The organism is Roseibium suaedae (genome assembly GCF_900142725.1).
Lineage (GTDB): Bacteria > Pseudomonadota > Alphaproteobacteria > Rhizobiales > Stappiaceae > Roseibium > Roseibium suaedae.
Genome location: NZ_FRBW01000002.1, coordinates 1,193,451 through 1,307,859, shown reverse-complemented (window position 1 = coordinate 1,307,859; position 114,409 = coordinate 1,193,451). Strand labels below are relative to the sequence as shown.

The 114,409-nt window shown below is 60.2% G+C and carries 103 protein-coding genes, 1 tRNA gene and 1 riboswitch (2 of these 105 only partly in view); of the genes, 56 read left to right on the top strand and 48 right to left on the bottom strand.

Features of this window, described 5'->3' with window-relative positions; all coding sequences use genetic code 11:
* The 20 genes from ruvC to serA all read left to right on the top strand — a co-directional run.
* A protein-coding gene (ruvC, locus tag BUA94_RS12960; RefSeq protein ID WP_073013586.1) for a crossover junction endodeoxyribonuclease RuvC crosses the window boundary here: on the top strand, positions 1-416 show its 3' portion. The gene continues 100 nt to the left of window position 1, outside the view; only the last 416 of its 516 coding nucleotides appear in the window; its start codon lies beyond the left edge, outside the window; its stop codon occupies positions 414-416.
* Positions 413-1,030, top strand: coding sequence for a Holliday junction branch migration protein RuvA (gene ruvA, locus BUA94_RS12955; protein WP_073013585.1), 618 nt, complete (start codon positions 413-415; stop codon positions 1,028-1,030). The genes ruvC and ruvA overlap by 4 nt, the downstream gene beginning before the upstream one ends.
* On the top strand, positions 1,027-1,272 hold the full coding sequence (locus BUA94_RS12950; RefSeq protein WP_084081984.1) for an endonuclease: 246 nt from the start codon (positions 1,027-1,029) through the stop codon (positions 1,270-1,272). Before ruvA ends, BUA94_RS12950 begins: the two co-directional genes overlap by 4 nt.
* The gene (gene ruvB / locus BUA94_RS12945; RefSeq protein ID WP_073013584.1) at positions 1,262-2,302 is read left to right on the top strand and encodes a Holliday junction branch migration DNA helicase RuvB; all 1,041 of its coding nucleotides are present in this window, start codon (positions 1,262-1,264) and stop codon (positions 2,300-2,302) included. The genes BUA94_RS12950 and ruvB overlap by 11 nt, the downstream gene beginning before the upstream one ends.
* A 96-nt stretch (positions 2,303-2,398) precedes the next feature.
* Complete coding sequence (locus tag BUA94_RS12940) at positions 2,399-4,513, top strand: methyl-accepting chemotaxis protein (protein ID WP_073013583.1); 2,115 nt, start codon at positions 2,399-2,401, stop codon at positions 4,511-4,513.
* 135 nt (positions 4,514-4,648) lie between these two features.
* Positions 4,649-4,810: a DUF3096 domain-containing protein gene (locus BUA94_RS12935; protein ID WP_073013582.1), complete on the top strand. Its 162-nt coding sequence runs from the start codon at positions 4,649-4,651 to the stop codon at positions 4,808-4,810.
* 115 nt (positions 4,811-4,925) lie between these two features.
* Positions 4,926-5,378, top strand: coding sequence for a tol-pal system-associated acyl-CoA thioesterase (gene ybgC / locus BUA94_RS12930; protein ID WP_073013581.1), 453 nt, complete (start codon positions 4,926-4,928; stop codon positions 5,376-5,378).
* A gap of 274 nt (positions 5,379-5,652) precedes the next feature.
* Positions 5,653-6,360, top strand: coding sequence for a protein TolQ (gene tolQ, locus BUA94_RS12925; RefSeq protein ID WP_073013580.1), 708 nt, complete (start codon positions 5,653-5,655; stop codon positions 6,358-6,360).
* A gap of 3 nt (positions 6,361-6,363) precedes the next feature.
* A complete protein-coding gene (tolR, locus tag BUA94_RS12920; protein WP_073013579.1) occupies positions 6,364-6,813 on the top strand; it encodes a protein TolR in 450 nt (149 codons plus the stop codon).
* 6 nt (positions 6,814-6,819) lie between these two features.
* Positions 6,820-7,800, top strand: a complete 981-nt coding sequence (locus BUA94_RS12915) for a cell envelope biogenesis protein TolA (RefSeq protein WP_073013578.1) — start codon at positions 6,820-6,822, stop codon at positions 7,798-7,800.
* A gap of 80 nt (positions 7,801-7,880) precedes the next feature.
* A complete protein-coding gene (gene tolB, locus BUA94_RS12910; RefSeq protein WP_073013577.1) occupies positions 7,881-9,185 on the top strand; it encodes a Tol-Pal system beta propeller repeat protein TolB in 1,305 nt (434 codons plus the stop codon).
* 188 nt (positions 9,186-9,373) lie between these two features.
* Positions 9,374-9,868, top strand: a complete 495-nt coding sequence (pal, locus tag BUA94_RS12905) for a peptidoglycan-associated lipoprotein Pal (protein WP_073013576.1) — start codon at positions 9,374-9,376, stop codon at positions 9,866-9,868.
* A 313-nt stretch (positions 9,869-10,181) separates the two neighbouring features.
* Positions 10,182-11,132 (top strand): tol-pal system protein YbgF, encoded by a 951-nt coding sequence (ybgF, locus tag BUA94_RS12900; protein ID WP_073013575.1) that lies wholly within the window; start codon positions 10,182-10,184, stop codon positions 11,130-11,132.
* A 9-nt stretch (positions 11,133-11,141) separates the two neighbouring features.
* Positions 11,142-12,449 carry a tRNA lysidine(34) synthetase TilS gene (gene tilS / locus BUA94_RS12895; RefSeq protein ID WP_073013574.1) on the top strand — a complete coding sequence of 436 codons (1,308 nt, stop codon included), beginning with the start codon at positions 11,142-11,144 and terminating at the stop codon, positions 12,447-12,449.
* Positions 12,450-12,653: 204 nt separating this feature from the next.
* Complete coding sequence (ftsH, locus tag BUA94_RS12890; protein WP_073013573.1) at positions 12,654-14,573, top strand: ATP-dependent zinc metalloprotease FtsH; 1,920 nt, start codon at positions 12,654-12,656, stop codon at positions 14,571-14,573.
* Positions 14,574-14,733: 160 nt separating this feature from the next.
* A complete protein-coding gene (glmM, locus tag BUA94_RS12885; RefSeq protein WP_073013572.1) occupies positions 14,734-16,077 on the top strand; it encodes a phosphoglucosamine mutase in 1,344 nt (447 codons plus the stop codon).
* Positions 16,078-16,304: 227 nt separating this feature from the next.
* On the top strand, positions 16,305-17,123 hold the full coding sequence (locus tag BUA94_RS12880; protein WP_073013571.1) for an outer membrane protein: 819 nt from the start codon (positions 16,305-16,307) through the stop codon (positions 17,121-17,123).
* A 170-nt stretch (positions 17,124-17,293) separates the two neighbouring features.
* Complete coding sequence (locus BUA94_RS12875; protein WP_073013570.1) at positions 17,294-18,472, top strand: phosphoserine transaminase; 1,179 nt, start codon at positions 17,294-17,296, stop codon at positions 18,470-18,472.
* Between the two features lie 3 nt (positions 18,473-18,475).
* Complete coding sequence (locus BUA94_RS12870) at positions 18,476-18,955, top strand: hypothetical protein (RefSeq protein ID WP_073013569.1); 480 nt, start codon at positions 18,476-18,478, stop codon at positions 18,953-18,955.
* Between the two features lie 15 nt (positions 18,956-18,970).
* Positions 18,971-20,557 carry a phosphoglycerate dehydrogenase gene (serA, locus tag BUA94_RS12865; RefSeq protein ID WP_073013568.1) on the top strand — a complete coding sequence of 529 codons (1,587 nt, stop codon included), beginning with the start codon at positions 18,971-18,973 and terminating at the stop codon, positions 20,555-20,557.
* 27 nt (positions 20,558-20,584) lie between these two features.
* Here the strand turns inward: serA and BUA94_RS12860 are convergent, their stop codons facing one another.
* A complete protein-coding gene (locus BUA94_RS12860) occupies positions 20,585-21,487 on the bottom strand; it encodes a DMT family transporter (RefSeq protein ID WP_073013567.1) in 903 nt (300 codons plus the stop codon).
* A 357-nt stretch (positions 21,488-21,844) separates the two neighbouring features.
* Here BUA94_RS12860 and BUA94_RS12855 point away from each other — a divergent pair, with 357 nt between their 5' ends.
* The 4 genes from BUA94_RS12855 (at position 21,845) to BUA94_RS12840 (ending at position 27,164) form a co-directional block, all read left to right on the top strand.
* Positions 21,845-23,134, top strand: coding sequence for an adenylosuccinate synthase (locus BUA94_RS12855; RefSeq protein WP_073013566.1), 1,290 nt, complete (start codon positions 21,845-21,847; stop codon positions 23,132-23,134).
* A 259-nt stretch (positions 23,135-23,393) separates the two neighbouring features.
* Positions 23,394-25,112 (top strand): hypothetical protein, encoded by a 1,719-nt coding sequence (locus BUA94_RS12850; protein ID WP_073013565.1) that lies wholly within the window; start codon positions 23,394-23,396, stop codon positions 25,110-25,112.
* Between the two features lie 65 nt (positions 25,113-25,177).
* Positions 25,178-25,284, top strand: a riboswitch (TPP riboswitch).
* Positions 25,285-25,432: 148 nt separating this feature from the next.
* Entirely contained in the window at positions 25,433-26,188 is a 756-nt protein-coding gene (locus BUA94_RS12845) for an ABC transporter permease (protein ID WP_073013564.1), read from the top strand.
* Positions 26,189-26,225: 37 nt separating this feature from the next.
* A complete protein-coding gene (locus BUA94_RS12840) occupies positions 26,226-27,164 on the top strand; it encodes an ABC transporter substrate-binding protein (RefSeq protein ID WP_073013881.1) in 939 nt (312 codons plus the stop codon).
* Here BUA94_RS12840 and BUA94_RS12835 read toward each other — a convergent pair.
* The 3 genes from BUA94_RS12835 to BUA94_RS12825 form a co-directional block, all read right to left on the bottom strand.
* Positions 27,161-29,458 (bottom strand): CHASE2 domain-containing protein, encoded by a 2,298-nt coding sequence (locus BUA94_RS12835; protein WP_073013563.1) that lies wholly within the window; start codon positions 29,456-29,458, stop codon positions 27,161-27,163. The genes BUA94_RS12840 and BUA94_RS12835 overlap by 4 nt on opposite strands.
* A gap of 163 nt (positions 29,459-29,621) precedes the next feature.
* On the bottom strand, positions 29,622-30,506 hold the full coding sequence (gene rpoH, locus BUA94_RS12830) for an RNA polymerase sigma factor RpoH (protein WP_073013562.1): 885 nt from the start codon (positions 30,504-30,506) through the stop codon (positions 29,622-29,624).
* Between the two features lie 184 nt (positions 30,507-30,690).
* Complete coding sequence (locus tag BUA94_RS12825; RefSeq protein ID WP_073013561.1) at positions 30,691-31,716, bottom strand: RluA family pseudouridine synthase; 1,026 nt, start codon at positions 31,714-31,716, stop codon at positions 30,691-30,693.
* On the opposite strand from BUA94_RS12825, the gene BUA94_RS12820 reads away from it, so the two are divergent.
* Both BUA94_RS12820 and BUA94_RS12815 read left to right on the top strand, forming a co-directional pair.
* Positions 31,715-32,068: a hypothetical protein gene (locus BUA94_RS12820; RefSeq protein ID WP_073013560.1), complete on the top strand. Its 354-nt coding sequence runs from the start codon at positions 31,715-31,717 to the stop codon at positions 32,066-32,068. The genes BUA94_RS12825 and BUA94_RS12820 overlap by 2 nt on opposite strands.
* Positions 32,069-32,181: 113 nt before the next feature.
* Positions 32,182-32,256: transfer RNA gene (locus BUA94_RS12815), tRNA-Glu, on the top strand.
* Between the two features lie 70 nt (positions 32,257-32,326).
* Here the strand turns inward: BUA94_RS12815 and BUA94_RS12810 are convergent.
* The 3 genes from BUA94_RS12810 to BUA94_RS12800 form a co-directional block, all read right to left on the bottom strand.
* Positions 32,327-33,124 carry a DeoR/GlpR family DNA-binding transcription regulator gene (locus tag BUA94_RS12810; RefSeq protein ID WP_073013559.1) on the bottom strand — a complete coding sequence of 266 codons (798 nt, stop codon included), beginning with the start codon at positions 33,122-33,124 and terminating at the stop codon, positions 32,327-32,329.
* 71 nt (positions 33,125-33,195) lie between these two features.
* Complete coding sequence (locus BUA94_RS12805; RefSeq protein WP_139251107.1) at positions 33,196-34,398, bottom strand: coiled-coil domain-containing protein; 1,203 nt, start codon at positions 34,396-34,398, stop codon at positions 33,196-33,198.
* 150 nt (positions 34,399-34,548) lie between these two features.
* A complete protein-coding gene (locus BUA94_RS12800; RefSeq protein WP_235860551.1) occupies positions 34,549-35,133 on the bottom strand; it encodes a DUF1134 domain-containing protein in 585 nt (194 codons plus the stop codon).
* Positions 35,134-35,332: 199 nt separating this feature from the next.
* Between BUA94_RS12800 and BUA94_RS12795 the strand changes: the two genes are divergently transcribed.
* The 8 genes from BUA94_RS12795 (at position 35,333) to BUA94_RS12760 (ending at position 43,605) form a co-directional block, all read left to right on the top strand.
* Entirely contained in the window at positions 35,333-35,758 is a 426-nt protein-coding gene (locus BUA94_RS12795) for a YHS domain-containing (seleno)protein (RefSeq protein ID WP_208980061.1), read from the top strand.
* Positions 35,759-35,877: 119 nt separating this feature from the next.
* Positions 35,878-36,522 (top strand): histidine phosphotransferase ChpT, encoded by a 645-nt coding sequence (chpT, locus tag BUA94_RS12790; RefSeq protein WP_073013556.1) that lies wholly within the window; start codon positions 35,878-35,880, stop codon positions 36,520-36,522.
* 147 nt (positions 36,523-36,669) lie between these two features.
* The gene (locus BUA94_RS12785; RefSeq protein WP_073013555.1) at positions 36,670-39,450 is read left to right on the top strand and encodes a hybrid sensor histidine kinase/response regulator; all 2,781 of its coding nucleotides are present in this window, start codon (positions 36,670-36,672) and stop codon (positions 39,448-39,450) included.
* On the top strand, positions 39,447-39,926 hold the full coding sequence (locus BUA94_RS12780; RefSeq protein ID WP_073013554.1) for a chemotaxis protein CheW: 480 nt from the start codon (positions 39,447-39,449) through the stop codon (positions 39,924-39,926). The genes BUA94_RS12785 and BUA94_RS12780 overlap by 4 nt, the downstream gene beginning before the upstream one ends.
* 33 nt (positions 39,927-39,959) lie before the next feature.
* Positions 39,960-40,325: a response regulator gene (locus BUA94_RS12775; protein ID WP_073013553.1), complete on the top strand. Its 366-nt coding sequence runs from the start codon at positions 39,960-39,962 to the stop codon at positions 40,323-40,325.
* Positions 40,326-40,346: 21 nt separating this feature from the next.
* Positions 40,347-41,552 carry a protein-glutamate methylesterase/protein-glutamine glutaminase gene (locus BUA94_RS12770; RefSeq protein WP_073013552.1) on the top strand — a complete coding sequence of 402 codons (1,206 nt, stop codon included), beginning with the start codon at positions 40,347-40,349 and terminating at the stop codon, positions 41,550-41,552.
* Positions 41,549-42,418, top strand: a complete 870-nt coding sequence (locus BUA94_RS12765) for a CheR family methyltransferase (RefSeq protein ID WP_073013551.1) — start codon at positions 41,549-41,551, stop codon at positions 42,416-42,418. Before BUA94_RS12770 ends, BUA94_RS12765 begins: the two co-directional genes overlap by 4 nt.
* 200 nt (positions 42,419-42,618) lie before the next feature.
* A complete protein-coding gene (locus BUA94_RS12760; protein WP_073013879.1) occupies positions 42,619-43,605 on the top strand; it encodes an MBL fold metallo-hydrolase in 987 nt (328 codons plus the stop codon).
* 14 nt (positions 43,606-43,619) lie between these two features.
* On the opposite strand, the gene BUA94_RS12755 is transcribed toward BUA94_RS12760, so the two are convergent.
* Together BUA94_RS12755 and BUA94_RS12750 are read right to left on the bottom strand one after the other, a co-directional pair.
* Entirely contained in the window at positions 43,620-44,651 is a 1,032-nt protein-coding gene (locus BUA94_RS12755; RefSeq protein WP_073013550.1) for a 4-hydroxyproline epimerase, read from the bottom strand.
* 24 nt (positions 44,652-44,675) lie between these two features.
* A complete protein-coding gene (locus BUA94_RS12750; RefSeq protein WP_073013549.1) occupies positions 44,676-45,917 on the bottom strand; it encodes an NAD(P)/FAD-dependent oxidoreductase in 1,242 nt (413 codons plus the stop codon).
* 215 nt (positions 45,918-46,132) lie between these two features.
* Here BUA94_RS12750 and BUA94_RS12745 point away from each other — a divergent pair, with 215 nt between their 5' ends.
* Complete coding sequence (locus tag BUA94_RS12745; RefSeq protein WP_073013548.1) at positions 46,133-46,786, top strand: GntR family transcriptional regulator; 654 nt, start codon at positions 46,133-46,135, stop codon at positions 46,784-46,786.
* Between the two features lie 16 nt (positions 46,787-46,802).
* Here BUA94_RS12745 and arsB read toward each other — a convergent pair whose 3' ends face one another.
* On the bottom strand, positions 46,803-47,843 hold the full coding sequence (gene arsB / locus BUA94_RS12740; RefSeq protein WP_073013547.1) for an ACR3 family arsenite efflux transporter: 1,041 nt from the start codon (positions 47,841-47,843) through the stop codon (positions 46,803-46,805).
* 42 nt (positions 47,844-47,885) lie between these two features.
* The gene (locus BUA94_RS12735) at positions 47,886-48,236 is read right to left on the bottom strand and encodes an ArsR/SmtB family transcription factor (RefSeq protein WP_073013546.1); all 351 of its coding nucleotides are present in this window, start codon (positions 48,234-48,236) and stop codon (positions 47,886-47,888) included.
* A gap of 64 nt (positions 48,237-48,300) precedes the next feature.
* Here BUA94_RS12735 and BUA94_RS12730 point away from each other — a divergent pair, with 64 nt between their 5' ends.
* From BUA94_RS12730 to BUA94_RS12720, 3 genes are read left to right on the top strand one after another with little or no spacing between them, the layout of a single operon-like run.
* Positions 48,301-48,936, top strand: coding sequence for a TetR/AcrR family transcriptional regulator (locus BUA94_RS12730; RefSeq protein ID WP_208980060.1), 636 nt, complete (start codon positions 48,301-48,303; stop codon positions 48,934-48,936).
* 18 nt (positions 48,937-48,954) lie between these two features.
* On the top strand, positions 48,955-49,305 hold the full coding sequence (locus tag BUA94_RS12725) for a DUF3817 domain-containing protein (protein ID WP_073013544.1): 351 nt from the start codon (positions 48,955-48,957) through the stop codon (positions 49,303-49,305).
* Positions 49,302-49,733, top strand: a complete 432-nt coding sequence (locus tag BUA94_RS12720) for a CopD family protein (protein ID WP_073013543.1) — start codon at positions 49,302-49,304, stop codon at positions 49,731-49,733. Before BUA94_RS12725 ends, BUA94_RS12720 begins: the two co-directional genes overlap by 4 nt.
* Before the next feature lie 66 nt (positions 49,734-49,799).
* On the opposite strand, the gene BUA94_RS12715 is transcribed toward BUA94_RS12720, so the two are convergent.
* From BUA94_RS12715 to BUA94_RS12675, 9 genes are all read right to left on the bottom strand, one after another.
* Positions 49,800-50,630: an ABC transporter ATP-binding protein gene (locus BUA94_RS12715; protein WP_073013542.1), complete on the bottom strand. Its 831-nt coding sequence runs from the start codon at positions 50,628-50,630 to the stop codon at positions 49,800-49,802.
* Positions 50,630-51,466 (bottom strand): ABC transporter ATP-binding protein, encoded by an 837-nt coding sequence (locus BUA94_RS12710; RefSeq protein WP_073013541.1) that lies wholly within the window; start codon positions 51,464-51,466, stop codon positions 50,630-50,632. Before BUA94_RS12710 ends, BUA94_RS12715 begins: the two co-directional genes overlap by 1 nt.
* 4 nt (positions 51,467-51,470) lie before the next feature.
* The gene (locus BUA94_RS12705) at positions 51,471-52,397 is read right to left on the bottom strand and encodes an ABC transporter permease subunit (protein WP_084081980.1); all 927 of its coding nucleotides are present in this window, start codon (positions 52,395-52,397) and stop codon (positions 51,471-51,473) included.
* Positions 52,398-52,407: 10 nt separating this feature from the next.
* A complete protein-coding gene (locus BUA94_RS12700; protein WP_073013878.1) occupies positions 52,408-53,415 on the bottom strand; it encodes an ABC transporter permease subunit in 1,008 nt (335 codons plus the stop codon).
* Between the two features lie 97 nt (positions 53,416-53,512).
* Complete coding sequence (locus BUA94_RS12695; RefSeq protein ID WP_139251106.1) at positions 53,513-55,117, bottom strand: ABC transporter substrate-binding protein; 1,605 nt, start codon at positions 55,115-55,117, stop codon at positions 53,513-53,515.
* 307 nt (positions 55,118-55,424) lie between these two features.
* The gene (gene glpK, locus BUA94_RS12690; RefSeq protein ID WP_073013539.1) at positions 55,425-56,912 is read right to left on the bottom strand and encodes a glycerol kinase GlpK; all 1,488 of its coding nucleotides are present in this window, start codon (positions 56,910-56,912) and stop codon (positions 55,425-55,427) included.
* A gap of 64 nt (positions 56,913-56,976) precedes the next feature.
* On the bottom strand, positions 56,977-58,500 hold the full coding sequence (gene glpD, locus BUA94_RS12685; RefSeq protein WP_073013538.1) for a glycerol-3-phosphate dehydrogenase: 1,524 nt from the start codon (positions 58,498-58,500) through the stop codon (positions 56,977-56,979).
* 138 nt (positions 58,501-58,638) lie between these two features.
* Positions 58,639-61,032, bottom strand: coding sequence for a mechanosensitive ion channel domain-containing protein (locus tag BUA94_RS12680; protein ID WP_073013537.1), 2,394 nt, complete (start codon positions 61,030-61,032; stop codon positions 58,639-58,641).
* A 141-nt stretch (positions 61,033-61,173) separates the two neighbouring features.
* Complete coding sequence (locus BUA94_RS12675) at positions 61,174-62,736, bottom strand: aldehyde dehydrogenase (NADP(+)) (protein ID WP_073013536.1); 1,563 nt, start codon at positions 62,734-62,736, stop codon at positions 61,174-61,176.
* Positions 62,737-62,938: 202 nt separating this feature from the next.
* On the opposite strand from BUA94_RS12675, the gene BUA94_RS12670 reads away from it, so the two are divergent.
* Complete coding sequence (locus BUA94_RS12670; protein WP_073013535.1) at positions 62,939-64,051, top strand: DUF2336 domain-containing protein; 1,113 nt, start codon at positions 62,939-62,941, stop codon at positions 64,049-64,051.
* A gap of 34 nt (positions 64,052-64,085) precedes the next feature.
* On the opposite strand, the gene BUA94_RS12665 is transcribed toward BUA94_RS12670, so the two are convergent.
* From BUA94_RS12665 to fliI, 4 genes are all read right to left on the bottom strand, one after another.
* Positions 64,086-64,526: a paraquat-inducible protein A gene (locus BUA94_RS12665; RefSeq protein ID WP_073013534.1), complete on the bottom strand. Its 441-nt coding sequence runs from the start codon at positions 64,524-64,526 to the stop codon at positions 64,086-64,088.
* 90 nt (positions 64,527-64,616) lie between these two features.
* Positions 64,617-65,057, bottom strand: a complete 441-nt coding sequence (locus BUA94_RS12660) for a DsrE family protein (RefSeq protein WP_073013533.1) — start codon at positions 65,055-65,057, stop codon at positions 64,617-64,619.
* Between the two features lie 202 nt (positions 65,058-65,259).
* Positions 65,260-65,667: a flagellar export protein FliJ gene (gene fliJ / locus BUA94_RS12655; RefSeq protein WP_073013532.1), complete on the bottom strand. Its 408-nt coding sequence runs from the start codon at positions 65,665-65,667 to the stop codon at positions 65,260-65,262.
* 28 nt (positions 65,668-65,695) lie between these two features.
* Positions 65,696-67,021 (bottom strand): flagellar protein export ATPase FliI, encoded by a 1,326-nt coding sequence (gene fliI / locus BUA94_RS12650; protein WP_073013531.1) that lies wholly within the window; start codon positions 67,019-67,021, stop codon positions 65,696-65,698.
* Between the two features lie 373 nt (positions 67,022-67,394).
* On the opposite strand from fliI, the gene ctrA reads away from it, so the two are divergent.
* A complete protein-coding gene (gene ctrA, locus BUA94_RS12645) occupies positions 67,395-68,087 on the top strand; it encodes a response regulator transcription factor CtrA (protein WP_073013530.1) in 693 nt (230 codons plus the stop codon).
* 86 nt (positions 68,088-68,173) lie between these two features.
* Positions 68,174-68,599: an EamA family transporter gene (locus BUA94_RS12640; protein WP_073013529.1), complete on the top strand. Its 426-nt coding sequence runs from the start codon at positions 68,174-68,176 to the stop codon at positions 68,597-68,599.
* An 8-nt stretch (positions 68,600-68,607) separates the two neighbouring features.
* Here the strand turns inward: BUA94_RS12640 and BUA94_RS12635 are convergent, their stop codons facing one another.
* Positions 68,608-70,698, bottom strand: a complete 2,091-nt coding sequence (locus tag BUA94_RS12635; protein ID WP_175558035.1) for an EAL domain-containing protein — start codon at positions 70,696-70,698, stop codon at positions 68,608-68,610.
* Positions 70,699-70,932: 234 nt separating this feature from the next.
* Between BUA94_RS12635 and BUA94_RS12630 the strand changes: the two genes are divergently transcribed.
* Both BUA94_RS12630 and BUA94_RS12625 read left to right on the top strand, forming a co-directional pair.
* Positions 70,933-72,054: an ATP-dependent DNA helicase gene (locus tag BUA94_RS12630; protein ID WP_073013875.1), complete on the top strand. Its 1,122-nt coding sequence runs from the start codon at positions 70,933-70,935 to the stop codon at positions 72,052-72,054.
* 47 nt (positions 72,055-72,101) lie between these two features.
* Positions 72,102-72,464: a VOC family protein gene (locus BUA94_RS12625; protein ID WP_073013528.1), complete on the top strand. Its 363-nt coding sequence runs from the start codon at positions 72,102-72,104 to the stop codon at positions 72,462-72,464.
* A 12-nt stretch (positions 72,465-72,476) separates the two neighbouring features.
* On the opposite strand, the gene BUA94_RS12620 is transcribed toward BUA94_RS12625, so the two are convergent.
* Positions 72,477-73,265, bottom strand: coding sequence for a class I SAM-dependent methyltransferase (locus tag BUA94_RS12620; RefSeq protein WP_073013874.1), 789 nt, complete (start codon positions 73,263-73,265; stop codon positions 72,477-72,479).
* 216 nt (positions 73,266-73,481) lie between these two features.
* Here BUA94_RS12620 and BUA94_RS12615 point away from each other — a divergent pair, with 216 nt between their 5' ends.
* Both BUA94_RS12615 and gndA read left to right on the top strand, forming a co-directional pair.
* Positions 73,482-75,932, top strand: coding sequence for a Tex family protein (locus tag BUA94_RS12615; protein WP_073013527.1), 2,451 nt, complete (start codon positions 73,482-73,484; stop codon positions 75,930-75,932).
* Positions 75,933-76,117: 185 nt separating this feature from the next.
* Positions 76,118-77,542 (top strand): NADP-dependent phosphogluconate dehydrogenase, encoded by a 1,425-nt coding sequence (gene gndA / locus BUA94_RS12610; RefSeq protein ID WP_073013524.1) that lies wholly within the window; start codon positions 76,118-76,120, stop codon positions 77,540-77,542.
* Positions 77,543-77,655: 113 nt separating this feature from the next.
* Here gndA and BUA94_RS12605 read toward each other — a convergent pair whose 3' ends face one another.
* Together BUA94_RS12605 and BUA94_RS12600 are read right to left on the bottom strand one after the other, a co-directional pair.
* The gene (locus BUA94_RS12605) at positions 77,656-78,603 is read right to left on the bottom strand and encodes a 2-hydroxyacid dehydrogenase (protein ID WP_073013522.1); all 948 of its coding nucleotides are present in this window, start codon (positions 78,601-78,603) and stop codon (positions 77,656-77,658) included.
* Positions 78,600-79,013: a VOC family protein gene (locus BUA94_RS12600; RefSeq protein WP_073013519.1), complete on the bottom strand. Its 414-nt coding sequence runs from the start codon at positions 79,011-79,013 to the stop codon at positions 78,600-78,602. The genes BUA94_RS12605 and BUA94_RS12600 overlap by 4 nt, the downstream gene beginning before the upstream one ends.
* Before the next feature lie 568 nt (positions 79,014-79,581).
* Here BUA94_RS12600 and BUA94_RS12595 point away from each other — a divergent pair.
* The 5 genes from BUA94_RS12595 to fumC all read left to right on the top strand — a co-directional run bounded on the left by BUA94_RS12595 (position 79,582) and on the right by fumC (position 85,164).
* Positions 79,582-80,577 (top strand): ABC transporter substrate-binding protein, encoded by a 996-nt coding sequence (locus BUA94_RS12595; RefSeq protein WP_139251105.1) that lies wholly within the window; start codon positions 79,582-79,584, stop codon positions 80,575-80,577.
* Between the two features lie 87 nt (positions 80,578-80,664).
* Complete coding sequence (locus tag BUA94_RS12590; RefSeq protein WP_073013517.1) at positions 80,665-81,549, top strand: ABC transporter permease; 885 nt, start codon at positions 80,665-80,667, stop codon at positions 81,547-81,549.
* The gene (locus BUA94_RS12585) at positions 81,542-82,609 is read left to right on the top strand and encodes a quaternary amine ABC transporter ATP-binding protein (protein WP_073013516.1); all 1,068 of its coding nucleotides are present in this window, start codon (positions 81,542-81,544) and stop codon (positions 82,607-82,609) included. The genes BUA94_RS12590 and BUA94_RS12585 overlap by 8 nt, the downstream gene beginning before the upstream one ends.
* Positions 82,610-83,005: 396 nt before the next feature.
* Positions 83,006-83,677, top strand: a complete 672-nt coding sequence (locus BUA94_RS12580) for a GntR family transcriptional regulator (RefSeq protein ID WP_073013515.1) — start codon at positions 83,006-83,008, stop codon at positions 83,675-83,677.
* 104 nt (positions 83,678-83,781) lie between these two features.
* Positions 83,782-85,164, top strand: coding sequence for a class II fumarate hydratase (gene fumC / locus BUA94_RS12575; protein ID WP_073013514.1), 1,383 nt, complete (start codon positions 83,782-83,784; stop codon positions 85,162-85,164).
* Between the two features lie 47 nt (positions 85,165-85,211).
* Here fumC and fhuF read toward each other — a convergent pair whose 3' ends face one another.
* The 10 genes from fhuF to uxaC all read right to left on the bottom strand — a co-directional run bounded on the left by fhuF (position 85,212) and on the right by uxaC (position 95,496).
* Positions 85,212-85,997, bottom strand: a complete 786-nt coding sequence (gene fhuF / locus BUA94_RS12570) for a siderophore-iron reductase FhuF (RefSeq protein WP_073013513.1) — start codon at positions 85,995-85,997, stop codon at positions 85,212-85,214.
* A gap of 185 nt (positions 85,998-86,182) precedes the next feature.
* Positions 86,183-87,712, bottom strand: coding sequence for a UxaA family hydrolase (locus BUA94_RS12565; protein ID WP_073013512.1), 1,530 nt, complete (start codon positions 87,710-87,712; stop codon positions 86,183-86,185).
* Between the two features lie 157 nt (positions 87,713-87,869).
* Positions 87,870-89,315 carry a mannitol dehydrogenase family protein gene (locus BUA94_RS12560; RefSeq protein WP_235860550.1) on the bottom strand — a complete coding sequence of 482 codons (1,446 nt, stop codon included), beginning with the start codon at positions 89,313-89,315 and terminating at the stop codon, positions 87,870-87,872.
* Complete coding sequence (kduD, locus tag BUA94_RS12555; protein WP_073013511.1) at positions 89,305-90,033, bottom strand: 2-dehydro-3-deoxy-D-gluconate 5-dehydrogenase KduD; 729 nt, start codon at positions 90,031-90,033, stop codon at positions 89,305-89,307. Before kduD ends, BUA94_RS12560 begins: the two co-directional genes overlap by 11 nt.
* A complete protein-coding gene (kduI, locus tag BUA94_RS12550; RefSeq protein ID WP_073013510.1) occupies positions 90,030-90,854 on the bottom strand; it encodes a 5-dehydro-4-deoxy-D-glucuronate isomerase in 825 nt (274 codons plus the stop codon). The genes kduD and kduI overlap by 4 nt, the downstream gene beginning before the upstream one ends.
* A gap of 37 nt (positions 90,855-90,891) precedes the next feature.
* Positions 90,892-91,209 carry a cupin domain-containing protein gene (locus BUA94_RS12545; RefSeq protein WP_073013509.1) on the bottom strand — a complete coding sequence of 106 codons (318 nt, stop codon included), beginning with the start codon at positions 91,207-91,209 and terminating at the stop codon, positions 90,892-90,894.
* Positions 91,210-91,219: 10 nt separating this feature from the next.
* On the bottom strand, positions 91,220-92,500 hold the full coding sequence (locus tag BUA94_RS12540; RefSeq protein WP_073013507.1) for a TRAP transporter large permease: 1,281 nt from the start codon (positions 92,498-92,500) through the stop codon (positions 91,220-91,222).
* A 1-nt stretch (position 92,501) separates the two neighbouring features.
* Positions 92,502-93,008: a TRAP transporter small permease gene (locus BUA94_RS12535; RefSeq protein ID WP_139251132.1), complete on the bottom strand. Its 507-nt coding sequence runs from the start codon at positions 93,006-93,008 to the stop codon at positions 92,502-92,504.
* 70 nt (positions 93,009-93,078) lie between these two features.
* Positions 93,079-94,059: a TRAP transporter substrate-binding protein gene (locus BUA94_RS12530; RefSeq protein WP_073013502.1), complete on the bottom strand. Its 981-nt coding sequence runs from the start codon at positions 94,057-94,059 to the stop codon at positions 93,079-93,081.
* Positions 94,060-94,086: 27 nt separating this feature from the next.
* Positions 94,087-95,496: a glucuronate isomerase gene (uxaC, locus tag BUA94_RS12525; RefSeq protein ID WP_073013500.1), complete on the bottom strand. Its 1,410-nt coding sequence runs from the start codon at positions 95,494-95,496 to the stop codon at positions 94,087-94,089.
* Between the two features lie 212 nt (positions 95,497-95,708).
* On the opposite strand from uxaC, the gene BUA94_RS12520 reads away from it, so the two are divergent.
* From BUA94_RS12520 to BUA94_RS12500, 5 genes are all read left to right on the top strand, one after another.
* Complete coding sequence (locus BUA94_RS12520; protein ID WP_235860548.1) at positions 95,709-96,470, top strand: GntR family transcriptional regulator; 762 nt, start codon at positions 95,709-95,711, stop codon at positions 96,468-96,470.
* The gene (locus tag BUA94_RS12515) at positions 96,463-97,374 is read left to right on the top strand and encodes a sugar kinase (protein ID WP_073013498.1); all 912 of its coding nucleotides are present in this window, start codon (positions 96,463-96,465) and stop codon (positions 97,372-97,374) included. The genes BUA94_RS12520 and BUA94_RS12515 overlap by 8 nt, the downstream gene beginning before the upstream one ends.
* Positions 97,375-97,482: 108 nt before the next feature.
* Positions 97,483-98,493 (top strand): NAD-dependent epimerase/dehydratase family protein, encoded by a 1,011-nt coding sequence (locus tag BUA94_RS12510; RefSeq protein WP_073013496.1) that lies wholly within the window; start codon positions 97,483-97,485, stop codon positions 98,491-98,493.
* Between the two features lie 130 nt (positions 98,494-98,623).
* Positions 98,624-99,802 carry an acetylornithine deacetylase gene (gene argE / locus BUA94_RS12505; RefSeq protein WP_073013493.1) on the top strand — a complete coding sequence of 393 codons (1,179 nt, stop codon included), beginning with the start codon at positions 98,624-98,626 and terminating at the stop codon, positions 99,800-99,802.
* Positions 99,803-99,999: 197 nt separating this feature from the next.
* Entirely contained in the window at positions 100,000-101,181 is a 1,182-nt protein-coding gene (locus BUA94_RS12500; protein WP_073013491.1) for an acetyl-CoA C-acyltransferase family protein, read from the top strand.
* Positions 101,182-101,272: 91 nt separating this feature from the next.
* Here the strand turns inward: BUA94_RS12500 and BUA94_RS12495 are convergent, their stop codons facing one another.
* The 6 genes from BUA94_RS12495 to chvE form a co-directional block, all read right to left on the bottom strand.
* Positions 101,273-102,214 carry a Gfo/Idh/MocA family protein gene (locus tag BUA94_RS12495; protein ID WP_073013489.1) on the bottom strand — a complete coding sequence of 314 codons (942 nt, stop codon included), beginning with the start codon at positions 102,212-102,214 and terminating at the stop codon, positions 101,273-101,275.
* A 140-nt stretch (positions 102,215-102,354) separates the two neighbouring features.
* Positions 102,355-104,094: an L-arabinonate dehydratase gene (araD, locus tag BUA94_RS12490; protein WP_073013871.1), complete on the bottom strand. Its 1,740-nt coding sequence runs from the start codon at positions 104,092-104,094 to the stop codon at positions 102,355-102,357.
* A gap of 85 nt (positions 104,095-104,179) precedes the next feature.
* The gene (araD1, locus tag BUA94_RS12485; RefSeq protein WP_073013487.1) at positions 104,180-105,181 is read right to left on the bottom strand and encodes an AraD1 family protein; all 1,002 of its coding nucleotides are present in this window, start codon (positions 105,179-105,181) and stop codon (positions 104,180-104,182) included.
* Between the two features lie 17 nt (positions 105,182-105,198).
* The gene (mmsB, locus tag BUA94_RS12480) at positions 105,199-106,416 is read right to left on the bottom strand and encodes a multiple monosaccharide ABC transporter permease (RefSeq protein ID WP_073013485.1); all 1,218 of its coding nucleotides are present in this window, start codon (positions 106,414-106,416) and stop codon (positions 105,199-105,201) included.
* A 2-nt stretch (positions 106,417-106,418) separates the two neighbouring features.
* Complete coding sequence (mmsA, locus tag BUA94_RS12475) at positions 106,419-107,939, bottom strand: multiple monosaccharide ABC transporter ATP-binding protein (protein WP_073013483.1); 1,521 nt, start codon at positions 107,937-107,939, stop codon at positions 106,419-106,421.
* A gap of 78 nt (positions 107,940-108,017) precedes the next feature.
* Positions 108,018-109,076 (bottom strand): multiple monosaccharide ABC transporter substrate-binding protein, encoded by a 1,059-nt coding sequence (chvE, locus tag BUA94_RS12470; RefSeq protein ID WP_073013481.1) that lies wholly within the window; start codon positions 109,074-109,076, stop codon positions 108,018-108,020.
* Between the two features lie 250 nt (positions 109,077-109,326).
* Between chvE and BUA94_RS12465 the strand changes: the two genes are divergently transcribed.
* A complete protein-coding gene (locus BUA94_RS12465; protein ID WP_073013870.1) occupies positions 109,327-110,319 on the top strand; it encodes a LysR family transcriptional regulator in 993 nt (330 codons plus the stop codon).
* Positions 110,320-110,325: 6 nt separating this feature from the next.
* On the opposite strand, the gene BUA94_RS12460 is transcribed toward BUA94_RS12465, so the two are convergent.
* The 4 genes in view from BUA94_RS12460 to ytfR are tightly spaced (at most 4 nt apart) and all read right to left on the bottom strand, a layout consistent with a single transcriptional unit that may run on beyond the window.
* On the bottom strand, positions 110,326-111,051 hold the full coding sequence (locus tag BUA94_RS12460) for a FadR/GntR family transcriptional regulator (RefSeq protein ID WP_073013479.1): 726 nt from the start codon (positions 111,049-111,051) through the stop codon (positions 110,326-110,328).
* A 4-nt stretch (positions 111,052-111,055) separates the two neighbouring features.
* Positions 111,056-112,036, bottom strand: coding sequence for a galactofuranose ABC transporter, permease protein YjfF (yjfF, locus tag BUA94_RS12455; protein WP_073013477.1), 981 nt, complete (start codon positions 112,034-112,036; stop codon positions 111,056-111,058).
* Positions 112,033-113,058 (bottom strand): ABC transporter permease, encoded by a 1,026-nt coding sequence (locus BUA94_RS12450; protein WP_073013475.1) that lies wholly within the window; start codon positions 113,056-113,058, stop codon positions 112,033-112,035. The genes yjfF and BUA94_RS12450 overlap by 4 nt, the downstream gene beginning before the upstream one ends.
* On the bottom strand, positions 113,055-114,409 hold the 3' portion of the coding sequence (ytfR, locus tag BUA94_RS12445; RefSeq protein WP_408011931.1) for a galactofuranose ABC transporter, ATP-binding protein YtfR. The gene runs 202 nt beyond the window's last position; the window shows 1,355 of its 1,557 coding nt (coding positions 203-1,557); its start codon lies beyond the right edge, outside the window — the gene reads right to left on this strand; its stop codon occupies positions 113,055-113,057. The genes BUA94_RS12450 and ytfR overlap by 4 nt, the downstream gene beginning before the upstream one ends.

Below are 114,409 nucleotides of genomic sequence, written 5' to 3'. Positions count from 1 at the left end.
CGGGCACGGTGACCTCCGACAACAAGCTGGGACTTGCGGAACGGCTGGTGCAGTTGCATGACGGCCTCACCGATGTGGTCCGGCGGCAGGAGCCGATGGAGGCTGCCGTCGAGCACACATTCGTCAACAAGGATGCTGGCGCGACGCTGAAGCTGGGACAGGCGCGTGGGATCGCGCTTCTGGTTCCCGCGCTTGCCGGTCTCAGCGTTGCGGAATATGCGCCGAACCTCGTCAAGAAGACGGTTGTCGGCACGGGCCACGCCGAAAAGGAACAGATCCGCGCCATGGTGAAGATCCTCATGCCGCGGGCGACATTTGATACGGATGATGCTGCGGATGCGCTGGCGATTGCGATCTGCCATGCCCATCATCGCGGGTCGGCAACCGGGCGCATGGCCCAGGCAGGTGCAGCATGATCGGAAAGCTCAAGGGAACCATCGACAGCTATGGCGAGGATCATGTGATCCTGGATGTGCATGGCGTCGGATATCAGGTGTTCTGTCCGTCACGTGTGCTCCAGACCCTTCCCAAGGCAGGGGAGGCTGCCGTGCTCTTCATCGAGACAATGGTGCGTGAAGACATGATCCGCCTCTTCGGCTTTTCGCAGGAAGCCGAGCGCGAGTGGTTCCGTCTGCTGATGACGGTGCAGGGCGTCGGCGCAAAGGTGGCTCTGGCGGTTCTGGGCATTCTCAAGGCCAATGAAATCGCCAATGCCATCGCTCTTGGAGACAAGGCGACCATGTCCCGGGCGCCGGGTGTCGGCAAGCGCGTTGCTGACCGGATCGTGGCGGAGCTGAAGGACAAGGCGCCAAGCTATGCTTCCATTGATGCGGACACCATCTCGGTGTCCCAGACCGTGACCGAAAAGGTCGCGGCACGTCCGGTTGCCGAAGCCGTCTCCGCGCTCACCAATCTGGGCTATGGTCAGCCGCAGGCAAGCGCCGCTGTGGCGCGTGCCATGAAGACGGCCGGAGAAGAGGCGACGACGGAAACCCTCATCCGGCTGGGACTCAAGGAGCTGGCACAGTGACGGTATTCTGGTTCGTTGTTGTCGCGGTCTGCATTTTCCTGCTCGGGGTTGGCGGGATGATCGTTCTGGATCACAAGTTCTCTCAGGCGGTGCAGGGGCGCGACTACACGGTCAAGGGGCGCCGGGTGCTCAGTGACGATCCTTTTGTTCGCAAGACTTTCCGGAAATTTCATGCCATTCGCGTGGCCTATTCCTTTCTTCTAATCGCTCTACTTGTGGTGGTCGTGTCCAATGTCGGATGAAACGCGTCTTGTCTCGCCGGAAATCCGTGGTGACGAAATCGACACCACCATGCGCCCCCAGGCGCTGGACGAATTCGTTGGTCAGGCACAGGCCCGTGCGAACCTGAAAATCTTCATCGAAGCGGCCAAGGCACGCAGTGAAGCGCTGGACCACGTGCTTTTCGTAGGCCCCCCCGGCCTCGGCAAGACAACCCTTGCGCAGATCATGGCACGTGAGCTTGGCGTGAACTTCCGGGCAACTTCCGGGCCTGTGATTGCGAAGGCTGGCGATCTGGCGGCTCTTCTGACCAATCTTGAAGAGCGCGATGTTCTGTTCATCGACGAAATTCACCGGCTCAATCCGGCGGTGGAGGAAGTTCTCTATCCGGCGATGGAAGATTATCAGCTCGATCTGATCATCGGGGAGGGACCTGCTGCCCGTTCCGTAAAGATCGACCTGGCGAAGTTCACGCTTGTGGCCGCCACCACGCGTCTTGGTCTGCTGACGACGCCTTTGCGCGACCGGTTCGGCATTCCTGTCCGGCTGCAGTTCTATACGGTTCCGGAGCTGGAACACATCGTCAACCGCGGCGCGCGGATCCTCGGTGTCGGCATGGCGCCGGACGGTGCGCATGAGATCGCCAAGCGCTCGCGCGGAACCCCGCGTATTGCGGGACGGCTCCTGCGCCGTGTCCGCGATTTTGCGGTGGTGGCCGGTGTGGAGCATGTGGATCGCGCTCTGGCCGACCGTGCCCTGTCGCAGCTTGAAGTCGACGGAGCGGGGCTTGATGCTCTGGACCGGCGGTATCTGCAGCAGATTGCGGTCAATTTTGGTGGAGGACCGGTCGGCATCGAGACCATTGCCGCGGCCCTGTCTGAGCCACGCGATGCGATCGAGGAAATCGTCGAACCTTATTTAATCCAGAACGGCTTCCTGCAGCGCACGCCTCGGGGCAGAGTGTTGACACCGCAAGCTTTTTCTCATTTGGGACTTGCGGTTCCGCAGAAGATTGACGCACCGCAGCTAGGATTGTTTCAGGAACCTGAGTGAATACAGGGCTCTGCATGAATTTAATTCGCTTCCTGCCTTAATTATTTGTTTGAGAACCTAAAGGAATATGACCCCCAAAATTGCGGGGGAGACCTTATGATTCGCAAACACTTGTCAGCCAAACTCGCGCTGATGTTCCTGGCAGGCGCCGCGCTGATGTGTGCCGCCATCGTGACCGTTACCGCCATTCTGGCCGGCGGGGTGGCGAATACCCAGGCCGACCGGGCTTTGCGCAGCGCGACACAGGCAAAGGCGGAAACACTGGGTCTGGCCCTCGACCAGTTGAACCAGAGCGTGAATTTCTATGTTGGTCTTCAGGAGGCCCGCGACGGTCTGATGAAGATGACCGCAGGCTGGAAGAACCTGAAGACGGATCAGACCAACGTTCTGCGCAAAATGTTTGTTGACGAGAACCCCAATCCTCCGGGCGAGCGTCATCTGATGATGAAGTCGGAGGAGAAGAACTACTATTCCAGCAATCACGAGCTGATTCATGCCTCGTTCCACGGCCTGATCGAGCAGGGGCTGTTCTCGGGCATTGCCCTGTCCGACCCGACGGGCAACATCACCTACTCCTACAACAAGGGGGAGGAGTTTGGCCGCAACGTCACGGATCCGGTTCTGGCAAATGATCCCTATGCGGCCGCACTGAAACCGCTGATCGAGGCATCGACGACCGACAGTCTGAAGCCCGGCGACATCTTTGCGTCCGGTTTCATGACGGAGGCCGATGGCCAGGTCAGTCTGGTTCTGGCTGCTCCCGTTTTCTATCTGGACCGCTTTTTCGGTGCCGTCGGACTGTCTGTGAACATGCCGCGGTTTGCCGGGTTCCTGAATGATCTGACCGGTCTTGGCGAAAGCGAGCGGGTCATCCTGGTGGATTCGTCCGGCCGTCTTGTCGAGATGAGTGCAGATGGAAAGGCATCCCGGACCTTTGCCTTGAGCGAAATCCAGTCCGCACCGGGCATCCTTGAGTTTGACGGAACGGCTTACCGGTTTTCCCGCGCCGACAACGAGATTGAGAGCAAGCCCTACGGCCTGATCGAAGCCGTGCAGCAAAGTGAATTGTCCGCAGCAGCCAACAAGATCAGTTACGGCGCAGTTCTGGCCGGTGTTCTGTGCCTATTGCCTGTCGTGGGCCTCATCTGGTGGCTGACGGTGCGCATGTTTGCCCCGCTGAAGACCCTCACCATAGCGACCCGGCAGATTGCGGATGGCGACCTGAATGTGGCCGTGGACGCGACCGAGCGTCTGGACGAAATTGGCGACATGGCCCGGTGCATCGAAGTCTTCAAGCAGAACTCCGTCGAGCGCGAGCGGCTGGCCGAGGAACGGAAGGTTGGTCATATCGCCCGTGAGCAGCGGGAGAAGAGCATCGACAATCTGATCAGCGGCTTCCGGGCCGAAGCACAGACGGTTCTCTCTTCCGTGGAAGAAAACCTGATGCGTGTCGAGGAAATGTCGAACCTCCTGAGCGAGCGTTCGAACGCGGCGGCAAGCCGGGGAAGCAATGCGGTTGGCAATTCGGAAAGCGCTTCTGCCAATGTGCAGGCCGTGGCTTCTGCGACCGAAGAACTGAATGCGTCGATCTCCGAGATCGCCCGTCAGGTGGAGACCACCGCAGACATCGTCGGGCGCACGACGCGCAACGCGCAAGCTTCCAACGAGAAGATCGCCGGCCTTGCGGAAGCGGCCAACCGGATTGGCGACGTTGTCTCTCTGATTTCCGAGATTGCCGAGCAGACCAATCTTCTTGCGCTCAACGCGACGATCGAGGCAGCCCGCGCGGGCGAGGCCGGTCGTGGCTTCGCGGTCGTGGCGTCGGAGGTGAAGTCCTTGGCCGGGCAGACTGCGAAGGCGACCGAAGAAATCTCGACCCAGATTGCCGCGATTCAGGCGTCCACCCATGAGGCCGTGGAAGAGATCGTCCTGGTGTCCGGTTCGATGGAAGAGGTCAACAGCTATACCTCCGCAATTGCCAGCGCCGTGCAGCAGCAGGGCTCCGCCACACGGGAGATTTCGGTGAATGTGACCGAAGCTGCCCAGGGCACCTTGAGCGTGACCACGGCAGTCTCCTCGCTAAGCCAGGATGTGGTGGACAATGCGACCTCAGCGGACCACATGCGCGAGGCAACCTTCCAGATGAAGAGCCAGGCTACACAGCTGCGCCAGTCGGTGGAACGGTTCCTGAGCGAAGTATCTGCAGCCTGATCCTCTGGGCACGGAATCTGAAAGAAGAAGGCCCTGCCGCAAAACTTGCGGCGGGGCCTTTGCCTTTTTCGGGAACCGGTTTGGCCTGAGCGCGTTTTCTTCGGGACTGTTTACTGCACGCCTGAAGGTGATCTCATGGAAAGCTATCTTTATATTCAGCCGCTTATCGCGCTCATTGCCGGTATCGTGATCCTGATTGCGCCGCGCATTCTGAACTACGTCGTCGCCTTCTACCTGATCCTGGTTGGTCTGACGGGTTTGATGCCGCATCTGATGTCCGGCAATGGTGTGATGTAGCGGGAGGGCTGGATGTTGGGGGAGGGCTGCACTGGCCGTTGTCTCCCCATTGGCCCGGCGGCACGGGATCTGCTAAGGGGACTGGGTGTTTCACTCAAGACCAACTGGATGTGCCGTGACCGACTGGCCCGATCTTGCTGGCCGCTTCGAGAGCGGTGCCCATGTTCTGCCTGTGCGTGTCTATTACGAGGACACGGACTTTACCGGCGTTGTCTATCACGGGGCTTTCATCAAGTTTTTCGAGCGCGGCCGTTCGGATTATCTGCGCCTCTGTGAAGTCCATCACACCGAATTGCAGAATGCAGACCCCGCCCGCAGCCTGGCCTTTGCGGTCCGGCGGATGAGCGTGGAATTCATGCGCCCTGCAAGGATCGACGATGTGCTGGAAGTTCACACCTCGCTGGTTGAGGCAAGAGGCGCGCGGCTTGAACTGCGTCAGGAAATCCGGAGGTCCGGGGATGTTCTGATTACCGCAGATGTCCTGGTGGCTGTCATCAACGGGCAGGGGCGTCCGGCGCGTTTGCCTAAGGACATCATGTCCCGGCTGGAACATCTCGCCCGGACTTAAACACCCTGTGCGCCTCGCTTTGAGGTGTCTCGAGGCGAGCGCTGACGGTCTGCGGAAATTGTTTTGTCAGAAACGGCCGGTATTAACAGGTCCGTAACCTTAATTGATTCTTTTGATCTTCGGTTCAAAGTCTTTGCCGAAGTCCCAGTTTCGCCAAAATCGGCGGTCAGAGAGACATCGAGCCGATCAGGATCATGCTCGTGATCCGCACTGAAGAAGTGTGCCGAGCATTTAACACAGGCAATACGTACCCGGCCAAGAGGTCTTTTGTTTCATGAATGAACTCGTCACGACGACGCTGGCAGCTCCGCAGGGAGACATCTCGTTCTTCGCCCTGTTCTGGCAGGCTCACATAGTCGTCAAACTGGTCATGCTGGGTCTTCTTGCTGCATCGGTGTGGTGCTGGGCCATCATTTTCGACAAGGTTGTTTTGCTGAAGCGCACGTCGCGCCAGATGGACCGGTTCGAAAACGTATTCTGGTCCGGTCAGTCGCTCGAAGATCTCTACGGAACCTTGCAGAACCGGACCAACCATGCGCTGTCCGCTCTTTTTGTTGCGGCCATGCGGGAATGGAAGCGCAGCCATGAAGGTGCGCGTCCGGCCATCGGCAGCCTGCAGCAGCGTATCGACCGGGTCATGGACCTGACGATCCAGCGCGAGGCTGACCGCCTTGAATCCAAGCTTCTGGTGCTGGCAACCATCGGGTCTGCGGGCCCCTTCATCGGTCTGTTCGGTACGGTCTGGGGCATCATGACGGCCTTCCAGGCCATTGCGGCGTCCGAAAGCACCAATCTCGCCGTTGTGGCCCCCGGCATCGCCGAAGCCCTCTTTGCGACGGCTCTGGGCCTGGTTGCCGCAATTCCGGCGGTTATTGCCTATAACAAACTGTCCTCTGACGTCGGCAAGTCCGTATCGCGCATGGAAGGCTTCGCAGACGAGTTCTCGTCCATCCTCTCCCGTCAGATCGACGAAAGGGCCTGATCCATGGGCATGCAGCTCGGAGGCGCGGGCGGAGGCGGACGGCGCGGCCGTGGCCGTCGCCGCAACCAGCCGGTCAGCGAAATCAACGTGACGCCGATGGTCGACGTCATGCTCGTGCTGCTCATCATCTTCATGGTGGCTGCACCGCTGTTGACGGTTGGGGTTCCGATCGACCTCCCCGAAACCCAGGCCAAGGCCTTGGAAGGGGACAAGGAGCCAATCACGATTTCGGTCAACGCCGATGGCCAGATTTTCATCCAGGAAACGGAACTCCCGCTGGAAGAAGTCGTGCCGAAACTGAAGGCGATTGCCGCAAATGGCTATGAAGAGCGCATCTATGTGCGCGGCGACCAGAATGCCGACTACGGCATGATGATGAAGCTCATGGGCCGGATCAATGCCGCAGGTTTCAAGCGGCTCGGTCTTGTTACCCTCGAAGAACGGAACTCGTGACGCTCTATGCGTGCAGGTCTTATTGCATCCGTGGCCGGACACTCGGCTCTCCTTCTCTGGGGGCTTATCGCCTTTCCGGATGCGCAGACTTTTGACGTCAAGCCGGTGGATTCCCTGCCTGTCGATCTGGTTCCGATTTCGGAACTGACCAGGTTGCAGAAGGGCGAGAAGGACGCGAAGGAAATTCGCGAAATTCCCTCCACCAAGCCGGTCGAAAAGCCCAAGCAGGAAACGCCGAAGCCGGACGAGGCTCCAGGTGAGGCGAAAACGGCTCAGGCCAGTACGCCGCAGCCGGCAGCCCCGACGCCCGAGCCGGAGCCGAAAAAGCCCGAGCCCAAGAAGCCGGAGCCCAAGGAGCCGCCGGCACCTGCCGCTGCTCCGACGCCTCCCCAGGAGCCGAAGCAGGAGCCCAAGCCGGTCGCAGAAGCCCCGAAGCCTCCGAAGGAGCCGGAACCGGCCCCTGTCGAGGAGCCGAAGGAAATTCTGACTAGCGTTGCGCCGAAGACCAAGCCCAAGCCGCCCAAGCCCGTTCAGCAGACGCAGACCGCGCAGCAGCAGCCGAAGAAGGACTTCAACACCAACCAGATCGCGGCTCTCCTGAACAAGGTGGAACCGGCTGGTGGCGGATCGCAGTCGACACAGCCCGCTTCCCTCGGCAGTCCGAAGGGTGAGGAGCGTGTGCAGATGACCCAGTCTGAACTGGACGCCCTGCGCGGGATGATTGCCCGTTGCTGGAGCCCCCCGGTCGGCGCTGTTGGAGCGGAGGACCTGAAAGTCCGGCTTCAATTCAGCCTGAGCGAGAGCGGCGAAGTTCAGGGCAGCCCTGAGGTTCTGAATTCCAGCAGTGCGCCTGGTTTCCGCGCCGCCGCATCCAGTGCGGTCCGTGCGGTGTTGCGCTGCGCCCCCTATTCACTTCCGATCCAGAAATACGATGCCTGGCAGGAAGTCATCATCAACTTTGATCCGCGCGAAATGATCGGCGGGTGATTTCAGTGAGTGGACACAAGGAGCCGATGCCAATGAGCGACCTGCCGAGTGTTGCCCGTCTCAAATCCCGAGTGGCAGGGATGTTTGCCGCATGTGTGATGTCTGTCGGAGCGTTTCTTTGCGCTGCAGCGCCTGCGCATGCTCTGATCGAGATCGACATTACCCAGGGCAATGTCGAGCCGATGCCGATCGCCCTGCCGTCGTTCACGGCCGAGGGTGGGGATCCGAAACTTTCCGCGGACATGACTGCGGTTATTTCCGCTGACCTCAAGCGGTCGGGGTTGTTCCTGCCTCTGGATCCGGCGAGCTTCATCCAGACCAACATGGGTGTCAGCACCACGCCGCGGTTCGGCGACTGGCGGACCATCGGAGCCCAGGCTCTGGTATCCGGTTCGGTGGTCAAGCAGAACGATGGTCGTTTGCGTGCGGAATTCCGGCTCTGGGATGTTTTCGCATCCGAGCAGATGCTGGGACAGCAGTTCTACACCACGCCGGAAAACTGGCGGCGTCTGGCTCATATCATCGCCGATGCGATCTATGAGCGCCTGACTGGTGAAAAGGGCTATTTCGATACCCGCATCGTGTATGTCGACGAAACCGGCACGAAGGACAAGCGTGTAAAGCGCCTGGCCATCATGGATCAGGACGGCTTCAACGTCCGCTACCTGACCCGTGGCGACGACCTGGTTCTGACACCGCGGTTCTCTCCGACGACCCAGGAAGTCACCTACATGTCTTATGCAGGGGCTGAACCGAGCGTCTATCTGCTCAACATCGAGACAGGACAGCGCGAGATCGTCGGCAACTTCCCGGGCATGACCTTTGCTCCGCGCTTCTCGCCTGACGGGCAGCGCGTCGTGATGAGCCTGGAACAGGGCGGCAACGCAAACATCTTCACGATGGACCTGCGCTCCCGTAAGACCACCCGGCTCACAAGTACTGCGGCCATCGACACCAGCCCGTCCTTCTCTCCGGATGGCAGTCAGGTGGTGTTCGAATCTGACCGGGGCGGCACGCAGCAGATCTATGTGATGAATGCCGACGGGTCGAACGCCCAGCGTGTCTCCTTTGGCCCTGGCCGGTATTCCACGCCGGTCTGGTCCCCACGCGGCGACCTTATTGCCTTCACCAAGCAGCATCAGGGCCGTTTCATGATTGGTGTCATGAAGCCGGATGGTAAGGGTGAGCGCATTCTGACTGAAGGGTACCATAACGAAGGTCCGGCCTGGGCGCCGAACGGCCGCGTGCTGGTGTTCTTCCGTGATACGCCAGGTGCGAATGGCGGTCCTCAGGTCTGGACAGTTGACCTGACAGGATACAACGAGCAGCGGATTCAGACGCCAGCGTTCGCATCAGACCCGTCCTGGTCACCTCTGATCGACTAAAGCCTCTGTTGAGGCGGTCAGCGGGCCTTCTCCGGTATCGGTGAAAAGGTCCGCTGACCCGCTCAGTGTTGAGCCGGACGGAACTTATCGGTTAAGGTTCTGCTAACCATGTTTCAAAAGCAGGCATTAACCATCCTTGGTTAGAGATTGTTTTCCCTGTCGGGGCCGGTGGGGATAGGAGAATTCAGATGTTTGAAATGGGGACTTTCGCACGCAGTGCGAAGATCGGTGCAGCGCTCGGTGCGCTTCTGTTCATGGCTGCCTGTGCGCAGACCAACCCGGACGGACTGAACGGTGGTGCGGGCAACGCAGCTCCGGGTTCCGGCCAGGACTTCGTCGTCAACGTTGGTGACCGTATCTTCTTCGAAGAAGACCAGTCCACCGTCAATTCCCAGGCCAAGGCGACCCTCGACAAGCAGGCGCAGTGGCTGAGCCAGTACTCCCGTTACAGCATCACCGTTGAAGGTCATGCGGATGAGCGCGGCACGCGTCAGTACAACATCGCGCTCGGTGCGCGCCGTGCAACTGCTGCCCGTGACTATCTGGTTGCCCGTGGCGTGAACCCGTCCCGGATCAAGACCATTTCCTACGGCAAGGAGCGCCCGGTCGCTGTTTGTAACGACAACAGCTGCTGGTCCCAGAACCGCCGCGCTGTGACCGTTCTGGACAACGCGACCAACTGAGGCTGACCCATCAGCTCCGCAAATTTGAAAGGGCCGGAAATTTCCGGCCCTTTTTTCATGGTGCCGCCACCTTCTTGTTTGAAGGTGCCTTGTCCTTGAAAATTCGGTGCATTCGTCAAAATTTGGCCGAAGTCACTGCACTCTGTGGTATCGAAGCTAAGATCAGCTGCCATTCGATCAAGATCGATGGAATGTCCAAAAGCTGATCCATTTTAATGTGTTCGAGCATAGTCGCGCGTTCGAAAGAACAAGCAGGGATGCTCGCGGTGAGGGCACGATGGTCGTGTCCCCCATGTCACGTCGGAGGAAGAGCATGGCGAAACTTCGAGGATTGACGATCCTCTTTGCCGCGGTCCTGATGGCCGTCCTTTATTCGGCTCCGTCCGAAGCCCAGATTTTTGGCCGCAAGAATGATGATTCCGCTGTTCGTCTGAACGAACTGGAAGAGCGCATGCGGAACCTCACTGGCCAGATCGAGCAGCTGAGCTATCAGATGCGCGAGATCCAGGATCAGCTTCGGCGCATGCAGGAAGACAACGAATACCGGTTTGAACAACTGGAAGGCGGCGCAGGCGGCGGAAACCGTCCGGCACCGGGCAAGCGGTCGGATCTCGGCCAGCCGCAAGGCATTGACCAGAACCAGGGGCTTGCCCCTGGTCCTAAGACCCTCGGCACGCTTGGCGGCGGAGGGGATGCGGAATGGTCAGCCTCCGGTGGTTACTCCACGGACGAACAGCAGCCTGCCCCTCTGGGCAACGGGCCGATCGATCTCTCCCAGCTTGCTGGCGGTGGCGGTCTCGACGGGGTTCCGGGCATCGGTCAGGACGAAGGAACTGCAAGAGCGGGAGACCAGATTGCCGGCCTGACCAGCAGCACCGGCGATCCGCGCGAGGACTATAACCGGGCCTACAGCCAGGCCGTGAACGGCGACTATGTCTCTGCCGAAGAAGGGTTCCAGTCCTTCCTCCAGCTCTATCCGCAGGACCGTCTTGCTCCCAGCGCTCAATACTGGCTCGGCGAAAGCCTGCTTGCGCAGCGCAAGTTCCGGGAAGCTGCCGATGCGTTTCTGAAGACCTATACCGAGCATCCGGGCGGCGACAAGAGCGCTGACAGCCTGTTGAAGCTGGGTGTGTCCCTGCAGGGACTTGGCGAACGGGATGCGGCTTGCGCAACCTTCTCCGAACTGCAGACGAAATATCCGAATGCCGCGCCAGCCGTTCTGGAGCAGGCCCGCGACGAGCGCCGCCGCGCCAAGTGCTCGTGATGCCGCGCCATGACCGGGTTGCCTGACGCTGACAGTCTTGCGGCCGCAGATGCCAAGCTGGATGCGACTGCGTTCGACCAGCTCTTTTCTTTTCTGAAATCCGAAAGCTCCCTTGCTGTTGGGGTCTCCGGCGGTGCGGATTCCCTTTGCCTGCTTCATGCTCTTGCGCAGTGGCGCGATCGAGGGGAGTGGGGGGGAGTGCTTTATGGTTTGACCGTGGATCACGGTTTGCGGCCTGAAAGCGCCGCTGAGGCCGAAATGGTTGCAACGCAGTGCCGCGAGCTCGGGGTGCCGCAGGAGACCCTGTGCTGGGCCGGTCCCAAGCCCAGGTCCAACGTTCAGGCAGAAGCTCGAGGCGCCCGCTACCGTCTCTTCCGCGAAGCCATGCAGCGGCTTGATTTGAAAGCCCTGGTCCTCGCGCATCATCAGGACGATCAGTCGGAGACCTTTCTGGACCGGCTGACCCGGGGCAGCGGCGTAACGGGTCTCTCCTCGATGAAACAAATCGAGACCAACGGTCCTGAGGGGATCCGGATTCTCCGTCCGCTCCTGTCTGTGCCCAAATCCAGGCTGGTGGCAACGCTTGAAGCGGCAGGAACCACCTGGGCAGAAGATCCCTCGAATTCCAGCACCTCCTACAAACGGGTGCGATTGCGCCGGATGGCGGACCAGCTTGCCGAAGAAGGCTTGAGCGCAAACAGGATCCTGTCCACTGTGCGCAACATGCAGCGGGCGGAAACAGCCCTCGACCAATGGGTCGATGCTGTCGAGGCAGCGCAGGTTCTGGTGCATGAGGCCGGGCCTTTGAAACTGGACTTCGGAGCTTACGCGGCCCTGCCGGACGAGATTCGTCTGCGTTTGCTGGCCCGGCTTACGGTCAGAGCTTCGAGCAGGAAGGATCGTCCCCGCCTTGAAAAGCTGGAAGAAGCGGATCAGCGCCTTTGTGCGGGTGATCCAGTCCGCCTGACCCTGAACGGCTGTATCCTGGATGTGGCCGCCTCCTGCCTCACCATCTGGCGGGAAGCGGGCAGGGCACTGGCGGTGCCCTTGTTGCTGACCCCGGACGAAGAGGTCCAATGGGATGGGCGCTACCGGTGCCAAATGACCGGCAGCAAAAGTTCTGGCAATGGGGCGCTGTGGTTTGGGGCGCTGGCAGATGCGCCCGAGCCTGTTGCGCCGATGGAGTTACCGCAGCACTGGTCCAGGGCGGCCTTCAGGACCGCGCCAGCGGTTTGGAACGAAACGGAACTTTTGCATGTCCCGGGACTTTACAGTGCAAGGGAATGGACGGGTCTGTTCCGCATCCACCGCCTTTGAAGGCATGAAGCGGTGCGGGAGCAGCTCTTTGGGCACCAGGGAGGACGTTTTGCCTCGTGGTTTTTTGCAAGAGTTTAAGAAAAAAGTCAGTTCAAGCTGACCAAGGTGGCGCAACGCCTTGGCAGAGGCGGCTCAGCAACCTATCTTGAGAACCAAGAACAAACCCCTCGCATAGTTTCCGCGTCTTGCGGCCAAGGGATCGAGATGAACGCAAATTTCCGCAACCTCGCTTTATGGGTGATCATAGCCGTGCTGCTGATTGCCCTGTTCCAGCTGTTCCAGGGATCTGGACAGCGGACCACGGCATCCGAGATACCATTCTCCCAGTTTCTCAGCTCCGTTGAACGAGGCGAAGTCAAGGATGTGACGATCCAGTCACAGCAGGTCCAGGGTCACTACACCTCGGGCGGCACGTTCCAGACATATGCACCCGATGGTGCGCAGTATGTTGATGCGCTGAGCAACAAGGGCGTGACCGTCACCGCCCGTCCGCCCGCAGACAACAATTCCCTCGTCAGCCTGCTGTTCAACTGGCTGCCCATGCTCGTGATCCTGGGGATCTGGATTTTCCTGATGCGCCAGATGCAGGGCTCCGGCGGCAAGGCGATGGGCTTTGGAAAGTCCAAGGCCAAGCTTCTGACCGAAGCTCATGGCCGCGTTACCTTTGAAGACGTTGCCGGCATCGATGAAGCCAAGGAAGACCTGCAGGAAATCGTAGAGTTCCTCCGCGATCCGCAGAAGTTCCAACGCCTTGGCGGCCGGATCCCGCGCGGCGTGCTGCTTGTCGGCCCTCCGGGTACCGGTAAGACCCTGACCGCCCGTGCGGTGGCAGGCGAAGCCAATGTGCCGTTCTTCACCATCTCCGGTTCTGACTTCGTGGAAATGTTCGTCGGTGTGGGTGCATCCCGCGTCCGTGACATGTTCGAACAGGCCAAGAAGAACGCGCCTTGCATCATCTTCATCGACGAAATCGACGCTGTCGGCCGCCATCGTGGGGCCGGTCTTGGCGGCGGCAATGATGAGCGTGAGCAGACCCTGAACCAGCTTCTGGTCGAGATGGATGGTTTTGAGCCGAACGAAGGCATCATTATCATCGCCGCGACCAACCGTCCGGACGTTCTTGATCCGGCCTTGCTGCGCCCGGGCCGTTTCGACCGTCAGATCGTTGTTCCGAACCCGGATATCACGGGCCGCGAAAAGATCCTCAAGGTCCACATGCGCAAGGTGCCGCTGGCTCCGGATGTCGATGTGAAGACCCTGGCTCGTGGCACGCCCGGCTTCTCCGGTGCAGACCTGATGAACCTCGTCAACGAAGCCGCGCTCCTGGCAGCCCGCCGCTCCAAGCGCCTGGTGACCATGGCTGAATTCGAAGACGCCAAGGACAAGGTCATGATGGGGGCCGAACGCCGGACCCTGGTCATGACCGAGGAAGAGAAGAAGCTGACCGCCTATCATGAGGCTGGCCACGCTCTGGTTGCCCTGCATCAGGAAGCTTCCGACCCGATCCACAAGGCGACGATCATCCCGCGCGGCCGTGCGCTGGGCATGGTGATGCGTCTTCCGGAAAAGGATCAGGTGTCGCTGACCCGCGCCAAGTGCAAGGCTGACCTTGCCGTGGCAATGGGTGGCCGCGTCGCCGAGGAAATGATCTTCGGTTACGAGAAGGTCACGTCCGGCGCGTCGGGCGACATCCAGATGGCAACCAAGCTGGCCCGCGCCATGGCGACCCAGTTCGGCATGTCCGACAAGCTCGGTCCGCTTCTCTACGGCGAGAATCAGGAAGAGGTGTTCCTGGGTCATTCTGTTGCGAAGAATCAGCATGTCTCCGATGAGACCCAGAAGGTCGTCGACGCGGAAATCAAGTCCTTCGTCAATCAGGGCTATGAGACTGCCAAGAAGATCCTGGGTGATCACGAAGACCAGCTTCATACGATTGCCAAGGGCCTGCTCGAGTATGAGACCCTCTCCGGCGAAGAGATCAAGAACCTGCTCGACGGCAAGCCGCCGGTGAGGGACACCGGGGATGATCAGCCGATTGGCCGGTCCTCCGCTGTGCCGCCGACTGGCCTGAAGCGCGGCGGGGACGAAGCCCCGGGTGGCATGGCGCCTCAGCCCCAGGCCTGATCCTGCTTCGCAGTTCTGGAAAAGAACATGCCCGGCTCTGTGCCGGGCATTTTTTTAAGGAACGGGCGGTAACATTCGCTCACAAATTTTGAACCGCGCTCCGGGCCGATAGGGTCTAAAAGGGGGCGGAGAAAATCATGAAAAAAGGCGATTTGAACCCATGCGCAAGTTCTTCGGAACCGATGGCATCCGCGGCCAGGCAAACACCTTTCCGATGACGGCCGAAATGGCTCTCAAGGTTGGCATGGCCGCAGGCCTTGCCTTCAAGAACGGCGGTCACAAGCACCGTGTTGTTATCGGCAAGGACACGCGTCTTTCCGGCTATATGATTGAATATGCTCTGGTTGCCGGGTTTACCTCCGTCGGAATGGACGTGTTTCTCCTCGGCCCGATGCCGACACCTTCGGTCGCTATGCTGACCCGGTCCCTGCGGGCCGATCTTGGCGTGATGATTTCCGCCTCCCACAATGCCTATCAGGACAATGGCATCAAGTTCTTTGGCCCCGATGGGTTCAAGCTCAGCGATGCCATCGAAAGCGAAATCGAGCGCCTTGCCGTCAGTGACATGACCGCAAGCCTTGCCGGTCCTCGCGACCTTGGCCGCGCCAAGCGGATTGATGGCGCCCAGCAGCGCTACATCGAATTCGCCAAGCGCACCCTGCCACGAGAAATGAGCCTTGAAGGCTTGAGGGTCGTCATCGACTGCGCCAATGGCGCTGCCTACAAGGTTGCCCCGGAAGCCCTTTGGGAACTGGGCGCAGACGTCATTCCGCATGGCGTGACCCCGGACGGTTACAACATCAACAAGGACTGTGGTTCCACTTCCACCGATGCGCTGGCGCGTAAGGTCCATGAGGTGCGAGCGGACATCGGGATCGCTCTCGATGGGGACGCCGACCGGGTCATCATCGTCGATGAAAACGGTCAGGTGATCGATGGCGATCAGCTGATGGCCGTGGTCGCTCAGTCCTGGCAGGCTCATGACCGTCTGTCCCAGCCGGGGATCGTGGCGACCGTCATGTCAAATCTCGGTCTCGAGCGCTACCTTGGCGGTTTGGGCCTGTCTCTTGCCCGCACCAAGGTCGGCGACCGTTATGTGGTCGAGCATATGCGGGCTCATGGCTACAATGTCGGCGGTGAGCAGTCCGGCCATATCGTTCTGTCCGACTTCGCAACGACGGGTGATGGCCTGATTGCGGCCCTGCAGGTCATGGCCTGTGTCAAGGACCAGGGGCGTACGGTTTCGGAAGTTTGCCGCCGTTTTGATCCTGTGCCGCAGGTACTGAAGAACGTCAGATATGCCGGTGGTGCACCGCTGGAGCACAAGAGCGTTCAGGAAGCCATCAAGGATGGTGAGAACCGTCTTGGAAATTCCGGCCGCCTCGTGATCCGTGCCTCCGGTACCGAACCTTTGATCCGGGTGATGGCGGAAGGCGATGATGCGGCGCTGGTTCATCAGGTCGTGAATGACATTGTCGATGTGGTCGCAAAGTCCGCAGCCTGACTTTTTGTGTATACGTGAAACAAAAGCCCCGCCTGATCCAATCAGGTGGGGCTTTTTATTAAATTTCTCTTGCCTGACCTAACGTGCATTAACGATTTGTTTACGTAAAAAAACACGGTTAAGAAACAGGGTTAAGTCAAGCTTAAGACATTTCCGACATCCTTACCAAGATTACTCTCGAACGGCCCGCAATCTGACGCGGTCGCCTGATGTAAAAGGACGAGGACATGATCACATTTTTCAAGCGATTGTCTTTGGCAGGCGCTGCAGCACTTGTTTCCAGCGCTGCCTGGGCAGCGGACCTTCCTGCTCCGGTTATCGAATACGCCCCGGAGATTCCGGCCTCTGGTGGCTGGTATCTGCGCGGTGACATCGGTTACAAATTCTACGGTGATCCGGACGGCAGCTTTAACGACTCTGTCGTTGGCAACCTGCGTTACCAGCGCGAAAGCATGGACGATGCCTGGATGGTCGGCGTCGGCGTCGGTTACAAGTTCACCGACTATTTCCGCAGCGACATCACGCTCGACTATGAAACCCCGTCCAAGACCCGCGGCTTCGCTGTCTGCGGCACCTGTTCTGGCGGCTTCTCGCGGGAAAGCACTGATGTGGATGTCTGGACCGTCATGCTGAATGGTTATGTCGACATCGGCACCTGGAACAACATCACGCCTTACGTTGGCGCGGGTATCGGTGCAGCTTATGTCAGCACCAACAACTCGATCTCCGAAAACCCGGGTGGCGCGACCACGCGTTATGACGGACGTCACGGCGAATGGAACCTGGCCTGGGCTCTGATGGCCGGTGCTTCCTACGCCATCACGCCGAACTGGAGCCTTGATGCCGGCTATCAGTACCGCGATCTGGGCACTGCCAAGACCGTGAAGTACTACAACACCGGCTCCGGACAGACCCGTTCGACCTTCAAGGACCTGACGGCTCACGAAATCCGGCTTGGTGTACGTTACCAGTTCGACAGCTATGCCGCCGCACCGGCAGCTCCGTCCTACTATTCGGGCAATCAGCCGCTGACGAGCAACTTCTAAGACAGCCAGGATCTCCTGGATCTGAAAGGCCGGGCAATTTGCCCGGCCTTTTTTTGTTTCAAGACTGCCGCCCCTCACGAAACTATTTGACGGCGGATGGCAACAGGCATATGCCTCGCGGTGGGCCACCCCTCCCCACCGAGGGGCTGCTATCTGAGAGGGTAGAATACATGACGACTGCATATGCCAAGCCGGAACAGCGTCCGGCCAATCCCAATTTCTCTTCGGGTCCCTGCGCAAAGCGTCCCGGCTGGTCTCTTGAAGGCCTGGCCGATGCACCGCTTGGCCGCTCCCACCGCGCCAAGATCGGCAAGACCAAGCTGGAGCAGGCAATCGACCTGACTCGCGAAGTTCTTCAGGTCCCCGACGACTACCGGATCGGCATCGTTCCGGCTTCCGACACGGGCGCTGTCGAAATGGCGCTGTGGTCGCTGCTCGGCGCGCGTCCCGTCGACATGCTTGCCTGGGAAAGCTTTGGCTCTGGCTGGATCACCGATGTCGTCAAGCAGCTCAAGCTGGAGAATGTCCGCAAGTTCGAGGCCGACTACGGCCTCCTGCCGGACCTCGCCCAGATCGATTTTTCCCACGATGTGGTCTTTACCTGGAATGGCACGACCTCCGGCGTCCGGGTTCCGAACGGCGACTGGATTCCGGCCGACCGGGAAGGGCTGACCATTTGTGATGCGACGTCTGCGGCCTTCGCCCAGAACCTCGACTTTGCCAAGCTCGATGTTGTGACCTTCTCCTGGCAGAAGGCTCTTGGCGGCGAAGGGGCGCATGGCATGCTGATCCTCAGCCCGCGCGCTGTCGAGCGGCTGGAAAGCTACACGCCGTCCTGGCCGATGCCGAAGATCTTCCGCATGACCAAGGGCGGCAAGCTGATCGAAGGCATCTTCAAGGGTGAAACCATCAACACCCCGTCCATGCTCTGCGTCGAGGATTATCTTGATGCCTTGCTGTGGGCGAAGTCGCTTGGCGGACTTGAGGGCTTGATCGGCCGCGCTGACCGCAATCTTGCGGCTGTGACAGCCTGGGTCGAGCGGACCCCCTGGGTCGGGTTCCTCGCCGTCGATGAGGCAACCCGTTCCAACACCTCCATCTGCTTGCGGGTGGTGGACCCTGCAGTCACGGCCCTGCCGGATGCCGAACAGGAAGCAATTGCCAAGGCAATTGTCTCCAAGCTTGCGGCAGAAGGCGTGGCCTATGACATTGGAGCATACAGGGATGCTCCCTCCGGCCTTCGTATCTGGGCTGGTGCAACCATCGAGACCTCAGATCTCGAAGCCTTGTTCGGCTGGCTCGACTGGGCCTTTGCCGAGGCTGCCGCATCAGCGGTCAAGGCGGCCTGACAGATGCTCGCCGATCCGATGAGCGCCAAGCTCACCAGGTTCGTGCAAGAAATAGGAATACCGGTGCATCTTGCGGATTTGCCGGACCCGACGTTTCTGCCCGGAATTGATATCCGGTTCGGCGAGTTGATTGTTGACGAGAAACGCCTGCTGTATCCGGGCGATCTGCTGCATGAGGCAGGGCACGTGGCTGTCACGGACCCTGCAGAACGGCAGCTTGAGAAACTGGATCCCCAGCCTGGCGATGAGATGGCGACCCTTGCGTGGTCCTATGCAGCCGCCCGCCATCTTGGAATTCCCGTTGAGGTCGTCTTTCACCCTGATGGCTACAAGGGAGATGCCGAGGCGCTGATCGAGAATTTCTCGGCCGGCCGCTACATCGGTGTTCCCCTGCTTCAGTATTACGGCATGTGTTACGAGCCGAAGCTGGCGGCCGAAGAGGGTGTCGACCCCTTTCCCAATATGCTGCGCTGGTTGCGCTAACTTTTAGGTACGAACATGGCACCCAGAGTTCTCATTTCGGACAAGCTGTCCGACGCTGCGGTCCAGATTTTCAAGGACCGTGGTATCGACGTCGATTTTCAGCCTGATCTCGGCAAGGACAAGGACAAGCTCCTGTCCGTCATCGATCAATATGATGGCCTTGCGATCCGCTCTGCGACCAAGGTCACGGAAAAGATCATTGCAGCCGCCTCCAGGTTGAAGGTGATCGGCCGTGCCGGCATTGGCGTCGACAACGTCGACATTCCCAAGGCCACGGCCCGGGGCATCATCGTGATGAACACCCCCTTCGGCAATGCCATCACGACAGCGGAACACGCGATTGCAATGATGTTCTCGCTTGCCCGTCAGATCCCGGCAGCCGATGCGTCCACCCAGGCTGGAAAGTGGGAAAAGTCCGGGTTTATGGGCGTGGAAATCACGTCCAAGACCCTTGGTCTCATCGGTTGCGGCAACATCGGCTCGATCGTCGCTGACCGGGCCATTGGCCTGCGCATGAAGGTCGTTGCCTTCGATCCATTCCTGACGCCCGAACGGGCCTCGATCCTCGGCGTGGAAAAAGTCGAACTGGACGAACTGCTGCGCAGGGCGGATTTCATCACTCTGCACACTCCGCTGACGGACAAGACCCGCAATATCATCGATGCGGCTGCCATCGCCAAGATGAAGACGGGCTCTTATCTGATCAACTGCGCGCGCGGCGGCCTTGCGGATGAACAGGCCGTGCGTGAGGCTCTCGACAGCGGCAAGCTGGCGGGCGCCGGGTTCGACGTCTTCGTCGAGGAACCTGCCAAGCAGAACGTCCTCTTCGGTGCGAAGAATTTTGTCTCCACGCCGCATCTCGGGGCGTCTACCAGCGAAGCGCAGGAAAACGTGGCTCTGCAGGTCGCCGAGCAGATGTGTGACTACCTGTTGCACGGGGCGGTTTCCAACGCGCTCAACATGCCGTCGATCTCTGCGGAAGAGGCGCCGAAACTGACACCTTTCGTGCGGCTTGCAGAGCAGCTTGGTCTGTTCGCCGGTCAGTTGACGGAAAGCGGTATCAAGACGATCCGTCTGGAATATGCCGGAGCCGTTGCGGATCTGAACACGCGGGCGCTGACGTCCGCAGCGCTGACCGGGGTGCTGACGCCCCTTCTGCAGACGGTCAACATGGTCTCCGCACCGGTTGTGGCGCGCGAGCGCGGCATCGAGGTGGAGGAGACCCGCCGGGAACAGAAGGGGGCTTTCGAGACCTACATCCGGCTTACCGTGGTTACCGAGAACCAGGAACGCTCTGTTGCCGGTACGGTGTTCGAGGACGGCAAGCCCCGGATCATCCAGGTGAAGGGCATCAACATGGAAGCCGAACTCGGCGCCTACATGCTCTACATCACCAACGAGGATAAGCCGGGGTTCATTGGTCAACTCGGCATGGAGCTTGGCAACAGCGGCATCAACATCGCGACCTTCAACCTGGGCCGGACGGCGCCGGGCAAGGATGCCATCTGCCTGGTCGAGGTGGATGGCGAGGTGCCCCAGGAAGTTCTCGAACGGCTCGCTTCCGTTGCTCACGTCAACCAGGTCAAGAAGCTCCGCTTCTGACCCAGTGAAGATCGGAAAGGGCGGCGATCAGGCCGCTCTTTTTGCTTTCATGAAGGGAGACAAGATCCTCCCATCCAGAAGCAGCAGGCCAGCCAGGAGCAGGCCGAAGCCGCCGAACTGATAGGTTTTCAGCGCTTCTCCCAGAAGCAGGCTGCCGAAGAGAATCGCGCTTGCGGGTACCAGCAGTGTGACAAGCGAGGCGTTGGTCGCTCCGGCCTCAGCCAGCAGCCGGAAATAGAGCAGATACGCAAAGGCCGTGGCGAGAAGGCCAAGGGCGAGGACATTCATCCAGACGAAACCGGATGTTTCCAGAGGAGACCAGCCGGCACCAAAGATCATGGCCATCGGCAGCATGATCAAGGTGGAACCGCTGAGCTGACCCGTGGCGGATACAAGCGGAGGCAGGTGCTTGAAGCGCCGGGCAAAGGCTGCGGCAAGGGCATAGGAAACCGCTGCACCAAGGCAGGCGAGCTGAGCCCAGAGCGGGTCATGGCCCGGTTGCCCCAGGCTCTGGAAAAGCATCAGGAGAACGCCGCCAAAGCCGGTGAGCACCCCCGCGATCCTGTGAAAGCGCACAGGTTCCTGCCGCAGCACGACGGCCGCGACCAGGAAAGTGAAGATGGGTGTCGTGGCGTTGAGTATCGATGCCAGGCCTGCGGCAATGGCTGTCTGACCCCAGAAGATCAGCGAGAATGGGATCGCATTATTCAGAAGCCCCATGACCAGAAAGGCGCCGAGTAGGCGCGGCTCGAGCGGGAAGCGCTTTCCTGTCAGCCGCAAGACACAATGCAGGGCGATTGCGGCCAGACAGACCCGAAGGAAAACGAGAACGAGCGGCGGAATTTCAGCGACGGCCACCTTTGCAAACAGAAAGGAGCCACCCCAGATCGCGCCGAGCAGCAGAAGGGTGAGCCAGTTTCGCCAGGACATGATCGATCTCGCCTTGAAGAATGCCGGTGGAAGGGACCAATTTTCTAGCAGCCTTGCGGCCAAGTGAAACACCCGATTTGCGAGGAGGCTCCGGCCTGAAACCGGTTTCGATCTTGTTTGTCGGCGGATTGCCTAGCCGGGAAAGAACAGGCGAAGGCGGGTCCCCCTGTTGAAACTGCAGATGGGACTGGAGAATTGGCCGTTTGGGGGCAAGAAAAGCGTCTTCAAGGGGTCGCCATCAGCGGAGCAAATGTCTATAGTCCGCCGCGTTTGCCCCGGGCGGAACGTCCGGGGTTCTTCGCGTTTAGACCGGCTGTCAGATGTGCCGGTGTTGCCGTTCAGGAGGGCAGGAAATCCATGGCCAATGTGGTTGTCGTCGGATCGCAGTGGGGTGATGAAGGCAAGGGCAAGATCGTCGACTGGTTGTCCGAACAGGCCGATGTCATCGTCCGCTTCCAGGGCGGTCACAACGCTGGCCATACGCTGGTGATCGATGGCGTCAGCTACAAGCTGTCCCTGCTCCCGTCCGGTGTTGTCCGTGGCAAGCTGTCTGTGGTCGGCAACGGCGTCGTGCTTGATCCCCATGCTTTCGTGGCTGAAGTCGAGCGCCTGGCGGCTCAGGGCATTACGGTTACTCCGGAAAGCCTGCGCATTGCCGAGAACGTCACGCTGATCCTCTCCCTGCACCAGGAACTGGATGCGCTGCGCGAGAATTCGAACAGCGGTACCCGCATCGGCACCACCAAGCGCGGCATTGGCCCTGCCTATGAAGACAAGGTTGGCCGCCGCGCCATCCGTCTGATGGATCTGGCTGATCTCAATGCACTTCCGGCCAAGATCGACCGCCTGCTGACCCACCACAATGCTCTGCGCAAGGGCCTTGGCCAGGACGAGATCTCCGCACAGGCGATCTATGACGAACTGGCAAGCGTTGCCGACAAGGTCCTGCCGTATATGGATAGTGTCTGGCGGCTGCTGGATGGCGAGCGCAAGGCTGGCAAGCGCATCCTGTTCGAAGGCGCGCAGGGCGCACTGCTGGACATCGATCACGGCACCTATCCGTTCGTGACCTCGTCCAACACTGTTGCCGGTCAGGCAGCTGCCGGTTCCGGCCTCGGGCCGGGCTCGATCGACTATGTTCTCGGCATCACCAAGGCCTACACCACGCGCGTGGGCGAAGGTCCGTTCCCGACCGAACAGCAGAATGAGATCGGCGACTTCCTCGGCACCCGTGGTCATGAGTTCGGCACGGTCACTGGGCGCAAGCGCCGCTGTGGCTGGTTCGATGCTGTTCTGGTCCGCCAGACGGTCTGCACCTCCGGCATCACCGGCATCGCGCTGACCAAGCTGGACGTTCTGGACGGTCTCGACGAGATCAAAATCTGCGTTGCCTATGAGCTGGATGGTCAGCGAATCGACTATCTGCCGGCTTCCCAGGCAGCTCAGGAACGGGCTGTTCCGATCTACGAAACCCTGCCGGGCTGGAAAGAATCCACAGAAGGCGCACGCAGCTGGGCGGATCTTCCGGCTCAGGCCATCAAATACGTGCGCTATGTGGAAGAGCTGATCGGTGCGCCGGTCGCGCTGCTGTCCACCAGCCCCGAGCGTGAAGACACGATTTTGATGCAGAACCCTTTCCAGGACTGATATCCTAGGGTTTGCCTGCTTTTAAAACATGGCGCCGGCGGCTCTTTCTCTGGAAGCCGCCGGCGCTATTTTCATATCCGGACTGAAGCTTAGCCACCCATTGGCCAGACCCCTGCCGCAGGAATGGCTGAATTCAACGTTAGCCTGCCCTAAACTCAATGACATGAGTGACAACAGGGCTTCGCTCTGAATGCAACATGGTATAAGCCTTCATTGATAAGACCGGGAAACTATTGGCAAGCGGCCGACAGGCGGGACGATGGCTGACTATTACTCGATTTTGAAAAGAACGATTTCGTCGCTTCCTGAAAACAATGGCGCTGCGCGCCGAAGTGTTTACAGCCGCGCACGAAACGCCATCGTCAATCAGCTCAAGGCCTATGAACCGCCACTCTCGCCGTCCGAAATCACGGCGGAACAGCTGCGGCTTGAAGAGGCTATCCGCAAGGTTGAGGCCGAGGCCGCCCGTGAAAGTCTCGGACTGGGCCAGGCTGCCGCAAAAGCCCCTGCGCCTTCGACGGCTGCGCCGGTTCTGACCCGTCAGGAGCCGCCGGCACCGCAGCCTGCTGCGCCCCGCGTGGAAGCAGAACCCAGTCTGCAGCAGGCCGCCCCGTCGGTTCAACCTCCGGTGCAGGTACCCGTTCAGTCGCCGGTCCAATCGTCTGTCCAGGCTCCTGTGGCGCCAGCCTCTCCGCTCAAGTCGGCAGTCGATCAGGCCTCCCAGCTTGGTGAAGCCTCTCACAAGGCGGTTCAGTCGACCAAGGACGCCATGAGTGCGTCGGCTCCCTCGGTTTCCCAGCCGCGTCAGGAACCTGTCTTCGGGTCCAGCAAGCCTGAGCCGCAGCCGGAAGATGACTATGGCTACGGGGATGACGACGCCTCCGCAGATGACCTGAGCGCCTCTCCCGAGGCTGTCGTCTCTGCACCCCAGAAGAGCAAGTCTGATGGACAGCGCCGCGGCAAGCGCAAGCCTGCTTCTGGCGCACCGAGAAAGAAGTCCGGGTCCTCCGGATTCCCGATCCTGCCGCTGGCTCTTGTCGCCGTGCTTGTGCTGGTCATCGCCGGTGCGGTTGTCTTCCTGTCTTCGGGGGATGACAGTGCTCCGGAAGTGGCAGTGAACACGCCTGCGTCCGATCCGACCCCGCCGCCAGACACCCAGCCGGAGACACCGGCGACGGGCACGGCAGAGGCTCCGGCCGCAACGCCGGAAAATGGCAAGATCGAAGACCGGCTTCTGGATGACAGCGGCGAACCCGCTGCAGCCCCTGATGCCCGTTCGGTCACGACCACGCTGATCACGCCGCAGGAAACGGGTGTGTCTTCTCAGCCGTCGTCCCCGTCGACGGATGCGCCGCTTGAGACCCCTGCGATCGTCAATGAGAATTCGGGCATTGCTTCTGTGACGCCTCAGTCCGATTCAGGTGCCGTGACCGCCGGAACCCAGCGCTCTATCCTTTATGAGGAAGGCGATGAGGCAAATGGGGCAGGTACCGCGTCTCAGGGCGAGGTTACCTGGGCGCTGAATGAAGAGACGGATCTTGAAGGCAAGAAGCACAATGTGCTGTCCGCCGATATTCAGATCCCGGAGCGCAATGTCTCCGTGTCGCTGAAGATCAAGCCGAATGATGATCCGTCCCTGCCGGCAAGCCATCTGGTGGAAATCAAGTTCGACTTCCCGGAGGATTTTGCTGCAGGCGAGATCGTCAGCGTTCCCGGCCTGGTCATGAAGCCGACGGAAGAAGCCCGGGGAGATGGTCTGATCGGGGCTTCGGTGAAAGTGTCTCCCGGTTACTTCTGGATTGCACTTTCCAGCCTGAGCAGCGAGCGGGAACGCAACATGGGTCTGCTGCGCGAGCGCGGCTGGATCGATATCCCGATGCTGTTTGAAAATGGCAAGCGCGGCATCCTGACCCTTGAAAAGGGCGGCGCAGGAACAGCGGCAGTCGAACAGGCTGTCACCTCCTGGCAGGCCGGCTGATCTTTAGCCATTTCTTCTTTTTACGGAACAGGCTTGCCTTTTAACCGAAGGCAATGCATGTTCCGTCTCGGTCCGAGGGGTGTTCCGTGAACCGGAACTGAGATGGCTTTGCGCCGAACCCTTAGAACCTGATCCGGGTCATGCCGGCGAAGGGACGGAAGCCTTTAGCCATATCCCGGATCTCCAGTGTCGCATTCGGCTTGTCCGAAGACGGGAGATCCTGCTTTGCGTTATGCCTCGCGCCGTTCGTGGCGCTTTTTTGATATGTCCTTCATCGCGTGCCGCGATGGCCTTTCTCCTGTGTTCGGGGAGGGGTGTCCATGAAGGCTGTTCTTCTCTCGTCTTTCCGGCTGGTCCTCGGGCTCAGCGTGTTCCTGCTGCTTTGGGCAGGGCTCGTCCGCTTGTTCGAAATCCCGACCTTCATGTTGCCCAGCCCACTCAGTGTGGCCGAGGCCTTTGCCGCGCGCGCAGGGTTCCTGATGGAGCATGCCGCAATCACGGCCTATGAAACGCTCTTCGGTTTTGTCTTCGGTGTTGGAGCAGGAGCGCTGCTGGCAATCGCCATGTGGTTGTCGCCGGTCACCCGGCGGGCGGTGCTGCCTGTTGTGCTGGTCACCCAGGCTCTGCCGGTCTTCGCGATCGCTCCCATTCTGGTTCTGTGGCTGGGGTTTGGCCTCGCCTCCAAGATCGTGATGGCGGTTCTGGTGATCTTCTTCGCGGTCACATCCTCCTTCTATGACGGTCTGCGCCGCGCTGATGCCGGACTTGTGGACTTAGCCCGGCTCTACCGCCTGTCCCGTTTCAAGGAACTTCTCTATTTCCGCATCCCCTCGGGTTTGCCTGCCCTGGCATCCGGTATCCGGATTGCTGCCGTTTTCGCGCCCATTGGCGCCATTGTTGGCGAATGGGTGGGAGCCAAGGGCGGACTTGCCTTCATCATGCTTCAGAGCAACGCCCGCATGCAGACCGATGTCATGTTCGCTGCCCTGATCCTGCTCGCGCTTATGGTGCTGACGCTGCGTTTCGCCGTCGACCACCTGACCCGCGCTCTCGTTCCCTGGCAGCCGGAAGACTGACCTGCCAGCGCTTCATCCTGAAATCTTGGAGGAATTCATGAAAAACCTGATCAGATGCATGGCAACTGCGGCGGTTCTTGCCGCAACGCCGGTACAGGCAGCCGATAAGCTGACCGTCCTGCTCGACTGGTTCACCAACCCGGACCATGCGCCGATCATTACCGCACAGACGAAGGGCTTCTTCGCAGCTGAAGGCCTCGATGTGGAAATCATCGAGCCTGCAGATCCGGCAATGCCGCCCAAGCTGGTGGCTGCGGGGCAGGGGGATATCGCCATCTCCTATCAGCCGACGCTGCATGCGCAGATCGAGGAAAACATGCCGCTGAAAAGCATCGGCACCCTGGTCTCCACGCCGCTGAACACGCTGATCGTTCTGGAAGACGGGCCGATCAAGGAGCTGAAGGACATCAAGGGCAAGAAGATCGGCTTTTCCGTTTCCGGCTTTGAAGACGCCATGCTTGGCCAGATGCTCAAGTCTGTCGGTCTGACGATGAATGATGTGGAGCTGATCAACGTCAACTTCGCCTTGTCGCCAGCGCTGATGACCGGTCAGGTTGACGGTGTGATCGGGGGCTACCGTAACTTCGAGCTGACCCAGATCGAGATTGAGGGCAAGAAGGGAAGAGCTTTCTTCCCGGAAGAGCATGGCGTTCCGCCCTATGACGAGCTGGTCTATGTGGTGCACAAGGACAAGACCGGCGATCCCCGCTATGCGAAGTTCCTGGCGGCGGTTGAAAACGCGACCATCTACCTGACCAACCATCCAGAAGAGGCCTGGAACGCCTTTGTCGAGGCCTATCCGAACCTCAATGACGAGCTGAACCGCAAGGCCTGGGCCGACACGCTGCCGCGTTTTGCAAAGCGCCCTGCGGCTCTGGATGAAGGCCGTTATCAGCGCTTTGCGGACTTCATGCTGGAAAGCGGGCTGATCAAGAAGGCCGTTCCAGTCTCTGACTATGCAGTCGAGATCCGCTAAGTCTGCTCGATCATCGGGGTGGCGGGTTCCTGTTCTGCCGCCCCGAGAGGAAGATGCCCTTCCTCGGGCACTCCCCCTGAGGCTGCCTGGCGGTCAGCCAGATCGGCAATGGCAGCGGTGAAGACGTCATAGAAAGGGCTTTGCCGTTCGCTTGCAGCCTTCCGGCAAGCTTCAAGATGAAGAGCGGCGCCTGCTGCGTTGCCATCCCGCATGTCACTGACCATGGCCGCGTGGGACTTGGAGAGCAGACGGAAGCCTTCCGTGTGCCGGAAGCTCTCATCCCCCACCAGTGCATAAAGCCGGACCGGTTCGGACTTGCCCTTGAGCGGGATTTCCCCCGCCTCCAGATAGGCAAACTCGGGTGCTGCCCGCCGGGTTGCGTCCGAGACCAGGAGTTCCGCGCCGACTGCCTTGCAGCTCGACTCGATCCGCGAGGAAATGTTCACCGCATCGCCAATGACGGAATAGTTGAAGCGGCGGCTGGAGCCCATGTTGCCGACGCAGGCCTCACCGGTGTTGAGACCGATGCCGATGTGAACGGACTGGGTTTTTAGGCCGTGAGCCTTGAAGCCGAAGGCGTCTTGATCGTTCAGCTCATCGACCTTTTTCAGCATGTCCAGCGCCGCGCGGCAGGCGTGGCTGGCATGGGCGTTGATGGCCAGCGGTGCATTCCAGAAGGCCATGATGCTGTCGCCGATATATTTGTCGATCGTGCCTTCCTCGTGCTGGATGATGTCGGAAAGCGGTGAGAGAAGCGTGTTGAGGAAGCTGACCAGCTCGGTCGGGGTCAGCTGCTCGGAAATGGGCGTGAAGCCGCGCACATCCATGAACAGGATGGTCATGTCGCGCATTTCCCCGCCCAGAACCAGCTGTTCCGGCGCCTCCTCAAGCTGATTGACCAGATGGGGCGAGAGATATTGTCCGAAGGCCTGACGGACAAACCGCTTTTCCCGCTCGGTCATGATGTAGAGCAGGGTTGTTTCCGCAACAAAGACAAGCAACACGGCGAGGGAAGGGTAGACCGGGTCGAAGAGCAGCCCGTTTTGCAGGTAGGCCATGAGCGAGCCACCCGCCAGGCTGGCGGCGATGAGTGCGCCCATGAGCGCGGTGCCGATGCTGCCGACGGCCGGTAGAGCAAGGATCATGATGAGACCGATGGCGAGCGTTGCCAGGGCTTCTGCGCCATCTGCCCAGTCCGGCCGGGTCAGGAAATCTTCCGACAGGATCTGCTCGATCATCTGGGCGTGAACGGACACCCCTGGGACCACTTCGCCTAGCGGCGTTGTTCTTAGGTCGAGAAGCCCGGCAGCAGAGGTGCCGACAAAGACGATCTGGCCTTCGATCAAGGGGGTGATCAGGTCGCGTTTGGTTTCATCCAGCACGTCAAGGACCGAGACATAGCGGTCTTTCCGGTCGGTATCGTAGTGCACCCAGACTTCGCCCTTGGCGGTGGTCGGGACCACGAAGCTGCCGATCTTCAGTTCTGTGACGGCAGAGTTTCCCGTGGCGGCCTCTCCGCTGGCACCGGTTGACTTCACCAGAACCCCGCTTGCGCCTTGCGCGACCCGCAGGGCCTCCACCCCGAGGCTCGGATAGAGCTTCGTGCCGTCCGTGAAGATGAGAGGCGCACGGCGGACGATCCCGCCTTTTTCATCTTCAGACAGGGATATCCCGCCCGAGCCGCTGGCTGCGGTCTGGAACATGTCGAGGCTTGGCAGGGTGGAGGGGAAGGGAGTGAGGAAGCCGGCCGGGTTCTCGCCGCCGAATGCAAAGCCCGCGCGGGACATGGGCAGACGCCCGCCCGTGTGGGTCAGCACCGCAAAGGCGACGACGGAAGGCGCCTCTTCCAGCGATTGTGCAAAGACGACGTCATGGTCGGGAAGTTTGGCCAGTTCCGACTTGAAGCTGTCCAGGTCAGTCAGATTATCTGCCGTGAGATTTTGCAGAACCAGACCAGGAGATGTCCGGTCCGGCTCAGCAAAGACGATGTCATAGGCAATGACGGCGGCGCCCATCTCGTTGAGCGCGCGGGTCAGCTCGGCAAGGCGGGTGCGCGGCCAGGGCCATTGTCCGTATTGCTTCAGTGAAGCCTCGTCGATGTCGACGATCCGTACGGGGGCCGGCTGATATTCGCGCGGGAAAAGCTGCTGATAGGAATCGAAGGTCAGTTCACGGACGGCAGTCAGGAAGGGCGGGTCGGAAACGCGCACGAAAGTAGCCGCGACCAAGGTCAGGACAGCGACCCAGGCGACAAGCATCCGCTTGCCCAGCATGAATTTGAAAAGCCCCCGCATTCCGCTCCCCGCTCCGGCGCAACAATGGCCTCAGGTTAGGCGGTTCCCTTGCTGCGAACAAGCCGGGAGAAACAGGGCTGGATAGGGATGGCAGACAAGGGCCAGAGACAAAAAAGCCGGGCACATCGGCCCGGCTTTCCCAATATGTTCGTCCGTTCGCTGGTCAGGCGTGAGGGCGCTCGAATTCCTTGGCGCTGCTCTGAACGGCCTTCTGGACCTTTTCAAAGGCCCGGACTTCAATCTGGCGGACGCGTTCCCGGCTGACGCCGAATTCGTCGGACAGATCTTCCAGAGTGATCGGGTCCTCCGACAGGCGGCGAGCCTCGAAGATCCGGCGCTCGCGGTCATTCAGAACGTCCATGGCGTCGCTCAGCATGCGGCGGCGCACATCCAGCTCTTCCTGATTGGCGAGGATGGTTTCCTGGCTATCGGAATCATCCACCAGCCAGTCCTGCCATTCACCGGAATCGGCTTCCGCGCGAACCGGGGCGTTAAGGCTGGCATCGCCGCCCAGACGCCGGTTCATGGAGATCACCTCTTCCTCGCTCACGCCGAGCTTGGTGGCGATTTCCTGAACCTGATCGGGCTTCAGATCACCTTCATCCAGAGCCTGGATCTTGCCCTTGAGGCGGCGCAGGTTGAAGAACAGACGCTTCTGGTTGGCTGTCGTGCCCATCTTCACCAGCGACCAGGAGCGCAGGATATATTCCTGGATTGCGGCCTTGATCCACCACATGGCGTAGGTCGCAAGGCGGAAGCCTTTATCCGGCTCGAACCGCTTCACGGCCTGCATCAGGCCGACATTGCCTTCGGAAACGACTTCACCCAGAGGCAGGCCGTAACCGCGGTAACCCATGGCAATCTTCGCCACAAGGCGCAGATGCGAGTTCACCAGCCGTTCAGCAGCTTCTGGATCGTCGTGCTCCTTGTACCGCTTGGCGAGCATGTACTCTTCCTGCGGCTGGAGCATGGGAAACTTGCGAATCTCGTCGAGGTAGCGGCTCAGGCCACCTTCCCCGGCGGTTAACATCGGTACATTCCGGGCCATTAGATGCGCCCCCTTTCTCCCGAATTTGCGTTCCCTCTGGGACGTCCGCCGGTGGCTCTTGCCACCGGAAGCGCCGCTCTTCTAAGGCGAACGCGTGATGCCAGCGTCCGTTTCACGGCCCGCTGAGAAGCTTCAATATAAGTAGCTTTACGCCGATTACATGGCCGGGAGCGAGAAACGCATTCTAAAATTTTTGTAATGCAGACAAAAGATTAGCAAAATCAGCCGGATACGGGCTCTCAAATTTCAGGGTCTCCCCCGTGGCGGGGTGCTCGAAGGCCAGAAGTCCGGCATGAAGCGCCTGGCGGCTGAACTCCGAGATGACCGTCTTGAGCGGATCATCGAGCCGATTGACCTTGGTCTTGAAGCCTGCGCCATAGTCCTGATCGCCGATCAGCGGATGGCCGATATGGGCCATATGAACGCGGATCTGGTGCGTGCGGCCGGTTTCCAGGCGACATTCCATAAGCGAGGCGAGGGACGGTTGATCCTCGGGACCGAAACGTTCCTTTACCTGCCAGTGGGTGATGGCCTGACGGCCGCTGGTCTTCACAACGGCAATCTTCTGGCGGTTATGGAGCGAGCGCGCGAGGTTCGCGTCGATCGTGCCCTTCAGGCTGGAGGGGGCCCCCCAGACCAGTGCCGAATAGGCCCGCTCCAGCGGCCCGGTGCGTCCGTGATCGGCAAACTGGGCGCTCAGCCCCTGATGGGCCAGATCCGTCTTGGCAACAACCAGCAGACCGCTGGTGTCCTTGTCGATCCGGTGCACGATGCCCGGACGCTTGACGCCGCCGATGCCGGAAAGACTGTCGCCGCAATGGTGGATCAGGGCGTTGACCAGGGTGCCGGTCCAGTTTCCAGCGCCAGGATGGACAACGAGACCGGCCGGCTTGTCGACAACGATCAGATGCTCATCTTCATAGACGATGGTGAGAGGGATGTCCTCGCCCTGGGGCTCGGCCTCTTCCGCTTCAGGGACGCTCAAGGCGAGCAACTCGCCTTCATTGACCCGGTATTTCGGCTCCACTATCTTGGCGCCGTCCACAGTGACCTCGCCGGCGCGGATGAGGGCCTGGATCCGGTTACGGCTCAAGGTGTCCATTTGTCCCGCCAGGACTGCGTCGAGGCGCTTGCCCGTGTCCTCAGCATCAACCAGATAACTGAAGTCCGTGTCCATGTCGGCCGGGTCTTCCGGAGTGAATTCGTTCATGAGTCAACCTGAGTCCAAGGGATCGCAGCCCGAAGAACAACCATTGGATCCGGCCACCTTGCGGGTGCAGGCAAAGCTGAAGCGCCTGCTCGCGGGATCGAGCCTGATCATGTTCGCGGGATTTATCGCTGTCTTCGCAGCTATCTTCTACAAGATCAACTCTTCTGATAGCGGCGCTTCAGGTGACATTCCTTCCACGATCGCGGTCGGACCCGATGCGGTTGTCGAGGACATGGAATTGATCGGTGGCCGTCTGGTGCTGCTGGTGAAGGAAAACGGCAAGTCCGCCCTGCTGCATTTCGACCCTTCGACTGGGGTACAGCTGGGCCGGACAGATCTGGTTTCCCGTTGATCCGGCAAAGTTATTCACAGGCCGATGCGCGGGACATGAAAAAGGATCTTGCATCGGCCTGCTGCAGGCCTTAATAGCCTGCCCATCAGCTGAGGCAAACGCCTCGGACGGATGCGCCCATCGTCTAGCGGTCAGGACGTCGCCCTTTCACGGCGAAAACAGGGGTTCGATTCCCCTTGGGCGTACCACTCTCTCCCCCAAGTCAAAATTGATGATTGATCAACGGCTTCATCGCCGTTTGAGACGTTTGTCTGCGGTTCACTGATCGTCTTGCGCTTCCTCCGGCACGGACGGTGGGGCTCCCGTTTCGATCATGGTCAGGCCCGCATCGCAGCCAATCTGGCGGATCTTTTCGGACGGACAGTGATCGGTCACGAAGGTATTGACCTGCGAGATATGGCCAACCCGGACCGGGGCTGTGCGCTCGAACTTCGTGCTGTCTGCCGCCAGAATGACATGGCGGGCGTTTTCCATGATCGTCTGCGTGACCCGGACTTCCCGGTAGTCGTAATCCAGCAAGGATCCATCCGGATCGATGGCTGACGCACCTACGATGGCAAAATCGACCTTGAACTGGCGCATGAACTCGACAGCGGCCTCTCCAACGATGCCGCCATCCGCATGGCGCAGAACACCCCCGGCAATCACGACTTCATTCTGGGAATAGCCGCGCATGAGCGCCGCAACATTGATGTTGTTGGTGATCACCATCAGTCCGCGGTGTTGAAGCAGGGCCTGGGCTGCTGCCTCGGTCGTGGTTCCGATGTTGATGAAGAGGGACGCATTGTCCGGAATGAGGGCTGCAATGGCAGCGCCGATGTCGGCTTTTTCGGTGCTTGAAATGATGCGCCGAGCCTCGTAGCCGACGTTTTCGGTTCCTGAAGAGAGCAAGGCACCGCCGTGCGTGCGAGCCAGCAGCTTGCGTTCGCACAACTCGTTCAGGTCCTTGCGGATGGTTTGCGGACTGACGTCGAACCGCTTTGCCAGATCTTCGACCGTTACCCGCCCGGTCTGACGGGCAATTTCCAGAATGGCATTATGGCGGGCAATCAGCATTCGAAACTCTTGGATCGGGAAGGGCGCAAGACGCTGCCCTGATAAGTCATGTCAGAAGGGCAGGGCGTGCGTCAGGCGACGTCTTTCTTGGAAGGGTTGCCGGTTGTCTTGCCTTCGTCTTCGACCGACTGCTCCTGGGAAGTGACTTGCGCCTGAGGCGCTATGTCTTCTGAAGAATTGGCGCGGCTGGCATTGACGATCCGGCTGACGAGCGCGTGTGGAATGTCGTCATGGGTAAAAGCGGGAGCCGTTGCCGGTGCTGCCGCCAAACCTGGTGCCGAGGCAGGGCGTTTGGACTTGCCGTCCGGATCGAGAATGCGGGCGCTGATGTCGAGCAGGCTGCCACGCAGCTCCTTGAGGTCGGGAGCGGAGCGAAGATCCCTGCGCAACTGCTGAACCTGAAGCCGGGCGCGGTCGAGTGCCCGGTTTCTTTGGTTGATCAAGGCGGTCAGCCGTGCCTTTTCCCCGTCCGCCCATTCCAGATCCCGTTCCAGCCGCTGGACCGTCTCGTCGATCGGCCGGTCGGTCTGGTCCAGTTGAATGGTGAGGCGGGTCACTTCTGCCTGCGCGGTGATGAACTGGGCCTCGGCATCGACCAGATCGGCTTCGAGCTTGACCATGGCGGATTGAAGCTCCTGCGCCGATACCGGCAGAAGCACGTCTGCCGGAACATTGCCGTCGCCTTCAAGCTGGGCAAGGCGCTTGCGGGCTGTCGCCAGCTGGGATTCCAGGCTGGTGATCGTGGCAAGGGCCATGGCGTCATCGGCGGGCAGCCAGGTCTGGATCTGCAGCGGCTGGCTGTCGGTCTGGCTTTTCAGAACATCCAGTTCTGCCCGCGTGCTGCTGAGGGCCGTTTCTGTCTCTGTGAGTTGGTTGCGCAGTCGCTCCATCTCGGCGATCAGGTCCTTGCCCTTTGCGCCCGCCTGGGACTGCAGCGCCTTTTCAAGTTCGATGCGGAGGGTCGAGAGCTCCCGCTCATGGGCGGCCTTGGCCTTGACGAGGTCTGTTGTCAGACGTCCGGTTTCCAGCCGGTGGCGGACACTCTTCTCCCGCTCCCGCTCGATCGCCTGTTCAAGGCGGAGCTGTTTCAGGGCGTGATTGGCGCGGTCATAGTCGTGGCTGGCCCGGACTTCGGCATAAGTCGCCGGATTGACGGCCTCAAGGGCTTCGCGGGTCAAGCGGACGGAGCGCCGGTAAATGGCTGGCAGGATCGCGAGCCCCAGAAGAGTGGCTGCGCAGAAACCCAATGCAACATACATCGCCGCTTCAATCACGCGGGGCTCCGTTTAACTATTTGGTCCGCATTTTAACGTTCCGCCACAATCCCATTGATCACCGGCCGGGTCAAATGAACTGGGTGATTCAACGCGCTGCGGCTTTGAGGGGCGGCGGCCGGAGCGGCGTTCACTCCGGCCGCCAGTTCCTCAGAACGGGTTCCAGGTCGGCTCGCTGGTGAACTTTAGGTAGCCAAGGTTGAGGCCCAGGCGCGCGCCGACACCGGCACGCACCGGCACCACGACAATATCCTGGTTGGCCAGAACCGTCATACCGACGCCACCCACCAGATAGGCCGAGCCGTTGACGCCCATGAAGCGCTGATAGATCGCCTGGGTGCTGGGCAGATTGTAGATCAGCATCATGACCCGTGCACCATCACCACCGAAGTCCCAGCCGACGGAAGGTCCCTGCCAGAACAGTTTGTGGGTGCCGGCATTGCGGGTGTAGAGAGAGCCTTCTCCATAGCGGGCGCCGGCCACGATCGCGCCGGACCCTTCCTCACCCAGAATGTAGCCGTTAGGTTCGCCGTATTGGGCGAATGCCTTTTCGACCACGGAAGCAAGTCCACCGGAAACGGAGCCGAAGAACTCGTGGCCTGCCTTGACGATCTCATCCTGCTTGTAGGTCTGGCCGGTCTGGGCAGAGGCCGCAGCAGGTGTTAGCAGCGCAGCAGCGATCACAAGGGCAGAAAGGACGCCGCGGCGCATGCGGGTCAGGCTTTCCCAGATCATGAAGAATTTCTCCTTGGCAGCATCAAATGACTGTCCGGCCAATCCAAGTCCCGATGGTGTAGTCTACATCGGAATAACTGAATGATTCGCACTGTCTTCTGACCTTTACGAACACAAAACGATGCAAAAGTGTAGCTCAAATGGGTCAAGGATAAGGCTGAGCGGTCTGCTTGCCGCAATGTTTTGCCTGGGGCTGTTCTTGCCGGTTCACCAAGGCCGGGCGCAGGCCCGGACCGATCTGTTCATTCCCGATCCCATTACCGGATATGCGCTGGGAGGGCATGATCCGGTCGCCTATTTCATCGACCGCAAACCGCGCATGGGGCGGCGGAAGTTTGAATTCAGGTGGGGCGGGGCTGAGTGGATCTTCGTCAATGAAGGCAATCTGGCAGCTTTCAAGGCAGCGCCTGAGGTTTATGCTCCGCTGTTTGCTGCCTGTGGCGCACAGGCCCTCTCCGAAGGCTATGTGACGGCCGGAAATCCACACATCTTCGCCTTCGTGGACGGAAAGCTGGTTTTTTTCCATTCTGTGGTGAACAGATTCCTGTTTCTGGTGAATGCAAAGCCTCAAATGTCGGATGCAGAGGCCAATATGCAGAAGACAGGGTGCAAACCGGCGCTTTGAAGGTCTTCTCCGGCTTGGCATCAAAGCATCCTGTGTGTATCCCTTTGTTTATCGTTAATCGAATCATAATCGGGCCAGCTTTTCAGCCGGGCCGCAGACAAGAAGAGCTTTGAAGCGCCATGTCTCAACTCAAGGACCTTTCCTCGCTTGATCTGTCCGCGCTGGTCGCGAGCCGCGTTTGCCATGACATCATCAGCCCCGTAGGCGCGATTACCAACGGGCTGGAAGTGCTGGACGAGGAAGGCTCGGAGGACATGCGCGAATTCGCCATGGACCTCATTCGCAAGAGCGCCCGCCAAGCCTCTGCAAAGCTTCAGTTTGCCCGCCTGGCCTTTGGCGCAGCAGGCTCAGCCGGTGCCGAGATTGATCTCGGAGACGCCCAGGTCGTGGCGACCGGTTTCATGGAAAACGAGAAGTCGGATCTGGACTGGCAGGTTCCCCGGAACCTGATGCCGAAGAATTTCGTCAAGATGCTCTTGAACCTGATCCTGATTGCCAATCAGTGCATCCCGCGCGGCGGTGTCATTACCGTCACCATGGAAGGTGAGCCGGCTGATCCGGAATTCACTCTGTCAGCCAAGGGTCTCAACCCGCGCATTCCGCTGGGTATGCAGGACACTCTTTCAGGTGAAGAACCGGAGCGCGTGGACGCGCATTCCGTTCAGCCTATCTACACAGTGCTGCTTGCGCGCGAGTGTGGAATGAAATTGTCAATCGTCAAAGATGAAGACATTGTCAGAATTACTGCATTGAAGGGCGCATAAACACCTACTTCCAGGTTAGGTCGCGAAAGTCTTCTTTCGTTTCAGCGTATCTTAACTGTTTGAGCCCAGTCTCTCCCCATGGACATCCCGGTCCAGACGTCTCCTTGGAGGCGCGGTACCAGTGTAACAGTCGGGTGAGAGCAGGCCATGGACGACCTTCTCAGGGAATTTATTACCGAGACCAACGAGAGTCTCGATGTTGTTGACGTTGAGCTCGTCAAGTTCGAGCAAGAACCGAACAACGCCACGATCCTTGATAACATTTTTCGCCTTGTTCACACGATCAAGGGGACTTGCGGCTTCCTGGGGCTTCCGCGGCTTGAAGCGATCGCACATGCGGCAGAAACCCTCATGGGCAAGTTCCGTGAAGGCACCCCGGTCACGCCAAATGCAGTTTCGCTCATCCTGAGCTCGATTGACCGCATCAAGGAAATTCTGGCCGATCTTGAAGCGGCAGAGGGCGAAGAGCCCTCTGGTGACGATAGTGATCTGATCGCCGAACTGGAACGCATGTCGACCAATGCGGCGGCTGCTCCGGTTGTCGAGAAGGTTGCCGAGCCTGAGCCAGAGATGAACCTGAACATCCTGGAACAGAGCCTTGAGCGCCCACTGCGCCCGGGTGAAGTGTCTCTGGATGAGCTGGAACGCGCTTTCCGCGAGACGGAAGTCGAAGTCGAGGTTGCTGAAGTCGCTGTCGAGCCCGTAGAGGCACCGGCGCCAGCTCCTGCTCCGGAACCCGTCAAGGCAGAAGCAGCACCCAAGCCTGCGCGTCCGGCAAAGCCTGCCCGCGTTGCGGCTGATGCAGACGACGATAGCAAGGCGGATGCTTCGGAGAAGAAGTCCGGTGGCTCTTCTGTCTCCAACCAGTCGATCCGCGTGGCTGTGGATACTCTGGAACACCTGATGACCATGGTGTCCGAGCTGGTGCTGACCAGAAACCAGCTTCTGGAAATCGTCCGCCGTCATGAAGACAGCGAGTTCAAGGTTCCGCTGCAGCGCCTGTCCAACGTGACGGCAGAACTGCAGGAAGGCGTGATGGCGACGCGCATGCAGCCGATCGGCAATGCATGGCAGAAGCTGCCGCGTATCGTCCGCGACCTGAGCCAGGAACTCGAGAAGCCGATCGAACTTGAAATGATCGGTGCGGAAACCGAACTGGATCGCCAGGTTCTTGAGATGATCAAGGATCCGCTGACCCACATGGTCCGCAACTCTGCTGACCACGGCCTGGAAATGCCGTCGGCCCGCCGGGATGCCGGCAAGCCGGAAAAGGGCACGATCACTCTCGCTGCCTATCATGAAGGCGGCCACATCATCATCGAAGTTCGCGATGATGGTAAGGGTCTCGACGTCGAAAAGATCAAGGCGAAGGTTATCGAGCGCGGTATCGCGACCGAGGCCGAAGTCGACAAGATGTCCGACGCCCAGATCCACAAGTTCATCTTTGCTGCGGGCTTCTCCACGGCTGCCCAGGTGACCAGCGTGTCTGGCCGCGGTGTCGGCATGGACGTGGTGCGCAACAACATCGAGCTGATCGGTGGTACGGTTGACCTGCGCTCTGTTCCGGGCAAGGGCACCAGCTTCATCATCAAGATCCCGCTGACCCTGGCGATTGTTTCGACCCTGATCGTCGAGGCAAGCGGTGACCGCTTCGCAATCCCGCAGCTCTCCGTGGTTGAGCTGGTCCGTGTTCAGAACAACTCCGAACACCGGATCGAGCGCATCAAGGACACGCCTGTCCTGCGCCTGCGCAACAAGCTGCTTCCGTTGCTGCACCTGTCCCAGCTCCTCGGCATCTATGCCGGTGAGAATGCGGAAAAGGCCATCGACGAGGACAACGGCTTCATCGTCGTCATGCAGGTTGGCAGCCAGACCTTCGGCGTTGTCGTCGACGGGGTCTTCCACACCGAGGAAATCGTCGTCAAGCCGATGTCCACGATGCTGCGGAACCTGACCATGTTCTCGGGCAACACCATTCTGGGTGATGGCTCGGTGATCATGATCATTGATCCGAACGGTATCGCCAGCGCCATGGCAAGCCATGCTTCCAGCGCGGTTGCCGAGCAGAACGAAGAAGAGGCAGAGGACCTGCAGCGCCGGACGCAGACCAACCAGGCTGCGATCTCCATGCTGCTGTTCCGTGCCGGTGCTCCGGAACCCAAGGCGGTTCCGCTGTCCCTGGTCACCCGTCTCGAAGAGTTCGAGGTCTCCAAGATCGAACGCTCCAACGGCCGGGATCTGGTTCAGTACCGCGGTGCGCTCATGCCGCTCGTCTACGTCAACGAAGGCGATCAGCACAAGCTCGAAGGCACACAGCCGATGCTGGTCTTCTCCGACAGCGGCCGGTCCATGGGCCTGGTCGTCGACGAGATCGTCGACATTGTCGAAGAGCGCCTGAATATCGAAGTTGGCTCCGAACGTCCGGGCATCCTGGGCTCCGCGGTCATCAAGGAACGTGCGACCGAAGTCATCGACCTTGGCTACTATCTGCCGCAGGCCTTCGAAGACTGGTTCATGCGCAAGGAAATGGACATTCAGGCCCTCACCAAGAAGGTTCTGTTCGTCGATGACTCTGCCTTCTTCCGCAACATGCTGACCCCGGTCCTCAAGGCCGCCGGTTATGATGTGACCACTTGTGTCGGTCCGCAGGAAGCTCTGGATCTGCTGGAAAATGGCGTGAAGTTCCACGCGATCGTCAGCGATATCGAAATGCCGGAAATCAATGGTTTCGAGTTCTGCGAAGCAATGCGCCGCGATCCTCGGTTCCGTAACATTCCGATCCTGGCCCTGTCGGCCATGGTCACCCCGGCTTCCATCGAACGTGGCCGTCAGGCCGGGTTTGATGACTATGTCGCGAAGTTTGACCGTCCGGGCCTGATTGCTGCCCTCAAGGACGTGTTCTCTGGTGAAATGGGAGTTGCAGCATGACTGTGCTGGAGACCAATGTCGCCACTGGCGGTGACATGATCCAATATGTGACCGTTGTGATCGGAGGCCAGCTTTTTGGCCTCCCCATCTCCCAGGTTCATGACGTATTTGTCCCGGAAAGCGTGACGCGTGTCCCGCTTTCGGCTCCGGAAGTTGCCGGCGTTCTCAACCTGCGCGGCCGTATCGTGACTGCCATCGACATGCGCCGCCGCCTGCATCTGCCGCCGCGGACCGAAGGCACGATGATGGCCGTCGGGATCGAGTACAAGCATGAAAGCTACGGGCTCGTGATCGATACGGTGGGTGAGGTCCTGACCTTGCAGGCCAAGTCCGCCGAACCGAACCCGACCAACCTGGACAAGCGCTGGGCAGAAATTTCGGCAGGCGTACATCGTCTGGATGGCCGTTTGATGGTTATTCTCGATGTGGCCCGTCTTCTGGGGTCCATGTTTACTGAGCCAATGGCCGCAGCTTGATACAAGAGCCGGAATTTAGGGGAGTTTGCGAAAATGAAACAATGCCTTGTCGTGGATGACTCCAGCGTCATCCGGAAGGTTGCCCGCCGCATCCTGGAAGACATGAAGTTCGAGATCACCGAAGCCGAAGATGGCCAGCAGGCGCTTGATGCATGCCGCAAGGCCATGCCGGACGCGATCCTGCTCGACTGGAACATGCCGGTCATGGATGGTCTTGAGTTTCTGACGAGCCTTCGCAGTGAAGAAGGCGGCGAGAAGCCGATCGTTGTTTTCTGTACCACGGAAAATGATGTGGCGCATATCGCGCGTGCCATTCGTGCAGGCGCAAACGAATACATCATGAAGCCCTTCGACAGGGAAATCGTGGAAGCAAAGTTCCAGGAAGTTGGCCTGATCTAAAACAGCGTCTGGATCCCATTAATGTCGTTTGCGCAACAAAACATCACAAGCGGGGCAAACCCCGGAACAGATCCCATCAAGGTCATGGTTGTGGATGATGCTGTTGTCATCCGCGGCCTGCTGACACGCTGGCTCGACACTGATCCTGGGCTGAAGGTTGTCGGTTCCCACCGGAACGGCAAGCTTGCGGTCGATGATATTGAAAAGAGCAATCCCGATGTCGTTGTGCTCGATATCGAGATGCCTGAAATGGACGGAATGACGGCGCTCCCGCTGATGCTTGCAAAGAAGCGGGACCTTGTCGTGATCATGGCTTCCACCCTGACCCGGCGCAATGCCGAGATCAGCTTGAAGGCCCTGTCTCTTGGCGCGTCCGACTACGTTCCGAAACCTGAATCCACCTCGGAAGTGACAACCTCCGTCGATTTCCGCAGGGAGCTGATCGAGAAGGTCAAGGCGCTTGGTGCCCGAGCCCGCCGCATGCGCGGACCGGTTCGTACCATGCGTGCTGAAACAAATGCAGGACGGACTGCGTCTCAGGCACCGGTCGGCCGGCTTGCTACCACTGCGACGCCTTTGAGGGGGGCAGCCGTACCGGCCGCCGCGAAGCCTGCGTTCAAGCTGCGTCCCTATTCTGCCATCCGTCCCCGGATCCTGGCTATCGGGTCTTCGACGGGCGGGCCGCAGGCCCTGCAGCAGGTGATGAAGGATGTCGGCACGGCGATGCATGACATTCCGGTGGTGATCACTCAGCACATGCCCCCGACCTTTACGGCCATTCTGGCGGAACATGTCGGCAAGGCTGCCCTTCGTCCTTCCAAGGAAGGTGCGGATGGTGACGTTCTCCAGCCGGGCCACATCTATGTCGCTCCAGGCGGGAAGCATATGATCCTCGAGAAGGATGGCGGCGCGGTGAAGATCCGTCTGACGGACGATGCCCCTGTCAACTTCTGTAAGCCTGCTGTCGATCCGCTTTTCGACAGTGTTGCCAAGATCTATGGCTCGGCGACTCTCGGACTGATTTTGACCGGCATGGGTCATGACGGCGCAAATGGCGTCAAGACGATTGCCGCTGGCGGCGGAAGCATTGTTACCCAGGACGAGGCTTCCAGCGTTGTCTGGGGCATGCCGGGCGCTGCCGCGAACACGGGGATGTGCAGCGATGTGCTTCCCTTGTCTGAAATCGGACCGAAAGTCGTCCGTGTCCTGAAGGGGAATGCGCGATGACCCCCGCAGAATTTGAATTTCTTCAAAAATTCCTGAAGGACCGTTCCGGCCTGGTTCTGTCCAATGACAAACAGTATCTGGTCGAGAGCCGTCTTCTGCCGCTCGCAAAGGCACAGAAGCTGGATGGTCTCGGTCCGTTGATCCGCATCCTGCAGCGTGGCGGCAGCTCCAAGCTGGCCGACGATGTGGTGGAAGCCATGACGACCAACGAGTCGTTCTTCTTCCGCGACAAGACGCCGTTCGAGCATTTCAACGACACGATGCTGCCTGCTCTGCTGCAGTCGCGTGCTCGCACCAAGACCCTCAAGATCTGGTGCGCTGCTGCGTCTTCCGGCCAGGAGCCCTATTCCCTCGGCATTTGCCTGAAAGAAGCGGGCGCGAAGATGGCCGGCTGGCGGACCCGCATCCTGGGCACCGATCTGTCCATGGAAGTGCTCGAAAAAGCCAAGGCAGGTCTTTACAGCCAGTTCGAAGTCCAGCGCGGCCTGCCGATCCAGATGCTTTTGAAGTATTTCGATCAGAAGGGCGACCTGTGGCAGATCAGCCCGGAGCTTCGGGCCATGATCGAGTGGCGCAAGCTGAACCTGCTGGAGAGCTTCACGCATCTTGGCGAGTTCGACATCCTGTTCTGCCGCAACGTGCTGATCTATTTCGACCAGCCGACCAAGACCCAGGTGCTGGATCGCCTTGCAAAGATGATCCCGGAAGACGGCTATCTGGTTCTCGGCGCTGCTGAGACTGTGGTTGGTCTGAGCGATGCGTTCCGTCCGGTTCCGGGCAAGCGTGGCCTGTTCCAGCGCAAGGAAGCCGTCAAGCCCGCTCAGCCGGCTCCGCGGCTTGCTGTCGGTGGTCTTGCCCCGCGCTGATCTCGCAAGATTTACACATTCTCAAACGGCGGTCCTCGGGCCGCCGTTTTTGTTTGTGCTGTCAGAGGGTTGCCTGCTCGCGAAAATGTGAGGCCATGATCTGCATTTGGGGGCCACGGCCGCCTTTTCCCGCCGCTAATCTGCCCCAGATCAGATCCCAATCGCAGGCGTTGCGCCGCGAGGCAGAGATGGAGACAGAGATGAGCGGATTGAACCTTACGATTTCGCGCCGTTCGGCGTTGCTCGGGGCCACTGGCGCTGTGGCAGGGGCTGCCCTGCTTGGCCAGACAGGACAAGTTCTGGCAGAAGATGCCAAGGCTGCAGCGTCCGGTTCTCAGGCCCGGCTGCCGTTCGCCCGTTTCAAGATTGGTGGCTTTGAGGTCACAACGCTTCTGGACGGGACTGCGTCATCCGCCGAGCCGCAGAAGACTTTCGGTATGAATGTGCCTGCGGACGAGTTTGCGGAAGTCTCCGCTGCCAGTTTCCTTCCCGCTGATAGCTTCACCAACTTCTTCACGCCGACGCTTGTCAACACGGGTAAGGAGCTCGTCCTTTTCGACACTGGGATGGGAGAGGGCGCAAGGCCGGATCGCGGCAATCTGCGTAGCGCGCTGGAAACCGCAGGTTATACGCCGGAGCAGATCGATATTGTCGTTATCACCCATATGCATGGGGATCACATCGGCGGTCTTGCCGAAGGTGGCAATCCTGCCTTTGCCAATGCCCGCTATGTGACGGGTGCAAAGGAATATGACTTCTGGTCCAAGCTTGATCCGGCCGCCAATGGCGGGGCCAAGCTGGTGGCGAAGAACGTCACACCGCTCGCCGAGAAGACCACGTTCCTGGAGGATGGCGGCTCGGTCGTGTCCGGCATCACCGCGATGGCGGCTGCCGGCCATACGCCCGGTCATATGATCTACATGCTGGAGAGCGACGGGAAGCAGATGGTTCTGACGGCCGACACCGCGAACCACTATGTCTGGTCTCTTGCCCATCCGGATTGGGAAGTGCGTTTCGACATGGACAAGGCCGCTGCTGCCCAGACCCGCCGCAAGGTGCTCGGCATGCTCGCCAGCGACAAGATCCCCTTCGCCGGATACCACATGCCGTTTCCGGCGGTCGGTTACGTCGACACTGTGGGAGACGGCTTCCACTATGTGCCGGAGACCTATCAGCTCCGGCTCTGAGGTTTTCTGCCCGATCAGGGGCGGGGGTAGCGCTTTACCCCCGTTCCCGTCACCGAGAAGCCGGTCATATAGGGGTCGCGTTCGTCGAGAGTGATCGTGCTGGTGCCGGTCTTGACCGCCCAGCCTTCTATGGTCGGGACGATGCCGCGCCTGGTGCCGACCAGGACTTCTTCCTTGACCCCGCCGGTGAACAGGGAGCCGATCACGCTTTCGTGGACAAAGCTGTCGCCGACTTTCAGCTTGCCCTTGCCGAAGAGTTGGGCCATGCGGGCCGAGGTGCCCGTGCCGCAGGGGCTGCGGTCAATGGCCTTGTCTCCATAGAAGACAGCGTTTCGTGCGTCCGCCCCTTCGGCTGCCGCCGGTCCGGTCCATTGGATATGGGTGATCCCCTTGATGCCCGGATTGACCGGATGCACCATTTCATAGGCTTCGTTGAGGGCAATGCGCAGCTTGGGGCTGATCTGCACCAGTTGATCCACCGGCACGGAGCCGACGCCTGCGAAATTCGTCTGTGGCTCGATGATCGCATAGAAATTGCCGCCATAGGCAACGTCGAAGGTGAGGCGGCCGAACTCCGGGCAGTCGATCTCCAGCCCCTCTGCCGCCAGGAAGGAGGGCACGTTGGTAAGCTTCACCGAGGCGACGTATTCACCGTCCATGGTGTATTCGGCAAGCACGAGACCTGCTGGGGTCTCGAGGCGGGCGAGACCTGGCGTCCTGGGCTTCAGGAGACCTTCCTCGATCGCCATCGTCACGGTTCCGATTGTGCCGTGACCGCACATGGGCAGGCAGCCGGAGGTCTCGATGTAGAGAACGCCGACGTCATACTCATCGCTCGACGGCGGGTAGAGGATGGAGCCGGACATCATGTCGTGTCCACGCGGCTCGAACATCAGGCCGGTTCGGATCCAGTCATAGTTTTCCAGGAACATCTGCCGCCTCTCGAACATGGAAGCAGCCTGAATGCGCGGACCGCCGCCGGCAACAAGGCGGACCGGATTGCCGCAAGTGTGGCCATCGATGCAGAAGAATGTGTGGCGTGCCATGGAAAACTCCGCTGTGCGGCCCGGTCAGAAACGGCCGGCGCTGAAAGGCGTCAGATCGAGAGAAGGCTCTTCGTTGAAGACAAGCGCGGAAAGCGCTTCGGCAGTTGTGGCCGCCTGTGTCAGGCCATGATGGGCATGGCCGAACCCGTAGAGGATCGAGGGCGAAGCGGAAGAGCGGTCTATGACCGGCAGGCTGTCCGGCAGGGAGGGGCGGAAGCCCATCCAGCGTTTGCCCTCGCTGGCATCCAGCTTGGGGAAAATGGTTCTGGCACGGGAGATCATGGCATCCACGCGCTTCCAGTTCGGATCAAGGTCCAGACCGCCGAATTCGACCGCGCCACCGAGCCGCAATCCTGTCTCCAACTGGGAGACGGCAAAGCCATGCCCTGGCAGCATCATGAAATGCTTCAGGGAAATGCCCGGTGATGGGATCGTGATGTTATAGCCGCGTTCCGTATCGAGGGGCACCTTGTCACCAAGCTGGGCTGCAAAGGGCTTCGACCATGCGCCACAGGCAATGATGAGCTTTTCGCAGCTCTGCGTTTTGCCGTCGGTGAACGTCAGACGGGCGCCTTCCCCTTCCGCAGAAACAGTTGCAAGCGTCCTGCGGTCAAAGACAGCGCCCTTGGCCTCCAGCCATCCGGCGATGGACAGGCAGAGCTTTTTCGGATCATCCATCTGCGCCCAGCCGGGCACGAAAGCGCCGCCAACGACCGTCGGGCTGAGGTCTGGCTCCAGGTCCAGCAGTTCGCCGGAAGACAGGAGATCGATCTTGATGCCATGGGCTTTTTGTTCTGCCCAGCCGGCCTTGTTGCGCTCGAACTTTGCCACATTGTCGAAGACTTCGAGGCAGCCGTTGCGGTGGACCTGATTGTGGGTGCCGGTTAAAGCCCAGACGCGTTCCCATGCGGGCAGGGCGGAGGCGTTGAGCGCTGCGATTGCCTTGGTGCTTGCCTTGACGCGGGCCGGGCTGGACGCTGCCATGAACCGCAGCATCCAGGGCAGGATGGCAAGCGCATAGGCTGGGCGAACAGTCAGTGGCCCGAGCGGATCCATCAGCCAGCCGATCGCATCCTTCCAGATGCCGGGGGAGGCAAGCGGTGCCACATCCGTCCAGGCGATGCCGCCGGCGTTGCCCTGGCTGGCGCCTGCGGCTGGCCCCTCCTTGTCGATGATGGTGACGGAACATCCCCGTTCGAGGAGGAGGGAGGCGGTGGCCAGACCGATGATGCCGGCGCCGAGAATGGTGACATTGGGCTTGGTCATGTCGTTCAGGGCAAAACGCTTCTGCTCTGGCTGGCTGGCCGCAGGAGAGCGTTTGGTCCGTGGTCCTTCCTGAATGAGGCGATCGGAGACCGGGCGGTGATGATGAAATGCCTTTGAAAGGAAGAGTGCGATTGGTTTATCTTTTTGTCAACGACTGATATATCAAATGAAAGGCCTGCGGGTAGTTTCACCGTCACAACGTCAGGGAGTTGCATATGGCTGATGAGGAAAGTCTGGCACAGGTGGCTTATCACCGTCTGGAGGAAGACATCGTCACCCTGAAGCTGAAGCCCGGCGAGGCGATCACCGAGGCGCGGCTGACCGCCGAACTTGGCATGGGCCGGACGCCTATCCGCGAGGCAATCCAGCGGCTGAGCTGGGAGGGGCTGCTGACGATCCGCCCGAGGCTCGGCATGGTGATTGCCGAGATCAATCCGGGGGATTTCACCCGGGTGATGGAAGCGAGGCACTCTCTGGAAGTGCTTTTGTGTGGTGCCGCGGCCCGTCTGGCCAGCAAGGACGAGCGCAAGGCGCTTCAGGTCTGCGCAGGCCGGATGCGCGATGCTGCTGCGGACAGCGATGTGATTGCCTTCCTGCGTCTCGACAAGGAGTTCGACGAGATCGTTGCCCGGGCGGCCTGCAATCCCTTCGCGGCCAAGGCTGTTGGCCCGCTGCAGACCCTGAGCCGCCGCTACTGGTTCCGCTATCTGGGTGATGCGGATCTGGAGGCCTCCGCACAGGGGCATCTGGAGCTGATGCTGGCCATCGAGGCAGGCAACGAGCGCGACGCCACCAGCAAGGCGGAAGGGCTGATGCAGCATTTCCGCCGTCAGGCGGCCAGCCTGGTTGCCGAGGTGGAGTGGCTCTGACGCTTCTCTGAAAGCCTCAGGCGAACCAGTGCCGGGTGCGGTTGGCAAAGGCCACCAGAGACAGCATCACTGGCACTTCCACCAGAACGCCGACGACGGTGGCCAGCGCTGCACCGGAGTTGAGGCCAAAGAGGCTGATGGCGACCGCCACGGCCAGTTCGAAGAAGTTGGAGGTGCCGATCAGGGCTGCTGGAGCGGCAGTGTTGAACGGCACGCCCCAGACCTTTCCCCACAGATAGGCAATCGCAAAGATGCCGTAGCTCTGGATGATTAGGGGGGCTGCGATCAGCGCGATCAAGAGCGGATCGGCGATGATTGTTTCCGCCTGAAAGCCGAAGAGCAGCACGACCGTCGCCAGAAGACCCATGATCGAGAAGGGTTTGATCCGGCTGGTGAACTCGGCAATGCCTTCATGATTGCCACTCCTGTCCAGCATCCTGCGGGTGACATATCCGGCTGCAAGCGGGATCACCACATAGAGGATGACCGACAGGACCAGCGTCGCCCAGGGTACGATGATGTCCGTCACGCCCAGCAGGAGAGCCGTGATCGGGGCAAAGGCGAAGACCATGATGATGTCGTTGATCGATACCTGCACCAGGGTGTAGTTCGCGTCGCCGCGCACCAGCTGGCTCCAGACGAAGACCATGGCCGTGCAGGGGGCAACGCCGAGCAGGATCATGCCGGCGATATATTCCTTGGCGCTGGACGGGCTGACGAGGCCTGCGAACAGATGCTCGAAGAACAGGATGCCGAGTGCGGCCATGGTGAAGGGCTTGATCAGCCAGTTCACCACCAGGGTGATGCAGAGGCCTTTCGGCTTCTTGCCCACATCCTTCAGCGAGGCGAAGTCCACATTGACCATCATCGGGTAAATCATCACCCAGATGAACACGGCGACCACCAGATTGACGCTGGCATATTCCAGTCCGGCAATGGCCTGGAACGTGTCCGGCATGAGGAGACCGAGGGCAACGCCAGCGGCAATGCACAGCCCGACCCACAGGGACAGATAGCGCTCGAAAACGCCAAGAGGCGAGGGGGCCTGGGTGGTCACGTCAGTGTCTCCTGAACCGGATGGCGGATGGGCAAGTGGATGTCAGTCACAGCAGGACGAGCCAGAGCCGCCCTGAAGCATCGAGAAGAGCGGCGCACAGAGCTCGGGCTTGCCGCCGCAGCAATCATTCAGCAGATAGGTGACAAGGCTTTGAATGGCGGCCATGTCCGCGTGATAGACGATTGAGCGCCCATCCCGGCGGGCGTGCACAAGGCCGGACCGGGACAGGACGCTCAGATGGGTCGACAGGGTATTTGCTCTCACATCCAGCGCATCCGAGATGGCGCCCGCAGCCATGCCTTCTTGTCCGGCCTTCACCAGCAGGCGAAATACGTCGAGGCGGGTTTCCTGACCGAGGGCCGCGAATGCAGCAAGAGCGGTGTCTTTTTCCATAATTCGAGAATACTCGAAATATGGAATTCTGCAAGTCTGTTTTTCTTGTCACCCAATGCGATCAATGGCTCTTGAAAAATACGACCGGTCGTGCTTTTTTAGATGCATGAAAAGCAAGCAAACAAAACAGCGCTTATTGAACACTGGTCTCGATCTCTTGAGTGTGGAAGGGCTGGAGGGGCTTTCCATTGGCCGGGTTGCGGCCGAGGCAGGGCTTTCCAAGAGTGGATTGTTCGCCCATGTGCAATCGAAACAAGCGCTGGAGATCGAACTCTTTGATGCGAGTGCGGAACTCGCTTATCGAAGTTATGTTGAAGAGGCATTGAAGCAACCTGCAGGCTTTGCGCGGCTGCGGGCGCTTGTCGAGGGTTGGCTCGGCTGGAGTGGCAAGGCAGGCTTGCGGGGCGGGTGTCCCGTTGCCGCTGCACTGTTCGAGCTGGATGATCGGCCCGGTCCCGTGCGCGACCATGTTGCGATGCTTGAACGCCGATGGCGCCATCTTCTGTTGCAGCTCACTGCGGAAACGATCGAGGCTGGCGAGTTCCGGAAGGAACTGGACCCGGAGCAATTTGTCTGGGAACTGTGCGGCATCTATCTCAGCCACCATGCCTCCAGCCGTTTCATGCATGACCCTGCATCCGGCCCGCGGGCAGCGGTTGCACTTGAGGCCCTGTTTGAGCGGGCAAAATCACACAACTGACCAACCGGAGTTACCCTGATGACAGGACAGGAACTTGCGCAAGAAGCGCGGGAACCCAATGGCGAGCGCAGTCCGATCAAATGGCTTGTTGCGGCATCTCTTTTCGAAGCTGTGACATTGGCCTTGCTGGTCTGCGTTGCCGTGCCGCTGAAACATGCCGCTGGCTTTGAAATTGCCACAAAGATCATGGGGCCGGTGCATGGGCTGGCGTTTCTGATCTATCTCTGGACAGTGTTCAACACGGTCTCAGATGGAAGTTGGAAGGCTTCGGCAATTGCGCGTCTGGTTCTCAGTGCCTTTGTGCCATTTGCAGGTTTCCTGACGCCTCGTTTCATTCGCCACCAACGCGGAGCGCTGGGCAGACGATGACCTTTTATGAATTTCTACCCTGGCTGACCGGTTTGCATGTTGCTGCTGTTCTTGTCTTTGCAGGTGGTCTTGTGGGCGAGACGATCATTCTTGCAGCTTTGCCGCAGAACCAAAGCTTGAGCCAGGAACAGCAGAATCTGGCAGCCTTTGTCCATCGTTTGGATCGCCGTCTGACGGCGCCCGCTCTGCTTCTGGTCTGGATTCTCGGCATAACGCTTGCTGTCACCATGGGCTGGTTTTCTGAAACCTGGCTGCAGGTGAAGCTTGTGTTTGTCCTGATCCTCTCTGCGTTGCACGGCATGCAGTCCGGCTTGCTGAGGCGCCTTGCAAACGGCAGCGGTCAGGTCCGGGGCCAGGCGCTGCGTCTGACGATCATCCTGGCGGCTTTTGTTCTCGTCGCCATTCTGGCTGTCGTGAAGCCGTTCTGAGGGCTCAAACGAAATCAGGCGGGCCTTGCGGTCCCGCCTGATGAGTTCCTTACCGACGCTCTTCTCTCACGCCGCCTTGGCAGCCAGTCTCTTCCGGATGCTGTCCACGTCCGCCTGGGGCGTTGCGGCGAAGAGGGTGCGGGTGTAGTCGTGCTTCGGATCGTCGAAGACCTCGTCCCGCGTGCCGTATTCCACCACTTCACCGAAATACATCACCATCACCTTGTCGGCGAGGTAGCGCACGACCGACAGGTCATGGCTGATGAAGACATAGGTGAGGCCCATCTCGTCCTGAAGATCCTTGAGAAGGTTCAGGATCTGCGCCTGCACGGACAGGTCCAGTGCAGAGACCGGCTCGTCCAGAACCAGCAGCTTCGGCTTCATCATGATGGCGCGGGCAATGGCGATGCGCTGACGCTGACCGCCAGAGAACATGTGCGGATAGCGGCCGTAATGTTCCGGCTGCAGGCCCACCTTCTGGAGCATTTCCAGAGCGAGGGCCTTGCGCTCGGCGGCGCTCATGCTGGTGTTCAGCAGCAGCGGCTCTTCCAGAACGTGACCGATCTTCTGGCGCGGGTTGAGCGAGCCATAGGGGTTCTGGAACACGATCTGCACCATCTGGCGCATCTCGCGGGATATGCCGGTCTTGGCGATGTCGATCGGCATGCCGCCGATCTCGATGGAGCCGGAGGACTGGGCGTCGATCATGGAGAGCATGCGGGCAAGGGTGGACTTGCCGCAGCCGCTTTCTCCGACGATGGCGAGGGTCGAGCCGCGTTTCACGTCAAAGCTGACACCCTTCACGGCGGTCAGGGTCGAGGCCTTGCGGAACAACCCGCCCTTGATGTCATAGGTCCGGTAAAGGTCGCGGACCTTGAGGATGGAATCATCGCTCATCAGAAACCTCCTGCGCCGGCAAAGTCGCTGACTGTCGGCAGACGGTCACCCGTCGCGTTTTCCGGCAGGGCGGACAACAGGGCCTTGGTATAGTTGCTCTTCGGGGCTTCGAAGAGGGACAGCACGTCGGCTTCCTCCATCTTGCGGCCCTTGTACTGGACGATCACACGGTCGGCGGTTTCCGCGACCACGCCCATGTCATGGGTGATCATGATCAGGCCCATGCCGCTGTCCTGCTGCAGCTTCACCAGGAGATCGAGGATCTGCTTCTGGATCGTCACGTCGAGAGCCGTGGTCGGCTCGTCGGCGATGAGCAGTTTCGGGGCGCAGGCAATGGCCATGGCGATCATGACGCGCTGGCACTGGCCGCCCGACATCTGGTGCGGGAAGGCGCTGAGCCGCCGTTCCGGGTCGGGCAGACCCACAGCGCGCATCAGTTCGAGCACGCGGGCCTTGCGGTCTGCCTTGGACAGGTTGGTGTGGACCTTCAGTGCTTCGCTCAGCTGGAACCCGACCGTGAAGCACGGGTTGAGGCTGGCGATCGGCTCCTGAAAGATCATGGAGATGTCCTTGCCGATGACCTTGCGGCGCTCCTTGGCGGAGAGCTTGCGCAGGTCGCGGCCTTCGAACTCCATCTTGTCGGCGGTGATGGTCGCAGTGTCGGGCAGAAGGCCCATAGTTGCCAGCATGGCGACGGACTTGCCAGAGCCGGATTCCCCGACGATGGCGAGCACTTCGCCTGCTTCCACCGTGTAGTCGACGCCGTCCAGCGCCCGGAACGGGCCTTTGGCGGTGTCGAACTCGACCCGGAGATTGCGGATTTCAAGAAGCGGCATCGGATCAGCTCCTCTTCAGCTTCGGATCAAGCGCATCGCGCAGGCCGTCGCCGACCAGGTTGATGGCGAGAACGGTGATGAGGATGGCAAGACCCGGGAAGGTGACGACCCACCAGGCGCGCAGGATGAACTCGCGCGCTTCGGCCAGCATGGTGCCCCATTCCGGCGTCGGCGGCTGGGCACCCATGCCCAGGAAGCCGAGGGCGGCCGCATCCAGGATCGCACTCGAGAAGGAAAGGGTCGCCTGAACGATCAGCGGTGCCAGGCAGTTCGGCAGAATGGTCTTGACCATCAGGCGCAGATGGCCGGCACCGGCAACGCGGGCGGCAACCACATAGTCCCGGTTCCGTTCAGCCATGACGGCTGCACGGGTCAGGCGCACGAAATGCGGCTGGAGCACGAGCGCGATGGCGATCATGGCGTTTGTCAGGCCCGGCCCGAGAACCGCCACCAGCACAAGGGCGAGCAGCAGGGACGGGAAGGCGAGAATGATGTCCATCACGCGCATGATCAGCGTGTCGACCATGCCGCCGACATAGCCGGCAATCAGGCCAAGGGTGATGCCGCCTGCGAGGGCGATGCCAACCACGATGACGCCGATGAACAGCGAATATTGCGCGCCGAAGATCAGGCGCGAAAGGATGTCGCGGCCGACGGCGTCGGTTCCAAGCAGGAATGCTGCCTTGCCGCCTTCCTGCCAGACGGGCGGGGTCAGGAAGCTGTCGCGGTACTGCAGGCTCGGGTCATGGGGCGCAATCAGCGGAGCGCAGATCGCTACGATGACCAGGGCCAGAAAAATGGCCAGGCCGACGACGGCGCCTTTGTTCTGGGAGAAATAGTACCAGAACTCCGCCAGCATGGCCCGTGAGGCGTTGCGGCTCTCCTTGTCGAGAGCGGCAGTGTCTACGCCGTTGGGGGTGATTTCTGTCATGACTTGGGGCTCACGTATGGCGGATGCGCGGGTTAACCAGGCCGTAGAGCAGGTCCACGATCAGGTTGACGATCATGATGATGGCGGCGATCAGCAGCAATCCGCCCTGCACGACGAAGTAGTCGCGGCGGGAAATGCTGTCGACCAGCCACTTGCCGATGCCCGGCCAGGAGAAGATCGTCTCCGTGAGGATCGCACCGGCGAGCAGCACGCCGACCTGCAGGCCGATCGTGGTGATCACGGGGATCAAGGCATTGCGAAGCGCATGAAGGCCGATGACCCGGCGGGGCGGCAGACCCTTGGCACGGGCGGTGCGGACATAGTCTTCGCCAAGCACTTCAAGCATGGCCGAGCGGGTCTGGCGGGCGATCACCGCAAGCGGGATCGTTGCCAGAACGATGGACGGCAGGATCAGGTGGCTGAGCGCCGAGGTGAAGGCGCCCTTCTGTCCGGACAGTAAGCTGTCGATCAGCATGAAACCGGTGACCTGCGGGAAGAAATACATCAGCGAGATGCGGCCCGAAACCGGGGTCCATTGCAGGATGCCGGAGAAGAGGATGATCAGCAGCAGGCCCCACCAGAAGATCGGCATGGAATAGCCGACGAGAGCCGTGCCCATGATCGCCTGGTCAGACACCGATCCGCGCTTCACGGCGGCGAAGATGCCGGCCGGGATGCCAAGACACACAGCGATGATGATGGCGCAGAAGGCGAGTTCGGCAGTTGCCGGAAACAGGGTCAGGAACTCGGTCAGAACCGGCTTCTTGGATGCAAAGGACGTTCCAAGGTCGCCGTGAAGCACATTGACCAGATAGTCCATATATTGCTGCCATTGCGGCTTGTCGAAGCCCATCTTGGCCATGAGTTCGGCCTTGCGGGCGGGGTCGATCCCGCGCTCGCCGGCCAGAAGTTCCAGCGGATCGCCCGGAAGAAGGCGGATGAAGCTGAACGCCACAAGAGTGACCCCGAAGAACGTCGGGATCAGCAATCCGATGCGGCTTAGAAGAAAACGAAGCATACCGTAGCCCGGGTATGAGGAGGCAGCCATCAAGGCGCCACAGAAACAGACAGGGCGCCGGCAGTGAGACCGCCGGCGCCCGAAGGGTCAGGAAACCTTACTCGGCGATGTCAACACCGTCGAACCAGTGACCACCAAGCGGATCCATGACGTAGCCGGAGACCTTGGAGGACATCGGCATGAACACCACGGAGTGCGCGATGGTCGCCCACGGAGCTTCCTTCTTGAACACGACCTGAGCTTCTTCATAGAGCTTGGTGCGTTCAGCCTTGTCGGAGACAACCTTGGCCTTCTGGATCAGATCTTCGAAGTCCTTGTTGCACCACTGTGCACGGTTGGAACCGCCCACACCGTCGCAGCCGAGCAGAACGCCCAGGAAGTTGTCCGGATCGCCGTTGTCACCGGTCCAGCCGAGCAGGACGGCGCCGTCACGGTCTTCAGCCTTCGAACGGTTGAGGTATTCACCCCATTCGTAGGAGACGATCTCGACAGTGACGCCGATCTTCGCGAAGTCGGCCTGCATGACTTCAGCCATGCGGCGGGCGTTCGGGTTATACGGACGCTGCACCGGCATCGCCCAGATCTTCATGGAAAGATCCTTGACGCCAGCTTCTTCGAGCATCTTCTTGGCCAGATCCAGATCGAACGCATCGTCTTCGATGGCGTCGTTATAGGACCACATCGTCGGCGGGATCGGGTTCTTGGCAGCCTGGCCGGAGCCCTGGAAGACTGCGTCGAGGATCGCCTGCTTGTTGATGGCGTGGTTCAGCGCCTTGCGGACTTCCGGCTTGTCGAACGGAGCCTGCTTGGTGTTGTAGGCTAGGTAGCCGACGTTCAGGCCCTGCTGTTCCATCATGGTCAGGTTGCTGTCGGCCTTGATGTCCGCAATGTCGGCCGGAGCCGGGTACGGCATCACGTTGCACTCGCCAGCCTTCAGCTTCTGCAGACGGACTGCAGCGTCGGTGGTGATTGCGAAGATCAGGTTGTCGATCGGCTGCTTGCCACCCCAGTAGTCGGCGAAAGCCTGGTATCGGATGACAGCGTCCTTCTGGTAGCCAACGAAGGAGAACGGACCGGTGCCGACCGGCTCCTGGTTCAGCATTTCCTTCTTGCCGGCAGCGTCAAGCTGAGCTGCATATTCGGCGGAGAAGATCGACGCGAAGTCCATCGCCAGGTTGGCGATCATCGGAGCTTCCGGACGGTTCAGGACGAACTTGACCGTGTAATCGTCAACCTTGACGATTTCCTTGATCAGGCTCGGCATGGACATGCTGTCGAAATATTCCCAAGCCGCGCCCTGGGTGTATTCGTGCCACGGGTTGTCCTTCTTGAGCTGGCGCTCGAAGGAGAACAGGACGTCATCGGCGTTGAATTCGCGGGTCGGGGTAAAGAAGCCCGTTGTGTGGAACTTCACGCCCTTGCGCAGGTGGAAGGTGTACTCGAGGCCATCCTCGGACACATCCCAGCTTTCAGCGAGGCCTGGCAGCACTTCGGTGGTGCCGCGCTTGAACTCGACCAGGCGGTTGTAAACCGGCTTGGAAGATGCGTCGAAGGTCGTTCCGGACGTGTAGAGAGCCGGATCGAACCCTTCCGGCGAGCCTTCCGAGCAATAGACCAGTGTCTTGGCGGACGCACCGGTTGCTGCAATTACGGCAAGGCTGGCACCCAGAAGGGCGGCCTTCAGGGTTTTCTGAATAGTCATCAAACTTGTCTCCCCTTGATGAAGGGTCCCTGGGCGGCGTCTTGGCGAAAAGTGGCGCTTTCAAGCCCGGGACTGGGCCAAACTAAGAGGGTTTTGCCAATAAAATCAACAGCGGAAATATTTCGAAAAAAGGCTCATTTGGGAAAAATAATTACTAGGTCAGCCATACTGTCGTAATGACGTGTTTGTCCGAAGTCATTCGTCGGAAACTTTACCCTGCTTTGGGTACTGTGCAGTACGCGCCTAATGGCATGATATATCAAATATAATTTGCCCCGCCGGGTGTTTGGCGGCGGGGCGTAACTGGTCAGTTCGACCGGGTGCGGCGTACGGCGTCGCGCCATCCGGCGAGCAATTTGTCGCGCTCGCCTTGCTCCATTTCCGGGGAAAATCTGCGGTCCAGGAGCCATTTGGCGGAAAATTCCGTTTGCCCGGGCCAAGCTCCCGCACGGGAACCTGCCAGCCATGCAGCACCAAGCGCGGTGGTTTCGGAGACCTTTGGCCGGTCGACCGGCGCGCCCAGAATGTCCGCGAGGAACTGCATGGTCCAGTTCGAGGCGGACATGCCGCCATCAACCCGCAGGACGGTCTGTCCCTGAGCCGACCAGTCCGCCTGCATGGCGTCGATAAGATCCCGGGTCTGGTAGCCGACACTTTCCAGCGCAGCGCGGGCAAAGTCATCCGGGCCGGTGGCGCGGGTGAGGCCATAGATGGCAGCCCGGGCATCTGCATCCCAATGTGGCGCGCCTAGGCCCACGAAAGCCGGAACCAGATAGATCTGCTGTTCGCGGCTGGAGCGTTCTGCCATCGCTTGGGTGTCGGAAGCCGAATTGATGATGCCGAGCCCGTCTCTAAGCCATTGAACGGTGGTGCCAGCGGCGAAGATCGAGCCTTCCAGCGCATAGGTGGTCTCACCATTCAGCCGGTAGGCAATTGTCGTCAGCAGCCGGTTTTGGGAAGAAACCGGTTCCTTGCCTGTGTTGATCAGCGCAAAGCATCCGGTTCCGTAGGTCGACTTGACCATGCCCGGTTCAAAACAGGCCTGGCCCAGTGTCGCCGCCTGCTGATCGCCGGCAACGCCAAGGATAGGCAGCGGGCGGCCGAAAAGATCTGCCCGGCTCATGCCGAAGTCGTCGGCGCAATCCTTGACCTCCGGGAGCATGGACATCGGTACGCCGATCAGGTCGCAGAGCTCTTCATCCCAGCAATTGTCGTGGATGTTGTAGAGCAGGGTGCGGGAGGCGTTGGTCGCGTCGGTGACGTGTTTCCCGCCGCCGGTCAGGTGCCAGATCAGCCAGGAATCCACTGTGCCAAACGCCAGTTCTCCGCGTTCTGCCCGGGCCCGTGCGCCTTCCACATTGTCCAGGATCCAGGCAACCTTGGTGCCTGAGAAATAGGGGTCAAGGATCAGGCCGGTCTTGGAGGTGATCAGCTTTTCCTTGCCGGCAGCCCGCAGCTTTGCGCAGACATCCGCCGTGCGCCGGTCCTGCCAGACGATTGCATTATAGACAGGCTTTCCGGTCTTCTTGTCCCAGACGACAGCCGTTTCACGCTGATTGGTGATGCCGATCGCGGCAATGTCTGCCACCGGGATGTGGGCGCGTTCCAGTGCCTCGCGGCAGACGGCAGCCGTGGTTGACCAAAGGTCTTCCGGGTCATGCTCGACCCAGCCGGAGCGTGGAAAATGCTGCGGGAACTCTTTCTGCCCGACGCTGATCGGCTGAAAATCGCTGCCGAATACGATCGCCCTGCTGGACGTTGTGCCCTGATCAATGGCCAGAATGGCGCCCGCCATGCGTTCCTCCTGATATCGTTTCGGTGGCCGGTCTTTGCCGGCTCACCGGGAAATTGTTTTCTCTTTATGCCGAGGCAGCGGTGCGGGCTGCAAGATGGTCTTTCAGGAAACCATCCAGGATAGCGGCTTCTTCCTTGCTGATCCGCAGTCCCAGCTTGGACCGGCGCCACAGGATATCATCCGCTGTGCGGGCCCATTCACGCTCAATCAGCCACAGGACTTCAACCTCATAAAGATCATGGCCGAAGTGACGGCCAAGGTCTGCCGGTGAAGAAATGCCATCAAGGATCATGCGGGCATCGGTACCGTAGGCACGCACGAGACGGGTCGCATGGGCTGGGCTCAGGATGGGGTGCGTTTCCTGCAGCCGTTGCACTTCCTGATCAAAGGACAGGACGGGGAAATTGCCGCCCGGCAGCGATGCTGCGGCAGTCCAGACGCCACTCTTGAAGGGAAGGAAGCCTTCCAGCTTTTCCAGCACGTGTTCGGCAAGCTTGCGGTAAGTGGTGATCTTGCCGCCGAAAACGGACAGGAGCGCGGGAGTGCCGTCTTCGCCGCCATCCAGCTCAAGAACATAGTCGCGGGTGGCTGCCTTTGCGTCCTTTGCGCCGTCGTCATAAAGCGGCCGGACGCCGGAATAGGTGTGCACGATGTCTTCCGGCTTGACCGGTTTTTCGAGATATTCGCTGACCGACCGGCAGAGGTAGTCGATCTCGTCTTTCGAGATGGTCACCTGGCCCGGATCGCTCTGGTGATCGACATCGGTTGTGCCGATCAGGGTGAAATCGGTTTCATAGGGAATGGCGAAGATGATCCGGCCATCGCCGTTCTGGAAGATGAAACAGCGGTCATGCTCGAACAGGCGCGGCACAACGATGTGGCTGCCCTTCACGAGCCGGACATTGGACGACCGGTTGACGCCAGCAACCCCGGACAGCATGGACGCGACCCAGGGACCTGCCGCATTGACGAGAACGCTTGCGGTCACGATGCGCTGAACGCCGGTCACGACGTCTTCCAGAGTGACAGACCAATGGCCGTTTTCCCGGCGGGCGCTGATGCATTTCGTCCGGGTCAGGATTTCCGCGCCGCGATCGGCTGCGTCGCGGGCATTCAGGGCAACCAGACGGGCATCATCCACCCAGCAGTCGGAATATTCGAAGCCTCGGCGGAACAGGCTTTTCAGCCCGCTGGAGAAAGGGGGCTTGTCCAGGCGCACGGTCCTGGTTGCCGGGAGCAGCTTGCGGCCGCCAAGGTGGTCATAGAGGAACAGGCCTAGCCGCAGCAGCCATGCCGGACGCAGATCCTTGTGGTGGGGCAGGATGAAGCGCAGCGGCCAGGCGATATGCGGGGCTGCGCGCCACAGAACTTCGCGCTCCTTGAGCGCCTTACGGACGAGATTGAACTCGTAATACTCAAGATAGCGCAGGCCGCCATGAATGAGCTTGGTTGAAGCGGACGAGGTCGCGCCTGCCAGATCGCCCATTTCGGCGAGAAGAACGCTTGCCCCGCGGCCGACTGCATCGCGGGCGATCCCGGTTCCGTTGATACCGCCACCAATGACGATAAGGTCGAATTCGGGTTTCATTAAAGCTTCTCCTGGATAGCGAAAAGGCGCGTCGATGTGAGAAAGCGAAAATAAAGCGAAACTGAATGAAATTCAATCAACGAAAAAGGCCGCCGGAGAATGTCCGGCGGCCTTTATGATTTGCGGGTGGCTCAGAGCTTACCGCGGTGCGGCGTCGTCATCCGCATCAAGGGCGTCATCATTTGCCTCATTCGGTGAATCCTTCACCGGACGGTCATTCGGCTCGTCCTTTGCCGCCTTGGATTTCTGCAGCTTCTCCACCGGAGCAGGTGCTGCAGAATGGTAGGTTACCTGCGGGAACGGGATTTCGATGCCTTGCTCGTCGAATACGTTCTTGACGTGCTCGTTGTAGGCGCGGCCAATCGCCCATTGTGAGCCCGGGAGCGTCTTGATCCGGGCGCGGATGTTGACAGCGGAATCGCCGAAGCTGGTGACCCCGTGCATTTCCAGATCCGCGATGATGTCCCGTCCGGCATCTGTTTCCCGCAGCCGGACAAAGGCTTCTTCCATGGCGGCCTTCGCCTTCTTGATGTCGGTGTCGTAGGACACGCCGATCAGGGACACATGGTAGGAGAAGTCCCGCATGAAGTTGGAAACGGTGTCGACGGCGGAGAAGGGAACGATATGGGTCGTGCCTTCCACGTCGCGCAACCGCACGGAGCGCACGGTCAGCCGCTCCACAGCACCGCTGATGCCGCCGACGGTGACCACATCCCCCTCGTTGATCGCATTCTCGATCTGGATGAAGGCGCCGGTGATGATGTCCTTCACGAGGGTTTGCGCACCGAAGGAAATCGCCAGACCGACAACACCGGCACCAGCGATCAGCGGGCCGATGTCGACGCCGATTTCCGAGAGGCCCAGCAGTGAGGCCATGACGATCACCACGACCGTGAAGGCGTTACGGAACAGCTGGAACAAGGTCCGTTCGCGTGCGGTGATGATGTAGCCTGCATGGCTGCGCAGGCGCATGTCGATCCAGGACATGACGGCCAGCCAGACCAGGAACGAAATCAGGAGCACGAGCGCTGCCGAGCTGTATCGATCGAGAATATCCCGTCCTGCCTGGGATCCAAGCCACTCAAACAGACCGATGGCACCCCAGATGTCCGCGAGGATCAGCAGGGTCGAAACAAAGACCAGGAAGCGGAACACCTTGAGCAGGCGCGGCACGAAGGCGTTCAGACGGGTCTCGAGTGCCGGGAGGTTTTCCTTCAGCTTCGGCGGAAGCCGGACACCGCCGACAATCGCGCGGGTCATCGCAAAGGACAGCATGAACCCGCCCAGGATGGTCAGCATCGAAAGGCCGGTTGCCTGCACGATGATGGATACCGCGTCGAAGGGGCGGGACAGCCAGACGCCGAGAACGACCAGAACATAGAGATAGGCGATCAGGTGCCAGAGACCCGCCAGGCCCCAGAGGCTGCGCTGGGCAATCTCGCTGTTCAGCGTTTCTGCATAGCTGCGGATGCCTGTTGTCACCCTGGAATGCTGACGGTGGACGGTGATGAGAAGATAGACTGTCGCGATCAGCACCACGAGAACGCGGACCGCGTTGCCGAGGACGAAGGAAATCGTCAGGTTCGCCACCGGTACGCCCAGCATCAGGCCGTAGCCGAGCAGGGTGATGATGAATCCGATATGGCGGCTCCAGATTGCTGCGGTGTCATCGCTGAATGGCAGGATGCGCAGGGGAGCCCGGTTGGGTGCAAAGACCATGCGCAGCACGACGCGGGCAAAGCCCGTGAGGAGGAAGGCGTTCAAGGCCAGGCTCTGGAGCAGGAAGCCGGAGCTCTGGCTGTTGCCGAAGACCGCGAGCGCTGCCGCATAGCCAGCCCCCCAGCCAATGACGACCGTGAGCACATCCGCGGCCGCTGTTACCAGAAGCAGCACGACACGCTTGACCCATCCGCCATACCCGGCGCGGGAGGCGTATTTTTTCAGCGTAAACTTAAGGACCTGCTGGCCGGCGTAGAACACAAGCAGAGCCGTGACCAGCACCACGGCAATCTCGATCAAGGCACTCTGGGCGCGCTCCCAGCGGATCTGCACTTCGCCCGTCGCCAGCAGGACAATGCCGTTCAGGGATTTGCCGATCATGGTCAGCGAATTGGCCAGGTCATCCGCGACAATGCGGGTCTTGTTGCCGAGCCAGACCGCGAAAGGTTCCTTGTCTTCCTCGGGCGTGGCTTCCGCTGCAGGAGTTTCTTCTTGCGCAGCTTGCTCTGCCGCTGCAGGGGCCGGTGTGGCTGTTGACGGCTGGGTGGCTGTGCCAGTGCCTGTGCCAGTGTTGGCGCCCGTGCCCGTGCCGCCTTCCTTCTTCAGCAGCTCGATCAGGGCCGAGCGGCCATTGGGATCCTGCAGAAGCTGAATGAGCGCTTCGCGGGCCGCCTCGGGCGAGGCTTGTGTGGTCGCGGAAGCGGAGGGTTGGGCTGCAGTGCTGCTTGCGGTCTGGGCAAAGGCGGCCGGGGCCGCGGTGCACAGGAGCAAGAGCGCGAGAAGTCCCGCCTTGAGGCGGTGGTGAAAGGTCATGCGCACGGTCCGGTTATATCTTGTCGGCTTCAGGAACAGCGAGGTAGCCAGGAGCTTACCTTTATTCCTTGGCGGAAAAATATAAGGCGGACATTCGAAGTGTCGAATGCCCGCCTCAATTCTTTTCAAGTCAGAGCGGGATCAGGACCGCTTGCCGTTATCCAGGTTCGGTACGGAGCTGCCATCGCGTGCGGCTTCCGGCAGCATGTCCTGGAGGAAGTTCTGGAAGGCGACCGGGCGCAGGAAGCGCTCGATAGCCTTGGTGCCGACAGAGGTCGAGCGCACGTCCGTCGAGGCCGGGTACGGGCCGCCATGCATCATTGCGTGGCAGACTTCCACACCCGTCGGGAAGTTGTTGCGCATCAGGCGGCCGGCCTTGCGTTCGACGACCGGCAGCAGCGGCAGGACCGCTTCGAGATCCGCATCATCCATGATGAAGGTTGCGGTCAGCTGGCCTTCCAGAGCCTTGGCAACTTCCAGAACGGCATTTGCGTCCGGGCAGGCAACGATGACGGCGGACGGGCCGAACACTTCTTCATGAAGGTCCGGGTTTGCCAGCCAGGTGGCGCTGTCCACTTCGAAAACCGCAGGAGACACGTCACAGGCGCCGCCTTCGGCAACACCCTTCAGCTTCACATTGGCCTTGCCGTTCTTGATGCGGGCATCAATGGCGCTCTGATAGGCCTTGGCAATGCCGGCTGTCAGCATGGTCTGGGCCGGAACTGCACCAAGAGCCTCGCAAGCGGCGTTGGTGAAGGTGTCGAGGTCCGGACCGGCAATTGCAATCACGAGGCCCGGGTTGGTGCAGAACTGGCCAACGCCCATGGTGAGCGACTGTGCCCAGCCTGCGCCGACTTCAGCTGCGCGCGAGCCAAGAGCTGCGGGCAGAAGGAAGGTCGGGTTGACGGATCCCAGTTCGCCGTAGAACGGGATCGGCTCAGGACGGGAAACGGCCAGATCGAACAGGGCGCGGCCGCCGCGCAGAGAGCCGGTAAAGCCGATGGCCTTGATCAGCGGATGGGTGACAAGAGCGCCGCCCGAAGCCTGGCTCGCACCTTGAATGAGACCGAAGGTGCCGCTCGGCATGCCGCATTTCTCGATAGCGACGCGAATGGCTTCGGCAACAAGTTCGGCTGTGCCGGCATGGGCCGGGTGGCCCTTGACCACGACAGGGCAACCTGCGGCCAGAGCGGAGGCGGTATCGCCACCTGCGGTGGAGAAGGCCAGCGGGAAGTTGGATGCACCGAAGACGCCAACCGGGCCAATGGCCTTGAGCATCAGGCGGATGTCGGGGCGGGGCAGGGGCTGACGGTCAGGCATCGCACGGTCGATGCGGACGTCGAAGCAGGAGCCTTCCTCGATCCAGTCGGCAAACAGGCGGAGCTGGCCGGTGGTGCGGCCGCGTTCGCCGTTAAGGCGGGCTTCCGGAAGAGCCGTTTCCTTGTTCGCAGTTTCCGTCAGGGCCGCGCCGCGGGCTTCGATCTCATCCGCAATCGTGCGGAGAAATTTTGCGCGTTCAGCGGTGGAGGTTGCGCTATAGGCAGCAAAGGCGCGTTCAGCAGCTTCAGCAGCCTTTGCAACGGTTGCCTGATCGGCGTCCCATACGGATTCCTGGAGGACATCACCTGTCGCTGGGGAAACCGTTTTGAACGTGCTTCCACCCTCAACCCAAGCGCCGTCAATCAGATGTTTTCCACTCAGCATCGTATCCTATCCCGTTTGAAATTAATCAAAATCAGTGCACAGTAGACTTAAAGCTCGTGCGGTCGGGACAAAGGCTTAACCGGTTTGAGCTGTGCTCGCCACCCACTTTGCAAAAAACAGATCTGATCTGTCGGTTTGCGTCTTCAGATTTTACTCTTCACTAACTCGCGTCCTAATAGGTTTAGGCAAACGGAGTTTTACCATGTCAGTGCAGCTGCTCGGATTGGCAAGCGACAAGTCCGCGAAATCGCGGGACACGCTTCTTGTTGCCCTGACTGACATGTATGTGCAGGGAATTGAGCGCCGGACCCCTTCTGAAGCGGAAATCTTCGGCGAAGTCGCGCTGCTGCTTTACCAGGAAATTTCCGAGAAGAGCCGTGCAGCGCTGTCCACGAAGCTTGCGCCTTTCATTCAGACGCCTCTTCCTCTCGCGATGGCTTTTGCCACGGACGCCATTCGCGTTGCGACACCAGTCCTGGAAAAATATCCCGGGTTTCAGCAGGAGCATCTGGAAGACCTCGCCGGTAAACTCGACGACAGCCATCTTCAGGTGCTTTCGCGCCGCGATGATCTCGGTCAGAAGGCGTCCCAGATCCTCGCAGAACGCGGCAGCAAGGTGGTCCGCCGGATCCTTGCCGGGAACCGCGAGATTGAACTTTCCAGACTGACCCTGCGGGCTCTGGTCAAGCATGCGATCCAGGACATTGTCCTCAGGGAAGATCTTGCGCTGCGCGCTGATCTGACCCCTTCCATCTGCCAGATGCTTTTGCCCTCGGTGACGGGAGAGACGGCCGCCCATCTGAAGAAGATGATCAACGGTTCGATTACCCAGGAAGATTTGGATCAGATCGGGCGTTTGCGTCAGGTCCGGCGCAAGATCGGGGTCAATCTCGACAATCCGGACGTTGCCGGCCTTCTGCGTTTCTGCAAGCAGAATGACATTTCCGCTGATGATCTCTCTGTCCTGCTGGTTCAGGACAAGAGGCTGTCACACGCTACGGATCTGCTGGCCTTCCGCTGTGGAATTCCGCCGGTTACGGCCCGCAATGCGCTTTTCAATGGCGACCGGGACGACGTGATCGGCATGGCCCGCAAGGCGGGCATGTCTCTGGATGCCTTCTCCATGTTGGCAAAGGCCCGGTGTGATCACTTGCGCATCCCCATGTCGCAGGCCGGTGACTGGATCGCTGCCTATGTTCAGGCAACCGGCAACAACCGGCCGCAGCTTGCTCAGCGGGCGAGAGGCGAATTTGCGGCCAAGCGCAAACCAAAGCTTCGCAACGGTCAGCCGCGCACTCCGATCCGGACGCTTTGATTGCCTCAAATCGGACGGGCGTTTTGCCGGGTTCCTAGCGGGACTGGCTTTTGGCGAGGAAGGCAGTGAACGCCGTGCCGATGGTGGCTGCAGCGTAGAACCACAAGCCTGGCAGCACGCTTGCCTCTGCAAGGCCGCTGGTCTTGGCAGCGAACAGCACCAGCGCCACCAGCATCACATCAAGCATCGACCATTTGGAGACCGCCGCCAGAAGGCCAAGTGACCGGCTTTTCCCGCCGGACAGGGCGGCTACATGGGTGAGTACGATCTTGGCAGCCGGAAAGCCGATCGAGAAAGCGGCGACCAAGGCGGTCAGCAGATATTCCTGATCCTGATAGAGGCTCAGAACCATGTCGATCAGGGACGGGCGGTCTTCCAGTAACAGCAGCCTCTCGAACCGCATGAGCGGCAAGGTCAGTCCCAGCGCAAAGCTGAAGGTCGACAGGGGCAACAGGAAGGCAATCAAGAAGCGCATGGAAACCTGTCCGGAGGGGCAAAGTTTGATGCGCGGCTATAGCACTTCACTTTGTCGGGCGCAAAATGGCTCATGCAGTTACGGCACCGGTCAGGGGCGAACGTAAGAAAATCCCTGTTCCTGCAACTCCATAAGCCGCGCAACTCCGGAGGGTACGATTTGCGCCTCGCTCATCAGTGGAACGTCGTGGCCTTCCGCCTTGGACATGGACTCGTAGGTGTTGCCACAGGCGGAAAAGGTGATCGAGGGGATCTCCAGGCTCATGGCTGAAATGCGGTGGCGTACCGGGCTCTTGTCATCCCGCAGCATGATCAGTCCAGGACCGTAGGCGACAATCTCGATCTCGACAGTGTCACCCTTGGAGGCGAAATACTTCTGAACATTCTCGGCATTGCTCAAGGCCATGTTCATGACGGTCGGGTCGCTTTCATTCACATGGAGCGCCAGCTTGTGGTGCGCGCCTTCCGCATGTGCGGCACCCAACGGAAGCAGGACCAAGAGGAATAGCGAGAAAGCCAGATGGCGCAGCATGCGGGTCTCCCTGGGGCGGTGTCTTCTGTTTTCGTTTCGACATGAGGCCAATCCCCACGCGACCGCAGAAGAATGCCCGTTTTCAGGGCAATTCACCGATCATGTTTTTGTGAGTTTAAATATTTGGGTAAGCCGAAATATGCCGCAGCCCGATGACAAGGGGATGGCTCAAGGCTTTCTGGCAGGCTTGCAGAGAGCCGCGTTAACGGACGCGCGCTCTGCCTGCGATCTCGTCGAGCTGATCCTGCTCTGTGGCTTCCTGGGCGCTGCGTTCACGCTGCTGGTCACGCTCTTCCAGCTGCTCGAACTTCTTCAGCTCTTCGATCGCTTCGTTCAACTCGTCGCGTGCCCGCTCAAGCTGCTCATCCAGCTCAAGTGCCGAGTTGCGCAGGTTGTCACGGCGGGTGGCGGCTGCCTTGGCGAAAGTCGGATAGGCGAAATGGCCCACGTCCGTAATGCCGACGCGTTCCTGTTCGGATCGAATCTGATCGTCCAGTTCATCAGCCATGCGGTTGAATTCCGCAATCATGGCTTCGATCTGGCTCAATTGCCGGCGCTTGTCATCTACCTGAAATCGCTTCAGACGAATGAGGCTGTCTCGGGTCTTCATAACTCAATACTCCCCTAGCAAACGCATCCTAGCCCGGAGTCATTTCCAAAAGGTTGGCGAGTTCAGAATATCCATCTGCAAGAGACGTCGCCTCGTCCTTGCGCTGATTCAGGAAGGCTTCCATCGGCCCAAACCGGCGGATTGCCTCGTCTACCGTGGGGTCTGATCCCTTGCGATAGGCCCCAAGACGGATGAGTTCCTCCATGTCCGTATATGTGGACAAGAGCTGCTTTGCCTTGCGCAGGACGGGAAGCTGTTCTTCCGGAACACAGCGCGGCATGGTTCTCGAAACCGACTTTAGCACATTAATTGCCGGGTAGCGGCCCCGTTCTGCAATAGCACGTTCCATCACGATGTGGCCGTCCAGAATGCCGCGCACCGCATCTGCGACAGGCTCATTGTGATTGTCGCCTTCCACCAGCACAGTGAAAAGACCGGTGATCGAGCCGGTTCCAACCCGGCCAGGGCCTGCCCGTTCCAATAGTCTCGGAAGCTCCGTGAAGACCGTCGGCGTATAGCCCTTGGAGGTCGGCGGCTCGCCGATGGAGAGACCAATCTCGCGCTGGGCCATGGCAAAGCGGGTGATGGAATCCATCATGCACAGGACGTTCTGGCCCTCGTCGCGGAAATGTTCCGCGACCGTCATGGACAGATAGGCAGCCTGACGCCGCATCAGAACGCTCTCGTCGGACGTGGCAACGACAACGACGGACCGGGCAAGACCTTCTTCGCCCAGATCGTCCTCGATGAACTCCTGCACTTCGCGGCCACGTTCGCCAATCAGTCCGATGACGGAGATATCGCAATCCGTGTTGCGGGCGAGCATCGACATGAGCACCGACTTGCCGACACCCGAGCCTGCGAAAATGCCCATGCGCTGACCTTCGCAGCAGGTGACGAAGGTGTTAAGGGCCCGGACGCCCAGATCCAGCGGCCCGCCCACACGTGAGCGTTCAGATGCAGGAGGCGGATTGCTTCGCAGTTTGCGGGGAACTGCTCCGCCGGGAAGCTCTCCCTTGCCGTCGATAGGTTCGCCCAGGGCATTAATAACCCGGCCCAGCCAGGCATTGGACGGGTGGACGACGCTGTCGCGGGCGCTGATGACCGCCTTGCAGCCCATACGGACCCCTTCCAGCCCTGAAAAGGGCATACAGAGGGCGCGTTCATCGCGGAATCCGACGACTTCTGCGGGGACCTTCGGGTTATCTTCGCCGCTGTCGATCAGCAGCCTGGATCCAACGCTCATTTCATGAACGGGACCGGCAACCTCGACGAGGAGCCCCTGAACGGCGGCCACCCGGCCGTAGATTTCGGTCGCCATAAGCGAATCAATCTCGGCAAAAAGCGACTTCACGCGGAATTCCTTTCAAAAGGCTCGGCTTGGTAACCTATCGTTTACGTCTCTGCTTAATCTTAATGAACGGAACGTTGACAGGCGAGAGCGCCTTTACACAGTCCAAAGGCTTTGTGGAAATGAGTCTGGCAGGAGTCACTTACGGCGACTTCCTAAACCAAGACTTTAAGAGGCTTAGATCCCGGTTTTAATTGGGGATTCAAGCCCTTGGGTATTGTGCACAGATTTGGCTCCTTAGGGCTTGCCGCTACGAATTAGATTTTGTTAACCATTAACGACTAGCTTTCGAGTCGGGGTTAAAGGCAGTCCTTCGTAGCAGGCACCGACAGAGCCGTTGCGACTTGCCTAGGAAAGGCAACATAAGGGGATTGGCATGCGTGTATTGTTGATTGAGGATGACAGCGCGACAGCACAGAGCATTGAGCTGATGCTGAAATCCGAGAACTTCAACGTCTACACGACAGATCTTGGCGAGGAAGGTATCGACCTCGGCAAGCTGTACGATTACGACATTATCATGCTGGATTTGAACCTCCCGGACATGTCCGGCTATGAGGTTCTCCGGACGTTGCGCGTCTCCAAGGTGAAGACGCCGATCCTGATCCTCTCCGGTAACGCCGGTATCGAGGACAAGGTTCGCGGCCTGGGCTTCGGCGCAGACGATTACATGACCAAGCCGTTCCACAAGGACGAACTGGTCGCTCGTATCCACGCGATCGTCCGCCGCTCCAAGGGTCATGCACAGTCCGTGATCGTGACCGGCGACCTGCGTGTTAATCTGGATACCAAGACCGTTGAAGTGGGTGGCCAGCGCGTTCACCTGACCGGCAAGGAATACCAGATGCTCGAGCTGCTTTCCCTGCGCAAGGGAACGACGCTCACCAAGGAAATGTTCCTGAACCACCTCTACGGTGGCATGGACGAGCCGGAACTGAAGATCATCGACGTCTTCATCTGTAAGCTGCGCAAGAAGCTGGCTGCGGCGACCTCCGGCAAGAACTACATCGAAACCGTCTGGGGCCGTGGCTACGTGCTGCGCGAGCCGGACGTGGAAGTTGCAGCCTAAGCAGCTTCATTTGATCCGATCTTCTGGAAACCCCCGTCCTTGTGGCGGGGGTTTTCGTTTATGCTGATGTTTGGCTAGGAGCGATCATGCGCGATACATGGCAATTATGGGCAGTTCTGGCAGCGATCTTTGCAGCCGCGACGGCGCTTCTTGGCAAGCTCGGGGTCAATGAGATCGGCTCGAACCTGGCAACTTTCATCCGGACCATTGTGATTCTGGGTCTGACCGGAGCGATTGCCGTTGCTGCCGGTGAAATGAAGGGCGTCTCTGAACTTTCGGCCAAGGGAACGATGTTCCTGGTCTTGTCAGGTCTTGCGACCGGGGCGTCCTGGCTCTGCTATTACCGCGCGCTCAAGATGGGAACCGCCTCGCAGGTGGCTCCGGTCGACAAGCTGAGTGTCGTCTTTGTCGCCATCCTCGGCACCTTGTTTCTGGGCGAAAGTCTCAGCCTGAAGGCCTGGGCGGGCGTCGTGCTGATCGCTGGCGGTGCCTTGCTGGTCGCCCAGGGCTGAGGTTGGTATTACATGCAGCACGGGCGCCGACCATTCCCGTCTTTCTCCAGCCTCGTCAGGATCTCTTCCGGCGCGACCGGCCGGCCGAAATAGTAGCCCTGCAGTTCCTCGGCTCCGAGTTCGATCATCTGATCGGCAATTTCCCGGGTCTCGATACCTTCCGCGACAATAGCTGCCTTCATCACCTTGCACATTGCAATGATCGCCTGAATGAGACCCGCATTGGCGGGCAGGCCCATCACGAGGCTCCGGTCGATCTTGATGTAGTCGACGGCCATTTCGCTGAGTCGGGCGAAATTCGAATACCCGGTTCCGAAGTCGTCAATGGCGATGGTGACGCCCAGAGCGCGGACCTCTGTGAGGTTGTTGCGAATGATTTCCCCGCTATCAACAACCAGCGTTTCGGTCAGTTCAAGCTCCAGCTCCGAGCCGCAGCAGCCGTGCTTTTCCAGTTCTGCACGCACGAAGGCATGGAAATCGGGTTCCTGCAATTGGCGCTGGGAAACGTTCACGGAAATCCGGCTCTGGTGCCCTGCTTTCTTCATCTGTTGCAGGAACTTCAGCGCTTGCCGAAGCACCTTTGCCCCAAGTTCGACAATCAGGCCTGACTTCTCACAAAGCGGGATGAACTCGGATGGCAGGACAAGACCGCGGCGCGGGTGCTGCCAGCGGACGAGAGCTTCCAGTGTCTCGATCTTTTCCGTGCGCGCATTGATACGCGGCTGGAAATGCACGGTGAACTGGTCCTTGGAAAGGCCCTCGCGCAAACTGGTGAGGTTCTCCAATTCGCTCTCGAACTGAGCATAGAATTGAGGTTCGAAGGTGCAAAAGCGGTTCCGGCCCTCTTCCTTCGCACTGTACATGGCCAGGTCAGCGAATTGCATCAGCTTCTGCAGCTCGGAAGAATGTTCCGGCCAGCGGGCGATGCCGATGCTTGGCGTCACGGCTAGCTTTCGGCCTTCCGATCGCACGGGGATGGCAAGCTCCTTGACCAGAAGCTCTGCTTTTGCGGTGAAAGCTGCCGGATCGGTTGCAGGGCTTAGGATCAGGAACTCGTCGCCGCCCAGCCGGACCACAGCATCTTCCGCATTCAGGATCTTTTTCAACCGGCCTGCGATGCGGATCAGCATCGTATCGCCATAGGTGTGACCCAGCGTATCGTTGATGGACTTGAACTGGTCCAGGTCGATGAAGAAAAGCCCGATGATCTGGCCGTGTTTTTCCGCGCGGCTCTTCATGTCGGTGAACATCTGGGGCAGGCCGAGCCGGTTCGGCAAGCCGGTCAAGGCATCATTATAAGCTTGCCCCTTGGCACGCGCTTCCGCTGCCTTGAGTTCGCTGACGTCACTCTCGCTGACGAGGATCGAGGGGCATCCGGAAACCGGGTCGAAGCAGTTCCGGGCAGTGATCTCGTGCCATCTCTTGCCCTCGGCCGTCTGCATGCGTGCGATCAGACAAACCTCTCCAGAGGCTTCCAGAGAGATGCGCAGCTTGCTGTAATCCGACTTCCGCGCAAAGCGGTCTTTCAATTGATCCGAATTGGTATCAAAGGCCCTGCGGGAAGCTGGATTGAGATAGAGCGTGTGTCCATCCTGATCATGAAGGGAAATCATCAGCTGAGTGTGCAGCAGGGCATTCGTGCTCCTGAGAGCTTCGTGCTGGTTTTCGCTCTCCCGATGGGCTTCGCACAGCATGCCCATTCTATTGCCGCCCTCAAGTGGATATCCGGACATCCGGACCCTGATGGGGGTTGGCTTGCCATTTGGATAGAGGGTCCAGATCTCCTGGAACACGGCCTTGCGGGAGATGAAATCCGACTGATGCTGCTCCAGCCTGCGCTTCACAGCAGGCGACATGTCTTTTCCCAGTTCGCGGCCGCACAACTCTTCGCAACTGGTGGCGTCCCAGATGCTCAAGGCAGCGGAATTGGCCCAGAGAACCTGAGATTGGTCGATATCGAAAACCCAGACGCCAACTTCCAGCCGATCGGCGATGGCAGGCAGATGGCGCGCTTCGAAGCCTCTTTCAGGCTCTGCAACAGCAAAATCTGCGGCGTCGAGGTCGTCTGTCGATTGTAAGGTGGCAAGTGAAAAGGACAATGTCCGCAACCCCGGCTCAATGAATAAAGTCAATCTGATCAATAATGACTGAACGTAAGACTTTGACCTGTCTGGACTCTTAATCCGCGCGGATTTGACGAAATGTGCTGAACAAAACGTCAATGCGAACGCGGAAAATCGGTTCGTCAGGGCAAACGGACCGTGCCTTTGCCATGGTGTGCCACCGGAAATCAGGTTATGGACGGAACGCACGGAACGAAACGGGAATCATCCATGGCCTGGTCACCGGAACAGGAAAAAGCACTGAGTGAAACCTCGCGCTGGCTGAAGCGCGGTGACAAGCAGGTTTTCCGGCTGTTCGGCTTTGCCGGAACGGGCAAGACCACGCTTGCCCGGCACCTGGCAGAGGGCATTGATGGCGACGTCTGCTTTGGTGCCTTCACGGGCAAGGCTGCTCATGTTCTGCGTCAGAAGGGCTGTGAGGATGCGGGCACTATTCATTCGCTGATCTACCGCCCCCGCTCCGCCAAGGAGGAGGAAGAGGTGGAAGACGATGCGGATGACAATGGTCCGCAGTTTGCCATCAAACGCGACAGTGCGGCGGCTTCCGCCAGCCTGATCGTGATCGATGAATGCTCCATGGTGGATGAGGATCTGGGCAAGGACCTTCTGTCTTTCGGTACACCGGTGCTGGTGCTTGGTGACCCGGCCCAGCTGCCTCCGGTCAAGGGCGGCGGCTATTTCACCGAAGCCGAGCCGGATGTGATGCTGACCGAGGTACACCGTCAGGCGCAGGACAATCCGATCGTCCGTATGTCCATGACAATCCGCGAAGGCGGAACGCTGGATTACGGCACCTTTGGCGAGAGCCAGGTGATCAGCCGCCGGGACATCGACAAGGAGCGGATCCTGTCCGCCGATCAGGTTCTGGTCGGCACCAACAAGACGCGCCGTCTGTACAATGGCCGCATCCGCGAGCTGAAGGGCTTTTCAACCCCGATGCCTGCCGTCGGTGACAAGCTGGTCTGCCTGCGCAACGACAAGACCAAGGGCCTGCTGAATGGCGGGCTCTGGTCGGTCAAGCAGCTGCGCCCGCCGCGTGGCAACACGCTGCGCTTTGACGTGATCCCGGAAGATGAGGCAGGCAAGCATACGGTGAAGGTGCGGGTTCTGCCGGCCATGTTCGAGGAGGGCGCGGACGCGATCCCCTATGCCATCCGTCGCAAGGCCGACGAGTTCGACTATGGCTATGCGCTCACCGTTCACAAGTCGCAGGGTTCCCAGTGGGACGATGTGGTTCTGTTCGACGAAAGCTGGGCTTTCCGTGAGCACCGCGACCGCTGGCTCTACACGGCCGTGACACGGGCAGCCGAGCGCATTACCGTGGTGAGGTAACGAACAGTCGCAGTCCCCCTGCTGGCTGCCACGCCCGAGGGAAGGACATGCCGCTCAATCGCATCACGCTCTACACCCGCGACATTGAAGAAAGCGCCCGGTTCTATGCCGCGCATTTCGGTTTCGAGGTGTTTCGGGAAGAGGGCGACCGGATCGTGGAACTGGTGCATCCGGAAGGTGGCGCAATCCTCATGCTGCATCCCGCTGCCAAGTCCCAGAAGAAGGGACAGGCATTGGTCAAGCTCGGTTTTGATATCGAGGACGTTGCAGGGTTTTGTGCGGAGCGGGCCGAAGCCGGACTGGCTTTCGGTCCGCTGCACAAAGGGGATGGCTATGTCTTCGCCAATGCCAAGGATCCGGACGGAAATTCGATCTCCGTCACCAGCCGGTTCTTCCGATCCCGGGTTTAGGCCCTTTTCCCGCTACGCAGGTTTGCGCGCCCGGATCTGAAGGAAGATCGGCACGACCCTGGTGTCCTCGACTGTTGGAACCCGGCGGGCCGTTTCCTCATCTGCTCGTGGCTCGTTGATTTCCTCGATGTGAAAGCCTGTCCGGCAAAGAGTGTTGATCCAGGTCGACAAGGTCCTGTGGAAGCGTGGCACCTGAAAGGGTTCCAGCGTCGCCTTCATCTCCTGCGGCACCTGACCGAAGGTCCAGGTGTCGATCTCCCCATCCGTCTCGCGGAAATAATCTCCGACCATCCGGCCGTAGGAGAGGCCATCTGCTCCGCGCAGGTTCTTTGTTACGGGCGGCACGAAACATGGGTGCAGAATCGAAAACTGAAGGAAGCCGCCGGGTTTGAGGATACGGAAGGCTTCCGCGATGGCCTTTTCCGGCTGGGGAACGTCCATCAAGCTCATGAATGCGGTGGCAAAGTCATAAGTGCCGTCCGGTTCATCAAGAGCCGTCGCGTCGCCATGGCGATAGTGGATGCCGAGCGGGGTCTGGGTTTCGCTCTCCTGGGCATGGCGCAGGAAGGTTGGGGCAATGTCCACGCCATGGAGGCTTGCGCCAAGAGCCGCGAGCTTGCGGGTGTTGCTGCCTTCGCCGCAGCCGATGTCGATGCCAGTGAGGCCGCCGATGTCTGGCAGGATACGGAGGAACTCAGGCGTGTTCAGGGCATCGCGATACTGGTCATATCCGGCTCGGGCCAGACGGGTCCAGGTTTCCGCGTTCCCTTCCCAATAACGGGCGACTTCAGAGGATTTCATGGTTTCGTCCTTTTTGAAGAGAAGGACGGTGACGTCTACCACCTGAAATTGATCGTGGGAAGGTTCTGCAATGGGGTCCGGCGTGCGGGCGCATTTCCGTGGACTTCGCCAACCTGTCTCTTTATCGCCCTGTTTGGCAGCTCTATCGTCCCCGTTCTTGCCTTGCCGCCTTTGGCTGGAGGCAGGCCTTACGACACGACAAGATGGAAACGCCGCATGTCCGAGTTCTCTGACCTGACCCTTCCTGCCCCCGGCACCAAGGCTGCTGCCCTTGCCCCGGATGTTGCCCTCCGCATCGCGCGGCGGATTGCGGATGAGATCGGGTGCCAGCCAACCCAGGTGAATTCTGCGGTTCAGCTTCTCGACGAAGGCTCCACGGTTCCCTTCATCGCCCGCTACCGCAAGGAAGCGACCGGCGGGCTGGACGACACCCAGCTGCGCAAGCTCGAAGAACGGCTGATCTATCTGCGTGAGCTGGAAGACCGGCGCGTTGCCATCGTCAAGTCGATCGAGGAGCAGGGTAAGCTGACGGATGAGCTTGCCAAGAGCATCGCGCTGGCGGACACCAAGTCCGTTCTTGAAGATCTCTACCTGCCGTTCAAGAAGAAGCGCCGCACCAAGGCACAGATCGCCCGCGAAGCCGGTCTGGAACCGCTGGCTGATCTGCTGCTTTCCGATCCGTCAAAAGACCCGGAACAGGAAGCCGGCAGCTATGTTTCTGAAGAAAAGGGCGTTGCGGACACCAAGGCAGCTCTTGATGGGGCCCGCCAGATCCTGATGGAACGCTTTGCGGAAAACGCTGCTCTCGTTGGCCAGCTCCGCCGCCATGTCTCGGAGAAGGGCGTCGTTCAGTCCAAGCTGATCGATGGCCAGAGCGAGAAGGGCGCGAAGTTCGCGGACTATTTCGACTATTCCGAGCCGCTCTCCAAGATCCCGAGCCACCGCGCTCTGGCTCTGTTCCGTGGCCGCAATGAAGGGATTCTGTCCGTCGATCTGACGGTGGATGCGGATGACGTCTCGCCGGTAAAGCCGGCTGAAAAGCTGGTCGCCGACACCTACGGCATCGCTGACCAGGGCCGTCCGGGTGACAAGTGGCTGATGGATGTGGCGCGCTGGGCCTGGAAGGTGAAGCTGGCGCTGCATATTGAACTCGATCTCATGGGCGACCTTCGCGACAAGGCCGAGGAAGAGGCCATCCAGGTCTTCGCCCGCAATCTGAAGGATCTGCTGCTGGCTGCCCCTGCTGGCGCCAAGGCGACACTGGGTCTCGATCCTGGCATCCGCACAGGCGTGAAAGTTGCCGTGGTTGACGGGACGGGCAAGCTGATCGACACGGCAACGATCTATCCGTTCCAGCCGCGCAACGACATTGCTGGGTCGCGGGCAACCCTTCTGGCACTGATCGCCAAGCACAAGGTGGGGCTGATCGCCATCGGCAACGGTACCGCCAGCCGCGAAACGGACCGTCTTACAGCCGATGTTCTGGGTGACATTCCGCCGGCCAGCCGTCCGGTCAAGGTCATCGTCAATGAAGCCGGCGCATCGGTCTATTCGGCCTCTGAGCTGGCCTCCAAGGAAATGCCGGGCATCGACGTGTCCCTGCGCGGCGCGGCGTCCATTGCCCGCCGCCTGCAGGATCCGCTGGCGGAGCTGGTGAAGATCGAGCCGAAGTCTATCGGCGTCGGCCAGTACCAGCATGACGTCAACCAGACCAAGCTTGCCCGAGCGCTGGACGCGGTCGTGGAAGATGCAGTGAACGCGGTTGGCGTTGATCTCAATACGGCATCTCCGGCGCTGCTCTCGCGCATTTCCGGCCTGTCGGACAGCCTGGCCCGCGCTGTGGTTGAGCACCGGGACAGCATCGGGCGGTTCACCAGCCGCAAGCAGCTCAAGGAAGTGCCCCGTCTCGGCGCCAAGGCGTTTGAGCTTTGCGCCGGCTTCCTGCGTATCAATGATGGCGAGGAGGCGCTGGACGCTTCGTCCGTGCACCCGGAAGCCTATCCGCTGGCAAAGCGCATCGTGAAGGCCTGTGGCCGGGATGTGCGCCAGCTCATGGGTGACAGCTCGGTGCTGCGCGGACTGGACCCGAAGGAATTTACTGACGAGCGCTTCGGCCTGCCGACGGTGAAGGACATTCTGTCGGAGCTGGAAAAGCCGGGCCGAGATCCCCGTCCGGAGTTCAAGACCGCTTCCCTTGCAGATGGGGTTGAGGAAATCTCCGACCTGAAGCCGGGCATGAAGCTGGAAGGCACGGTGACCAATGTCACCAACTTCGGCGCATTCGTTGATGTCGGTGTGCACCAGGACGGTCTGGTTCACGTTTCCCAGCTGGCGGACAAGTTCGTTGATGACCCGCACAAGGTGGTCAAGGCGGGCGATATCGTGAAGGTGACGATCCTGGAAGTGGATGTGAAGCGCAAGCGCATCTCCATGACGATGAAGTCGGACGTGGACTATCAGGGCCAGCGCGAGCGGGCCGCAGATAACCGTCAGAGCGGGCATCGTGATGACCGTGGTCCGGGAGGGCGTGGACCAGGTGGCCGTGGACCTGGAGGAAAGGGGCCCGGTGGTGGTTCCGGCGGCGGCAAGCCGGGAAATGCCCCCGCTCCCGCCAACAACGCCATGGCTGCGGCACTGGCCGCCGCTATGAACCGTGGCCGGAAGTGATTTTCGCATCTTCGATCGCAATTGGAGCCCGGTGCTGGAAGGTGCCGGGCTTTTGCTTGCTTGGACGATGAAATTGTAAAAGCGAACGCTTTGGGCGTTCTGTGGAATTGCGGACTGTGAGCAAACTGGGATATTACGCTGCCAGCGAACACGCGAAATCGAACAAGAAGCGAAAGGAGCTTTCCATGTCCGCAACGACGGCGACTGCCGAGATCGGATTGATCGGCCTTGGCACCATGGGGGGAAACCTGGCGCTGAACATTGCTGAGAATGGTTTTTCCATCGCGGTCTTCAACCGCACCACGGACAAGACCGACCAGTTCATGGCAAAGGCAGGCCCGCTTGCGGAAAAGCTGGTTCCGACCAAGACCCTTGAGGATTTCATCGGCGCCATCAAGAGCCCGCGTGCCATCATCCTGATGGTCCCGGCAGGCGAGGCCGTGGATGCGCAGATCGAAGCGCTCCGTCCTCTTCTGGATCCGCAGGACCTGATTATCGACGCGGGCAACGCCAATTATCACGACACCAACCGCCGCGATGAAGAAGCTGCCGCAAAAGGTCCGCGCTTCATGGGTATCGGCGTCTCCGGTGGTGAAGAAGGCGCTCGTTTTGGACCGTCCATCATGGCGGGCGGCCCGGCTGATGCCTGGACCCAGGTTGGTCATATCCTGGAAGCGATTTCCGCCAAGCATGAAGGCACGCCTTGCGCGGCCCATCTGGGCGCTGCCGGTGCCGGTCATCTGGTGAAGACCGTTCACAACGGTATCGAATATGCCGACATGCAGATGATCGCCGAAGTCTATGGTGTGATGCGCGACGGCCTCGGCATGACCTCCGCTGAAATCGGCTCGGTATTCGAGACGTGGAACGGTGGCATTCTCCAGTCCTACCTGATCGAGATTTCCGGCAAGGTTGCCAATACGGCTGACCCGGATACCGGCAAGCCGATGCTGGACATCATCTTGGATACGGCTGGTCAGAAGGGCACCGGTCGCTGGACCGCCATCGAAGGCCTCATGCTGGGCACGCCGGCAAGCGCCATCGAAGCGGCTGTTGCCGCCCGCAACATGTCGGCCCGCATTGATGAGCGCAAAGAAGGTGAGGCCGTGTTTGGTGCGGCTCCGGTGGCGCTCGACAAGGCTGCAATCGCCACTTCCGTTCTGGAATCTGCATTGGTTGCCGGCAAGATCGTCTGCTACGCGCAGGGCTTCGGCCTGATCCTGGAAGCTGCCAAGCAGTATGGCTGGGCAATGCCGCTGCCGGAAATCGCGAAGATCTGGCGCAATGGCTGTATCATCCGCTCTGCGATGCTGAACGACATGGCCAGCGCCCTTGACGAAGACCCGGCCCGCAACCTGATGCTGGCGCCGTTCTTTGCTGACAAGCTCAAGGAAACCCATGGCGCCCTGCGTCAGGTGGTGGCGCTCGGCGCTCTGAACGGTCTGGCTGTTCCGGCCCTGTCGTCGGCGCTGTCCTATTTCGACATCATGCGCACCGGCCGCTCCACGGCCAACATGCTGCAGGGCCAGCGCGACTTCTTCGGCGCCCACGGCTTCGAGCGCACGGACAAGGATGGCAAGGGCTATCATGGCCCTTGGGCCATGGGCTGATTGGTCCAGCCTTTCTGAAGACAAAAAGCCCCGCGCAAATCTGCGCGGGGTTTTTCATTTCAGCTGTTCCCGAACAGTGCTCTGGCGCTGATCTCGCCGGAAGCTTATGCTCCTCAGTAGCCCCGGTTGCGGTCGATTGCTGCGGGAATCTCACCCGTGTTCAGGAAGGCCGTGACATTGCGCTTCACGAGTTCGGACGCGGTCTTCTTGATCGTCGGGGCGGAAATATGCGGGAGCACCGTAACGGACGGATGTGTCCAGTAGCGGTGATCCGCGGGCAGCGGTTCGGTCGCAAAGACATCGAGAACAGCATGCTTGACGTGCCCCGTGTCCAGCGCTTCGAGCAGGGCGCTGTCATCGATGACCGGGCCACGGGCAAAGTTGATCAGGCTAGCCCCCGGCTTCAGCGCGGCGAGGGCTTCCTTGCCCACAAGTCCGCGGGTCTCGCTGGTCAGGGGCATCAGCACGACGGCAATGTCCGTCGTGGTCAAGGCTTGTTTCAGGCCTGCCTCGCCCGAGAAGGTCCTGATGCCATCCAGTGTCTTCTCGCTCCGGCTCCAGCCCTGAACGGTAAAGCCGTTGTCCTTGAGGCGTTGAGCTGCGGCAGCGCCAAGATGGCCGAGGCCAAGCAGCGTCACCGTTTGGTCTTCAGGCAACTTCAGTTCATGCTCACGCCAGCGCCGCTCGGCCTGCTGGCGGGCATAGGCGGGCATGTCCCGGTGAAGATAGAGCGTCCAGGCGAGCACAGCCTCGGACATGGTCTGTGCCATCTTCGGGTCGACCAGGCGCACGATCTTGAGATCTGATGCCGGCAGTTCCGCGGCCATCCGCTCGATGCCAGCCCACAGGCTCTGAACCCACTTGAGATTCGGCAGCAGAAGCAGTTCGGCCGGGTCCGGATTGGCAACGATGGCAAGTTCGGAGGCTTGCCGGTCTTCCTTGCTGACATCCGCAAGCAGGCGGATTTCCGCGTGAGGGCCAAGCGCGCTGTTCAGCGAGGCCAGCCAGCCCTCTGCTTCGCTTCTGCTGCTGCGTGTGACGAAGGGAATGAGGCGGGTCATGCGGCGAATATTCCGGATGTATCCTTGAAGCCCTTTACCTCGATCGGATTGCCGGACGGGTCGCGGAAGAACATCGTGCTCTGTTCGCCGGGCTCTCCCTTGAAGCGGATGGACGGGGCAAGAACGAACTGGGTTCCGGCCGCCGTCAGCTTGTCTGCCAGCGTCTGCCAGTCGTCCATGCCGAGCACCACGCCCAGATGCGGCATCGGCACCATGTGATCGCCGACCTTGCCCGTGTTGGTCGTCTTGAACGGTTCGCCCAGGTGCAGGGAGATCTGGTGGCCGAAGAAATCGAAGTCGACCCAGGTCTCGGTGCTGCGGCCTTCCGGGCAGCCGAGCAGGTCTCCGTAAAAGGCGCGGGCTTCGTCAAGGTCCGTGACATGGTAGGCGAGATGGAAACAGGAGCGCATGTTTATCCGTCGCTGTGAGATTGGCGGGAAATGCCGACAGGCAGCCTTCTTTCTATCAGCCAGAACGGGTCCCGTCACGGCCTCTGAACCTGGCGGATTTACGATAAAAAGCATGAACTTGCGCTCGACTCGCCACGGTTCTCTGGCCGATTCCGATAATTTTATGTCTTGATTTGATCTTCCTGCGCCCCAAAACGCCAATAATGGCGGCAGTTTGGTTCTTTTGTTGCCAAATGGCGACAAAAGGATCTGCAAAGGTTGTCAGTGGGAAACTGAAGTGTAATTATCTCGGCGAGATAGCATCGCTAATGTGGTGTAAAATATAATCCTGATCAAGGGAAACCAATGCGCGAATTCAAGATGACTAGTGTGATCCGCTTTCATCTCGAATTGGCTCAAGGCTCCGGGCATGTGAATCTGAATTCAGTTTCTGATTCATCAGATATTTCACGTAATGATTGAAATATTTATTTTATGCCCGGTTTCGATCCAAATGGACTGAAGAATAACTGACAATTCCTCATCCTTTTATTTAATCCTCAATGTTGAACTGCAGTGGAGAAGTCTGATGAAGACAGTGTTTGCCACCCTGGCTGCGACAGCCCTTTGCCTGGGCGCATCGTCAGCCATGGCCGCCGAAGAGTGCGGTACGGTTACAGTTGCCGAAATGAACTGGGCGTCCGCGGGAGCGATGGCGCATATCGACAAGATCATCCTGGAAGAGGGATATGGCTGCAAGGTGGAGCTGGTTACCGGCGACACGATGCCGACCTTCACCTCCATGAACGAAAAGGCCGAGCCGGATATGGCGCCGGAGCTTTGGGTCAATGCCGTGCGCGAGCCGCTCGACAAGGCCGTGGCTGACGGCAGCCTGCTGATCGGTGGCGAGGTTCTGGCCGATGGCGGTGTCGAGGGCTGGTGGGTTCCGACCTATCTCGCCAAGGAACACAATATCAAGACCGTCGAAGAGGCGCTGTCCCATCCGGAACTGTTCCCGGGTGCGGAAGACGAGAGCAAGGGCGCCTTGTTCAATTGTCCGTCGGGCTGGGCTTGCCAGATCATCACCGCCAACATGGCCCGCGCGCGGGACGTGGAGGAAAAGGGATTTGAAGTTGTCGATACCGGGTCTGCCGCAGGTCTCGATGGCTCCATTGCCCGCGCCTTCGAGCGCAAGGAAGGCTGGCTGGGTTACTACTGGGCCCCGACCGCCATTCTGGGCAAATACGAGATGACCAAGCTGGACCGGGAAGCGGAATACGAAAAGACCGCCTGGGACACGTGTATCGTCGTTGCCAATTGCCCGGACCCCAAGCCCGCCGACTGGCCGCGTTCTGACGTCTTCACTGTCGTGACCAAGTCCTTTGCCGACAAGGCGGGGATTGCAATGGACTACGTCAAGGTCCGCTCCTGGCACAATGAAACGGCCAACAAGGTTCTGGCCTGGATGACCGACAACCAGGCCACCAATGAAGATGGCGCCTACTACTTCCTGGAAAACTTCGAGGATGTCTGGACCAAGTGGGTGACGCCCGAGGTTGCCGAGAAGGTCAAGGCGGCACTTTGAACGTGACACAGTATGACTTTGTAATGGGCGGGTCCGCGATCGACGCGGGCCCGCTTGGTGGTTCCACAGCCAAGGCGGGAGCACATCATGGACTGGGTTGACTTTCCCTCTATGGGGCGCCGCGATCTCCGGGACCTGCGTCTCACGATCGACGGTGGCTTCAAGGAATTTACGAGAGCCTATGGCGAGACGCTGGAGAACCTGTTTTCTCCTCTGAAGGCCTTTCTGATCGGCCTTGAAAACCTTCTGATTTCCTCTCCCTGGCCGCTGGTGCTGCTTGGCCTTGTGGCGATCGTGTTCGCACTGAGCCGGAGCATCAAGATCACGGTCGGATCGGCCATTGCCCTGCTGCTGATCGGCTATTTCGGCATGTGGGAAGACACGATGCGGACCATTGCCATGGTGGCCGTGTGTACGTTGACGGCGATTGTCGTCGGCATTCCGATCGGCATCCTCATGTCCCGGTCAGACCGGGTGCAGTCCTTCATCAATCCCATTCTTGATCTCATGCAGACGATGCCGAGCTTCGTCTACCTGATCCCGGTGGTGATGATCTTCGGCCTTGGCAAGGTGCCAGGGGTGATTGCCGTGGTCATCTATGCCATCCCACCGATGATCCGGCTGACCAACCTCGGCATCCGCCTCGTGAACAAGGATGTTCTGGAGGCCGCGGATGCCTTCGGGTCTTCCGCGTGGCAGAAGCTGGTCAATGTTCAGCTGCCGCTGGCTCTGCCCACCATCATGGCCGGTATCAACCAGTGCATCATGATGTCGCTTGCCATGGTCGTCGTTGCCTCGATGATTGGCGTCAAGGGTCTCGGCCAGCCTGTGCTTCAGGCCATCAACAACCAGTATTTCACCATGGGCGTGATGAACGGCCTCGCGATTGTTGCGATCGCCATCATCTTTGACCGGGCCACCCAGGCCTATGGCAAGCGCCTGCAGAAACACTCGGAGACTGTCCATGGCTGATGCTGATGCATTTGAATATGAAGGCACCCGTGCCGACGCCATCGGCATCGACATCCGGGGTCTCTACAAGATCTTCGGGCCGGACGGAGCCAAGCTGGTCGACAAGGTCAAGGAGGGCATGTCCAAGAGCGAACTGAACGAGAAGTACAATCACGTTCTGGGTCTCAAGGACATCAACATCTCCATGCCGGCGGGAAAGATCCAGGTGGTCATGGGGTTGTCGGGCTCCGGCAAGTCAACCTTGATCCGGCATATCAACCGCTTGATCGAGCCGACCACCGGCGAGGTGCTCTATGGCGATGTGGATGTCTGTAAGATGTCCATGCGGGAGCTGCGGGAATTCCGGCGGCATAAGACCGCCATGGTGTTCCAGAAGTTCGCGCTTCTGCCCCATCGCACGGTGCTGAAGAACACGGTCTATGGTCTGGAAATCCAGGGCGTTGCCGAAAAGGAAGCCGAGCAGCGGGCGGCCAAGTGGATCACCCGGGTCGGGCTTGAGGGCTATGAGGATTACTATCCGAACCAGCTTTCCGGCGGCATGCAGCAGCGTGTGGGCCTCGCCAGGGCTCTGGCGAATGATTCCGACATCCTGCTCATGGATGAAGCCTTCTCCGCGCTGGATCCTCTGATCCGTATGGACATGCAGAGTGTGCTGCTGGATCTCCAGCAGGAACTGCACAAGACCATCGTGTTCATCACCCATGATCTGGACGAGGCCCTGCGCCTTGGGGACCGGATCGCCATCTTGCGCGATGGCGAGGTCATCCAGCAGGGCACGGGTCAGGAAATCGTGCTGCGTCCTCAGGACGAGTATATTTCCTCCTTCGTCAAGGAAGTGAACCGGGGACGGGTGATCGTCGTCGACACGGTCATGGACCGGTCCCGCAGACTTTCGGAGGGTCTGACCGTGCCGCGTGGCATTCGCCTTGAGCAGGCGGCAAAGCATTTTGCCGATACCGGTCAGAGTGAAGTCAATGTGGTCGACAAGAAGGGAATGCCGGTTGGCGTCCTGACCGTACAGGACACGATCTCAGCGATGGTGACCCCGGCTGAGCACTGATGACATGCAGGGCACTTCAATCTGAAGGCTCTGAATTGCGAAAAGGGACGGCGTTTGTCTTTAAGGCTTTCGCCGTCCTTTTTTGTTTCTCGCAGAAGCAGTCCTGAAGCTGGTTTTCTGTATTTAGATAAAGTTTTAAGTTATTTGTTTTAATGGTCCGCAGTTTCTGGCTGATCTGTATTTTTTCATATCTTTGAATGTATGCATCATTTTCCACATAGTCCCGACTATTAGCGGGATAAGTAAAATTGAAACTATATTCTTAACACTCGCTAACCAATTTCCCGGCAGAACAGTTGGGTGAAGGCAATATTTTGCATCGGAATAACTGACAGGTGTTTCGACGCCTGCCGCCGTTTCCGTGTGACAGTTATTTACCCAAGGTTTGCGCGTCTTATGGACTCCAGAAACAAGATCACCCGCGTCGACAGTGCCTATGATCGTCTCAAGGAAGAGATCCTGAGCAGTCAGCTGCCTCCGGGTTTCCAGGCGCCGGAACCGGACATTGCGGACCGGCTGGGAATGAGCCGGACGCCTGTTCGTGAAGCCCTGATCCGCCTTGAAGCGGATGGACTGGTCGAGCTGATCCCGCGAAGGGGCGCTCGCATTCTCGGTCTGTCGCCCCGCGATTTTGCCGATATCTATGAGCTGCTGCTTCTGCTGGAGCCAGCTGCTGTCGGCCGTCTGGCAAGCCGCCCGATGGACCCGGCCCATATTGAGAGACTGGAAGCCATTCTCGACGACATGGAAGAGGCTGCTGCCACGGGCGATCTGGAAGCCTGGGTGGACGCGGATGATCTGTTTCACCTGACGCTTGCCCGGATTTCGGGAAACTCCCGTCTCGCGGGCTATCTTGAAAGCCTCATCAACCAGGTTCGCCGGGGCCGCCTTGTTCTCTTGCGTCTCATGAAAGTGCCGGACGACAGCGTCGAGGCCCACCGGGAGCTTTTGTCAGCCATCCTTTCCAGGAATGTTGAGGCCGCCAGTGAAGCTGCCCGCTACCATCGACAAGCCGCTCACAAGACTCTCGCTTCGATTTTTGAAGACTTCCGGTTGCCGCAGATCTGAACAAGGCCGGGTCCGGAGCTGGCTCCCTGCAAATCGGGCTGAACTTCAGATTGTCTGGCTGTCTTCTCTCCCTACATTAGAATGTGGCGAAGAAGGAGGCCTCCATGCGCACCGAAGTTGACGGGATTGGACCGATTGAAGTCTCGAAGGATCGCTATTGGGGAGCGCAGACCCAGCGATCCTTGAAATATTTCGCGATCGGTACGGACCTGATGCCCCTCGAGGTCATCCATGTCTATGGAACCTTGAAGAAAGCGGCTGCCCTGACCAACAGGGATCTGGGGCTGCTGGATGCAAAGCTTTGCGACTTGATCTGCGCTGCGGCCGATGAAGTGTCTGCCGGCAAGCTGGACGATCATTTTCCGCTCAAGGTCTGGATGACCGGCAGCGGCACCCAGACCAACATGAACGTGAATGAGGTCATTTCCAACCGGGCCATCGAGATGGCGGGAGGGGTGCTGGGCAGCAAGTCGCCGGTTCACCCGAATGACCACGTCAACATGTCCCAGTCGACCAATGACAGCTTCCCGTCCGCCATGCATATGGCGGCTGCTATCCAGGTCTCGCGGAGTGTCCTTCCGGCGATCAAGCATCTGCGCAACGGCCTGGATGCCAAGGCCCGGGAATGGGATGACATCATCAAGATCGGCCGGACCCACATGCAGGATGCTACGCCGCTGACTTTGGGACAGGAGTTTTCCGGCTTCGTGCACATGCTGGATCAGGACATGGAGCGGATCTCCTATTCCTTGAAGGATGTCTATGAGCTGGCCCTGGGCGGTACGGCGGTCGGCACTGGCATCAACGCCCATCCGGAGTTTGCAACGAAAGCTGCCGCGTATATCGCGCAGATGACGGCCCTGCCGTTCCGGACCGCAGAGAACAAGTTCTCAGCGCAGGGCGCCCATGCCGCGCTGGTGGCTCTCTCCGGCGTGCTGAAAACGCTGGCAGGCTCCCTGTTCAAGATTGCCAATGACATCCGCTTCCTAGCCTGTGGCCCTCGCAGCGGCATCGCGGAACTGTCACTGCCAGCCAATGAGCCAGGCTCCTCCATCATGCCCGGCAAGATCAATCCCACCCAGTGTGAGGCGCTGACCATGGTCGCCCTTCAGGTGATGGGCAATGATGTGACGATCGGCATGGCGAGCAGCGCCGGACATCTGGAAATGAACGCCTATAAGCCGGTGATCATCAATGCCCTGCTACAGTCGGGCCGGATCCTGGCAGACTCCAGCCGCAGCTTTGCAGATCATCTGGTGAAGGACATGACGGCCGACCGCAAGCGCATTGGAGAGCTGCTGGAACGGTCCCTGATGCTGGTCACGGCTCTCAGCCCTGTGATTGGATACGACAAGGCCAGCGAAGTCGCGCATAAGGCCCATGAAGATGGCACGACCCTGCGGGAGGCGGCTTTGGCGCTTGGCTATGTCAGCCCCGCCGAATTTGACGAGATTGTTGATCCGGCCAAGATGATCGGCAGGACCTGAGAAGGTCCTGGAAGTCTGGCGGGGGGGGCTCCGCCAGATCACTCCTGTCAGTCCGTGCGGCCTGCGCCCGGAACGACGGGCCGTTCGGTTTTGCCGGATGCGGGCATGAGCGAGCAATCAGGGCAACGGTCGACGCCTTCGAGCAGATAGCGCAAGCAGCAGACGCGGCGCGTTCTCGTCAGTTCCGATCCGGAAGGACGGTAGGGGCCGAAGAGCGGGTTCCGTCCGCCGTCCGGGCGTGTAGGCGCTTGCGTTACTGCCTTGAAGGCCGGGGCCTTGCCATCCAGCAGCACGTCGCAAGTATAGTCGATGGCGACCGCCGCATTCATCCAGAACACCTTGGCCGAGGCGCCGGAACGGGCAGCAAGGGAAAACACCAGTGGCGCAAGGTGATTGTCGACCAGCTCATGCATCAGATCGAAGGGGCTGTCGTCCGGTTCCGATGCGGTCGCCGATGGCTGGATAAGCTTGAAGCTGAAAGGCTGTCCCTTGCCATCGTGGCGGAAGGTGAGCCGTCCCGGATTGGCGGGAATACGGGTTCCGGCCGCGTGGCTGAGCATGAGCAGCGGCGGGATCATGAAGCCGAAATACCATTGGGACCAGAAGGACGCGATAGCCCTGCGGTCGCTCGTCGGGAGTTTGCCCGCGCGGTAGGTTTCCAGAATGTCGGTCAGACCCTTCGGGTCCAGCATCCGGATACAGCTGATGTCGCCCTGAATGGCAGGAGCAGCCTCGAACCGGCTCGCCAGATGCGCGGCCGGGCCGTGGAACAGCGATCCGGCGAAATCGGTGAGATCCACCAATTCGCCCGGGCGATGTTCGGGAGCGGCCATATAAGTTGCGTCCTGCGGTTCAGCCTTGCGCCAGTGACACCCGGCAGAAGGACCGGTCCAGCGCGATTGCGCGGACCTTATCCAACCTATCGGCGAAAAAGGCAAGAAATGTCGAGTGCTTTCCTCATGAATTCTTGAGGGGAAAGCACTCTGCTTGTGTCAAACAGGCGCGGCTGAACGCCAGGTTACATGACCGCGCCCACTTGCCAGGGCACGAATTCGTTGTCGCCCAGTCCCAGCGCTTCGGATTTGCTCTGTTTGCCGGAGGCGATCTCAAGGATCATGTCCAGGATTTCTGCCCCTTTCTCGGCAATGGAGATCTTGCCGGAAAGAATGTCACCGCAGTTCAGGTCCATGTCTTCGGGCATGGAATTGAACAGGGCTTCATTGGTTGCCAGCTTGATGGTGGGAGCGGGCTTGGAGCCGAAGGCCGAACCGCGGCCGGTGGTGAAGACAACGATTTGTGCACCGCCTGCAATCTGTCCGGTGGCTGAAACCGGATCATAGCCGGGCGTGTCCATGAAAACGAAGCCGGCGTCCGTGACGGGCTCGGCGTAGTCATAGACAGCTGTCAGAGGTGTCGAGCCGCCCTTTGCAGCTGCGCCAAGGGACTTCTCTAGGATCGTGGTCAGGCCGCCTGCCTTGTTTCCGGGGCTTGGATTGTTGTCCATGCTGCCGCCGTTCATTTCCGTATAGCGTTCCCACCAGTGGATCTGGCTGATCAGCTTCTGGGCAACGGCATCATTGGCAGCCCGGCGCAGGAGAAGCTGCTCCGCGCCATAGATCTCCGGTGTCTCGGACAGGATGGCCGTGCCACCAAGACCGACGAGCAGATCCGAGGCAACGCCGAGAGCGGGGTTGGCGGTGATGCCGGAGAAGCCGTCCGAGCCGCCGCATTGCAGGGCAACCTTGAGGCTGGACGCGGGGCAGGGAGAGCGCTCGATCCGGTTGACCTCCGGCAGCAGCTCCAGAACCTTGGCCTTCACCTGTTCGATCGTCGCGCGGGTTCCGCCGGTTTCCTGAATGGTCAGTCCGTGGAACCGGTCGGCAAGGGTGCCGCCGAACTGGGACTTCATCCGGGCCACCTGCATGACTTCGCAGCCAAGGCCGACAAAAACCGTGGCACCCACGTTCGGGTGAGTGGCGTGGCCCCAAAGGACACGTTGCAGGATCTTGAAACCTGCGCCTTCGCTGTCCATGCCGCAGCCTGTGCCATGGGCGAAGGCGACGATGCCGTCCACATTCGGATAGGCATCGAGCGCGCCGGACGATTCCAGTTCGAATGCCGCTCTTCGGACGACCGTTGCCGAACAGTTCACCGTCGCACAAAGTGCAATGTAGTTGCGGGTGCCGATCTGGCCATTGTCGCGGCGGTAGCCCATGAAGGTCCGCTCGGAAGGCGAGGGGATGGCGGCCCGAGCCTGATCGAGATCAGCGCCGATTTCATAGGCTTCATCGTGAGAGGAGAAGGCGCAATTGTGGGTGTGGACATGTTCGCCCGGAGCAATCGGCTGCGTGGCCGTTCCGATGATTTGCCCAAATTTGTAGATCCAGTCGCCTGCTGCATGGGCTGAGCGGGCCAGCTTGTGACCGGCGGACACTGGTCCTTCCAGCGGTGTGCCAAGGCCGAGCGGGTCGTCGCCCTTGGCGGCGCGGGAGGTCAGGATGGCTACTGTGTCCGAAGGATGCAGGACAATTGGCTTCTGGGTGCTCATGCGGCGTTCCTGAAATGAGACTGTGCAGCAAGCTGCGCCATCGACTGGCGGCTCTGCGAATGCCGAGGGCGGATAGGCCGTCCCCGGCATGTTTGTGTTGCTCGGGCATCAACCCTGGACGGCGCGGTCGGAATGTCCGGTCCGCGCCTGCCTTGGATCAGCCCAGGTCTGTGAGAACCTTCTGCACGCCATCGGCCTTCAGAAGGATGTAGGAGGCCTCGAGGTCGAGACGGATCTGAGAGGCCAGCTTGGCATCGAAGATCTGGTCGACGGACAGAAGCGCAGCAACCTTTTCGCCCGGCGTCTGAGCGGCGTCGGACAGGTCCTTCAGCTTGGCAGCCAGCGGATCGCGGACGTCGATCGGGTTGCCCTTCAGGTCAACGCCACCGACGTAGATCATCCAGGCTGCAATCGCCGTTCCAAGGCCCGGGCACTGACGGCCGGCCGCCAGATTGTCCCGGACGGTGCCGAGGATGCGCTGGGGCAGCTTCTGGCTGCCGTCCATGGCAATCTGCCAGGTCCGGTGCCGGATCGACGGGTTCGCGTAACGCTCGAACAGGGCGTCCGCATAGGCGGCCAGATCCACGCCTTCCGGCGGAGTGAAGGATGGAATGATCTCGCGGCGCCACAAGGCCTTCACGAAATCGGCCAGGATCGGGTCCGCCACGGTTTCCGAAATGGTCTCGTAGCCAGCCAGATAGCCGAGATAGGCGAGGGACGAGTGGGTGCCGTTCAGCATCCGGAGCTTCATGTGCTCATAGGCGGTCACGTTGGCGACCATCTGGACACCGACAGCACCGAGATCCGGACGGGCATCCTTGCCATAGGCTTCGACGAATTCGTCTTCGACAACCCACTGGCGGAAAGGCTCGTGCAGGACCGGAGCGGCATCTTTGAAGCCGGTCTTGGCAGCAAGGGCTTCGATGTCTTCCGGCTTGGTGGCCGGAACGATCCGGTCGACCATGGTTGCCGGGAAGCGGCCATCGGCCTCGATCCAGCTTGCAAGGTCCGGGTCGATCAGGCCTGCGAGTTCCAGGACGATGCCTTTCACAAGACGGCCGTTTTCCGGGAGGTTGTCGCAAGTCAGAACGGTGAACGGCGGCAGGCCTGCGGCCTTCCGGCGTTGCAACGCGCGAACCAGAAAGCCAGGGGCGGAAACCGGCAGCTCGTAGTCCAGATCCTTGAGGATGTCCGGGTGCTGGCGGTTCAGGCGTCCGGTTGCCGGGTCATGGCAATAGCCCTTTTCCGTCACGGTCAGGCTGACGATGCGGATGTTCTCGCTCGCCATGGTCGCCAGAACGGCTTCCGGATCTTCACGGGCGACAAGGACGCCGGTGATGATCTCAACCTGGCGCAGGGTCTCGCCCTTCGGACCCAGTTCCTGGGCCGTGTAGACGAATTCCTGGGGAGCAAGCTGGTCGCGCATGGTCGGGCTCTGCAGGCTGACACCGACAATGCCCCAGTCGCCACCAGACTTCTCCATGGCTTCTTCGATGTAGACCGCACCATGAGCGCGGAAGAACGCGCCCAGACCCAGATGGACGATGCCTGCCTTGGGGGCAGGGCCCTTCTTGCGGGTCAGATTGGGAAGATCAGCGGGCAAGCCAGCCTCCATCAACATTCAGAATTGCCCCGTGGATGTACCGGGCAGCCGGAGACGACAGGAACACTGCCGCTTCGCCAATATCGCTTGCCTCACCCCAGCGGCCTGCCGGAATGCGGTCGAGGATCGCCTTGTTGCGATCCGGATCGTTGCGAAGGGCTTCCGTGTTGTTGGTCGTGATGTAGCCCGGAGCAATGGCATTCACATTGATGCCCTTTGCCGCCCACTCGTTCGCAAGCAGCTTGGTGAGACCTGCAACGCCATGCTTGGAGGCGGTGTAGGACGGTACGCGGATGCCGCCCTGGAAGGACAGCAGCGACGCGATGTTGACCACTGCGCCATTGCCGCCACGGGCGAGCACAGCCTTGCCGAAGGCCTGGCAGGTGAAGAACAGGGCCTTCAGGTTGACGTCCATGACGTCGTCCCAGTCTGCTTCGGAAAAGTCGACCGCATCCGCACGGCGGATGATGCCGGCGTTGTTGACCAGAATGTCGACATGCTCGTCGTTGAAAACGTCGCGGGCCGCCATCGGATCGGAGAAGTCGAGGCTGATGGCCTTGCCGTTCTTGATCTGGGCGAGGGTTTCGTCACAGTCGCGGCGGGCGGCGCAGAGAACCTCTGCACCGGCCGCTCCCATGGCGATGGCGATGGCCTGGCCAATGCCGGTGTTGGCACCGGTGACCAGGGCGCGCTTACCTTCCAGGGAGAAAGGGTTCACCGCAGGTCCTCCATGGCAACCATTTCAACGTCCTTGTAGTCGACGTTGTCGCCAGCCATTGCCCAGATGAAGGTGTAGCTGCCGGTGCCTGCGCCACAGTGGATGGACCACGGCGGGGACACGACGACTTCTTCGTTTTTCATGACCAGGTGACGGGTCTCGTCCGGACGGCCCATGAAGTGGAACACGCGGGAATTCGCGTCCATGTCGAAGTAGCAATAGGCTTCCATGCGGCGGTCATGCAGGTGGGCCGGCATGGTGTTCCAGACGGAGCCGCCGTGGAACTGGGTGTAGCCGACGACCAGCTGGCAGGATTCCATCACTTCCGGATGGACGAACTGGTAGATGGTGCGGTCGTTGGCGGTCTCTGCAGACCCGGTGCGGAAGCTCTTGGCGTCTTCGATGCGGATCAGCTTGGCCGGAAGAGCCTTATGAGCCGGTGCGGAGGTGATGTAGAAGCGGCCTTCGCCGGAGAAGGTCACGGCGCCAGCGCCCAGCGGAATGTAGAGCACGTCGCCGCGGTTCATCGGGTAGGTTTCGCCACCGGCGGAAACGGAACCGGCTGCACCGATGTTGACGACGGCCATTTCGCGGCGGTCGAGAATGCTCTTGGTGCCGCATTCCTTGACTTCGTCCAGGACCAGGTCCTTGCCGGCCGGCACGGCGCCACCGACGATCATGCGGTCGTAATGGGTATAGGTCAGCCGGATTTCACCGTCGGCAAACAGGCCGCCAACATGGAAATGCGCGCGCAGGCCGTCGGTGTCGAGCGTCTTTGCAGTCGCCGGATCGATGGCGTGGCGGGTTTCGACTGTAAGCATAACTAAGTCCTTTGCTTGGGAGGAGGGACGTTAATGGTTAGAGAAAATCATCACGCCGGGGCGTGAATGTGTCGATCAGGGTGCCCGGTTCCAGGCAGGTGCAGCCATGGATCGCCATCGAAGGGATCACGAAGCTGTCGCCGGGGCCGACCTGCAGCTCTTCGCCGTCGACGGTAAAGACGAAGCGGCCGGACTCGACATAGGTGGACTGGACATGCGGATGGTTGTGCAGCTTGCCCTGCGCGCCTTCTTCCTGGAAGCGGAATGCAACGACCATCAGCTCCGGGCTGTCGGACAGAACCTGGCGTTTGACGCCAGGATCCGCGGGTACTTCTGGAAAGGTCTTGACCAGCATCTGGGTCTCCTTAGTGGAACATGGATGGAAGCCAGAGCGACAGGAACGGTATGTAGGTCACCAGCATGAGTGTCGCAAAGGCTGCGGCGTAGAAGGGCCAGATGGTCCGGATGGCTTCCCAGACTGAAATCCGGCCAACGGCACAGCCGACGAAAAGCACCGTGCCGACAGGTGGGGTGCAAAGGCCGATGCCGAGATTGAGAACCAGAATGACGCCGAAATGGATCGGGTCGATCCCGAAGGCAGTCGCCACTGGCAGGAAGATGGGCGTGGTGATCACGATCAGGGGGGACATATCCATGAATGTACCCAGGATCAAGAGCACCAGGTTGATCAGCAGCAGGATCACGATCGGGTTGGAGGAGACTTCGCGCATGAAGTTGACCAGCTCGGCCGGAATGCGCAGGAAGGCCAGAAGCCAGCCGAAGGACGCTGCACAGCCGATGACCAGCAGAACCATTGCCGTGGTGCGCACCGCTGCCTTCGTTGCTTCCAGGAAGTCACGCCAGTTCATGGTGCGATAGGCAAGGGTCGTGACGCCAAGCGCGTAGACCGCCGCGATGCAGGAGCTTTCCGAAGCGGTGAAAATGCCCGACCGCACGCCGCCGAAGATGATCGCGATCAGCAGGATGCCCGGAATCGCGTTGATGAAGAGATTGCCCAGAGCGCCCCAGCCGGGGAAAATTTCCGTCGGGTAATTGCGCTTCTTCGCCACCAGCCAGGCTGCAACCATCAGCGAAATCGCCAGGATGATGCCCGGAATGATGCCCGCGGTGAAGAGATCCGCGATGGACAGGCGTCCGCCAGCGGAAATGGAATAGATGATCATGTTGTGCGAGGGCGGGATCATCAGGGCGATGATCGAGGACACAACAGTGACGTTGACGCCATAGGAGACGTCATAGCCCTTTTCCTTCATCTGCGGGATCATCAGGCCGCCGATGGCGGTCGCGTCAGCTGCTGCAGATCCGGAAATGCCGCCGAACATCAGGGACGCGGTGATGTTCACCTGTCCCAGGCCGCCGCGCATGTGCCCGACCAAGGCCCCAGCAAGAGCCACCAGGCGGCGGGCGATGTCGCCGCGCACCATCAGTTCACCGGCAAAGATGAAGAAGGGAATCGCCATCAGGGCGAAGACGGACACGCCCGAGTTCAGGCGCTGAAAGACCACGACGGGCGGAAGCCCGAGATAGACGACGGTGGCAAGAGACGACGCGCCGAGGCAGAAGGCCACGGGCGTGCCGATCAGAAGAAGGAACACGAAAGTTCCGAAGAGAACCCAGACTTCCATATCATTCCTCCACAACGTCGCCGAAGCGGGACGTCGGCAAGCCGGCCGCGCGGCGGGCCAGGCGTTCCAGCGAGAACAGCATCACGAGCGCGCCTCCGCCGACCAGCGGCAGGAAGTCGAAGGCTCCGGAGATGCCAAGGGAGGGAAGGGTGACGTCCCAGGCCGAGAGCATCAGCTGTCCGCCATACCAGAACATGCCGAAGCCGAAGGCCGTGACGATGATATCGGAAATGCTGAACAGCCAGTTCTTCGCGCTCTCGGGCAGAAAATAGAGCAGCACGTCGAAGCTGAGGTGATAGCCCTCGCGGATGCCGACGGATGCGCCGAGAAAAATGAACCATCCCATCAGGATGACCGCTGCCGGCTCGCTCCAGACCAGCGAACTGTTCAGCACGTAGCGCATGAAGACCTGAGCCGAGATGAACACGGTCATCAGGATCAGGCCGGCACAAGCCAGCAAAAGAGCAACTCTCGCGACCAGGGACATCCCTATCGCGATTTTCTCCATCAAGTTCTGCACTTCACTCCCCCCATGAAGGGTCCATGGCGGAGACCGCCATGGACGGGTACAGCGGTGATCAGTCGGTGGCGCGGATGCGCTTCACGAGATCCTTGAGGTTTTCGGACGTGACGTGCTTTTCGTAGACGCTGTCCATGGCTGCCATGAACGGGGCCTTGTCGATGTCCGTGATGACTTCGACGCCAGCAGCGCGAACCTTCTCTTCGGAAGCCTTCTCGCGGGCCTGCCAGAGGTCACGCATCACCGGCACGGAGTCCTTCGCGGCCTGGCGGACAGCCGCCTGGTCTTCTGCGGAGAGCTTGTCCCAGCTCACCTTGGACATCACGAGCACTTCCGGGACGATCAGGTGTTCGTCCAGGGTGTAGTAGCCAGCGACTTCATAGTGACCGGAGGATTCAAAGGACGGCCAGTTGTTTTCAGCGCCGTCAATAACGCCGGTCTGAATGGCCGAGTAGACTTCACCATAGGGCATCGGGGTCGCATTGGCGCCAAGGGCGGTCATCATGTCGACGAAGATGTCGGACTGCATGACGCGGACCTTCATGCCCTTCAGGTCGTCGATCGACTTGATCGGCTTGACCTTGTTGTAGAAGCTGCGCGATCCGCCGTCATAGAAAGCCAGGCCGACATAGCCATGCGGCTCGAAAGCCTTCAGCATGTCTTCGCCGATCGGGCCATCCATCACGTGATGCATGTGTTCGGTGTTCTTGAAGATGTAGGGCAGCGAAACAACCTTGGTCTCTTCCACCAGGTTGTTGAACGGGCCCATGGAAACGCGGTTCAGGTCGATCACGCCGAACTTGGTCTGTTCGATGGTGTCCTTTTCCTGACCGAGCTGTGCGGAATGGAAAACTTCAACGCACAGGCGGCCGCCGGTGCGTTCTTCCAGAAGCTTGCCCATCTGCTTGACGGCTTCGACCGTCGGGTAGCCATCCGGATGCGTGTCGGAAGACTTCAGGGTGACTTCGCAAGCTGCCGCCGAGGTGGCAATTGCAGCGCTGGCGAGCAGCGCTGCAGCAAATGATTTCAAGTAAGACATTGGTTCCTCCTCCCAAATGATGGCTCGTCAGAGCCGGTAGGCCTGCTTGGCAAGCCGGTATCCGAGGTCATGCGCGACCTCGAAAGCCTCATCCTCCGCCAACCGGCCGGTCACGACCAGGTGGGCGAGATAAGCACAGTCCACGCGGCGGGCCACATCGTGGCGGGCCGGGATGGAACAGAAGGCACGGGTATCATCGTTGAACCCGACCGTGTTGTAGAAGCCCGCGGTTTCCGTCGTGGTTTCACGGAAGCGGCGCATGCCTTCCGGGCTGTCGAAGAACCACCATGCCGGGCCAAGCTTCAGGGCCGGATAGACGCCGGCCAGCGGAGCCAGTTCCCGCGAGAAGGTTGTTTCGTCGAGCGTGAAGACGATGACAGACAGGTTCTTTTCCATGCCGACGGCATCGAGCAGCGGCCGCAGGGCGCGGACGTAGTCGGTGCGGCTCGGAATGTCGAAGCCCTTGTCGCGGCCGAAGGTCTTCATGACCGGGCCGGAATGGTTGCGGAAGCTGCCCGGATGGATCTGGAGAACCAGATCGTCATCAAGGCTCATGCGGGCCATCTCCGTCAGCATATGGCCCCGGAATGCATCTGCCTCCTCCGCAGTGCATGTGCCCTTGAGAGCCTTCTGGAACAGGGCTTCCGCTTCTGCCTGGGACAGGTTTTCCGTGCGGGCCGTTGGGTGGCCATGATCGGAAGACGTCGCGCCGAATTCCTTGAAATAGGCGCGGCGGTTGCGGTGGGCTGCGAGATAGCCGGTCCAGGTGGTGGCATCTTCACCAGCGAGTTCACCGAACTTTTCGACGTTCTCGGCAAAGCCGTCGAATTCCGGGTCCACCACGGAGTCCGGGCGGTAGGCGGTGATGACTTTGCCGGACCAGCCGCTTTCGCGGATCATGCGGTGCCACTTCAGGTCATCCAGAGCGGATTCCGTGGTGGCGATGGCTTCGATCTTGAACCGCTCGAACAGGGCGCGCGGCCGGAACTCAGGTCGGGTCAAGCAGTCGGCGATGTGATCATAGGCCTCATCGGCGGTTTCAGCGCTCAGGCGCTTGGTCCAGCCGAACACGGTCTCGAAGGAATGGTCGAGCCACATGCGAGACGGGGTTGCGCGGAACAGATGGTAGTTGGAGGCAAAGAGCTTCCAGATCTTGCGGCCATCAGTCTCGGTCCAGCCGCCGTCGATGCGCGGGACGCCGAGGCTTTCCAGTGCGATGCCCTGGGAGCAGAGCATGCGGAAGACATAGTGGTCCGGCGTGATGAAGAGCTGTGCCGGATCCGGGAAGGCTTCGTTCTCGGCGAACCAGTGCGGATCGGTGTGTCCATGCGGGCTGATGATCGGCAAATCTGCGATGGTCGCGTAGAGCGAACGTGCAATTTCGCGTGTGCGGGTATCTGCCGGAAACAGTCTGTCCGGGTCCAGCTGGGACGCCATTTTCTTCCCTCGATCAATGTCTTGATGGTTTTGCGGAACTTGCATTCTCCTCTGTGGCTAGTATACTAATATGCTAGATACTGTCAAATCAGACTTTAGGGCGATAGCCTCCGGAAAGACCCAAATCACGCTCGTTTTGATGCGGGTTTGTGACTGGGCCGGGAAGGGTTCCGGTGGTGTCCTGAGGCGGATTGGCAGGAAGAAAAACAAGCATGGCTGCCATCCGGAAACAGGATGCGCCGGGTCGCAAATGGGATGGAGAGGCCATGTTGGAGAAGGGGCCGTTGAAGGCACTTGAGCCGTTGCAGAGGCAATCTGTCGCCGACACTGTGTTCGAGACGCTTTACCGGCAGATCCTGTCCCTGGACTTGCCTCCTGCGACCAAGATGTCCGAGGCGGAAGTTGCCAAGGCGCTGGGCGTTTCGCGCCAGCCCGTGCGCGATGCTTTTTACCGGCTTTCCAAGCTGGGCTTTCTTCTCATCCGTCCCCAGCGGGCAACCACCGTGACGCAAATCTCCGAGAGCGCAGTCTATCAGGCCCGGTTCGTGCGCAATGCCATCGAAGTACAGACCGTTCAGGTGGCCTGTGACACGCTGACCTCTACGGATCTCGCCGCTCTCGACGGGATCATGAACCGCCAGAAGCAGGCGGTCGAAGAGCAGGATCCGGAGACCTTTCACCGTTATGATGACCTGTTTCACAAGGAAATCTGTGACCGGTCCGGACTTGAATTTGCCTGGGACATCATCCGCGAGAACAAGGCCCACATGGACCGTGTCCGCTTTCTGTCCCTGGCCTTTGCCTCGCGCGATGCGTTCGAGGATCACATCCGGGTTCTTGATGCCCTCAAGACCCATGATAAAAACCGGGCCGTTGAGGCGATGTCTCAGCATCTGGCCCGCATCAAGGAACAGTTGCCGCGCATCCGCCGCAACTACGAAGAGTTTTTCGTAAACGAGGCTTCTAGTGACTAAACGTTTTGTCGCCATTGGCGAATGCATGGTGGAAATGGCTCCGACTGCGGAGGGGACCTATTCCATGGGTTTTGCCGGCGATACGCTGAACACCGCCTGGTACGCGCGGCGCATGTTCCCGTCCAAGTGGGACGTGTCCTATCTGACCGCTGTGGGGACGGATGCCGTCTCCGACCGCATGGTCGCTTTCATGCAAGATTCCGGCATCACCACTGATCCGATCCAGCGCCGCACCGACAAGACCGTTGGTCTCTATATGATCCAGCTTACCAATGGTGAGCGCAGCTTTGCCTATTGGCGGTCGGATTCCGCCGCCCGTTGCCTGGCCGCCGACATTGCCCATGTGGACAAGGTTCTGGCCTCTGCACATGTCGTCTATTTCTCCGGCATTACCATTGCTGTTCTGCCTGAGGCCGATCGCACCGCCTTCCTCGCGGCTGTCGGCCGGGCACGGGCAAAGGGGGCGAGTGTCGTGTTCGACCCGAACCTGCGGCCGCGTCTGTGGCCGGATGTGGCGACCATGTGCGTAGCCATCATGGACGCTGCAGCCGTGTGTGACATCGCTCTGCCTTCCTACGAGGACGAGGCGTCCTATTTCGGAGACAAGACACCGGACGACACCGCAGAGCGCTACCGAAAGGCCGGTTGCAGCCTGGTGGTCGTGAAGAACGGTCCGGAAGAAGTCGTTTGCGTTTCCGGCGAAGGCAGGACTGTCGTGCCGGTGCAGCCGGTCACCAACGTGGTGGATACGACAGCTGCAGGCGACAGCTTCAATGCCGGGTTCCTGGCTGCCTATTGCGACGGCGTGGCTCTTGAGCAGGCTGTGCAGGCCGGGGCGCGTCTTGCCGGCACGGTGATCGGTGCCCGCGGCGCTCTCGTCGACCGCGCCGAGACCGCTGCCTGACCTGGATTTGATCGTCCCGGGGCGGAAAGATTTGTCAAATCAGAAGCTGGCAGGCTATGCACTTGCCAGCTTCTTTTTTTGAACCCGCTTCTTTGAGGTCATTGCTGCATGCGCACTGCTCTTGTCACCGGATCGGCCGGGTTCATCGGATATTTCCTCTGCACGCGCTTGCTGGCAGACGGGTTCAGGGTCATCGGCCTGGATGCCATGACTGACTACTACGACGTGGCCCTGAAGCAGCGCCGGCAGCAGATGCTGCTTCAGCACGAACATTTCACCGCGATCAATGACCGGGTCGAGACGCCGGACCTCTTGATGAACCTCTTCAGCCGGGAGCGGCCGGATGTGGTGATCCATCTGGCGGCCCAGGCGGGGGTGCGCTACTCGATCGAAAATCCGCGGTCCTATCTGGAAAGCAACATCTGCGGCACGTTTGAGCTGCTGGAAGCGGCCCGGGCCCATCCGCCGCACCATCTGCTTTTGGCCTCGACCTCGTCGGCCTATGGCGCGAACACCGAGATGCCGTACCGGGAGACCGACAAGGCGGATCACCAGATGTCCTTCTACGCCGCCACCAAGAAGGCGACGGAGAACATGGCGCATTCTTACGCCCATCTGTTCGACCTGCCGGTGACCATGTTCCGGTTCTTCACGGTCTATGGTCCCTGGGGGCGGCCCGACATGGCGCTGTTCAAGTTTACCAAGGCGATTCTCGAAGGCCGACCGATCGATGTCTACAATCACGGCGACATGAAGCGGGACTTCACCTATGTCGAAGATCTGGTCGAGGGCATCCGCCTGCTGATCGATGCCGTTCCCGTACGCCCCGAAGATGGCATCGTGGAGGAAGGGGACAGCCTCTCGCCGGTTGCCCCATGGCGGGTGGTGAATATCGGCAATTCCAATGCAGTTCAGCTCACCGACTTCATCGGTGCCATCGAAGAGGCAACGGGCAGGACCGCTGAACGGAACCTGATGCCCATGCAGGCGGGCGATGTTCCGGCGACCTGGGCCGATGCCAATCTCCTTCAGAAGCTCACCGGCTACCGGCCCCGGACCACGGTTCAGGAAGGGGTCGGCCGGTTCGTGAAGTGGTACCGGGACTACTACAGCGTCTGAGCCGGCTTCGTCCTGCGGCCTTGAGCTTCATCGAGCGGCAGGCTACTTATTCAGGTGATTGTGCGGTGCGATCTGCTCCGCGCCCGGGCCTTCAAGAAGGCTCGTTCCGCCTCCGGTCGAAAGACATCAGATGCCGTATTTCATGACGCCCAAGGCCCGGCCGACAAGCCGGGAAGTGCTTGCAGATCTCGTTTCTTTCGACACCACAAGCGGAAATTCCAATCTGCCCTTGATCGACCACGTGGAAGACTGGCTGCGTTCCTTCGGTCTGGAACCGCGCCGTTTTCCCGATGAAACGGGCACCAAGTCCAATCTGCTGGTGACCATCGGTCCTGATGAGCTTCCTGGCTACATCCTGTCCGGACACACGGATGTGGTGCCGGTGAAGGGGCAGGACTGGACGTCTGATCCCTTCGTGCTGCGCGAGGAAGATGGCAAGCTTTTCGGCCGGGGCGCCTGTGACATGAAGGGCTATGTGGCCTGTTGCCTGTCCAAGGTGCCGCAGCTGCTGGATGCAGATCTCAAGGCGCCGTTTCACATCGCTCTTTCCTATGACGAGGAAATCGGCTGTATCGGCGTGCGCAGCATGGTTGCGGACATGGCCGGATGGGATCTGAAGCCGCTCGGCTGTTTCGTTGGAGAGCCGACGAAGATGGATGTGATCACCGGCCACAAGGCCAAGCACAGCTTCCGGGTGACAGTGACCGGCAAGTCCGGCCATTCCTCGCTTGCTCCCCAATTCGTCAATGCCATTGAATATGCGGCGGCGCTGATCATGAAGATCCGCGAAATCGGCGAGCGGCTGGCCAAGGGCCGGCATGATGAGCTCTATGATATGCCGGTAACGACCAGCCATGTGGGGGTGATCCGGGGCGGAACGCAGCTCAACATCGTGCCGGAACTGTGCAGCTTCGACTTCGAATTCCGTTCCCTGCCGGAGGAAGATGCGGAGGCTCTGAACGAGGAGGTCTTTGTCTATGCCCGTGATGTGCTTGAGCCACGGATGAAAGCGGTCGACCCCGATTGCGGCATCGATTTTCATCTGATCTCCAGCATTCCGGGACTTGCGACAGAGGCTGATGAAGAGATCGTGGCGCTGGCCAAGCATCTGGCGGGCCGCAATGGCTTCTCCAAGGTCGCCTATGGCACGGAAGCCGGACTGTTCCGCGAGATGGCGGGCATTCCTACCGTTGTCGTTGGCCCGGGAGACATCGCCCAAGCCCATACGCCGGATGAGTTCATCGAGATCAACGAACTGGCTGCCTGCGACGCCTTTCTCAACCGCCTGATTGCGCATTGCTCGGCCTGATGGTCGCGTGATGGTGGCATGGCGGAAGCCTGACTGCCGTCAGACGAAAGCGATCCTCCTCATTCTTTTGGCGAGCTTCCCTTAGGTTGCGGCTGGCACAGTTCTCCTGAGGGAGGTACCGTGCGCGTCAATGAAAGAAGGTGCTGTGATTTGAACCCGGCACCATCACGGCCGCATTGGCCAGGAGGAGAAACGTCATGTCCCGTTCTGTTGTCATTGCATCCGGCGTCCGCACGGCCATCGGAGATTTTGGCGGATCGCTCGCCAGCATTTCCCCCTGCGACATGGGAGCGGCTGTCGCCCGTGAGGCCATTGCCCGGGCGGGCTGCGAAGGCAAGGATATCCAGCAGTCGGTTTTCGGCAGTGTGATCCACACGGCACCGGAGGACATGTATGTCAGTCGCGTTGCCGCCATGCGGGCCGGTATTCCGGAAACTTCCCCGGCTCTGACGCTCAACCGCCTGTGCGGATCCGGGCTTCAGGCCGTGGTGACGGCGGCAGAGCAGGTACTGCTCGGCAATGCGGATATCGTTCTGGCTGGCGGCACGGAAAGCATGAGCCGTGCAGGCCACCTCCTGACACAGGCCCGCAGCGGCCAGAAGATGGGCGATGCGGTTGCGGTCGACATGATGCTGGGCGCTCTCAATGACCCTTTCGGCAATGGCCATATGGGCATCACGGCTGAGAACGTCGCTGAGCGGGGCAAGATCGATCGGGCGGCTCAAGACGCTTTTGCCGTTGAATCTCATCGACGGGCGGCACAGGCGATTGAAGCCGGTTATTTCAAGGACCAGATCCTGCCGATGGGCGTAAAGAAGGGCCGCACGGAAGTAATCTTCGACACGGATGAGCATGTGCGGCCGGGCGTCACGCTTGAGGACATGGCAAAGCTCCGTCCAGCGTTTCGCAAGGAAGGGACTGTGACCGCCGGCAATGCCAGCGGCATCAACGATGGGGCAGCAGCCGTGGTGCTGATGGCCGAAGAAGTCGCGGCAGCGCGTGGGGTAAAGCCTCTGGCCCGGATCGTCGCCTATGGACTTGGCGGTGTTGCCCCGGAAGTGATGGGCCTTGGACCGGTGCCTGCCTCGCGTCAGGCTCTGGAACGTGCCGGTCTGACCGTCGCCGATCTGGATGTGGTCGAATCCAACGAGGCATTTGCCGCGCAGGCCTGTGCCGTGACCCAGGACCTCGGGCTTGATCCGGCCAAGGTCAATCCGAATGGCGGCGCGGTCGCTCTCGGTCATCCGGTCGGCGCATCGGGTACGATCATTCTGGTGAAGCTGGCCTATGAGCTGCAGCGCACCGGTGGCCGCTATGGTCTTGCCACCATGTGCATCGGCGGCGGTCAGGGCATTGCCGTCATAATCGAGCGGATGTGATTGCCGCTCGTCAAATGAAAAACACCCCGCCGGGTGCTGAACCAGGCGGGGTGTAACTTGACAGTTTGCTTCAGTCCGAGCGGTACATTCTTCAGTCGAAGAAGGCTTCCGTCTGGAGACGCTTGCCGAGCATGAAGGCGTCGGCGACATGAACCAGAGGCGTCAGGTCGACGTCACTGGTGCGGGATGCCAGCAGGTCGGCGAAATGGGCATAGATGCCGTCATATTCCGAGGCGAGGGCTTCGTCGGAGGACACTTCCTTGCCTTCGATGGTGACCGTCGCGCCGCCGCCTGACAGCAGGATGGTTCCCTGATCCGTGACGACTTCGATCTCCCAGGTCTGGGTACCGGTCTGGCGCCAGTCGAAATCCGCGTCGACCGTCAGGCCGTCCGCACCGCTGAAACGGATGGCGGCGGCAATCGGCGTGTCGCGGTTTTCCGGGAAGGTCAGGTCCGCAGATGAGACATGAACCGGAGCCGGCAGGATTTCGGTCATGATCGACAAGGCGTTGATGCCCGGATCGAAGACACCGAGACCACCAGCCTCCCAGATCCACGCCTGACCCGGATGCCAATGGCGCACGTCTTCGCGCCAGGTGATGCGGGCAGACACCGGCTTGCGGCTTGCCAGCCAGGCCTTCGCCCCGGCAACGCCCATGGCGTGGCGGGAATGCCATGTCGCATAGAGCACGCAGCCATTTTCCCTGGCGAGCCGTTCGAGCGCATGGACCTCGGCAACGCTGGCTCCCGGCGGCTTTTCCAGAAGCACATCCCGCTTGTGGGACAGTGCCTGCCTTGCCATGTCGAACCGGACCTGAGGCGGCACGCAGAGTGAGACGACCTTGATGTCCGGCTCGCCGGTCAGCATCGCATCGAGGGTTTCATATACCGGCACATCCTGACCGGTGGCGCTGCGGCTGACGATTGCGCCAACTTCAAACGCTGCGGACTTGGTGATCGAGGGAACGTGCTGGTCCTTCGCGATCTTGCCGAGGCCGACGAGAGCGACCTTGTGAGGGGGCTTTTGGGTCATGACCTGTGTCGTGTCCTGAAAGGAATCATGAAGAGGTAAGTGGCCAGAGCATTACAGGCTCAAGCACGGGATGGCGAATGGTCCCGAGCGGAGCAGGACCGGTTTGCGAAAACCTTGTCCTGCTCCGCCAGCGATCAGGTCTAGTGAGCCTCGCGGGCCACTGCATTGCCACGGCCACCGCGTAGGAAGTCGAAATCGGCGCCCTCGTCCGCGCCCATCACATGCTGATGGTAGAGGCTGGCATAGCCGCTTTGCGGAGCCGCGACAGGCGGGGTCCACGCAGCAAGGCGCCGGTCGATTTCCTCCTGAGAAATATCGAGATGCAGGCGGCGGGCTGGCACGTCCACTTCGATCCAGTCTCCACTCTGTACAATGGCCAGCGGTCCGCCGACAGCCGCTTCCGGGGAGGTGTGAAGGATCACCGTGCCATAGGCCGTGCCGGACATGCGGGCGTCGGAAATCCGGATCATGTCCTTGATGCCCTTGCGCAGCACCTTGGGCGGCAGGCCCATGTTGCCGACCTCGGCCATGCCCGGATAACCGCGCGGACCGCAGTTCTTCATCACCATGATGCAGCTCTCGTCGATGTCGAGATCCTCATCATTGATGCGGGCCTTGTAGTCGTCGATATCTTCAAAGACGACGGCGCGGCCGCGGTGCTGCATCAGGTGCTCGGAGGCGGCGGACGGCTTCAGCACAGCGCCCTTGGGGGCAAGATTGCCGCGCAGGATCGCGATGCCGCCAGACGCCGTGAGCGCTTTGTCGACCGGGCGGATGACATCATCGTTCCAGTTGCGGGCCGGGGCGATTTCCTCGGCCATGGTCCGGCCGGAGACGGTCAGGCTCTCACCGTGAAGATGTTTGCCCTCAAGAAGCGACTTCAGCACCACCGGCAGGCCGCCGGCATAGAAGAATTCTTCCATCAGATATTTGCCGGAGGGCATCAGGTTGACGATGGTCGGGATGTCCCGGCCGAACTTGTCCCAATCATTGAGGGTCAGGTCGAGGCCAAGACGGCCAGCGATCGCCAGTAGATGCACCACCGCATTGGTAGAGCCGCCGATGGCCGCATTGGTACGGATCGCGTTTTCGAACGCCTTGCGGGTCATGATGTCGGAAGGCTTCAGGTCCTCCTTGACCATGTCCACGATGCGGCGGCCGGTCAGATGCGCCATCACCCGGCGGCGGCTGTCGACGGCAGGAATGGCAGCATTGCCGGACAGGGCCATGCCGAGGGCTTCGGCCATGCAGGCCATGGAAGACGCCGTGCCCATGGTGTTGCAGGAGCCGGGGGAGCGGGACATGGCCTGTTCCGCTTCGACGAAATCATCTGTCGTCAGTTCGCCGGACTTCACCATTTCCGAGAATTGCCAGAGTGCGGTGCCGGAGCCGATGTCCTGATTGCGCCACTTGCCGTTCAGCATCGGCCCACCGGTCACGACGATGGCCGGAATGTCGACGCTCGCAGCGCCCATGAGCAGGGCCGGAGTGGTCTTGTCGCAGCCGACCATCAGCACGACGCCATCGAGTGGATTGCCGCGCAGGGCTTCCTCTACGCCCATGGCACAGAGATTGCGGAACATCATCGCCGTTGGGCGCAGCGAGCTTTCCCCCGGAGAGAATACCGGGAACTCCAGCGGCAGGCCGCCTGCCTCATAGATGCCGTGCTTCACCCGCTGTGCCAGGTCGCGCAGATGCGCGTTGCAGGGCGTCAGTTCGGACCAGGTGTTGCAGATGCCGATGACCGGACGGCCATCGAAAAGGTCCGCGGGCAGGCCCTGGTTGCGCATCCAGGAACGGTGATAGATCTGGTCTTTTTCCGTGCCTTCAAACCATTCCTGCGAACGCAGACGTCTGGGCCATTGGGGCAGCTTGCGCATTTCTTTCGTGTCCATTCGGGGTTTTGGAGCCTGTTGCTCCATCTGTTCAGCCGGACGTCGTTTCGCCCGGCTGATGGGAGGCGTTTTAAAGAGCGGTGACCTTCGTCATGGCTGCAGCTTCGCCTTCGCCGGTCATCTTCAGCGGATTGCGCAGGGGCAGGCCGAAGGGGGAGGCAGAGATTTCAAACACGTCGCCATCCTGGGTGCGGATCTTGTCGGAGAAGGACAGGGTGGCCGTGCCGAACATGTGAACGTGAACGTCTCCGGGCTTGCGGAAGACATCATATTTGAAGTGGTGATGTTCCAGGTTCGCCAGCGAGTAGGACATGTTCGCCTCACCGGAGACGAAGGGCTTTTCCCAGAAGGTTTGGCCGTCGCGGATCAGCTTCGAGGTGCCCTCAATGTTCTGGGGCAAGTCGCCGAGCAGGATTTCCGGTCCGAAGGAGGCTGGGCGCAGCTTGGAATGAGCAAGATACAGATAGTTGATCTGCTCCATCACATGATCGGAGAACTCGTTGGCGAGGGCAAATCCGATGCGGTAGGGGGTGCCGTCGTCGCCGATGATGTAGATCCCGGCGATTTCCGGTTCTTCGCCGCCATCCAGCGCGAAGTCCGGGGCGCTGAGGTCCGCTCCCGATGGCACGGCGCAATAGCCGTTGCCCTTGTAGAACCATTCGGGCTGAACGCCGGGCTTGCCGCCTTCAGGCCTGCCGCCTTCGAGGCCCATCCGGAACATCTTCATGGAATCGGTCAGCTCTTCCTCTTGACCCGCCAGCTTCTGGTGCATGGCGTTGCGTGCCGAGGCAGATCCCAGATGAGTGAGGCCGGTGCCGGTCAGGTGCAGATGGGCCGGGTCCGGCGGCAGGATCGGCAGCAGCAGGCGGCCTTCTTCGGCCGCACGATGCAGATCGACAGCCTCGCCGACGCCAAGGCTGGCGACCCTGGCGGCGATGGTCTGACCGGAGCGGATGCAATCAAGCGCCAGGTCATAGATCGAGGCAACACCCTTCACCACATAGGCTTCGGTGCCCTCACGCGCGACGACAGCGGTTGCGCCGTCCGGCATCTGGATTTGTGACAGAAGCATTTGAACCTCTCCACCGCTCACGCGGACTTGTTCTTGTTGTAGACATCGAAGATCACGGCAGCGAGCAGGACGAGGCCCTTGATCATCTGCTGATAGTCGATGCCGATGCCCATGATGGACATGCCGTTGTTCATGACACCCATGATGAAGGCGCCGACCACCGCGCCAACGATCTTGCCGACACCGCCAGACATGGATGCCCCGCCGATGAACACGGCCGCGATCACATCCAGTTCGAAGGACACGCCTGCCTTGGGCGTTGCCGTATTGAGGCGCGCCGCGAAGATGAGGCCAGCGAGGGCCGCCAGCATGCCCATGTTGATGAAGGTCAGGAAGATCAGCCGTTCGGTCTTGATGCCAGAAAGCTTGGCTGCTTTCTGGTTGCCGCCGAGCGCATAGATCCGCCGCCCGAGAACGGTGCTCTCGGTCAGGAAAGCGTATATCACCGTCAGGATGCCCATGGTGATCAGCACATTCGGCAGGCCGCGGAAGGTGGACAGCTTGTAGGACACGAAGATGATCGCGCCCGAGACCAGCACGTTGCGCATGACGAAGAAGCTGAAAGGCTCCCCCTCGATGCCATAGGCCTGGTTGCGGGTGCGGGTACGCATGCCGAGCCAGACCAGCAGGGCTGCGATGGCGGCACCGGCAAAGACCGCGAGACCATTCATCCGCTCAACGCCGAAGATGGACTTCACGAAGGGCAGAAGATCCGGAATGAAGCCGGTGGACAGCGCCTGGAATTCACGCGGGAAGGGACCGACAGACTGGCCTTCCAGGAGCCACAGCGAGGCGCCGCGGAACACGAGCATGCCCGCGAGGGTCACGATGAAGGACGGGATGCGCCAGAATGCCACCCAGTAGCCCTGGGCTGCGCCAATGGCAATGCCGACCAGAAGACAGGCAGGAATGGTGGCATAGACCGACCAGTGCCATTCCACCATCATCACGGCGGCAAGTGCGCCGACAAAGCCGACAACGGAGCCGACGGACAGATCAATATGCCCGGCCACGATGACCAGCAGCATGCCGAGAGCCATGATGATGATGTAACTGTTCTGTAGGAACAGGTTGGTGATGTTGACCGGCTTCAGCAGAGTGCCGTCCGTGATGACCTGGAAGAATGCCATGATGGCGATCAGCGCCAGAAGCATGCCGTAGTCGCGCAGGTGGCTTTTCAGATAGCTGCCGACGGAAGCGCCCGCAGGCGTCTTTTCAGCGAGGTCCGTGCTCATTCTCAACTCCTCACGATGAACGACATGATGCGCTCCTGGCTTGCGTCTTTCGCAGCCAGCTCTCCAACCAGAGCGCCTTCGTTCATCACGTAAATGCGGTCGCACATGCCCAAGAGTTCGGGCATTTCGGAAGAAATCATCAGGACGCCGCGGCCTTCGTCTGCCAGCTGGTTCATGATGCCGTAGATCTCGAACTTCGCCCCGACGTCGATGCCCCGGGTCGGCTCGTCCAGGATCAGAACCTGCGGCTCGGTGAAGAGCCACTTGGACAGGACGACCTTTTGCTGGTTTCCGCCGGACAGGTTGACGACCTTCTGGTAGACGCCGGGCGTGCGGATGTTCATGGCCTTCCGGTAGCCTTCGGCCACGGTCTGCTCATGGGCTTCGTTCAGCACGCCAGCGCGCGAGATGCCTTCCAGATTGGCAAGGCTGATGTTCTTCTGGATGGTTTCGTCCAGGACGAGACCGAGCGCCTTGCGGTCCTCGGTCACATAGGCAAGACCCGAAGCAATGGCCGACGACACGGTGGAGGTGTCGATGGGCTTGCCATGAAGACGGGCCTCACCGGAAATGTTCTGGCCGTAGCTGCGGCCGAAGAGGCTCATGGCCAATTCTGTCCGTCCCGCGCCCATGAGGCCGGCGATACCGACGATCTCGCCCTTGCGGACGTGGAAATTCGCCTTCCGGATGACTTGCCGTTCCGCATGATCCGGATGATAGACGTTCCAGTCTTTCACCTCGAACAGGACGTCCCCGATGTTGCGAACGCGTTCGGGATAGCGGTGCGCCATGTCGCGTCCGACCATGTCCCGGATGATGCGCTCTTCGTTGATCTCTGCGCGGGCTGCCTGAAGCGTCGATACGGTGGTGCCGTCGCGGATCACGGTGATCCGGTCGGCGACCCGTTCCACTTCATTCAGCTTGTGGCTGATCAGAATCGACGTGATGCCCTGGGATTTCAGCTCCAGCAGAAGATCGAGAAGGGCCTGGCTGTCGGATTCCGACAGGGCGGCTGTCGGTTCGTCCAGGATCAGCAGCTTGACTTCCTTGGCCAGAGCCTTGGCGATTTCGACGAGCTGCTGCTTGCCCACACCCAGCTTGTCGACCAGGGTCGTTGGGGCTTCGCGCAGGCCCACCTTGCGCAACAGGGTCTCTGTCTTGCGGAAGGTCTCGGGCCAATTGATGACACCGCGGCTGGACACTTCGTTGCCCAGGAAGAGATTTTCCGCAATCGACAGAAGCGGCACGAGTGCCAGTTCCTGGTGGATGATGATGATGCCCTGCTTTTCGCTGTCGGCGATGCCGGAGAACCGGGCCTCGGATCCTTCGAACAGGATCTCGCCTTCGTATTCCCCGTGAGGGTAAACGCCTGACAGCACTTTCATCAGGGTTGACTTGCCCGCGCCGTTTTCACCGACGACGGCATGAATTTCGCCTGCATTCACCTCAAGATTGACGCTGTCCAGGGCCTTCACGCCCGGAAAGGTCTTGGTGATATTCTGCATTTTCAAAAGGGTCGACATGACACCTGCGCACCCGCTGGCAAAGGGCCGGCCCGCCCGGCTCAAGGGCAGGCGGACCGGTCTGTTGCATTCAACCGCTTACTTCACCTGATCTTCGGTGTAGTAGCCGCTGCCGATCAGGATTTCCTTCCAGTTGGAAGCATCGACGGAGACTGGCTCCAGCAGGTAGGACGGAACGACCTTGACGCCGTTGTCATAGGTGGTGGTGTCGTTGATTTCCGGCTCGGTACCGCCGAGAACCGCATTGACCATGCCGACCGTCACGCGGGCCAGTTCACGGGTGTCCTTGAAGACGGTGGAGTATTGTTCGCCAGCCAGAATGGACTTGACCGACTGAACTTCCGCGTCCTGACCGGACACGATCGGCATTTTCAGATCGCCAGAGCCGTAGCCAACGCCCTTGAGGGACGACAGGATGCCGATGGACAGGCCGTCATACGGGGACAGAACGCCGTTGACCTGCTTGTCGGTGTAGTGAGCGGACAGAAGGTTGTCCATGCGGGCCTGAGCGACAGCACCGTCCCAGCGCAGGGTGCCGACCTTGTCCATGCCCATCTGGCCGGAGACAATGTTGACGGTGCCAGCGTCGATCAGCGGCTGCAGGACGGACATGGCGCCATTGTAGAAGAAATAGGCGTTGTTATCGTCCGGGGAACCGCCGAAGAGTTCGACGTTGTACGGGCCGTCACCGAAGCGTTCCTTCAGGCCGGCAACCAGGGACGAAGCCTGCTGCACACCGACCTTGAAGTTGTCGAACGTGGCGTAATAGTCGACATTGCCGCTTTCGCGGATCAGGCGGTCATAGGCAATGACCTTGATGCCGGCAGCCGCGGCGTTTTCCAGCGCGTTTGACAGGGTGGTTCCGTCAATGGCGGCGATGACCAGGACGTCGACGCCCTTGGTGATCATGTTCTCGATCTGGGCGAGCTGGTTCGGAATGTCGTCTTCCGCGTATTGCAGGTCGGTGGTGTAACCGGCGGCCTGGAACTGCTCGACCATGGAGTTGCCGTCGGAAATCCAGCGTGCGGACGACTTGGTCGGCATGGAGATGCCCACGAGACCATCGGCGAGGGCCGGCACCGCAGACATGGATACAGATAGAGCGAGCGCAGCCGCAGCCGCTTTCAGAAATTTCATGATGTCCTCCCATCGAAATGGCTGGGCCGTTTGCCGGATCCTCCGGCCCTTGCGGTTGAGTGGCATACCGGGAGCGCATCACTGCGGTCTCCGGGCTCTGTCACATCAATCGGTCACGGCCTGCCATAGACGGGGGGACGTTAGTGCGAGAGACTATATCAAACAAATCAGTATTCGTGATTTTGTTATATCGATAATGTTATGAAAATTTTGTGCTTTGCACCATCGGACAATGGGGAGTTTCGACATCATGCCTGGGCCCAAAGGGTTGGATCCGTTGCTTCAGTCAGCGGAAGGCGGAACCAGTGACCGGTTTCTGAAAAAAGGTCTGAGGCTTGGGCATCTCCGGCTCATTCTGGCGCTGGAGCGGACGGGCCATCTCAGCCGTGCTGCGGAACTCCTGGCAACGTCCCAGCCTGCTGCCTCCCGTCTTTTGACCGAAATGGAACAGATCACGGGTGTGAAACTGGCCGAGCGTCAGGGGAGGGGCATGACCTTGACCCTTTATGGCGAGCGGCTGGCTGCCCGGGCCCGGCTGGTCTTGCGGGAGCTGGATGAGGCCGACCGGGAACTGGAGAACCTGAAGAGCGGACTTGCCGGTTCCGTTTCCGTCGGGGCTGTTACAGGCGCTGCAGTGGAATATGTGCTGCCTGCGATCCGCCAGACCCGCGTGACCCATCCGCTTGTGAACGTCAGCGTTGAGGTCAACACCAGCGATGTCCTCACCGCAGCGCTGGATGACGGCCGGATCGATTTCTTCATCGGGCGCGTGCCGGCGGCATTGGATCCGAGATCCTACGAAGCACGTTTCCTAGATCATGAGCCATTGAGAGTGATCGTCAGGGCAGAACACCCCCTCACGAGACTGAGCGGTGTTACACTCCAGGACTGCGTGCCTTATGACTGGGTCTTGCAGCCGGATGGGGCGATGCTGCGGGTCGCGGTTGAAGCCTACATGAGAAATAAAGGTATCCCCTATCCCACGAAGGTTCTGAATACGAGCTCTATCCTTCTGACCTTGATGGTTATCAGCCAAACCAATGCGATCACGGTCGTTGCCCGGCCCGTGGCTGACTTCTTTACGCTTGGGGGAGAGGGGGGCGGGCGCATTGCAAGTTTGGATATCGCCGGCGACGTGCCGATCCAGCCCTATTCGCTGATCAAGCTGGCGAGCCGGAAGCTCGCGCCCGTGGCGCAGAACTTCCACGATCTCATTCTGTCACGGGCTTCGGTGCTGGAGTGAGGCCGCTCAGGCCTTGCCGGCAACGCGCTCGGCACCGACGATGATGACCTTGCGCATGGCTGCAGAGGCAGCGTCCTGATCCCGGGCGGCGATGGCGTCGACGATTGCACGGTGATTGCCGGCATTGCGGGCAATGTCTTCGGGATTGGAGGCTGGGGAACTGCGGTGGAAGATCCGGTTCAGGGCGGCGCCGATCAGTGAGCCGACGGACCACATGAACGGGTTCTTGGACATGCCCAGAATGGCAAGATGCAGCTGAAGGTCGGCGCGGACGAAGTCCGTGCTGCTCTCGGCCGTCGCCATGTCGTCGGCATGTTTGTAGAGTTCGGCGATATCCTCTTCGCTTGCGTGAAGGGCTGCCATCGCTGCAGCGGCAGGCTCGAGCGTGAGACGGACGTCGACCAGATGCTTGAACAGGTCCTCGTTGGAGGAATACTTGAAATGCCAGGACAGCACGTCGCTGTCGAAGAGGTTCCAGCGCTTGCGGTCTGTCACGCGGGTGCCTATGCGGGCCCGGGCTTCGACCAGCCCCTTCGCCGCCAGTGTCTTCATTGCCTCGCGCAGAACCGTGCGGGAGACCTGAAACCGCTGCTCCAGCTCCGCATCCCCCGGCAGGGTCGACCCGATCGGGAAGACGCCCGCCACGATCTCTCCTCCAAGTTCAGCCACCACATGGGCGTGGTTCGTCCGGGGTTTCCGGCTGGTCTGGTCTGGAGAAAGAAGTTCAAACAAGGGTCTAAGCAGTCCTGTGTGCGGGGCCAAATCCTCTGGAGGAGGCCCATGTTAGCCCCTTCTGGAGCAGAATGAACAAGAGCAGAAGCAGGCCAATCACGATTTTGGTCCACCAGCTCGAGAGACTTCCATCGAAAATGATGTAGGTCTGAATGAGTCCCATGATGAAGACACCGAACAAGGTGCCTGCAATATAGCCGCTTCCGCCCGTCAGCAAGGTGCCGCCAATCACAACTGCGGCAATGGCGTCAAGCTCCACGCCGACGGCAGACAGCGAATAGCCTGCTGAGGTGTAAAGGGAAAAGACGATCCCGGAAAGCCCTGCGAGAAATCCAGACAGGGCGTAGATGCCGACGGTCGTGGCAGCGATCGGAACGCCCATCAGCCGGGCAGTCGCCTGACCGCCCCCAAGGGCATAGACATTGGCGCCGAAGCGGGTGCGATGGGCAATCAGCATGCCCAGACCCACAGTGACCAGCATGATGCCACCAATCAGCGTCAGCCGTCCCTTGCCCGGCATGCGCCAGAAGATGTCCTGGAGCGTGCCGTAGAACTCGTGGGAAATCGGCACGGAATCTGTCGAGAGCACAAAGGCAAGGCCGCGCGCCAGGAACATGCCTGCCAGGGTCACGATGAAGGGCGGCATTTCCAGGAAGTGAATGACCGCGCCCATGGCCGCGCCAAAGAGGCAGGTGACCGCCAGGACCAGGGCAAAGACAGTCAGCGGATGAAGGCCGGTCGTCTTCAGCATCACCGCGATGAACACGCCTGTGAAGGCGATCACCGAGCCGATCGACAGGTCGATGCCTCCCGAGATGATGACGAAGGTCATGCCGACAGCAGCGATGCCGAGGAAAGCATTGTCGGTCAGAAGGTTGCCGATCACGCGGGTCGACAGCATCGCCGGAAACTGGGTGTAGCACAGGCCATAGGCCAGAATGAAAATGACCAGAGTGGCAGCAAAGGGCAGGTGGCGGGTCTTCATGGCTTCACCAGGATGCTCGTTTCGCCCTGTCCCTGTTTGCGGCGGACAGGCTTCAGCCTGGCCCTTAAGGCGGGAGACTGGATCAGAAGGATGAGGATGATGATCAGGGCCTTGATCACGAGATTGAATTCCGGCGGAAAGCCGGAGATCAGGATGCTGGTGTTCACCGACTGGATGATCATTGCTCCCAGCATGGAGCCAAGCAGCGTAAACCGGCCGCCGAGAAGCGATGTGCCGCCGATCACGACTGCCAGGATGGCATCAAGTTCCAGCCACAGACCTGCGTTGTTCGCATCCGCGCCCTTGATGTCTGCAGCCGCAATGGTGCCTGCAACGGCCGCGCAGAGACCGGCGATCATGTAGACGCAGACAAGAAGAATGCCGCTGTTGACCCCGGACAGGGTGCTGGCCCGCCGGTTGATGCCGATGGCCTCGATCAACATGCCGAGCGCGGTGCGCCTGACCAGCAGCATGGCAAGAGCTGCTGCCGTAATCCAGATCAGGATCGGGGTCGGCATGGAAAGAAGCGCGCCACTGCCGAGAAACACCAGGCTCTCGTTGGTGAAGGTAAGGATTGTGCCTTCCGTGATCAGCTGGGCAATGCCCCGGCCTGCGACCATGAGGATCAAGGTGGCGATGATCGGTTGAATGCCGGCGACAGCCACCAGAACGCCGTTCCACAGGCCGCAGGCAAGACCGACGGCAAGTGCCAGTGCAACTGCCTGCAACGCGCTGCCGGTGGTGGTCACCGTTGCTGCTGCAACGGCACCGCAGATTGCCATGACGGCACCGACCGAAAGGTCGATCCCCTTGGTGGCAATCACAAGGGTCATGCCAATGGCGAGAAGGGCAACCGGGGCTCCCCGGTTCAGGATGTCGATCAGGCTGCCATAAAGGCGGCCATTGGCGATCTCCACATTGAGGAAGCCCGGGAACAGGCTGGCAGAAAGGCCGAGCACGACCAGGAGCGTGAGGATCTGAGGCGCGTAACGAAGGCCGGGAAGGGACGTCTGGCGTGTCATTGCGCGCGCTCCTGTGCCGCCGGTTGATTGCCTGCAATGGCATCGACAACGGCTGCGGTGGTGATTTCCTTGCCTGTCAGCTCGGCCACGTGCTTGCGGTCCCGCACGACGATGATGCGGTGGCTATAGACTGTCAGCTCCTCCAGTTCGGACGAAATGACCAGAAGCGACATACCCTGGTCGCACAGTTCTTCGATCAGTCGGATGATTTCCGCGTGGGCGCCCACGTCGATGCCGCGTGTTGGCTCGTCCAGAATGAGGAACCGGGGATGGGTGGCCAGCCACCGGGCCAGAATGGCCTTTTGCTGGTTGCCACCGGACAGCTGTCCGATGGGCTTTTCCCGGTCGGTCGTGCGGATGTCGAGCGCCTTGATGTACTTGTCGGCGATGGCGTTCTGTTCCTTGCGCGGGATCGGCTTGGTCCAGCCGCGCAGGGCCTGAAGGGCAAGGATGATGTTTTCGCGGATCGAAAGGTCGGCAATGATCCCGTCCACCTTCCGGTCTTCGGGACAGAAGCCGAAACCCTCCAGCACGGCGGAGCGCGGTGTGGGCAGGGAAACTTCCGTTGTGCCGATCATGGCCTTGCCGCTGTCGGCGGCATGGATGCCGAACAGGGTCTCGGCAGTTTCCGTGCGGCCGGACCCAAGCAGGCCGGCAATGCCGATGGCCTCACCCTTGCGGATTTCCAGATCGAAAGGCTCGATCCGCCCCTTGCGGCCAAAACCCTTGAAGGAGAACTGCACGGGGCCGGTATTGGCGTGAACCTTGCCGTGTTCGCGGGTTTCTTCCTCAAGTTCCCGGCCCAGCATCATGGCGACCAGTTCCAGGCGTCCGAGACCTTCGGTGGGACAGGTTCCAACCTTCTGGCCATTGCGCAGAACGGTGATGGTGTCACTGATCTCGAACACCTGATCGAGGAAATGGGAAATGAAGACGATGCCCAGTCCGCGTGCTTTGAGGCGGCGGACCACGTCGAACAGCAGCCGGACCTCATGCGCATCAAGACTGGCAGTGGGCTCGTCGAGGATCAGGACCTTGCCAGACAGATCGACAGCGCGGGCAATGGCGATGATCTGCTGGATGGCTACGGAATAGCTGCCAAGATCCTCGGTCACATCGATATGAAGATCATATTGGGCGAGAAGCGCTGAGGCGTCCCGGTTCATCTTGCGGCTGTCGACCACGCCGAAACGCGTCGGCTGGCGGCCGAGATAGAGGTTCTCCGCAACCGTCAGGTTCGGCAGGAGATTGACCTCCTGATAGACAGTGCCGATGCCGTGATCCTGGGCATCCTGCGTGCTGCGCGGGGCGATCGCGCTGCCGTCGAGCAGGATCGAGCCGCCATCCAGCC

What these genes read in the sequence shown, in the direction of transcription:
- serA (WP_073013568.1), top strand. Translation starts at nt 18,971, where the DNA reads ATGGCACCCAGAGTTCTCATTTCGGACAAGCTGTCCGACGCTGCGGTC.
- BUA94_RS12530 (WP_073013502.1), bottom strand. Translation starts at nt 94,059, where the DNA reads ATGTCTTACTTGAAATCATTTGCTGCAGCGCTGCTCGCCAGCGCTGCA.
- BUA94_RS12625 (WP_073013528.1), top strand. Translation starts at nt 72,102, where the DNA reads ATGCCGCTCAATCGCATCACGCTCTACACCCGCGACATTGAAGAAAGC.
- BUA94_RS12785 (WP_073013555.1), top strand. Translation starts at nt 36,670, where the DNA reads ATGGACGACCTTCTCAGGGAATTTATTACCGAGACCAACGAGAGTCTC.
- rpoH (WP_073013562.1), bottom strand. Translation starts at nt 30,506, where the DNA reads ATGGCCCGGAATGTACCGATGTTAACCGCCGGGGAAGGTGGCCTGAGC.
- BUA94_RS12810 (WP_073013559.1), bottom strand. Translation starts at nt 33,124, where the DNA reads ATGCTGATTGCCCGCCATAATGCCATTCTGGAAATTGCCCGTCAGACC.
- araD (WP_073013871.1), bottom strand. Translation starts at nt 104,094, where the DNA reads ATGCGCAAGCTGCCCCAATGGCCCAGACGTCTGCGTTCGCAGGAATGG.
- BUA94_RS12620 (WP_073013874.1), bottom strand. Translation starts at nt 73,265, where the DNA reads ATGAAATCCTCTGAAGTCGCCCGTTATTGGGAAGGGAACGCGGAAACC.
- BUA94_RS12605 (WP_073013522.1), bottom strand. Translation starts at nt 78,603, where the DNA reads ATGACCCGCCTCATTCCCTTCGTCACACGCAGCAGCAGAAGCGAAGCA.
- BUA94_RS12665 (WP_073013534.1), bottom strand. Translation starts at nt 64,526, where the DNA reads ATGCGCTTCTTGATTGCCTTCCTGTTGCCCCTGTCGACCTTCAGCTTT.
- gndA (WP_073013524.1), top strand. Translation starts at nt 76,118, where the DNA reads ATGTCCGCAACGACGGCGACTGCCGAGATCGGATTGATCGGCCTTGGC.
- BUA94_RS12765 (WP_073013551.1), top strand. Translation starts at nt 41,549, where the DNA reads ATGACCCCCGCAGAATTTGAATTTCTTCAAAAATTCCTGAAGGACCGT.
- BUA94_RS12585 (WP_073013516.1), top strand. Translation starts at nt 81,542, where the DNA reads ATGGCTGATGCTGATGCATTTGAATATGAAGGCACCCGTGCCGACGCC.
- BUA94_RS12850 (WP_073013565.1), top strand. Translation starts at nt 23,394, where the DNA reads ATGGCTGACTATTACTCGATTTTGAAAAGAACGATTTCGTCGCTTCCT.
- BUA94_RS12825 (WP_073013561.1), bottom strand. Translation starts at nt 31,716, where the DNA reads ATGAACGAATTCACTCCGGAAGACCCGGCCGACATGGACACGGACTTC.
- mmsB (WP_073013485.1), bottom strand. Translation starts at nt 106,416, where the DNA reads ATGAGCACGGACCTCGCTGAAAAGACGCCTGCGGGCGCTTCCGTCGGC.
- BUA94_RS12860 (WP_073013567.1), bottom strand. Translation starts at nt 21,487, where the DNA reads ATGTCCTGGCGAAACTGGCTCACCCTTCTGCTGCTCGGCGCGATCTGG.
- yjfF (WP_073013477.1), bottom strand. Translation starts at nt 112,036, where the DNA reads ATGAAGACCCGCCACCTGCCCTTTGCTGCCACTCTGGTCATTTTCATT.
- BUA94_RS12595 (WP_139251105.1), top strand. Translation starts at nt 79,582, where the DNA reads ATGAAGACAGTGTTTGCCACCCTGGCTGCGACAGCCCTTTGCCTGGGC.
- BUA94_RS12775 (WP_073013553.1), top strand. Translation starts at nt 39,960, where the DNA reads ATGAAACAATGCCTTGTCGTGGATGACTCCAGCGTCATCCGGAAGGTT.
- BUA94_RS12535 (WP_139251132.1), bottom strand. Translation starts at nt 93,008, where the DNA reads ATGGAGAAAATCGCGATAGGGATGTCCCTGGTCGCGAGAGTTGCTCTT.
- BUA94_RS12750 (WP_073013549.1), bottom strand. Translation starts at nt 45,917, where the DNA reads ATGACCAAGCCCAATGTCACCATTCTCGGCGCCGGCATCATCGGTCTG.
- BUA94_RS12915 (WP_073013578.1), top strand. Translation starts at nt 6,820, where the DNA reads ATGCGTGCAGGTCTTATTGCATCCGTGGCCGGACACTCGGCTCTCCTT.
- ybgF (WP_073013575.1), top strand. Translation starts at nt 10,182, where the DNA reads ATGGCGAAACTTCGAGGATTGACGATCCTCTTTGCCGCGGTCCTGATG.
- BUA94_RS12755 (WP_073013550.1), bottom strand. Translation starts at nt 44,651, where the DNA reads ATGGCACGCCACACATTCTTCTGCATCGATGGCCACACTTGCGGCAAT.
- BUA94_RS12845 (WP_073013564.1), top strand. Translation starts at nt 25,433, where the DNA reads ATGAAGGCTGTTCTTCTCTCGTCTTTCCGGCTGGTCCTCGGGCTCAGC.
- BUA94_RS12600 (WP_073013519.1), bottom strand. Translation starts at nt 79,013, where the DNA reads ATGCGCTCCTGTTTCCATCTCGCCTACCATGTCACGGACCTTGACGAA.
- BUA94_RS12700 (WP_073013878.1), bottom strand. Translation starts at nt 53,415, where the DNA reads ATGCTTCGTTTTCTTCTAAGCCGCATCGGATTGCTGATCCCGACGTTC.
- BUA94_RS12640 (WP_073013529.1), top strand. Translation starts at nt 68,174, where the DNA reads ATGCGCGATACATGGCAATTATGGGCAGTTCTGGCAGCGATCTTTGCA.
- BUA94_RS12660 (WP_073013533.1), bottom strand. Translation starts at nt 65,057, where the DNA reads ATGCTGCGCCATCTGGCTTTCTCGCTATTCCTCTTGGTCCTGCTTCCG.
- BUA94_RS12855 (WP_073013566.1), top strand. Translation starts at nt 21,845, where the DNA reads ATGGCCAATGTGGTTGTCGTCGGATCGCAGTGGGGTGATGAAGGCAAG.
- BUA94_RS12705 (WP_084081980.1), bottom strand. Translation starts at nt 52,397, where the DNA reads ATGACAGAAATCACCCCCAACGGCGTAGACACTGCCGCTCTCGACAAG.
- BUA94_RS12780 (WP_073013554.1), top strand. Translation starts at nt 39,447, where the DNA reads ATGACTGTGCTGGAGACCAATGTCGCCACTGGCGGTGACATGATCCAA.
- BUA94_RS12450 (WP_073013475.1), bottom strand. Translation starts at nt 113,058, where the DNA reads ATGACACGCCAGACGTCCCTTCCCGGCCTTCGTTACGCGCCTCAGATC.
- BUA94_RS12715 (WP_073013542.1), bottom strand. Translation starts at nt 50,630, where the DNA reads ATGAGCGATGATTCCATCCTCAAGGTCCGCGACCTTTACCGGACCTAT.
- BUA94_RS12935 (WP_073013582.1), top strand. Translation starts at nt 4,649, where the DNA reads ATGGAAAGCTATCTTTATATTCAGCCGCTTATCGCGCTCATTGCCGGT.
- BUA94_RS12720 (WP_073013543.1), top strand. Translation starts at nt 49,302, where the DNA reads ATGACCTTTTATGAATTTCTACCCTGGCTGACCGGTTTGCATGTTGCT.
- BUA94_RS12520 (WP_235860548.1), top strand. Translation starts at nt 95,709, where the DNA reads ATGGCTGCCATCCGGAAACAGGATGCGCCGGGTCGCAAATGGGATGGA.
- BUA94_RS12940 (WP_073013583.1), top strand. Translation starts at nt 2,399, where the DNA reads ATGATTCGCAAACACTTGTCAGCCAAACTCGCGCTGATGTTCCTGGCA.
- BUA94_RS12840 (WP_073013881.1), top strand. Translation starts at nt 26,226, where the DNA reads ATGAAAAACCTGATCAGATGCATGGCAACTGCGGCGGTTCTTGCCGCA.
- BUA94_RS12710 (WP_073013541.1), bottom strand. Translation starts at nt 51,466, where the DNA reads ATGCCGCTTCTTGAAATCCGCAATCTCCGGGTCGAGTTCGACACCGCC.
- glmM (WP_073013572.1), top strand. Translation starts at nt 14,734, where the DNA reads ATGCGCAAGTTCTTCGGAACCGATGGCATCCGCGGCCAGGCAAACACC.
- tolB (WP_073013577.1), top strand. Translation starts at nt 7,881, where the DNA reads ATGTTTGCCGCATGTGTGATGTCTGTCGGAGCGTTTCTTTGCGCTGCA.
- BUA94_RS12835 (WP_073013563.1), bottom strand. Translation starts at nt 29,458, where the DNA reads ATGCGGGGGCTTTTCAAATTCATGCTGGGCAAGCGGATGCTTGTCGCC.
- BUA94_RS12745 (WP_073013548.1), top strand. Translation starts at nt 46,133, where the DNA reads ATGGCTGATGAGGAAAGTCTGGCACAGGTGGCTTATCACCGTCTGGAG.
- BUA94_RS12615 (WP_073013527.1), top strand. Translation starts at nt 73,482, where the DNA reads ATGTCCGAGTTCTCTGACCTGACCCTTCCTGCCCCCGGCACCAAGGCT.
- glpD (WP_073013538.1), bottom strand. Translation starts at nt 58,500, where the DNA reads ATGAAACCCGAATTCGACCTTATCGTCATTGGTGGCGGTATCAACGGA.
- fumC (WP_073013514.1), top strand. Translation starts at nt 83,782, where the DNA reads ATGCGCACCGAAGTTGACGGGATTGGACCGATTGAAGTCTCGAAGGAT.
- BUA94_RS12770 (WP_073013552.1), top strand. Translation starts at nt 40,347, where the DNA reads ATGTCGTTTGCGCAACAAAACATCACAAGCGGGGCAAACCCCGGAACA.
- fhuF (WP_073013513.1), bottom strand. Translation starts at nt 85,997, where the DNA reads ATGGCCGCTCCCGAACATCGCCCGGGCGAATTGGTGGATCTCACCGAT.
- BUA94_RS12670 (WP_073013535.1), top strand. Translation starts at nt 62,939, where the DNA reads ATGTCAGTGCAGCTGCTCGGATTGGCAAGCGACAAGTCCGCGAAATCG.
- ruvB (WP_073013584.1), top strand. Translation starts at nt 1,262, where the DNA reads ATGTCGGATGAAACGCGTCTTGTCTCGCCGGAAATCCGTGGTGACGAA.
- BUA94_RS12580 (WP_073013515.1), top strand. Translation starts at nt 83,006, where the DNA reads ATGGACTCCAGAAACAAGATCACCCGCGTCGACAGTGCCTATGATCGT.
- BUA94_RS12730 (WP_208980060.1), top strand. Translation starts at nt 48,301, where the DNA reads ATGGCTCTTGAAAAATACGACCGGTCGTGCTTTTTTAGATGCATGAAA.
- BUA94_RS12500 (WP_073013491.1), top strand. Translation starts at nt 100,000, where the DNA reads ATGTCCCGTTCTGTTGTCATTGCATCCGGCGTCCGCACGGCCATCGGA.
- chvE (WP_073013481.1), bottom strand. Translation starts at nt 109,076, where the DNA reads ATGAAATTTCTGAAAGCGGCTGCGGCTGCGCTCGCTCTATCTGTATCC.
- argE (WP_073013493.1), top strand. Translation starts at nt 98,624, where the DNA reads ATGCCGTATTTCATGACGCCCAAGGCCCGGCCGACAAGCCGGGAAGTG.
- kduI (WP_073013510.1), bottom strand. Translation starts at nt 90,854, where the DNA reads ATGCTTACAGTCGAAACCCGCCACGCCATCGATCCGGCGACTGCAAAG.
- glpK (WP_073013539.1), bottom strand. Translation starts at nt 56,912, where the DNA reads ATGGCGGGCGCCATTCTGGCCATTGATCAGGGCACAACGTCCAGCAGG.
- BUA94_RS12875 (WP_073013570.1), top strand. Translation starts at nt 17,294, where the DNA reads ATGACGACTGCATATGCCAAGCCGGAACAGCGTCCGGCCAATCCCAAT.
- tolR (WP_073013579.1), top strand. Translation starts at nt 6,364, where the DNA reads ATGGGCATGCAGCTCGGAGGCGCGGGCGGAGGCGGACGGCGCGGCCGT.
- ctrA (WP_073013530.1), top strand. Translation starts at nt 67,395, where the DNA reads ATGCGTGTATTGTTGATTGAGGATGACAGCGCGACAGCACAGAGCATT.
- ftsH (WP_073013573.1), top strand. Translation starts at nt 12,654, where the DNA reads ATGAACGCAAATTTCCGCAACCTCGCTTTATGGGTGATCATAGCCGTG.
- BUA94_RS12760 (WP_073013879.1), top strand. Translation starts at nt 42,619, where the DNA reads ATGAGCGGATTGAACCTTACGATTTCGCGCCGTTCGGCGTTGCTCGGG.
- BUA94_RS12735 (WP_073013546.1), bottom strand. Translation starts at nt 48,236, where the DNA reads ATGGAAAAAGACACCGCTCTTGCTGCATTCGCGGCCCTCGGTCAGGAA.
- BUA94_RS12680 (WP_073013537.1), bottom strand. Translation starts at nt 61,032, where the DNA reads ATGACCTTTCACCACCGCCTCAAGGCGGGACTTCTCGCGCTCTTGCTC.
- tilS (WP_073013574.1), top strand. Translation starts at nt 11,142, where the DNA reads ATGACCGGGTTGCCTGACGCTGACAGTCTTGCGGCCGCAGATGCCAAG.
- araD1 (WP_073013487.1), bottom strand. Translation starts at nt 105,181, where the DNA reads ATGCTTCTGTCACAAATCCAGATGCCGGACGGCGCAACCGCTGTCGTC.
- BUA94_RS12495 (WP_073013489.1), bottom strand. Translation starts at nt 102,214, where the DNA reads ATGACCCAAAAGCCCCCTCACAAGGTCGCTCTCGTCGGCCTCGGCAAG.
- tolQ (WP_073013580.1), top strand. Translation starts at nt 5,653, where the DNA reads ATGAATGAACTCGTCACGACGACGCTGGCAGCTCCGCAGGGAGACATC.
- BUA94_RS12630 (WP_073013875.1), top strand. Translation starts at nt 70,933, where the DNA reads ATGGCCTGGTCACCGGAACAGGAAAAAGCACTGAGTGAAACCTCGCGC.
- BUA94_RS12800 (WP_235860551.1), bottom strand. Translation starts at nt 35,133, where the DNA reads ATGATCTGGGAAAGCCTGACCCGCATGCGCCGCGGCGTCCTTTCTGCC.
- pal (WP_073013576.1), top strand. Translation starts at nt 9,374, where the DNA reads ATGTTTGAAATGGGGACTTTCGCACGCAGTGCGAAGATCGGTGCAGCG.
- BUA94_RS12820 (WP_073013560.1), top strand. Translation starts at nt 31,715, where the DNA reads ATGAGTCAACCTGAGTCCAAGGGATCGCAGCCCGAAGAACAACCATTG.
- BUA94_RS12465 (WP_073013870.1), top strand. Translation starts at nt 109,327, where the DNA reads ATGCCTGGGCCCAAAGGGTTGGATCCGTTGCTTCAGTCAGCGGAAGGC.
- BUA94_RS12545 (WP_073013509.1), bottom strand. Translation starts at nt 91,209, where the DNA reads ATGCTGGTCAAGACCTTTCCAGAAGTACCCGCGGATCCTGGCGTCAAA.
- mmsA (WP_073013483.1), bottom strand. Translation starts at nt 107,939, where the DNA reads ATGTCGACCCTTTTGAAAATGCAGAATATCACCAAGACCTTTCCGGGC.
- BUA94_RS12565 (WP_073013512.1), bottom strand. Translation starts at nt 87,712, where the DNA reads ATGAGCACCCAGAAGCCAATTGTCCTGCATCCTTCGGACACAGTAGCC.
- uxaC (WP_073013500.1), bottom strand. Translation starts at nt 95,496, where the DNA reads ATGGCGTCCCAGCTGGACCCGGACAGACTGTTTCCGGCAGATACCCGC.
- BUA94_RS12695 (WP_139251106.1), bottom strand. Translation starts at nt 55,117, where the DNA reads ATGACTATTCAGAAAACCCTGAAGGCCGCCCTTCTGGGTGCCAGCCTT.
- BUA94_RS12510 (WP_073013496.1), top strand. Translation starts at nt 97,483, where the DNA reads ATGCGCACTGCTCTTGTCACCGGATCGGCCGGGTTCATCGGATATTTC.
- chpT (WP_073013556.1), top strand. Translation starts at nt 35,878, where the DNA reads ATGTCTCAACTCAAGGACCTTTCCTCGCTTGATCTGTCCGCGCTGGTC.
- BUA94_RS12725 (WP_073013544.1), top strand. Translation starts at nt 48,955, where the DNA reads ATGACAGGACAGGAACTTGCGCAAGAAGCGCGGGAACCCAATGGCGAG.
- BUA94_RS12540 (WP_073013507.1), bottom strand. Translation starts at nt 92,500, where the DNA reads ATGGAAGTCTGGGTTCTCTTCGGAACTTTCGTGTTCCTTCTTCTGATC.
- ruvA (WP_073013585.1), top strand. Translation starts at nt 413, where the DNA reads ATGATCGGAAAGCTCAAGGGAACCATCGACAGCTATGGCGAGGATCAT.
- BUA94_RS12870 (WP_073013569.1), top strand. Translation starts at nt 18,476, where the DNA reads ATGCTCGCCGATCCGATGAGCGCCAAGCTCACCAGGTTCGTGCAAGAA.
- BUA94_RS12590 (WP_073013517.1), top strand. Translation starts at nt 80,665, where the DNA reads ATGGACTGGGTTGACTTTCCCTCTATGGGGCGCCGCGATCTCCGGGAC.
- BUA94_RS12880 (WP_073013571.1), top strand. Translation starts at nt 16,305, where the DNA reads ATGATCACATTTTTCAAGCGATTGTCTTTGGCAGGCGCTGCAGCACTT.
- fliJ (WP_073013532.1), bottom strand. Translation starts at nt 65,667, where the DNA reads ATGAAGACCCGAGACAGCCTCATTCGTCTGAAGCGATTTCAGGTAGAT.
- BUA94_RS12675 (WP_073013536.1), bottom strand. Translation starts at nt 62,736, where the DNA reads ATGCTGAGTGGAAAACATCTGATTGACGGCGCTTGGGTTGAGGGTGGA.